The organism is Cryobacterium sp. N19 (assembly GCF_002929595.1).
GTDB classification, from domain to species: domain Bacteria; phylum Actinomycetota; class Actinomycetes; order Actinomycetales; family Microbacteriaceae; genus Cryobacterium; species Cryobacterium flavum.
Genome location: NZ_PJJR01000052.1, coordinates 1 through 115,343, shown reverse-complemented (window position 1 = coordinate 115,343; position 115,343 = coordinate 1). Strand labels below are relative to the sequence as shown.

The 115,343-nt window shown below is 66.3% G+C and carries 106 protein-coding genes and 2 tRNA genes (1 of these 108 running past the window's edge); 72 read left to right on the top strand and 36 right to left on the bottom strand.

Features of this window, described 5'->3' with window-relative positions; genetic code table 11:
* The 9 genes from CXY78_RS14140 to CXY78_RS14100 all read left to right on the top strand — a co-directional run.
* On the top strand, positions 1-832 hold the 3' portion of the coding sequence (locus CXY78_RS14140) for a cytochrome P450 (protein ID WP_233206199.1). Its footprint begins 494 nt before the window's first position; only the last 832 of its 1,326 coding nucleotides appear in the window; the start codon falls outside the window, past its left edge; it ends in the stop codon at positions 830-832.
* Positions 829-1,929, top strand: coding sequence for a PEP/pyruvate-binding domain-containing protein (locus CXY78_RS14135; protein WP_092338543.1), 1,101 nt, complete (start codon positions 829-831; stop codon positions 1,927-1,929). Before CXY78_RS14140 ends, CXY78_RS14135 begins: the two co-directional genes overlap by 4 nt.
* A gap of 67 nt (positions 1,930-1,996) precedes the next feature.
* Complete coding sequence (locus CXY78_RS14130) at positions 1,997-3,898, top strand: PEP-utilizing enzyme (protein ID WP_104089897.1); 1,902 nt, start codon at positions 1,997-1,999, stop codon at positions 3,896-3,898.
* The gene (locus CXY78_RS14125) at positions 3,891-4,682 is read left to right on the top strand and encodes an SDR family NAD(P)-dependent oxidoreductase (RefSeq protein WP_092338547.1); all 792 of its coding nucleotides are present in this window, start codon (positions 3,891-3,893) and stop codon (positions 4,680-4,682) included. The genes CXY78_RS14130 and CXY78_RS14125 overlap by 8 nt, the downstream gene beginning before the upstream one ends.
* Before the next feature lie 10 nt (positions 4,683-4,692).
* On the top strand, positions 4,693-5,004 hold the full coding sequence (locus CXY78_RS14120; protein ID WP_092338549.1) for a 2Fe-2S iron-sulfur cluster-binding protein: 312 nt from the start codon (positions 4,693-4,695) through the stop codon (positions 5,002-5,004).
* A gap of 2 nt (positions 5,005-5,006) precedes the next feature.
* Entirely contained in the window at positions 5,007-6,305 is a 1,299-nt protein-coding gene (locus CXY78_RS14115) for an NAD(P)/FAD-dependent oxidoreductase (protein ID WP_092338551.1), read from the top strand.
* Positions 6,306-6,309: 4 nt separating this feature from the next.
* Positions 6,310-6,993, top strand: a complete 684-nt coding sequence (locus tag CXY78_RS14110; protein WP_092338554.1) for an HD domain-containing protein — start codon at positions 6,310-6,312, stop codon at positions 6,991-6,993.
* Positions 6,990-8,471, top strand: coding sequence for an aldehyde dehydrogenase family protein (locus CXY78_RS14105; protein WP_199182623.1), 1,482 nt, complete (start codon positions 6,990-6,992; stop codon positions 8,469-8,471). Before CXY78_RS14110 ends, CXY78_RS14105 begins: the two co-directional genes overlap by 4 nt.
* Before the next feature lie 137 nt (positions 8,472-8,608).
* Positions 8,609-10,060: an amino acid permease gene (locus CXY78_RS14100; RefSeq protein ID WP_104089896.1), complete on the top strand. Its 1,452-nt coding sequence runs from the start codon at positions 8,609-8,611 to the stop codon at positions 10,058-10,060.
* Between the two features lie 55 nt (positions 10,061-10,115).
* On the opposite strand, the gene CXY78_RS14095 is transcribed toward CXY78_RS14100, so the two are convergent.
* Positions 10,116-11,438, bottom strand: coding sequence for an MATE family efflux transporter (locus tag CXY78_RS14095; RefSeq protein WP_104089894.1), 1,323 nt, complete (start codon positions 11,436-11,438; stop codon positions 10,116-10,118).
* A 418-nt stretch (positions 11,439-11,856) separates the two neighbouring features.
* Here CXY78_RS14095 and CXY78_RS14090 point away from each other — a divergent pair, with 418 nt between their 5' ends.
* The 4 genes from CXY78_RS14090 to CXY78_RS14075 all read left to right on the top strand — a co-directional run bounded on the left by CXY78_RS14090 (position 11,857) and on the right by CXY78_RS14075 (position 16,178).
* Positions 11,857-12,972 carry an NAD(P) transhydrogenase subunit alpha gene (locus CXY78_RS14090; protein WP_104089892.1) on the top strand — a complete coding sequence of 372 codons (1,116 nt, stop codon included), beginning with the start codon at positions 11,857-11,859 and terminating at the stop codon, positions 12,970-12,972.
* A gap of 2 nt (positions 12,973-12,974) precedes the next feature.
* Positions 12,975-13,295 carry an NAD(P) transhydrogenase subunit alpha gene (locus CXY78_RS14085; protein ID WP_092338562.1) on the top strand — a complete coding sequence of 107 codons (321 nt, stop codon included), beginning with the start codon at positions 12,975-12,977 and terminating at the stop codon, positions 13,293-13,295.
* A 2-nt stretch (positions 13,296-13,297) separates the two neighbouring features.
* Positions 13,298-14,716, top strand: coding sequence for an NAD(P)(+) transhydrogenase (Re/Si-specific) subunit beta (locus CXY78_RS14080; RefSeq protein WP_104089891.1), 1,419 nt, complete (start codon positions 13,298-13,300; stop codon positions 14,714-14,716).
* Between the two features lie 235 nt (positions 14,717-14,951).
* Positions 14,952-16,178, top strand: coding sequence for an ATP-binding protein (locus CXY78_RS14075; protein WP_104089889.1), 1,227 nt, complete (start codon positions 14,952-14,954; stop codon positions 16,176-16,178).
* A 237-nt stretch (positions 16,179-16,415) separates the two neighbouring features.
* Here the strand turns inward: CXY78_RS14075 and CXY78_RS14070 are convergent, their stop codons facing one another.
* On the bottom strand, positions 16,416-16,925 hold the full coding sequence (locus CXY78_RS14070) for a hypothetical protein (RefSeq protein ID WP_104089887.1): 510 nt from the start codon (positions 16,923-16,925) through the stop codon (positions 16,416-16,418).
* 275 nt (positions 16,926-17,200) lie between these two features.
* On the opposite strand from CXY78_RS14070, the gene CXY78_RS14065 reads away from it, so the two are divergent.
* The 5 genes from CXY78_RS14065 to CXY78_RS14045 all read left to right on the top strand — a co-directional run bounded on the left by CXY78_RS14065 (position 17,201) and on the right by CXY78_RS14045 (position 22,323).
* On the top strand, positions 17,201-19,165 hold the full coding sequence (locus CXY78_RS14065; RefSeq protein ID WP_104089885.1) for a M13 family metallopeptidase: 1,965 nt from the start codon (positions 17,201-17,203) through the stop codon (positions 19,163-19,165).
* A gap of 95 nt (positions 19,166-19,260) precedes the next feature.
* Positions 19,261-20,202 carry a serine hydrolase gene (locus CXY78_RS14060; protein WP_092338572.1) on the top strand — a complete coding sequence of 314 codons (942 nt, stop codon included), beginning with the start codon at positions 19,261-19,263 and terminating at the stop codon, positions 20,200-20,202.
* Positions 20,203-20,382: 180 nt separating this feature from the next.
* Positions 20,383-20,727, top strand: coding sequence for a PadR family transcriptional regulator (locus CXY78_RS14055; RefSeq protein WP_092338574.1), 345 nt, complete (start codon positions 20,383-20,385; stop codon positions 20,725-20,727).
* Positions 20,724-21,527, top strand: coding sequence for a hypothetical protein (locus CXY78_RS14050; RefSeq protein WP_134505226.1), 804 nt, complete (start codon positions 20,724-20,726; stop codon positions 21,525-21,527). The genes CXY78_RS14055 and CXY78_RS14050 overlap by 4 nt, the downstream gene beginning before the upstream one ends.
* A gap of 28 nt (positions 21,528-21,555) precedes the next feature.
* Complete coding sequence (locus tag CXY78_RS14045; protein ID WP_104089883.1) at positions 21,556-22,323, top strand: hypothetical protein; 768 nt, start codon at positions 21,556-21,558, stop codon at positions 22,321-22,323.
* Positions 22,324-22,331: 8 nt separating this feature from the next.
* Here the strand turns inward: CXY78_RS14045 and CXY78_RS14040 are convergent, their stop codons facing one another.
* The gene (locus tag CXY78_RS14040; RefSeq protein WP_092338580.1) at positions 22,332-23,096 is read right to left on the bottom strand and encodes a DeoR/GlpR family DNA-binding transcription regulator; all 765 of its coding nucleotides are present in this window, start codon (positions 23,094-23,096) and stop codon (positions 22,332-22,334) included.
* A gap of 256 nt (positions 23,097-23,352) precedes the next feature.
* Here CXY78_RS14040 and CXY78_RS14035 point away from each other — a divergent pair, with 256 nt between their 5' ends.
* The 7 genes from CXY78_RS14035 (at position 23,353) to xylB (ending at position 31,163) form a co-directional block, all read left to right on the top strand.
* Complete coding sequence (locus CXY78_RS14035; RefSeq protein WP_233206198.1) at positions 23,353-24,693, top strand: ABC transporter substrate-binding protein; 1,341 nt, start codon at positions 23,353-23,355, stop codon at positions 24,691-24,693.
* Positions 24,694-24,778: 85 nt separating this feature from the next.
* Positions 24,779-25,756, top strand: coding sequence for a carbohydrate ABC transporter permease (locus tag CXY78_RS14030; protein WP_104089879.1), 978 nt, complete (start codon positions 24,779-24,781; stop codon positions 25,754-25,756).
* Positions 25,753-26,649: a carbohydrate ABC transporter permease gene (locus CXY78_RS14025; protein ID WP_092338585.1), complete on the top strand. Its 897-nt coding sequence runs from the start codon at positions 25,753-25,755 to the stop codon at positions 26,647-26,649. Before CXY78_RS14030 ends, CXY78_RS14025 begins: the two co-directional genes overlap by 4 nt.
* A 41-nt stretch (positions 26,650-26,690) precedes the next feature.
* The gene (locus CXY78_RS14020; RefSeq protein ID WP_092338587.1) at positions 26,691-27,491 is read left to right on the top strand and encodes a DeoR/GlpR family DNA-binding transcription regulator; all 801 of its coding nucleotides are present in this window, start codon (positions 26,691-26,693) and stop codon (positions 27,489-27,491) included.
* Positions 27,488-28,204, top strand: a complete 717-nt coding sequence (locus CXY78_RS14015) for an HAD-IA family hydrolase (RefSeq protein ID WP_199182622.1) — start codon at positions 27,488-27,490, stop codon at positions 28,202-28,204. The genes CXY78_RS14020 and CXY78_RS14015 overlap by 4 nt, the downstream gene beginning before the upstream one ends.
* Before the next feature lie 11 nt (positions 28,205-28,215).
* Positions 28,216-29,721, top strand: a complete 1,506-nt coding sequence (locus CXY78_RS14010; RefSeq protein WP_104089877.1) for a mannitol dehydrogenase family protein — start codon at positions 28,216-28,218, stop codon at positions 29,719-29,721.
* A 32-nt stretch (positions 29,722-29,753) separates the two neighbouring features.
* Positions 29,754-31,163, top strand: a complete 1,410-nt coding sequence (gene xylB / locus CXY78_RS14005) for a xylulokinase (protein WP_233206197.1) — start codon at positions 29,754-29,756, stop codon at positions 31,161-31,163.
* A 2-nt stretch (positions 31,164-31,165) separates the two neighbouring features.
* Here the strand turns inward: xylB and CXY78_RS14000 are convergent, their stop codons facing one another.
* Genes CXY78_RS14000 through CXY78_RS13990 form a run of 3 tightly spaced genes read right to left on the bottom strand, consistent with a single transcriptional unit; the run spans position 31,166 to position 34,882 of the window.
* On the bottom strand, positions 31,166-32,365 hold the full coding sequence (locus CXY78_RS14000) for a hypothetical protein (RefSeq protein WP_092338591.1): 1,200 nt from the start codon (positions 32,363-32,365) through the stop codon (positions 31,166-31,168).
* Positions 32,366-32,381: 16 nt separating this feature from the next.
* Positions 32,382-32,609 (bottom strand): YbdD/YjiX family protein, encoded by a 228-nt coding sequence (locus CXY78_RS13995; protein WP_104089875.1) that lies wholly within the window; start codon positions 32,607-32,609, stop codon positions 32,382-32,384.
* Positions 32,609-34,882, bottom strand: coding sequence for a carbon starvation CstA family protein (locus CXY78_RS13990; RefSeq protein WP_104089873.1), 2,274 nt, complete (start codon positions 34,880-34,882; stop codon positions 32,609-32,611). Before CXY78_RS13990 ends, CXY78_RS13995 begins: the two co-directional genes overlap by 1 nt.
* Before the next feature lie 163 nt (positions 34,883-35,045).
* Between CXY78_RS13990 and CXY78_RS13985 the strand changes: the two genes are divergently transcribed.
* Complete coding sequence (locus CXY78_RS13985) at positions 35,046-36,431, top strand: glycine--tRNA ligase (protein WP_092338597.1); 1,386 nt, start codon at positions 35,046-35,048, stop codon at positions 36,429-36,431.
* A 121-nt stretch (positions 36,432-36,552) separates the two neighbouring features.
* On the top strand, positions 36,553-37,599 hold the full coding sequence (locus tag CXY78_RS13980) for an alcohol dehydrogenase catalytic domain-containing protein (RefSeq protein WP_104090176.1): 1,047 nt from the start codon (positions 36,553-36,555) through the stop codon (positions 37,597-37,599).
* 45 nt (positions 37,600-37,644) lie between these two features.
* On the opposite strand, the gene CXY78_RS13975 is transcribed toward CXY78_RS13980, so the two are convergent.
* Positions 37,645-39,012 carry a glutamyl-tRNA reductase gene (locus tag CXY78_RS13975; protein ID WP_104089871.1) on the bottom strand — a complete coding sequence of 456 codons (1,368 nt, stop codon included), beginning with the start codon at positions 39,010-39,012 and terminating at the stop codon, positions 37,645-37,647.
* A 72-nt stretch (positions 39,013-39,084) separates the two neighbouring features.
* Here CXY78_RS13975 and hemE point away from each other — a divergent pair, with 72 nt between their 5' ends.
* From hemE to CXY78_RS13915, 12 genes are all read left to right on the top strand, one after another.
* Positions 39,085-40,206: a uroporphyrinogen decarboxylase gene (gene hemE / locus CXY78_RS13970; RefSeq protein WP_092338601.1), complete on the top strand. Its 1,122-nt coding sequence runs from the start codon at positions 39,085-39,087 to the stop codon at positions 40,204-40,206.
* Positions 40,207-40,216: 10 nt separating this feature from the next.
* Complete coding sequence (locus tag CXY78_RS13965) at positions 40,217-41,821, top strand: NAD(P)/FAD-dependent oxidoreductase (protein WP_104089869.1); 1,605 nt, start codon at positions 40,217-40,219, stop codon at positions 41,819-41,821.
* Between the two features lie 122 nt (positions 41,822-41,943).
* Complete coding sequence (locus tag CXY78_RS13960) at positions 41,944-42,318, top strand: hypothetical protein (RefSeq protein WP_174774965.1); 375 nt, start codon at positions 41,944-41,946, stop codon at positions 42,316-42,318.
* A gap of 69 nt (positions 42,319-42,387) precedes the next feature.
* Positions 42,388-42,807: a phage holin family protein gene (locus CXY78_RS13955; protein ID WP_092338604.1), complete on the top strand. Its 420-nt coding sequence runs from the start codon at positions 42,388-42,390 to the stop codon at positions 42,805-42,807.
* Complete coding sequence (locus CXY78_RS13950) at positions 42,794-43,075, top strand: hypothetical protein (protein WP_233206196.1); 282 nt, start codon at positions 42,794-42,796, stop codon at positions 43,073-43,075. Before CXY78_RS13955 ends, CXY78_RS13950 begins: the two co-directional genes overlap by 14 nt.
* 83 nt (positions 43,076-43,158) lie before the next feature.
* On the top strand, positions 43,159-43,911 hold the full coding sequence (gene hemQ, locus CXY78_RS13945; protein ID WP_092338606.1) for a hydrogen peroxide-dependent heme synthase: 753 nt from the start codon (positions 43,159-43,161) through the stop codon (positions 43,909-43,911).
* Positions 43,911-45,035, top strand: coding sequence for a ferrochelatase (locus tag CXY78_RS13940; protein ID WP_092338608.1), 1,125 nt, complete (start codon positions 43,911-43,913; stop codon positions 45,033-45,035). The genes hemQ and CXY78_RS13940 overlap by 1 nt, the downstream gene beginning before the upstream one ends.
* Positions 45,032-45,985, top strand: a complete 954-nt coding sequence (gene hemC / locus CXY78_RS13935) for a hydroxymethylbilane synthase (RefSeq protein WP_104089867.1) — start codon at positions 45,032-45,034, stop codon at positions 45,983-45,985. Before CXY78_RS13940 ends, hemC begins: the two co-directional genes overlap by 4 nt.
* Positions 45,986-46,002: 17 nt before the next feature.
* Positions 46,003-46,779, top strand: a complete 777-nt coding sequence (locus CXY78_RS13930) for a uroporphyrinogen-III synthase (protein ID WP_104090172.1) — start codon at positions 46,003-46,005, stop codon at positions 46,777-46,779.
* Positions 46,780-46,836: 57 nt separating this feature from the next.
* The gene (gene hemB / locus CXY78_RS13925) at positions 46,837-47,820 is read left to right on the top strand and encodes a porphobilinogen synthase (protein ID WP_104089866.1); all 984 of its coding nucleotides are present in this window, start codon (positions 46,837-46,839) and stop codon (positions 47,818-47,820) included.
* The gene (gene hemL / locus CXY78_RS13920) at positions 47,817-49,190 is read left to right on the top strand and encodes a glutamate-1-semialdehyde 2,1-aminomutase (protein WP_233197217.1); all 1,374 of its coding nucleotides are present in this window, start codon (positions 47,817-47,819) and stop codon (positions 49,188-49,190) included. The genes hemB and hemL overlap by 4 nt, the downstream gene beginning before the upstream one ends.
* Positions 49,191-49,326: 136 nt before the next feature.
* On the top strand, positions 49,327-49,677 hold the full coding sequence (locus CXY78_RS13915) for a hypothetical protein (RefSeq protein WP_092338614.1): 351 nt from the start codon (positions 49,327-49,329) through the stop codon (positions 49,675-49,677).
* 21 nt (positions 49,678-49,698) lie between these two features.
* Here CXY78_RS13915 and CXY78_RS13910 read toward each other — a convergent pair whose 3' ends face one another.
* The 8 genes from CXY78_RS13910 to CXY78_RS13880 all read right to left on the bottom strand — a co-directional run bounded on the left by CXY78_RS13910 (position 49,699) and on the right by CXY78_RS13880 (position 60,185).
* The gene (locus tag CXY78_RS13910) at positions 49,699-53,643 is read right to left on the bottom strand and encodes a LamG-like jellyroll fold domain-containing protein (RefSeq protein WP_104089864.1); all 3,945 of its coding nucleotides are present in this window, start codon (positions 53,641-53,643) and stop codon (positions 49,699-49,701) included.
* 252 nt (positions 53,644-53,895) lie between these two features.
* Complete coding sequence (locus tag CXY78_RS13905) at positions 53,896-54,048, bottom strand: DUF1304 family protein (RefSeq protein ID WP_233197218.1); 153 nt, start codon at positions 54,046-54,048, stop codon at positions 53,896-53,898.
* 95 nt (positions 54,049-54,143) lie between these two features.
* Positions 54,144-55,676: an HNH endonuclease signature motif containing protein gene (locus tag CXY78_RS13900; RefSeq protein ID WP_158253325.1), complete on the bottom strand. Its 1,533-nt coding sequence runs from the start codon at positions 55,674-55,676 to the stop codon at positions 54,144-54,146.
* Entirely contained in the window at positions 55,597-55,938 is a 342-nt protein-coding gene (locus tag CXY78_RS20790; protein ID WP_140425716.1) for a hypothetical protein, read from the bottom strand. Before CXY78_RS20790 ends, CXY78_RS13900 begins: the two co-directional genes overlap by 80 nt.
* A gap of 242 nt (positions 55,939-56,180) precedes the next feature.
* On the bottom strand, positions 56,181-57,017 hold the full coding sequence (locus tag CXY78_RS13895) for an ABC transporter permease (protein ID WP_092338619.1): 837 nt from the start codon (positions 57,015-57,017) through the stop codon (positions 56,181-56,183).
* The gene (locus CXY78_RS13890) at positions 57,014-57,916 is read right to left on the bottom strand and encodes an ATP-binding cassette domain-containing protein (RefSeq protein ID WP_104089861.1); all 903 of its coding nucleotides are present in this window, start codon (positions 57,914-57,916) and stop codon (positions 57,014-57,016) included. The genes CXY78_RS13895 and CXY78_RS13890 overlap by 4 nt, the downstream gene beginning before the upstream one ends.
* A gap of 73 nt (positions 57,917-57,989) precedes the next feature.
* Positions 57,990-59,192 carry a cysteine desulfurase-like protein gene (locus CXY78_RS13885; RefSeq protein WP_104089859.1) on the bottom strand — a complete coding sequence of 401 codons (1,203 nt, stop codon included), beginning with the start codon at positions 59,190-59,192 and terminating at the stop codon, positions 57,990-57,992.
* A 96-nt stretch (positions 59,193-59,288) separates the two neighbouring features.
* Positions 59,289-60,185, bottom strand: a complete 897-nt coding sequence (locus CXY78_RS13880; RefSeq protein ID WP_092338623.1) for a rhodanese-related sulfurtransferase — start codon at positions 60,183-60,185, stop codon at positions 59,289-59,291.
* 96 nt (positions 60,186-60,281) lie between these two features.
* Between CXY78_RS13880 and CXY78_RS13875 the strand changes: the two genes are divergently transcribed.
* The gene (locus CXY78_RS13875; RefSeq protein WP_233206195.1) at positions 60,282-60,806 is read left to right on the top strand and encodes a YbhB/YbcL family Raf kinase inhibitor-like protein; all 525 of its coding nucleotides are present in this window, start codon (positions 60,282-60,284) and stop codon (positions 60,804-60,806) included.
* Between the two features lie 84 nt (positions 60,807-60,890).
* Positions 60,891-61,988, top strand: coding sequence for an alpha/beta hydrolase (locus CXY78_RS13870; protein ID WP_233197244.1), 1,098 nt, complete (start codon positions 60,891-60,893; stop codon positions 61,986-61,988).
* On the opposite strand, the gene CXY78_RS13865 is transcribed toward CXY78_RS13870, so the two are convergent.
* Entirely contained in the window at positions 61,985-62,623 is a 639-nt protein-coding gene (locus CXY78_RS13865; protein ID WP_092338625.1) for a LysE family translocator, read from the bottom strand. The two genes, CXY78_RS13870 and CXY78_RS13865, sit on opposite strands and share 4 nt — an antisense overlap.
* A 126-nt stretch (positions 62,624-62,749) precedes the next feature.
* Here CXY78_RS13865 and CXY78_RS13860 point away from each other — a divergent pair, with 126 nt between their 5' ends.
* Positions 62,750-63,313, top strand: coding sequence for an acyl-CoA thioesterase (locus CXY78_RS13860; RefSeq protein ID WP_369827315.1), 564 nt, complete (start codon positions 62,750-62,752; stop codon positions 63,311-63,313).
* 5 nt (positions 63,314-63,318) lie between these two features.
* On the opposite strand, the gene CXY78_RS13855 is transcribed toward CXY78_RS13860, so the two are convergent.
* Positions 63,319-63,825 (bottom strand): SRPBCC domain-containing protein, encoded by a 507-nt coding sequence (locus CXY78_RS13855; protein ID WP_092338629.1) that lies wholly within the window; start codon positions 63,823-63,825, stop codon positions 63,319-63,321.
* A gap of 71 nt (positions 63,826-63,896) precedes the next feature.
* Positions 63,897-65,465, bottom strand: coding sequence for an NAD(P)/FAD-dependent oxidoreductase (locus CXY78_RS13850; RefSeq protein WP_092338631.1), 1,569 nt, complete (start codon positions 65,463-65,465; stop codon positions 63,897-63,899).
* Positions 65,466-65,581: 116 nt separating this feature from the next.
* On the opposite strand from CXY78_RS13850, the gene CXY78_RS13845 reads away from it, so the two are divergent.
* Positions 65,582-69,289 (top strand): choice-of-anchor I family protein, encoded by a 3,708-nt coding sequence (locus CXY78_RS13845; RefSeq protein ID WP_104089857.1) that lies wholly within the window; start codon positions 65,582-65,584, stop codon positions 69,287-69,289.
* Positions 69,290-69,394: 105 nt separating this feature from the next.
* Here CXY78_RS13845 and CXY78_RS13840 read toward each other — a convergent pair whose 3' ends face one another.
* Positions 69,395-70,369 carry a LysR family transcriptional regulator gene (locus CXY78_RS13840; RefSeq protein ID WP_092338635.1) on the bottom strand — a complete coding sequence of 325 codons (975 nt, stop codon included), beginning with the start codon at positions 70,367-70,369 and terminating at the stop codon, positions 69,395-69,397.
* Between the two features lie 157 nt (positions 70,370-70,526).
* Between CXY78_RS13840 and CXY78_RS13835 the strand changes: the two genes are divergently transcribed.
* The 4 genes from CXY78_RS13835 to CXY78_RS13820 all read left to right on the top strand — a co-directional run bounded on the left by CXY78_RS13835 (position 70,527) and on the right by CXY78_RS13820 (position 79,524).
* Positions 70,527-74,108, top strand: a complete 3,582-nt coding sequence (locus CXY78_RS13835; RefSeq protein ID WP_104090169.1) for a bifunctional proline dehydrogenase/L-glutamate gamma-semialdehyde dehydrogenase — start codon at positions 70,527-70,529, stop codon at positions 74,106-74,108.
* Positions 74,109-74,314: 206 nt separating this feature from the next.
* Positions 74,315-75,337 carry a 3-oxoacyl-ACP synthase III gene (locus CXY78_RS13830; RefSeq protein WP_092338637.1) on the top strand — a complete coding sequence of 341 codons (1,023 nt, stop codon included), beginning with the start codon at positions 74,315-74,317 and terminating at the stop codon, positions 75,335-75,337.
* A gap of 175 nt (positions 75,338-75,512) precedes the next feature.
* Complete coding sequence (locus CXY78_RS13825; protein WP_233206194.1) at positions 75,513-78,524, top strand: alpha/beta fold hydrolase; 3,012 nt, start codon at positions 75,513-75,515, stop codon at positions 78,522-78,524.
* Between the two features lie 10 nt (positions 78,525-78,534).
* Complete coding sequence (locus CXY78_RS13820) at positions 78,535-79,524, top strand: NAD(P)-dependent oxidoreductase (protein WP_092338639.1); 990 nt, start codon at positions 78,535-78,537, stop codon at positions 79,522-79,524.
* Between the two features lie 106 nt (positions 79,525-79,630).
* Here the strand turns inward: CXY78_RS13820 and CXY78_RS13815 are convergent, their stop codons facing one another.
* The 3 genes from CXY78_RS13815 to CXY78_RS13805 all read right to left on the bottom strand — a co-directional run bounded on the left by CXY78_RS13815 (position 79,631) and on the right by CXY78_RS13805 (position 81,436).
* On the bottom strand, positions 79,631-79,993 hold the full coding sequence (locus tag CXY78_RS13815; RefSeq protein ID WP_338061538.1) for a GntR family transcriptional regulator: 363 nt from the start codon (positions 79,991-79,993) through the stop codon (positions 79,631-79,633).
* Positions 79,990-80,991, bottom strand: a complete 1,002-nt coding sequence (locus tag CXY78_RS13810) for a hypothetical protein (RefSeq protein WP_134505228.1) — start codon at positions 80,989-80,991, stop codon at positions 79,990-79,992. The genes CXY78_RS13815 and CXY78_RS13810 overlap by 4 nt, the downstream gene beginning before the upstream one ends.
* Before the next feature lie 67 nt (positions 80,992-81,058).
* The gene (locus CXY78_RS13805) at positions 81,059-81,436 is read right to left on the bottom strand and encodes a GntR family transcriptional regulator (RefSeq protein WP_092338643.1); all 378 of its coding nucleotides are present in this window, start codon (positions 81,434-81,436) and stop codon (positions 81,059-81,061) included.
* 171 nt (positions 81,437-81,607) lie between these two features.
* On the opposite strand from CXY78_RS13805, the gene CXY78_RS13800 reads away from it, so the two are divergent.
* Positions 81,608-82,372, top strand: coding sequence for an ABC transporter permease (locus CXY78_RS13800; protein ID WP_104089855.1), 765 nt, complete (start codon positions 81,608-81,610; stop codon positions 82,370-82,372).
* A gap of 31 nt (positions 82,373-82,403) precedes the next feature.
* On the opposite strand, the gene CXY78_RS13795 is transcribed toward CXY78_RS13800, so the two are convergent.
* A complete protein-coding gene (locus CXY78_RS13795) occupies positions 82,404-82,841 on the bottom strand; it encodes an Lrp/AsnC family transcriptional regulator (RefSeq protein WP_092106650.1) in 438 nt (145 codons plus the stop codon).
* Positions 82,842-83,066: 225 nt separating this feature from the next.
* On the opposite strand from CXY78_RS13795, the gene ddaH reads away from it, so the two are divergent.
* From ddaH to CXY78_RS13770, 5 genes are all read left to right on the top strand, one after another.
* Complete coding sequence (ddaH, locus tag CXY78_RS13790) at positions 83,067-83,921, top strand: dimethylargininase (RefSeq protein ID WP_092338647.1); 855 nt, start codon at positions 83,067-83,069, stop codon at positions 83,919-83,921.
* Between the two features lie 29 nt (positions 83,922-83,950).
* On the top strand, positions 83,951-85,207 hold the full coding sequence (gene rocD, locus CXY78_RS13785) for an ornithine--oxo-acid transaminase (protein WP_092338818.1): 1,257 nt from the start codon (positions 83,951-83,953) through the stop codon (positions 85,205-85,207).
* 190 nt (positions 85,208-85,397) lie between these two features.
* Positions 85,398-86,360, top strand: a complete 963-nt coding sequence (locus tag CXY78_RS13780) for an acetylxylan esterase (RefSeq protein WP_104089853.1) — start codon at positions 85,398-85,400, stop codon at positions 86,358-86,360.
* Between the two features lie 38 nt (positions 86,361-86,398).
* Positions 86,399-86,605, top strand: a complete 207-nt coding sequence (locus CXY78_RS13775) for a toxin-antitoxin system HicB family antitoxin (protein ID WP_233197246.1) — start codon at positions 86,399-86,401, stop codon at positions 86,603-86,605.
* The gene (locus CXY78_RS13770; RefSeq protein WP_092338650.1) at positions 86,602-86,973 is read left to right on the top strand and encodes a type II toxin-antitoxin system death-on-curing family toxin; all 372 of its coding nucleotides are present in this window, start codon (positions 86,602-86,604) and stop codon (positions 86,971-86,973) included. The genes CXY78_RS13775 and CXY78_RS13770 overlap by 4 nt, the downstream gene beginning before the upstream one ends.
* A gap of 22 nt (positions 86,974-86,995) precedes the next feature.
* Here CXY78_RS13770 and CXY78_RS13765 read toward each other — a convergent pair whose 3' ends face one another.
* Together CXY78_RS13765 and CXY78_RS13760 are read right to left on the bottom strand one after the other, a co-directional pair.
* Complete coding sequence (locus CXY78_RS13765) at positions 86,996-88,369, bottom strand: alpha-hydroxy acid oxidase (RefSeq protein ID WP_104089852.1); 1,374 nt, start codon at positions 88,367-88,369, stop codon at positions 86,996-86,998.
* 7 nt (positions 88,370-88,376) lie between these two features.
* The gene (locus CXY78_RS13760) at positions 88,377-89,102 is read right to left on the bottom strand and encodes a FadR/GntR family transcriptional regulator (RefSeq protein WP_092338654.1); all 726 of its coding nucleotides are present in this window, start codon (positions 89,100-89,102) and stop codon (positions 88,377-88,379) included.
* A gap of 90 nt (positions 89,103-89,192) precedes the next feature.
* Here CXY78_RS13760 and CXY78_RS13755 point away from each other — a divergent pair, with 90 nt between their 5' ends.
* Positions 89,193-89,942 (top strand): dienelactone hydrolase family protein, encoded by a 750-nt coding sequence (locus CXY78_RS13755; protein WP_092338656.1) that lies wholly within the window; start codon positions 89,193-89,195, stop codon positions 89,940-89,942.
* On the top strand, positions 89,885-91,318 hold the full coding sequence (locus tag CXY78_RS13750) for a sugar ABC transporter substrate-binding protein (protein WP_233206193.1): 1,434 nt from the start codon (positions 89,885-89,887) through the stop codon (positions 91,316-91,318). The genes CXY78_RS13755 and CXY78_RS13750 overlap by 58 nt, the downstream gene beginning before the upstream one ends.
* 7 nt (positions 91,319-91,325) lie before the next feature.
* On the opposite strand, the gene CXY78_RS13745 is transcribed toward CXY78_RS13750, so the two are convergent.
* The 4 genes from CXY78_RS13745 to CXY78_RS13730 all read right to left on the bottom strand — a co-directional run bounded on the left by CXY78_RS13745 (position 91,326) and on the right by CXY78_RS13730 (position 95,358).
* Positions 91,326-92,246 (bottom strand): 2-hydroxyacid dehydrogenase, encoded by a 921-nt coding sequence (locus CXY78_RS13745; RefSeq protein ID WP_092338658.1) that lies wholly within the window; start codon positions 92,244-92,246, stop codon positions 91,326-91,328.
* Between the two features lie 55 nt (positions 92,247-92,301).
* The gene (locus tag CXY78_RS13740; protein WP_104089850.1) at positions 92,302-93,207 is read right to left on the bottom strand and encodes a DMT family transporter; all 906 of its coding nucleotides are present in this window, start codon (positions 93,205-93,207) and stop codon (positions 92,302-92,304) included.
* A 157-nt stretch (positions 93,208-93,364) separates the two neighbouring features.
* Entirely contained in the window at positions 93,365-94,840 is a 1,476-nt protein-coding gene (locus CXY78_RS13735) for an MFS transporter (protein ID WP_104089848.1), read from the bottom strand.
* Positions 94,837-95,358: a MarR family winged helix-turn-helix transcriptional regulator gene (locus CXY78_RS13730; protein WP_092338664.1), complete on the bottom strand. Its 522-nt coding sequence runs from the start codon at positions 95,356-95,358 to the stop codon at positions 94,837-94,839. Before CXY78_RS13730 ends, CXY78_RS13735 begins: the two co-directional genes overlap by 4 nt.
* 78 nt (positions 95,359-95,436) lie before the next feature.
* Between CXY78_RS13730 and CXY78_RS13725 the strand changes: the two genes are divergently transcribed.
* Positions 95,437-96,285 carry an alpha/beta fold hydrolase gene (locus tag CXY78_RS13725; RefSeq protein ID WP_104089846.1) on the top strand — a complete coding sequence of 283 codons (849 nt, stop codon included), beginning with the start codon at positions 95,437-95,439 and terminating at the stop codon, positions 96,283-96,285.
* Positions 96,286-96,289: 4 nt separating this feature from the next.
* Positions 96,290-97,342 (top strand): biotin/lipoate A/B protein ligase family protein, encoded by a 1,053-nt coding sequence (locus CXY78_RS13720; RefSeq protein WP_104089844.1) that lies wholly within the window; start codon positions 96,290-96,292, stop codon positions 97,340-97,342.
* Positions 97,343-97,391: 49 nt separating this feature from the next.
* Here the strand turns inward: CXY78_RS13720 and CXY78_RS13715 are convergent, their stop codons facing one another.
* Positions 97,392-97,730, bottom strand: coding sequence for a GNAT family N-acetyltransferase (locus CXY78_RS13715; RefSeq protein ID WP_233197248.1), 339 nt, complete (start codon positions 97,728-97,730; stop codon positions 97,392-97,394).
* Positions 97,731-97,779: 49 nt separating this feature from the next.
* Between CXY78_RS13715 and CXY78_RS13710 the strand changes: the two genes are divergently transcribed.
* Both CXY78_RS13710 and CXY78_RS13705 read left to right on the top strand, forming a co-directional pair.
* On the top strand, positions 97,780-98,667 hold the full coding sequence (locus CXY78_RS13710) for a site-specific DNA-methyltransferase (protein ID WP_092338672.1): 888 nt from the start codon (positions 97,780-97,782) through the stop codon (positions 98,665-98,667).
* A 118-nt stretch (positions 98,668-98,785) separates the two neighbouring features.
* Positions 98,786-99,709: an LLM class F420-dependent oxidoreductase gene (locus CXY78_RS13705; protein WP_092338674.1), complete on the top strand. Its 924-nt coding sequence runs from the start codon at positions 98,786-98,788 to the stop codon at positions 99,707-99,709.
* A 122-nt stretch (positions 99,710-99,831) separates the two neighbouring features.
* Here the strand turns inward: CXY78_RS13705 and CXY78_RS13700 are convergent, their stop codons facing one another.
* Positions 99,832-101,247: a GH1 family beta-glucosidase gene (locus CXY78_RS13700; RefSeq protein WP_092338676.1), complete on the bottom strand. Its 1,416-nt coding sequence runs from the start codon at positions 101,245-101,247 to the stop codon at positions 99,832-99,834.
* 172 nt (positions 101,248-101,419) lie between these two features.
* On the opposite strand from CXY78_RS13700, the gene CXY78_RS21075 reads away from it, so the two are divergent.
* Both CXY78_RS21075 and CXY78_RS13695 read left to right on the top strand, forming a co-directional pair.
* Positions 101,420-101,557: a hypothetical protein gene (locus CXY78_RS21075; protein ID WP_158252782.1), complete on the top strand. Its 138-nt coding sequence runs from the start codon at positions 101,420-101,422 to the stop codon at positions 101,555-101,557.
* Positions 101,558-101,584: 27 nt separating this feature from the next.
* On the top strand, positions 101,585-102,292 hold the full coding sequence (locus CXY78_RS13695) for an amidase domain-containing protein (RefSeq protein ID WP_158252783.1): 708 nt from the start codon (positions 101,585-101,587) through the stop codon (positions 102,290-102,292).
* Here the strand turns inward: CXY78_RS13695 and pgm are convergent.
* A complete protein-coding gene (pgm, locus tag CXY78_RS13690; RefSeq protein ID WP_104089840.1) occupies positions 102,289-103,905 on the bottom strand; it encodes a phosphoglucomutase (alpha-D-glucose-1,6-bisphosphate-dependent) in 1,617 nt (538 codons plus the stop codon). The genes CXY78_RS13695 and pgm overlap by 4 nt on opposite strands.
* 35 nt (positions 103,906-103,940) lie before the next feature.
* Between pgm and pheA the strand changes: the two genes are divergently transcribed.
* Positions 103,941-104,897 carry a prephenate dehydratase gene (pheA, locus tag CXY78_RS13685; protein WP_092338680.1) on the top strand — a complete coding sequence of 319 codons (957 nt, stop codon included), beginning with the start codon at positions 103,941-103,943 and terminating at the stop codon, positions 104,895-104,897.
* Between the two features lie 24 nt (positions 104,898-104,921).
* Positions 104,922-105,383 carry a hypothetical protein gene (locus CXY78_RS13680; protein ID WP_104089839.1) on the top strand — a complete coding sequence of 154 codons (462 nt, stop codon included), beginning with the start codon at positions 104,922-104,924 and terminating at the stop codon, positions 105,381-105,383.
* On the opposite strand, the gene CXY78_RS13675 is transcribed toward CXY78_RS13680, so the two are convergent.
* Complete coding sequence (locus CXY78_RS13675; protein ID WP_092338684.1) at positions 105,372-106,367, bottom strand: diacylglycerol kinase family protein; 996 nt, start codon at positions 106,365-106,367, stop codon at positions 105,372-105,374. The two genes, CXY78_RS13680 and CXY78_RS13675, sit on opposite strands and share 12 nt — an antisense overlap.
* A 62-nt stretch (positions 106,368-106,429) precedes the next feature.
* Here CXY78_RS13675 and serS point away from each other — a divergent pair, with 62 nt between their 5' ends.
* From serS to CXY78_RS13650, 5 genes are all read left to right on the top strand, one after another.
* The gene (serS, locus tag CXY78_RS13670) at positions 106,430-107,710 is read left to right on the top strand and encodes a serine--tRNA ligase (protein WP_104089837.1); all 1,281 of its coding nucleotides are present in this window, start codon (positions 106,430-106,432) and stop codon (positions 107,708-107,710) included.
* A complete protein-coding gene (locus tag CXY78_RS13665) occupies positions 107,707-108,522 on the top strand; it encodes an HAD family hydrolase (protein ID WP_255409982.1) in 816 nt (271 codons plus the stop codon). Before serS ends, CXY78_RS13665 begins: the two co-directional genes overlap by 4 nt.
* Positions 108,523-108,641: 119 nt before the next feature.
* A tRNA-Ser gene (locus CXY78_RS13660) sits at positions 108,642-108,726 on the top strand.
* Between the two features lie 83 nt (positions 108,727-108,809).
* Positions 108,810-110,093 carry an LCP family protein gene (locus tag CXY78_RS13655; protein WP_104089836.1) on the top strand — a complete coding sequence of 428 codons (1,284 nt, stop codon included), beginning with the start codon at positions 108,810-108,812 and terminating at the stop codon, positions 110,091-110,093.
* A 102-nt stretch (positions 110,094-110,195) separates the two neighbouring features.
* A tRNA-Ser gene (locus CXY78_RS13650) sits at positions 110,196-110,286 on the top strand.
* 40 nt (positions 110,287-110,326) lie between these two features.
* On the opposite strand, the gene CXY78_RS13645 is transcribed toward CXY78_RS13650, so the two are convergent.
* The 3 genes from CXY78_RS13645 to CXY78_RS13635 all read right to left on the bottom strand — a co-directional run bounded on the left by CXY78_RS13645 (position 110,327) and on the right by CXY78_RS13635 (position 112,806).
* Positions 110,327-111,457, bottom strand: a complete 1,131-nt coding sequence (locus tag CXY78_RS13645; protein WP_104089834.1) for a site-specific integrase — start codon at positions 111,455-111,457, stop codon at positions 110,327-110,329.
* Between the two features lie 233 nt (positions 111,458-111,690).
* Complete coding sequence (locus tag CXY78_RS13640; RefSeq protein ID WP_140425715.1) at positions 111,691-112,128, bottom strand: helix-turn-helix transcriptional regulator; 438 nt, start codon at positions 112,126-112,128, stop codon at positions 111,691-111,693.
* 78 nt (positions 112,129-112,206) lie between these two features.
* A complete protein-coding gene (locus CXY78_RS13635) occupies positions 112,207-112,806 on the bottom strand; it encodes a helix-turn-helix domain-containing protein (protein ID WP_104089831.1) in 600 nt (199 codons plus the stop codon).
* Between the two features lie 104 nt (positions 112,807-112,910).
* On the opposite strand from CXY78_RS13635, the gene CXY78_RS13630 reads away from it, so the two are divergent.
* The 4 genes from CXY78_RS13630 to CXY78_RS13615 all read left to right on the top strand — a co-directional run bounded on the left by CXY78_RS13630 (position 112,911) and on the right by CXY78_RS13615 (position 114,956).
* Positions 112,911-113,120 (top strand): AlpA family transcriptional regulator, encoded by a 210-nt coding sequence (locus CXY78_RS13630; protein WP_233200524.1) that lies wholly within the window; start codon positions 112,911-112,913, stop codon positions 113,118-113,120.
* 163 nt (positions 113,121-113,283) lie between these two features.
* Entirely contained in the window at positions 113,284-113,712 is a 429-nt protein-coding gene (locus CXY78_RS13625) for a hypothetical protein (RefSeq protein ID WP_104089828.1), read from the top strand.
* A gap of 437 nt (positions 113,713-114,149) precedes the next feature.
* Positions 114,150-114,512 (top strand): single-stranded DNA-binding protein, encoded by a 363-nt coding sequence (locus tag CXY78_RS13620; protein WP_104089827.1) that lies wholly within the window; start codon positions 114,150-114,152, stop codon positions 114,510-114,512.
* 60 nt (positions 114,513-114,572) lie between these two features.
* Complete coding sequence (locus CXY78_RS13615) at positions 114,573-114,956, top strand: hypothetical protein (protein WP_104089825.1); 384 nt, start codon at positions 114,573-114,575, stop codon at positions 114,954-114,956.
* Positions 114,957-115,343: the final 387 nt, after the last annotated feature.

Sequence of the window (115,343 nt, the reverse complement as noted above, 5' to 3'; positions counted from 1 at the left end):
CTTCCTCAAAGACGTCGCGGTGGACATCCCCACCATCACCATCCTCGGACTGCTCGGCGTCGGCCCCGAGATGGTCGCGACCTACAAGAAGTGGTCCGACTCCCGCGCCGCCATGACCTGGGGCGACCTGACGGACGACGAGCAAATTCCGCACGCGCACAACCTCGTGGACTACTGGACCGAGTGCCTGCGCCTCGTGAAGAACGCCCACGACCAACTCGAGAACAACGAAAACGGCGACAACCTCGTCTTCGACCTCGTGCAGGCGCAGTCCACCGGCTCCGAGATCTCCGACCACGAGATCGCCTCGGTCTGTTACAGCCTGCTCTTTGCCGGCCACGAGACCACGACAACACTGATCTCGAATACCATCCGCGAACTGCTCGCCCACCCCGCCGAGTGGCAGAAGCTGATCGACGACCCGAGCCGCATCCCGACCGCGATCGACGAGACGCTGCGCTTCTCCCCGAGCATCGTCGGCTGGCGGCGCAAGGCACTCGAAGACACCGAGATCGGCGGCGTAAAGATTCCGGCCGGGTCGAACATCCTCTTGCTGATGGGCTCGGCCAACCGCGACCCCGGCACCTTCGAGCAGCCAGAAACCTTCGACATCAACCGGGTCAATGCCCGCAACCACCTGTCGTTCGGCTTTGGCATCCACTATTGCCTCGGCAACATGCTCGCCAAGATGCAAGACAAAATCGTCGTCGAAGAGACCCTCAAAGCGGCACCGGGGCTGCGCCTGATCGACGCCGAAAAGATCGAGTTCGGAGACAACCTGTCGTTCAGGGCGCCCACCTCGGTGCCCGTCACCTGGGGAGAAAATAAATGACCACCACACCGTACATTCAGTTTTTCGACGGCACGGATGCTCCCCGCCACGACCTGCTCGGCGGCAAGTGCGCCTCGCTGGTCGCCCTCACCCAGGCCGGCATGCCGGTGCCGCCCGGCTTCGCCATCACCACCGCCTCCTACGACGCGTTCATCGCCGCCGCCGGGATCGAACAGGACATCCACTCGATGCTGGCCAGCCTCGACGCCGACGACGTGGCCGAGGTCGATCGGGTCTCGGCCCAGCTGCGCTACGAGATCGAGAGCCGCCCGGTGCCCGCCGCCGTGCGCGCCGACTTCGTTGCCGCCTACCACGCACTTCAGGCGCGGTTCAGCGAACCGGTTCCGGTGGCCGTGCGCTCCTCCGCGACCGCCGAGGACCTGCCAGACGCGAGCTTCGCCGGCCAGCAGGACACCTATCTATGGCTGAACGGTATCGACGACGTCACCGAGCACATCCGTCGCTGCTGGGCCTCACTGTTCACCTCCCGCGCGATCACCTACCGGCTCAAGAACAACATCCCCGGCGAGGGCCTCTCCATGGCCGTCGCCGTGCAGAAGATGGTCAACGCCCGCGCTGCCGGCGTCGCCATCACCATGGATCCGACCACCGGCGACCGCTCCAAGATCGTCATGGAGGCCTCCTACGGCCTCGGCGAATTGGTCGTCTCCGGCCTGGTCACCCCCGACAACGTCACCGTCGACAAGATCATGCTCATGGTCGTCAAGCGCGTGATCGGCGATAAGCACGCCGAGCTCGTGCCCGATGCGGCCAACGGGGCACTGGTCGAACTCGAGGTGTCGGCCGCTCGCCGCGGGGTGCTCTCGATCAGCGAGACCGAGATCACCGCCATCGCGACCATCGCCAAGAAGGCCGAGAAGCACTTCAAATGCCCGCAGGACATCGAGTGGGCCCTCGACCGCGACCTGCCCGATGGCCAAAACCTATTGCTGCTGCAGTCCCGCCCCGAGACCGTGCATTCTTCGCGCAGTTCAGATACGCGAACGGATGCCGTTGCCGTCGCCTCCACCGCCGGGTACGGCATCGAGAGCATCACCCGATCACTTCTGGTGCAGGCCGGCAAACCAACGATATAAACCCGACCTGCGCCATCCGCTTGGAAAGTCATTTCACCCGCGCACCACCTTCGAGAACGGTTTTCTTATGACAGAGAAGTCATTTCCCAGCCCCTATGACCAGGCCCCGGCCCAGGGCGCCGAGGGCTGGAAAGAGCTGTACGCCTACAACCTGGTGTTCCAAGAGAACCGCCGCGAGGTCGAAGAGGCCAAGTTCTGGTTCTGCGACAGCCAGCACTGGCCCACCGTGACCAAGCCGTTCGAGACCATCGGTTTCGAGTTCGCCGTGTCGTGCCTCGGCCAGTACAACACCCGGCACCTGCTCATTCCGCCGGCGAACGGCATTGAGTTTCGCATTCACAACGGCTACGTCTTCATGTCGCCGGTGGGCGTGCCCGAGGCGGAGATCGCCCCCCGCGTGCCCGAGTTCATGGCGCGGGCCGGCCACTACTTTCAGAACTGGGAGACCCTGCTCGAGCAGTGGCAGGGCAAGATTCGCGGCACCATCGACGAGCTCGGCGCACTGAACTTCGACGCCCTTCCCGACAAGGTCGACATCGATGACGTCACGAGCGGCAAGGGCACCGGCCCGAACAACGACCTGCTCGCCCAGTACGACGCGCTGATCGCGCTCACCTACCGCGCCTGGCAGTACCACTTCGAGTTTCTCAATCTCGGCTATGTGGCCTACCTCGACTTCTTCAGCTTCTGCAAGGAGGTCTTCCCAGGCATTCCCGACCAGGCCGTCGCCAAGATGGTGCAGGGCGTCGATATGGAACTGTTCCGACCCGACGACGAGCTCAAGAAGCTCGCCAAGCTGGCCATCGAACTGGGCCTGACCGTCCTGTTCGGCAACACCGCGAACCCGGAACAGACCCTCGCTGGCATTGCGGCCGCCACCGGCGGTGCCGCCTGGATCGCCGCCTTCGACGAGGCCAAGGACCCGTGGTTCAACTTCACCGTCGGCAACGGTTTCTACGCCCACGACAAGTACTGGATGGACCACCTCGAACTTCCGCTCGGCTACATCAGCGACTACATTGGGCGGTTGCAGGCTGGCCAGACCATCGACCGCCCGGTCGCCGAGCTGGTCGCCGAGCGCGACCGCATCACCGAGGAGTACTCGGAGCTGCTCACCGCCGAACAGCTCGCCGCGTTCGAGGGCAAGCTCGGCCTGGCCCGCCAGGTCTACCCCTACGTCGAGAACCACAACTTCTACATCGAGCACTGGACCATGGGCGTGTTCTGGCGCAAGGCCCGCCAGCTCTCAGCGATGCTGCAGGAGCAGGGCTTCTGGCCAACGGCCGACGGGATGTTCTTCCTCCGCCGCGACGAGGTGCGCGAGGCCCTGTTCGACTACGTCACCGGTTGGGCGGTCGGCGCACCCGCGATCGGCCCGTCGTACTGGCCCGAGGAGGTCGAGCGTCGCCGCGTCATAGTGGATGCCCTGCAGCAGCAGCGCCCGCAGCCAGCCCTCAACACCCCGCCGGCCGTCATTACGGAACCGTTCACCCTCATGCTCTGGGGCATCACGAGCGACCAGATCAAAAACTGGCTCGGCGATTCCGACGCGCCAGAGGGAGAGTTCCGCGGTATGGCGGCCTCGAGTGGTGTGGCCGAAGGGCCGGCCCGCGTCATTAGCAGCTCGGACCAGCTCTCCGAGGTGCAGGAGGGCGACATTCTCGTCGCCCCCGTGACAGCACCGTCGTGGGGTCCGATCTTCGGCAAGATTCGTGCCACGGTCACCGACATCGGCGGCATGATGAGCCACGCGGCCATCGTCTGCCGGGAATACGGCATGCCGGCCGTCACCGGAACCGGCACAGCCTCGTCGCAGATCGTGACCGGGCAGTGGCTGCGTGTCGACGGCAATAACGGAACTGTGACCATCGTGCTTGATCATGTTGCTGAGGACCACGCGCACGACCTGAGCCTGGCCGGCGACGCGGCGATCCAGCTGGAAGACGCACTCGAAGGCAGCCATGCCTGATCCGCGCACGGACCAGCCCGCCACTCGCGTTCCTAGTGCGGGCGCGAGAACGGTGCTGATCACCGGCGCCGCCGGCGGGCTGGGCCGTGCCTTTGCCCTGGGCTTCGCAGCCCAGGGCGACCGGGTGGTCGTCGCTGACACCAACTTGGAGGGCGCGCAGCAGACCGTGGCGCTCCTTGAAGCGGCCGGCGGCACCGCCCTCGCCCTCCAGGCCAACGTGACGCAGCTGGGCTCCGTCACCCAGCTCGCAGCGGATGCCTCAGCCTTCGCGAGCGACGGCAAGATCGACGTCATCATCAACAACGCGGCGATCTACGCCACCATCACCCGGTCGCCCTTCGAGGAGATCGACGTGGACGAGTGGGATCGCGTGATGGCCGTGAACCTCAAGGGCCCGTGGCTGGTCACCCGCGCCTGTTCCCCCTACCTGGCCGACGGAGCCGCGGTGATCAACCTGTCGAGCGCGACCGTGCTCAGCGGATCCGCCCAGTGGGCGCACTACGTGGCGTCGAAGGGCGGCGTGATTGCCCTCACCCGGGTGCTCGCCAAGGAGCTCGGCGACCGCAATATCACCGTGAACGCGATCGCTCCCGGCTTCACCCTCACCGAGGCCAGCTACGGCCTGATCGAGGGAGCCGCCGAGTACGGCGTCGACCGCGGTTCGATCAAACGGGCCAGTGAGCCCGCCGACATCGTTGGGGCCGCCCTGTTTTTGGCCGGCCCCGGCTCCCGCTACATCACCGGCCAGACCCTCGTGGTCGACGGTGGCCGACAGTTTCTGTAAGGAGATAAGAATGCCTTCCGTAACCTACATATCCGCCGCCGGCAGTGAAACGGCCGTCGCGGGATTCGCCGGCGACTCTGTCATGGAGACCGCCGTGCGCAACGGTGTTCCCGGCATCGTCGCCGAGTGCGGCGGCAGCCTCTCCTGCGCCACCTGCCACGTCTTCGTCTGCGCCGACAGCGTCTTCCCTCCAATGGAAGACCTCGAAGACGACATGCTCGACGGCACCGCCGTCGACCGCGAGGCTAACTCCCGGCTCTCCTGCCAGCTCAAGCTGAGCGACGTCGATATTCGCGTGACCACCCCCGAAACGCAGGTGTAGCGATGACCGGCACCGGAACATCCGCTCACGCATCACAAGCGCGAGGCACTCTTATTATTGGCGCCTGCCAGGCCGGCGTGCAGCTCGCCTCGAGCCTGCGCGAGCTCGGCGACACCGAGCCCATCGTGCTCGTCGGCGAAGAACCGCACGCGCCGTACCAGCGGCCGCCGCTGTCGAAAGCGTTCCTCAAGGGCGAGGCCACGGCCGATTCGCTCACCTTTCGCACCCACGAGTTCTACTCCGAGCACAACATTGAACTTGTCACGCGGGAACGCATCGTGTCGATCGAGCGTGATGCGACCGGCGGGGTCGCCACGGCCGAATCCGGTCGCCGTTTCGAATTCGCCCGGCTCGCGCTCACCACGGGCGCCGTTCCGCGCCAGATTCCGTTCGAGGGCAGCGAACTCGAAGGCGTCAGCTACCTGCGCACCGCAACGGATGCCGCCCTGCTCGAACAGAGACTGGCCACAGCTTCCGACGTGGTCGTGGTCGGCGGCGGGTTCATCGGCCTCGAGGTAGCGGCCGGAGTCCGCGCCGCAGGCAAGACCGTGACCGTGCTGGAGGCGGCTCCCCGACTCGTCGGCCGAGCCGTCTCCGAAGCGACGAGCGCGTTCTACCTCGCGGCGCATCGGCGGCGCGGCACCCGGGTGGTGTTGAACGCCCAGGTCGTTCGCTTTCTCGGCCAGCACGATCGGGTGACCGGGGTTGAACTGGGCTCCGGCGACGTGATCCCGTCCGACGTCGTACTCATTGGCGTCGGCGTCATCCCACGCACCGAACTCGCCGAACAGCTCGGGCTCGTCATCGACAACGGCGTCGTCGTCGACGCGAGCGCGCTCTGCTCCGACGGCCTCACCGTCGCCGCGGGAGACTGCGCCAACCTGCCAAACCCCTCGCTGACGCCCGGCGGCATCCCGCGCCTGCGCCTGGAAAGCGTGCAGAACGCGGTCGAACAGGCCAAGGTCGCCGCCGCGACGCTGCTCGGTCTGCCCGCCGAATACTCCACCGTGCCGTGGTTCTGGAGCGACCAGGCCGACCTCAAACTGCAGATCGCCGGCCTCAGTGGCGGCCACGACCAGATCATACTGCGCGGTGACCCCGAGACGGAGAAGTTCTCGGTGCTGTACTACCGCGCCGGGCAACTCATCGCCGCCGACTGCGTGAACCGGCCGCTCGACTTCATCGCCGTGCGCGCCATGCTGCACTCGGGGCAGCACCTGCCGGCAGACCGCGCCGACGACCTGTCGCTGCCGCTCAAGAAACTGTTCCTTCCTGCCGTGCCCGTTTTGATCGGAAAGTGACCCCATGACACTGCAGACCGAAGAACTCGTCGACACCTCGCCCATCGCGGCCGGCGTGACCTCCATCGACCTCAACGCCCTCTGGAGGGCCGTGCGGCCGGAAATGCGCTCACGCTCGAACGACATCCACATCCCCATCTCGTTCGCGTTCGCCGAGCGTCTCTGCCTGGCCTACCCCGAAGCGGATGCCCTCGTAGTGCGCGTGGCCATCCTGCTGCATGACACCGGCTGGGCCCGGGTGGACGAGACCAAAATCATCTCCGAGGGGTTCGGCGCCAACTGGCGGCAGGCGGACATCCGCTACGAGCACGAGATCAAGGGCTGCGAGATCGCCCGCGAGGTGCTGCCGGCCCTCGGCTACGACCTGGACTTCGTGGCCCGCGTCACCGACATCATCGACGGGCACGACACCCGCCCGGAGAGCTATTCGATCGAGGATTCCCTGGTGCGCGACGCCGACCGCCTGTGGCGCTTCACCACCACCGGAATCGCGCTCGCCTCGGGTTGGTTCGGCCAGGAGCCATCCGCTTACTGCCGGCGCCTGCGCACCGATATCATCCCCGAGCTGATCACCGCGGCCGCTCATGAGATGGCGCTCGCCGAACTCGAACGTGCCGAGGCCCTGCTGCAAACGGATGTCCTTGCCAGCGGCGTCGACGCGCCCGCCCTCGACGGGAGCGGCGCGTGACCAGCCTGGTTGACGCTCAGCCGGTGACCGCCAACCTGCCCTACCGGCACACCGACGACCTGTTCATTGACGGCGACTGGACGCCGGCCACCGGCACCGGTCGAACCCTGGTGACCAACCCGGCAACGGAAGAGGTCTGGGGGTCGGTGCCGCAGGCATCCGCCGCCGATCTTGACCGGGCGGTCGCGGCTGCGCGTCATGCCTTCAGCGGATGGCGTGCCCTGACTCCCACAGACCGCGCTGGCTTTCTGCTGCGGCTGGCCGACGAGGTCGAGAAGCGCGCCGAGGCGATCTCGCACACCAACACCTGGGAGAACGGGTCGCCGGTCGCGGAATCCAGCCGGGCCGCCGGCAACGCCGCCTCGATCTTTCGCTACTTCGCCTCGCTCGCCGGCCTGCTCGAAACGCCGGACGTTCGCCCGTTTCCCGACGGGTCGGGCGAGACCGTGGTGCGGCAGGACCCGATCGGCGTCTGTGCGCTGATCGCGCCGTGGAACTTTCCGATCAACCTCGTTGTCGCCAAGCTCGCCCCGGCCCTGATGGCCGGCTGCACCGTCGTGATCAAGCCGGCCTCGCCGACCCCGCTCTCGGTGCGGCTCATTGTCGATGCAGCTGTGGCCGCGGGCATTCCGCCCGGGGTGATCAACCTCGTCACCGGGCCCGGCTCGTTCGGCGACGCGCTGGTGAAGCACCCCGGCATCGACAAGGTGGCCTTCACCGGGTCGACCCCGGTCGGGCGCACGATCGCCGGGGCCTGCGGTACACTGCTGCGACCGGTCACGCTCGAACTGGGCGGAAAGTCGTCCGCGCTCGTGCTGCCCGACGTCGACCTCGACGCGCTGTCGAAAGTTTTGATCCGCACCTGCATGCGCAACACCGGGCAGACCTGCTACATCTCGACCCGCATTCTCGCGCCGGCCGAGCGCTATGACGAGCTCGTCGACATGGTCACCGCCACCATCGCGGCCGCCAAACAGGGCGATCCGATGCAGCCCGACACTGTTTTCGGACCGGCCGCCACGCGCGCCCAGGAGCAGACCGTGCGCGAATACCTGCGCAGCGGCGCGGCCGAAGGCGCCCGCGCAACGACCGGCGGCGACGTACCATCCGACTTTGATCAGGGATTCTTCGTGAAGCCCACGGTGTTCGCCGATGTGACGCCCGACATGCGCATCGCCAGGGAGGAGATCTTCGGCCCGGTGCTGTCGATCCTGCGCTACTCCTCGATCGACGAGGGGGTGGCGCTCGCCAACAACACGTCGTTCGGGCTGGGCGGCACGATCTTCTCCGCGGACCCCGACCGGGCGTTCGCGCTCGCCTCGCGCCTCGACACCGGCTCGGTGGGGCTCGGCTTCTTCGCCTCAAATCATGCGGCGCCGTTCGCCGGGCGCCACGATTCTGGCCTCGGCGCCGAGTTCGGGCCGGAGGGTCTGAAGGCCTATCTCGTGCCGCAGTCGGTGCACCGCCGCATCCGCTGACCTCTACACCGGGAAACCTGAACAATCCCACATTCAGCGAGTCGCACGGCGCCGGCTCGCGCATGTGCCACCCTTAGGAATAAATAAAGTTTCGGTCGCGCGCCTAATGCAGTTGTAGCCAAGCCAATGGAGGCCTGATGAACGAGCGCAATCCCTATTCGGTCATGAGGCGCAAACCCATTACCGACATTGGCAATGAGGCCGCCAAGAACGGTCTCTTCAAGAGCCTCGGACTCTGGCAGCTCACCGCGATCGGCGTCGGCGGCATCATTGGAATCGGTATTTTCACCCTCGCTGGACTCGTTGCGAACGGCGGCCCGGACGGCGAAGGCGCAGGTCCGGCCGTGCTTATCTCGTTCTTGATCGCCGGACTCGCGAGCGCCGCCGCGGCCCTCAGCTACGCGGAGTTCGCCGGAATGATTCCTCGCGCCGGCTCTGCGTACACCTACGGCTATGTCGCCCTCGGTGAGATCGTCGGCTGGTTCATCGGCTGGGATCTGCTGCTCGAGTACATCGCGATCGTCTCCGTCGTCGCGATCGGCATCTCGGGGTACTTCACCGAGTTCATGAGTGGCATCGGCATCGACGTTCCGACCTGGATGCAGGGCACCCCCGATACCCTGGACGGCGGCCTGATCAACCTGCCCGCCATCGTGGTGTGCGTGCTCGTGACGTTTATCCTCAGCCGTGGAACGCAGACCTTCGGCCGCTTTGAGCTCGTCGCCGTAGGGCTCAAGGTGCTGTTGATCCTCGCCATCATCGCGCTGGGGTTCTTCTACATCAACACCCAGAATTACGTTCCATTCTTGCCGAACGGGTTCGGCGCGGTCTTCACCGGCGCAGCCACTGTCTTCTTCGCCGTCTTCGGCTATGACGCCATGAGTGCCGCCGCCGAAGAGGCCAAAGATGGCAAGAAGCACATGCCGAAGGCAATTTTGCTCTCGCTCGCCATCGCCATGGTGCTCTACGTGCTCGCCACTCTCGTGCTCACTGGCATGCAGAATTGGCAGGATATCGACCCGACCGCCGCCTTTGCCGTCGCGTTCCAGTCCGTTGGGCTTCCAGTCGTCGCGACCGTGCTCTCGGCCTTCGCTGTCATCTCGATCCTCACCGTCATGCTGACCTTCCTGCTCGGCGTCAGTCGGGTCTGGTTCTCGATGAGCCGCGATGGCTTGCTGCCGAAATGGTTCTCCGGCACCGATAAAAGGGGAACCCCCGCCCGCGTGACTTGGATCGCCGGCCTGGCCGCGGCCGTACTGGCCGGGGTCTTCCCGATCCGTTTGATTGCAGACCTCACCAACATCGGGATTCTTGCCGCCTTCGTTGTGGTCTGCGTCGCCGTGATCGTGCTGCGACGCACCCGCCCCGATGTTCCGCGCACCTTCAGGCTGCCTTTCATGCCCTGGGTACCCGTGTTCGGGGTGCTCGCCTCTGCCTTCCTCATCACGCAGCTGCACTGGGAGACCTGGCTGCGCTTCGGCATCTGGCTTGTCATCGGTCTGGTCATCTACTTCTTCTATGGTCGCCGCAACTCGGTCATGAACCCGAAGAGCCCGCGCTACATTGAGCATCCGGTCGATCCGCACTAGCCACGCACCGGCAACGGCAACGGATACGGATGCGGCACCGCATCTGCTCAGCTGATCAGCGCGCGCCGACGACCATCCAGGCCATACTGCGGGCTCGCAGTGACAGTGTCACGGCGCGGGCACCGAGGTAGCCGAGCGCGAACGCCGCCATGAGCAGCGCGAGCCCGGCCTCGCCCGCCGGCGCCCAGGCGAGTACCGCGCCGGCGAGTGGCACGAACACGGCGAGGTTGACCAGCCCGGTCAGTGCCAGATAGCGGGCATCGCCGGCTCCGATCAGCACGCCGTCGAGCACGAATACGACCGCGCCGAGGGGAACGGACGCCCCCAGCACGATCAGGGTCAGTGGCAGCAGGGAAATCACGGCTGAGGCATTGGTGAACGCATGCCCGAGCACGCCGCTCGTGCCGATGACGACGACAGCGAGCACGAGGCCGGCGAGTACGCCCCACTCCAGGCAGCGGCGGAGCACCGCGCGAACCTGAGCCACATCCCCGGCGCCGAGGCCGCGCCCGACGAGGGCCTGGGCGGCGATCGCGAGGGCGTCGAGGGCGAAGGCGAGCGTCGCGAACAGGGTCATTGCGATCTGAAAAGCGGCGAGTTCGGGGGAGCCGAGCTGGGCGGCAACGAACACGGCGAGCAGCATGGCGGCGCGCAGGCTCAGGGTGCGCAGGAACAGCCAGCCGCCGCTTCGGACGCCGATCAACATGCCTTTTCGGTGCGGACGTAGCGGCGCGCTGTGGCGCCGGGCATGCCTGGCGACCACGACGAGGTACACGGCGACCATGCCCCACTGCGCCACGACGGTGCCCACGGCAGAGCCGGCGATGCCCCAGCCGAACAGGTAGATGAACACGTAATTGAGCGCGATATTCGCGCCGAAACCGATCCCGGCCACGTAGAGCGGGGTGCGGGTGTCTTGCAGGCCGCGCAGCAGTCCGGTGGCCGCGAACACCAGCAGCATGGCGGGCAAGCCGAACATGGAGATGCCGAGGTAGGTGGCGGCATCCGCTGTCACGGTCGTTTCGGCGCCGAACGCGCCGACCAGCGCCGGGGTGGCGAGCAGGCCGAAGGCCGCGAGCACGACGCCGAGGCCGAGGGCGAGCCAGAGCCCGTCGATGCCGACCGAGACGGCCCGGCGCGTGTCGCCGGCACCGAGCCATCGGGCCACCGCCGGGGTGGTGCTATAGGCCAGAAAGACCATGAGGCCGATGATGGTCTGCAGCACCGCGCTGGCCAGGCCGAGTCCGGCCAGCGGGGTGGTGCCGAGGTGCCCGACCATGGCCGAATCGGCCAGCAGAAACAGCGGTTCGGCCACGAGGGCGCCGAGCGCGGGCACGGCGAGGCGCAGAATGTCCCGGTCAATGGGCTGGGCCCGCAGAATGTTGATGGTTCGACTCTACGGCGGCACCACGCGCCCCCGCGGCCGCGCCCGATATCGGTGCTCGCTATGCCCGTTACCGTATCGGGCGCGGTCATCCGCTGGCCGCTTCCAAGAATGCCAATAATGCACAACGGATGCCGACGGCTCACCGTGCGAAGGCGGCTCCAGTCAGGCCAAGCATCGTGCGGAATTGTTAAGAATGCCGAATCTTTCACTAATGATGAACGCGAATTCGGCCTATCGCTGGCCCCATCCGGATAGGTTCGTGGCAGAAGCTTCTGCCGACCGTGGACGCTTCGGGCACGCTCTGCTGCGCCGGCAACACCAATTCCGGCCCAAGGTGCCCCTTCCATCCGCAAGGGTGATTGCCGCCTCACAGACGAGTGTGCCAACATCCGCTTCGAAAGGCTCCACCGTGCCTGATAACCAAACACACCAGGAGGCACCGAGCATCGGCGTCGTCCGCGAGAGCGGGGCGGATGAGCGGCGCGTCGCCCTCGTGCCGCGCGCCGTGGCCTCCCTCATTGCGAAGGGACTTGACGTTGTCGTCGAGTCCGGCGCGGGGGCGGAGGCCCTCATGGGTGACGACCTCTACCTCGCAGCCGGCGCCACCATAGGTGACGCCTGGAGCGCGGACATCGTGCTCAAGGTCGCTCCGCCCACCGACACCGAGATCGCTCGGCTGACGGCGGGCTCGACGCTGATCGGGTTCCTCGCACCGCGAAACACCAAGAACAAGATCGCCGCCCTGCAGAACGCGGGCATCGTCGGTTACGCGGTCGAGGCGATCCCGCGCATCTCCCGGGCTCAGGTCATGGACGCCTTGTCGTCGCAGGCGAACGTCGCCGGCTACAAGTCCGTCATCCTGGCGGCATCCCTCTCGACCAGGTTCTTCCCGATGCTCACCACCGCGGCGGGCACGGTCAAGCCGGCCAGCGTGCTCGTGCTCGGTGTCGGCGTTGCGGGGCTGCAGGCGCTCGCGACCGCCAAAAGGCTCGGCGGCCGTGCCACCGGCTATGACGTGCGTCCGGAGGTCGCCGACCAGGTGCGTTCGGTCGGAGCCCAGTGGCTCGACGTTGGCATTGATGCGGCCGGTGACGGCGGCTATGCCCGCGAACTTACCGCCGAGGAGCGCGCCCAGCAGCAGACCGCCCTCGAGACTGCGATTTCTACTTTCGATGTCGTGATCACCACCGCGCTTGTTCCGGGGCGTCCGGCGCCGCGGCTCGTGACCGCCGCGGCCGTGCACGGTATGAAACCGGGCAGTGTCGTCATCGACATGGCCGGCGAGACCGGCGGCAACTGCGAGGTCACAGTTCCCGGCGAGACCGTGGTCATCAATGGTGTCACGATTGCGTCCCCGCTCAACCTGCCCTCGACAATGCCCGAGCATGCGAGCGAGCTGTACTCGAAGAACCTCACCGCGCTGCTCGAGTTGCTCGTGCGTGACGGCCGACTCGACCCGGACTATTCCGACGACGTGGTGGCGCTCTCCTGCGTCACGCGCGTTTCAGTCTCGAACAGGATCTGACCATGGACTACACCGGCTTTTTGGCGAATATCGCCATTCTCGTACTCTCGGGCTTCATCGGCTTCGCCGTGATCTCCAAGGTGCCCAACACCCTGCACACCCCGCTCATGTCGGGCACCAATGCCATCCACGGCATCGTCGTGCTCGGCGCCCTGGTCGTTCTCGGCACCGCGCACAACCCCAGCATTCCGCTGCAGATCATCTCCTTCGTGGCGATCGTGTTCGGAACCGTCAACGTCATCGGCGGCTTCGTCGTGACCGACCGAATGCTCGCCATGTTCAAAACCCGCCCCACCAGCGGCGCGACCGACGGGAAGAACTGACCATGGATATCCTCGTCTACGCCCTCTATATCGTCGCCTTCGCCATGTTCATTCTCGGGCTGTCGGGGCTGACCGCGCCCCGGTCTGCCGTGCGCGGCAACAAGATCGCCGCGGCCGGCATGGGCGTCGCATTCATCGCGACCCTGATCCACATCCGCGAAACCAGCAGCTGGCTGGTGATCATCGCCGCCCTCGTGGTGGGAGTGATCGTCGGCATCCCGCCCGCCCGCAAGGTGAAGATGACGGCGGTGCCGCAGCTCGTCGCCCTGTTCAACGGCGTCGGCGGCGGAACAGTCGCCCTCATCGCTTGGGGCGAGTTCATCGAAAGCGACGGCTTCACCGGCCTGCGCGTCGCGTCCGGCCCGGTGCTTCCGCTCGTCATCGCCTCCCTGTTCGCGGCCATCATCGGTTCCTTGTCGTTCTGGGGCTCGATCGTGGCGTTCATGAAACTGCAGCAGATTTTGCCCGGGCATCCGCTCTCGGTCGGCCGCCTGCAGCAGCCGCTCAACGCGATCCTGTTCCTCGGCTCCGTGCTCGCGGCCGTCATCGTCGGGATCGGCTCGGCCAGTACCGGCGCAGATCCGATCTGGTTCGGCGTAATCCTGATCCTGGCCGGCATCCTCGGGGTCATGACCGTGCTCCCGATCGGCGGCGCCGACATGCCGGTCGTCATCTCCCTGCTCAACGCGCTCACCGGTCTCTCGGCGGCAGCGGCCGGGCTCGCGCTGAACAACATCGCGATGATCGTCGCCGGTATGATCGTCGGGGCGTCGGGCACGATCCTCACCAACCTCATGGCCAAGGCCATGAACCGGTCGATCCTTTCCATCGTGGCCGGCGGCTTCGGCGGCGGTTCCACGGGCGTTGCGGCAACCAGCACCGGTGACCAGCACGCGAAGTCCACTTCAGCAGCGGATGCCGCGATCAAGCTCGCCTACGCCAACCAGGTCATCGTCGTGCCCGGCTACGGCCTGGCTGTGGCCCAGGCCCAGCACGCCGTGAAAGACATGGCCAAGGTGCTCGAAGCCCGCGGCATCGAGGTCAAGTACGCCATCCACCCGGTGGCCGGACGTATGCCGGGGCACATGAACGTGCTCCTCGCCGAGGCCGACGTCTCCTACGACGCCATGAAGGAAATGGACGACATCAACGGCGAGTTCTCACGCACGGACGTCACCATCGTCATCGGCGCCAACGATGTCACCAACCCCGCGGCCCGCAACGACCCCAACTCGCCCATCTTCGGCATGCCCGTGCTGAACGTGACCGAGTCCCGGTCGGTGATCGTGCTCAAACGCTCGATGAGCTCGGGCTTCGCCGGCATCGAAAACCCTCTGTTCTTCGCGACCAACACCACCATGCTCTTCGGCGACGCCAAGAAGTCCGTTGCCCAGGTGACCGAGGAGCTCAAGGCGCTGTAAGCGTTCTTGTTGCACGACCGCGCCTGATACCGGTGGTCGCTACGCCCGTTACCGTAGCGCCCACCCGTATCGGGTGCGCGCTACCCGGTTGCGGTAAGCCTCGCCGGGTGGCCGGTGTCGCGTGATCGGTCTAGGGACCAGAGGGTGCGTGGCCGGCTCCGACATGTCCGATTTGGGAGATTAGGTAACTTTAGGAAAAATAGATAAACCAAACTAAAGTGCCTAAACTGTCCACGTGGAAAACATTGACAACCCGTACACACCGAATGCCGGCGCCGCACCTGAGATCCTCATCGGGCGAGACGCTCAGACGGAGGCCTTCGAGACGCTGCTCAAGCGACTTTCCCGCGGCAGGTCCGAGCAATCGATGATTATCACTGGGCTCCGGGGGGTTGGCAAGACGGTACTGCTCAATCGATTCGTCGAAATAGCCATCGCTTCAAAATGGGAAGTGATCGAGCTCGAGGCGAGCAAACACAACAACACTCATTTTCGTCAGGCAATGTTCTCGCAGCTAAAGTCCGCACTACTTCGGCTGGCACCGAGAGCTCGATGGACTGCTCGAGGCAAGCGCGCTGCCGAGGTGCTTAGCGCATTCGCGGTGTCAGTGGATGGCCAAGGCGCATGGTCACTCTCGTGGGATGTTCCACCAGCAGAAGGCTTTGCCGACCATGGCGATCTTGGCATGGATCTGACCGACGTACTTGTTGCGATTGGTGAAGCCGCGAAGGAGCAAGAAAAGGGATTGGTAATCCTAATTGACGAAGTGCAATTCCTGGGAAGCCCTCAACTCGAAGCCCTGATTCAGGCCGTACACAAGACGGTGCAGAAGAAGTTGCCCGTCACTTTCGTCGGGGCCGGTCTTCCTCAAATCACAGAACTAGCGGGCGATGCCAAGTCGTATGCTGAACGGCTCTTCAAATTTCCGAAGATTGGATCGCTCGAAGGCGACGACGCGCGAAAGGCGCTCACCGAGCCCGCAGCCAATGAGGGCGCAATTTTTAACGAGGATGCCGTCGACCTTGCAATGGAGATGACTCGGGGGTATCCCTACTTCATCCAGGAGCTCGGGTATCAGGTCTGGACGGTGGCGAACGCGCATCGGATCACCCGTGACGATGTTGCGATTGCAAAGGAAGCCTACGATTCCAAGCTTGACGGATCCTTCTTCCGAGTCCGACTCGATCGGTCAACGCCCCTTCAGGCTGCATACATGAGGGCGATGGCTGAACTGGGGCCGGGCGCACAAAAGGCGTCAGATGTTGCGCGAATCATGGGACGAGAATCGACACAGGTCGGTCCGACTCGGGCGGAGTTGATAGAAATGGGCCTCCTGTATACACCGGAACATGGCTACGCCGCGTTCACTGTCCCCGACTTTGACCAATTCATGTTGCGGGCTGTTCCGACGTTGGACGTTCCCGCCCCACAACGACGGAAAAAAACCACGCCGACCCCGTAAAAAAGCAGCGGTCCTGCGCGGTAGGCCGGATTGAAGAAGCGGAACTTTCCAATGCTGATGCCGCAGAACCGCGGTTTGACTGTGTACAGCATCCGCTCGCCGTCATGATCCCCTTCGTGACCGACGACGTATAGATCCTGGATGACAACTCAAGTCGGGCAGCATTTGGCCGAGTCTAATTTGACTTGGTTTCAGCTAATTTGTCGAGCGTGGTTTCTACGTCTCGTGCGACCGTCGTCAGAAGGAGACGTCGATCCTTGTCTCTGTTTGAATTACCAGTTGTTCTGTCACTACTGGGTCAACGTCGCGCAGCGTTTGTTCGAGGTCTTCGACAGAAAGTACGGGGTGATGCCGAGCACATTGTGTATCGATGAGTGTCGTTACGTAGACAGCAACCGCACTAGCCCAGGACGGGATCTGCTCCCTATCCGGTTCCAGGCCCTCGTGCTGGGTCGCGTTCCGAGGGCGCCTGAGCTGCCTGATGTCCGGCAAGACGCCGGGAACCCAACGTTCGCCAAGTGACTCCTTTAGTTTGCTAATCAGGTCATCGAGATTGCCGCTTTTCGGCACGGGTACACCGCTGGTGACGGCCACGATGGCGCTGGCCCGCTCAACGACCGTATCTAGTGCTACCAGCGCCGTTCCGCGCCGGTATTTCGTGGCTCGATTGCATTGCAGGAGAGCGTTCTCCAGCGCCAGTCTGAGTGAGACAAGTTGCTCGACTTCGTGGGGTGTTAGGGCGTCCATCTCGCGGTATCACGCACCTTTCGTCGTGCAGCCTAAGGTACCCGCTGACAGCGAACAATTGGGCCGACTGTGCTCTCAGCACAGCGTTGGAATCGCAGTAGATGCAGCGCCCCGGGAGCCGGGAGAGTCGTCGTTGTGCGTCAAGGACTGAAGACGGTCAGATTCTCGAACGACGTCACCCACCTATTGCTGAGGTCTTGCTCCAAACCAGGACAGCGGCCGCTCGCATCTCGCTCGTTGGGCCACCTGTCACCTGCCCCAGATAGGCTGAACCCATGACCTCACTGGCGACTGCATCCGGAATCAACAGACACGAACTTGACCCGGAGGTGCGCCCGCAAGACGACCTCTTTCGGCACGTCAACGGCAAATGGATCGCGCGCAGCGAGATCCCCTCCGACAAGGCCCGCTGGGGCTCGTTCATGATGCTTGCCGAAGACGCCGAGAAGGCCGTGCGCGAGATCATCGTCGAGGCACAGACCGCCCCCGCCGGCACCCTCGAGCGCAAGTTCGGCGACCTCTACACGAGCTTCCTCGACGAAGAACGCATCGAAGCGCTCGGCGCCACCCCGCTGGAGAGTGACCTAGAGGCGGTTGACGCCGTCACCACCATTTCCGAACTGCTCGCGACCCTCGGCCGCCTCGAGCGGGGCGGCGTCGCCGGCGCCTTCCACCTCTACGTCGACAACGACCCGGGCAACCCCGAACGTTACCTCGTCTTCATCGCCCAGGGCGGCATCGGCCTGCCCGACGAGTCGTACTACCGCGAAGAGAAGTTCGCCGACATTCGGGCCAAGTACCTCGAGTTCCTCGAGCGGATGTTCACCCTCGCCGGCTTCGCAGACGCCGCCGACCGCGCAGCGCGCGTTTTCGCCCTGGAAACCGAACTCGCCTCGCATCACTGGGACAAGGTCGAAACCCGCGACAGCGAGAAGACCTACAACCTGCGCACCTGGGGCCAGGTCTCCGCGCTCGCTGCCGGCGCGGACGTTGACCTCTGGCTGGAGGGCCTCGACGCCCCGGCCGGCGCTCTCGAAGAGGTCGTCGTGCGGGAGCCCAGCTACATCGCCGGCCTCGCCACCACCCTCACCGAAGACCGCCTTCAGTCGTGGCAGGACTGGCTGCGCTGGCAGGTCATCCGCTCGAGTGCTGCGTATCTGTCTGGTGAATTCGTGGAGGCGAATTTCGACTTCTACGGCCGCACCCTGAGCGGCACCCCGCAGCTGCGCGACCGCTGGAAGCGCGGCGTCTCGCTCGTGGAGGGCGCCCTCGGCGAGGCCGTCGGCCGCATCTACGTGGAACGCCACTTCAAGCCGAGCGCCAAGGAGAGCATGGACGTGCTCGTGGCCAACCTCGTCGCGGCCTACGAGAACAGCATCAGCACCCTCGAGTGGATGACCGAAGAGACCCGCACCAGGGCGCTCGAGAAGCTCAGCAAGTTCACGCCGAAGATCGGTTATCCCGTGAAATGGCGCAACTATTCCAGCCTCCAGATCACCGCAGACGACCTGATCAGCAACGTCAAGGCCGCTGGCGAGTTCGAGTTTCAGCGTGAGCTCGGCAAGATCGGCAAGCCGCTCGACCGCGACGAATGGTTCATGACCCCGCAGACCATCAACGCCTATTACAACCCCGGATTCAACGAGATCGTTTTTCCGGCCGCCATTTTGCAGTTTCCCTTCTTCGACGACGCGCGCGACCCAGCCGCCAACTACGGTGCGATCGGTGCGGTCATCGGCCACGAGATCGGTCACGGCTTCGACGATCAGGGCTCCAAGTACGACGGCGACGGCCGGCTCACCGACTGGTGGACCGCCGAGGACAAGGCCGCGTTCGAGCTGCGCACGACCGCGCTCATCGCGCAGTTCGAGGGTCTTACGCCGCTGGCCATCCCGGGCAACACCGTCAACGGCGCGCTCACGATCGGTGAAAACATCGGCGACCTCGGCGGGCTCTCCATCGCCTGGAAGGCCTACCTGCTCTCGCTGAACGGTGAAGAATCGCCGGTTATCGATGGCTTCACCGGCGCTGAACGCTTCTTCCTCTCCTGGGCCCAGGCGTGGCAGATGAAATTACGCGACGCTGAGGCCATCCGCTTGCTGGCGATCGACCCGCACTCGCCGAACGAGTTTCGCTGCAACCAGATCGTCAGCAACATTCCCGCGTTCTACGAGGCGTTCCAGGTGGGCGAAGCGGATGCCCTTTACCTCGCTCCCGAGAAGCGCGTCACCATCTGGTAGCCCGGTGGCCCCTGTCGGGGGTTAGTGTGGAGCAGGTTCTTCTGAGCCGGGGATGAGGCCAGCGCGGGGCGTTTGCCGAAGAGAGGATCGACCCAGTGGTCTATTCCAGGCGCGATGGCGACAGCGCTACCTCCAGCCGAGCGGATGCTGTCCCGGCCCGTTCCCGCCACGCCGCGCTCTCCGGTGGCAAGCACCGCACGGCGGACAAGCCTGAGGATTTCACCCGCGGCTTCGCGTTTCTCGGAGATCTCGCCCTCAACGGGGTGCAGGTCTCGGCGCGCGCGACCGACCTCGCGACCGGACGGGTGCTGTTCTCGGTCGACGATCACGTGTCGATGCCGACGGCGAGCGTTGGCAAGGTGCTGCTGCTGATCGAGGTGGCTGCACGCCTGAACGACGCCGAATTCGGCCTGGCCACGATGCTCGAGCGGTCCGGCGCGGATGCCGTGAGCGATTCCGGTGTCTGGCAGCACCTGCAGATTTCACGACTCGGCGTCGCTGATCTCGCCGCGCTGGTCGGCGCGACGAGCGACAACCTCGCGACAAACGTGCTTATTCGCGCCGTCGGGCTGCACTCGGTACGCGCCCGCACCGAGCAACTCGGGCTCAGCCGCACGGCGCTGCTCGACCTGGTGCGTGACAAGCGCGGCCCGGACGACGCCCCACAGCTGTCCGTGGGCAGCGCCAAGGAACTCACCTGGCTGCTCACCGCGCTCGCCCGCGGCGAGATCGTCGACGCCGAGACGAGCGCGCGGGTGATCGGCTGGCTATCGCTCAACACCGACCTGTCGCTCGTGGCCAGTGCATTCGGACTTGATCCGCTGGCCCACCGGGAGAGCGATCACGGCCTGCTCATGGTCAACAAGACCGGGACGGCTGCGGGGGTGCGCTGCGAGGTGGGAGTCCTGCGGGGTCCGCGTGCCGGCGTGACCTACGCGGTGTCGATGGTGTTCGACGACGCCCAGCTGATGACCCGGCTCGCGGTGCTCGCTGGTATGCGCGCCGTCGGGGCGGACCTCCTGGAGTACGTGCACTGAGTTGCGCGTGCTGAGGTGTGAGTTTCGAATCCGATTTAAACGTTTCAAGCGCCTGAAACTCACACCTCGGTCATTAAAAGCTACGGGTCGGCTCGACGTGCCCGGTTCGCAGCCCTGCGAAGTCCCGCGCTGGTCCCTGCTCAAGTAGACAGTCTGACTAACTAGTGAGACTATGTAGTCATGCAACCGAAACCCTGGCCGGCCGATTGGATGCGCGCGGCCCTCAGCCTGTGCGTGCTTCGCACGCTCGCGCCCGGCCCGACCTACGGGTATGCGATCGCGACCGCGCTCGAAGCGGCGGGGTTCGGCGCCATCAAGGGTGGCACGCTCTATCCGCTGCTCACCCGCTTTGAGGCGGCCGGCTGGATCGCCGCCGAATGGCGACCGGGCGCCGGGGGACCCGGGCGCAAGTACTTCTCGCTCACCGATGACGGGCAGCAGGAACTTGCGGACCAGTCTGCCCACTGGCAACTTTTCTCCACCACCGTGCACGACCACCTGCAGAAAGGGCCGGCCGAATCATGATGACCAGCAACCCGATCGATCACGACAGCAGCGATTCCGATACGGCCGGCATCCGCTTGGCTGAGGCCGCACGGGAGACCGACAACGCGGCCTGGCTCGACGATTTCACGATCGAACTGCGCCTGCTCGAGGTGCCCGGCGCCGCCATCGGCGATGCCGTGGCCAGCGCCCGCGAGTTTCTCTCCGACTCCGGTGCCCGTGCCGAGGAGTCGTTTGGCAGCGCCGCCCGCTACGCCGTCGAGCTCGATTTGCCGACCCTTCCCGAGGACAAGTCATCGAATCGGGAGGTCCTGCTGACCAACGGAATCGGGTTGATCGGGCTGGTAGTGCTCGGCCAAACGTCCTACCCCCTCGCGGGCGGTGACGACGGTCTGGCCGTGCGACTGTGGATGGTCGTGTCCCTGGGGGTGACGCTGCTCCTGTTGGGGCTGATGCCGAGAGTCGTTTCCGTCCTCGTGCGCGCGCGGAACCGCCCGCTGACGGTGGGGTTGATCGTGGCAGGGGTATCGTTCGGCGGTATCGGTCCCGTTCTGCTCAGCGTGTGGTGGGGGCAGGCCGTGCTACTGAGCATTCCGGCATTGCCGGTCGCCATCGGGGCCGGAATCCTGCTTCTGGCGCCGGCCATCTGGAACCAGGTGCGTCAGAACCTGCAAAAGGATCTCATCATCGAGCCGGGCACCGGTGCCGCGACCCTCCCGTCCCGCGGGGTGCGCCTTCTGGCCGTGGGTGCCAACTGGATCATGGTCGTCTACGGTGCCATCAGCTTCGTGCTCACCTTCGCCCTCTACCCGAGTAATTGATGTCCGATCCAACAAGAGGGGCCGAATCATGACGACCAACCCGCGTGATCTCGAAAACGGCAGCGCGGACATCCGCTCGGCGAAGCTGGACGACGCAACCTGGTTCGACGAGTTCACGATCGAATTGCGACTGCTCGCGGTGCCGGGCATCGACATCGGCGATGCGCTGGCCAGTGCGCGGGAGTTTCTGGCCGACTCCGGAACGAGCGCCGAAGAGTGCTTCGGCAGCCCCAGGAACTACGCGGCCGAGCTCGGCCTGGCGACCATGCCGCAACGCGCGGTGAACGGGGTGGGCCTGCGGGCCGGTCTCGGTGTGCTGGGGCTCATCGGGTTCACGGTGTCGGCGCTGCCGCTCGTGCAGGGGGAGGCGGTGCGCGTCGATCTGCCCACCATCACCATGTTCGTCATCGTGATCGTCGGCGCCGTACTGATGCCCACGTTCCTGCGGTCGCTCGCGCGGGTGCGCCCGCGGGCCTGGATGTTCGTGGTCGCCGTCCTGCTGGGCTTGGCCCTCCCCATCGGGCTGAACCTCGCGATCGACTCCGCTGCTACTCTCTTCACGGTTCCCGCGCTGGCCGTCGTGATCATTTCGGCGCTGCTCGTGCTCGTTCCGGCGATCTGGAGCCAGGCACGCCATTCCCTGCGGGAGGATCCCATCATCGACCCGGGCGTCACGCCGGCATCACGCCCCTCGCTCGCAACCCGCCTATTTCTGGGCCTGGTCACCTGGTCGATGGTGATGGCATCGATCGTGATCTGGCTGTTCGCGCTGTTCGGCGAGCCGGTTGCGCGCTAGGTCGCAGCTCAGACGATCGCGAGCTCCGGCCCGGCGGCGCTCAGCTTGCGGGCCTGGCGCGGGTCGATTCCGTCGTCGGTGATGATGAGGTCGAACTCATTGGCGTCGGCGACGTGGCAGAACGAGTTCTGACCGATCTTGCTCGAGGTCATGGCGAGCACTCGCCGCCGCCCCGACAGCATCATGGCACGCTTCACCTCGGCCTCGTCGGGAATGGTCGTCGTGAGCCCGGCCTCGGCGGTCAGGCCGTTGCCGCCGACGAACGCGACGTCCACGTTGAGCTGGCTGATGCGTGCCCGAGTCCACTCGTCGACCGCTCCCTGCGAAACACTGCGCACCCGACCGGGCAGCGCGAGCACCGTGAGCAGCGGTTTACGCGAAAGCAGCCGCACAGCGGGCAGATTGTTGGTCACGACGATCAATCGCCGGTCCTCCGGAAAAACGGATGCGATCACCAGCGTGAGTGCGCCGGAATCCAGCAGCACAACGCCATCCTCCGGCAATTCCTGCAGCACACGCTGGGCGATGCGATGTTTCTGTGGCGCGTTCTCCAACCGCCGCTGCGCGAGGGCAATCTCGAAAGGCGTGCTCTGCACCAGGCGGGCACCGCCGTGCTGGCGCCGGATGACGCCCTGGCGTTCGAGCACCACGAGGTCGCGGCGAATGGTCTCGGCGGTGACCTCGAGCGCGACGCTCGCAGCGGCCACGGAGATCTCGCCGGTGCCACCCTGCGCGAGCGCGATGATTGCGGCCTGTCGTTCCGCTGGGTACATGCCTGCCTCCTCGCAGTCGACGGCGCGCAGCCGTCGCCTCAGACTAGCAATCCGGCGGGCGGAAGCCGGCCGATGGCATCCGTTTTTGTGGTTTCGCAGCAAAAATGATGCAGACTCGGGCAATTTGTCGTCACAAAAACATCACAAAACCACAATTTGAGTTGCTTTTTCCACTCAATCGGGTCACAGTAACTACATACCAGTCCACAAGGACGTGTCGACGATGAAGAGGTTTGAGATGACAAAGTCTTATTCCATGAAGAAAAGGCTTGCCCTCAGCGCAATCGCCTTCTCTTCGGTGGGTGTGCTTTTGGCCGGATGCAGCGGAGCCGGAGGCGGCGCACAGCAGGCCGACGGCCCGGTGACACTGACCCTGGCTACGGTGAACAACCCGCAGATGAAGGACATGGAGGAGCTCAAGGGCGCCTTCGAAGATTCCCACCCCGACATCACGGTGAACTTCGTCGCGATGGAAGAAAACGACCTACGTGACGCCGTCACCAAGGACGTCGCCACCCAGGGCGGCCAGTACGACATCGTCACCGTCGGCAGCTACGAGGTGCCGATCTGGGGCCAGAACGACTGGCTCGTCGACCTCGGCCCGCTCGCCGAAGCCGACACCGCCTACAACGTCAACGACCTGCTGCCGCCCGTGCGCGAAGCCCTCACCGTCGACGACAGCCTCTTTGCCGTTCCGTTCTACGGCGAGTCGTCCTTCCTGATGTACAACAAGGACATGTTCGCCGCGGCCGGCCTCGAAATGCCGACCAACCCCACCTGGGACGAGGTTGCCGGCTTCGCCCGCACCCTCAAGTCCGACGACGTGGCCGGCATCTGCCTGCGCGGCAAGCCCGGCTGGGGCGAGCTGTTCGCCCCGCTGACCACTGTCGTGCAGACCTTCGGCGGCAGCTGGTTCAATGAGGACTGGAACGCCGAGGTCGACTCGCCCGAGTTCACCGAAGCCGTACAGTTCTACACCGACCTCGTGAAGGATGCCGGCGAAGCCGACCCCGTCTCGACCGGCTTCACCGAGTGCCTCAACCTGTTCTCGCAGGGCAACGCGGCCATGTGGTACGACGCCACGAGCGCTGCCGGCCCCATCGAGGCCGATGGTTCCGCCGTCGCCGGCAAGATCGGCTACGTGCACGCCCCGGTCAAGGAAACCGAGGAATCCGGCTGGCTCTGGGCCTGGAACCTCGCCATTCCGAAGACCAGCAACAACCAGGACGCCGCGTGGGAGTTCGTGAGCTGGGCGACCAGCACCGAGTACATCAACCTCGTCGGCACCACTCTCGGTTGGGAGCGCGTCCCCCCGGGATCCCGCACCTCGACCTACGAGAACGCCGACTACCTCGCCGCAGCCTCGGCGTTCGCACCGATCACCAAGGACATCATGCTCGGGGTCAACCCGACGCAGCCCGGAGTGAACCCGCAGCCGTGGGTCGGCATCCAGTACGTCACCGTGCCGGAGTTCCAGGACCTCGGCAACCAGGTCTCGCAGGACATCGCCGACGTCTTCGCCGGCCGCGACACCGTTGAGAACGTTCTCAACAAGGGCCAGGAGCTGGCCCAGCAAGCCGGAGACGCCCAGAAGTAACCCCAGCACTGAAACGCGGGCGGCGTCGACCAGGCGCCGCCCAAACCTCGTCAGTTCAACGCCGAGAACGAGAAGGAACTCAGAGATGACCGCGCCAGATTTGATCGTGGCTGAACCCGCGCACGACCCGGCCCCCGCCGCGTCACGCACGCTTCGCCGCCCCTCGACGCCGGAGCTGAGCGCCGGCCAGAAGAAGGCCCTCCGCCTGGCACGCACCTTGGTCTGGCCGGCCATCGTCGTCGCCATTCTCGTGACGCAGATTCCCTTCCTCGTCACCATCTACTACTCGTTCCAAAACTGGAACCTGATGCGTCCCGGCTTGCGCGGCTTCGCCGGCTTCGACAACTACGTGACCGTTTTCACCGGCGGCGCGTTCATGCAGTCACTGTCGGCGACCGTGGTCATCACCGGTTCGTCGATCGTGCTCTCCGTTCTCTTCGGCCTTGGCATCGCCCTGCTGCTCAACCGCAAGTTCTTCGGCCAGGGCCTGGCCCGCACCCTCGTCATCACGCCGTTCCTCATGATGCCTGCCGCCGCAGCCCTCATCTTCAAATGGTCCATGCTCGACGCCAACGTCGGCATGGTCAACTGGGGCCTCTCGGTGCTCGGCGTCGACCCCGTGCAGTGGAACACCGACTTTCCCGCCCTCACCGTGATCATGGTGCTCACCTGGCAGTACACGCCGTTCATGATGCTCATCCTGCTCGCCGGGCTGCAGAGCCAGAGCAAGGAGACGCTGGAGGCGGCATCCGTTGATGGAGCCGGCCCAGTTCGCAGCTTTCTGCACATGACCCTCCCGCACCTGCGCCAGTACATCGAGCTGGCCGTGCTGCTCGGCGGCATCATGCTGCTGCAGGTCTTCGACCCGATCGCCATCATGACTCGCGGCACGGGCGGCACCAAGACCCTCTCCTACCTGCTCTACGAACGCGCCTTCGTGGGCCTCGAAATCGGCGAAGCGGCCGCCTATGGCGTGATCACCGTTCTGCTCACCATCATCGTGGCGAGCGTCGCCCTTCGCCTGCTCTTCAAGATCTCCTCCAGTGAAGGAGCCAAATCATGAGTACCGCCACCGCCACCAAGCCCGGCACCGTACCCCGCGCAAGCGCCCCGGCCCCGTCGCACCGCCGTGCCAAGCGGATGCGCCACCGCGCTACCAGCACGGCGCTCACCATTTTCACGTGGATCGTCACGCTCGGATTCTTCTTTCCGGTGGCCTGGATGGTCTTCACCGCCTTCAAGACCGAGTCCGCGGCGGCGACCCGAACTCCGACCATCTTCACCGCACTCTCCCTCGACCGCTTTAGTGAAGTGCTCGACCGCGGGTTCGGCGTCTACCTGCTCAACTCGCTCACCGCGAGCGTCATGAGCACCGTCATCGTGCTGCTGCTGGCAATTCCGGCGGCGTACGGCCTCTCCATTCGCCCGATCATCAAGTCGACCGACGCGCTGTTCTTCTTCATTTCCACCCGGTTCATGCCGATCGCGGCCGCGATCATTCCCATCTATCTGCTGCTGCAGGGACTCGGAATGCTCGACAACATCACGGCCCTGAGCGTTCTCTACGTGGGCATGAACCTGCCGCTCGCGGTGTGGATGATGCGCTCGTTCTTCAGCGAGGTGCCGCTCGAGATCGTCGAAGCGGCCCAGATCGACGGTGCCAACTTCTTCACCGAGCTCGTGCGCGTGGTCATGCCCATCGTCGCCCCCGGCATCGCTGCGGCCGCGCTGATCTGCTTCATCTTCGCCTGGAACGAGTACTTCCTGGCCAGCCTGCTCACCTCCACCATGGCACGCACCACTCCCCCGTTCCTCGGCAGCTTCGTCGACGGGCGCGGGCAGTTTCTCGCGGTACTCTCGGCAGCATCGACTCTCGCGGTTCTTCCCGTGGTCCTGGCCGGCTGGCTGGCGCAGAAGCGCCTCGTCACGGGCCTCGCCATGGGCGCGATCAAGTAGTTGTAAGAACACCTGTCGTCGAGAACACCAGGGGAGCCCAGATGAAACCGGATCCAACCAGTCGCAGCGCCGATGACCGTCGCGCGAGCATTCTGCTCGCGCTCGCCGGTGCCGGCCGGGTCGAGGTGAACGAGCTCGCCGAGTCGCTCGCCGTTGCGGAGGAGACTATTCGCCGCGACCTGCGCACCCTCGAAGACGACGGACGGCTGCGTCGAGCCCACGGCGGTGCGATCAGCGTCGCCGACCCGGTCAACGACCTCGACCGGCTGACGGTGCCCGAACCGGTCGCCCACCCGGTCGCCACCCTGGCGGCGACCCTGCTGCCGGAGCGCGGCATCCTCTTTCTCGATGCCGGGCCGATTGCCGAGGCGCTGTCGGTGTGCCTGCCGAACTCCGCCGCGCTGCAGGTGGTGACGACCTCGATTCCGGTGGCCCTCGTGGCAAGCCGCAACTCCGAACTCTCGGTCTACAACCTCGGCGGTGCCGTCGATCCGGTCGACGACTCGCAATCCGGCCAGTGGGCCCGAGAATCGCTCGAGCACATTCGCATCGACCTCGCGTTCATCAGCGTGAGCGGCCTCACCCCGAGCGGCCAGCTGCTCGCTGCCAACCCGAAAGCCGCCCGCATCAAGCGCGCCGCAATGGATGCCGCCACCACCGTCGTACTCGTCGCCGACCATGACCAGTTCCAAGCGCACGGCCTGGTGAAGTTCGCTCAGCTCGACGAGGTCGACCACCTCGTCGTCGACGGGGAAGTGAATGACGCGATCCTCGCCCTGGCCGCCGAGGCCGGTGTGCCCGTGTTGCGTGCGAGCGCGCTCGAATCGGAGATCACACAGTGACGGCGGCCAGCCCGGCGTCGGAGATCGGCAGCTACCCGATCGACGGCCTGCTGTTCGACTGCGATGGGGTGCTCGTCAACTCCGACGAAGCCGCCGCCGTAGCCTGGAACGAATGGGCCGTCGAGTATGCTCCCGGCTTCGACTTTAACCGCGACATCATCCACGGCCGACCGGCCAGGGAGACAATCGCCGAACTCGTGCCGGCCGTCGACGTGCACCGCGCGGACCACGCGCTCATGCTGAAAGAGGTCGAAACGGCCCCGCTCGTGCGAGCCCTGCCCGGCGCCCGCGACCTGCTGCTGGCGCTGCCTAGCGCCCGGTTCACCATCGTGACGAGCGCCGTGGCCGTCGTGGCCCGCGCCCGGCTGCGGGCTGCTGGGCTGCCCTGCCCGGTGGGCCTCGTCACCTTCGACGATGTGACGCGCGGCAAACCCGCCCCTGACCCGTATCGCCTGGGGGTGCAGCGGCTCGGCATCGACCCGCGCCGAGTCGTCGTGTTTGAAGACGCCGACGCCGGCGTGGAGTCGGCGCAGGCCGCCCAGATCGGCCTCACCGTCGGCATCGGCGTGCGCGGACTGGACACCAGGGCGACCCTCGTTTTAGCAGACCTGGGCGGCATCCGCTTTGACGGCACCCTGCTGTATCTGGGCGGCGCAGTGCAGTTGCGCGCCGACCCTGCCTACGCTGCACCGACGCAATCGCCCACCGAATGAATGAGGAACGCATGACCGACACCACGACTCCCGCCCTGGCCCCGCTGCGCAACGCGACACTGTCGTCGCTGCCCGCGACCGTGCAGGTTCCCAGCTACGACCGCGCCGGTCTCACGGCCGGCATCGTGCACTTCGGCGTTGGCGGTTTTCACCGCGCGCACCAGGCCCTCATGATCGACGACCTGCTCGAGCAGGGCCTCGCCCGCAACTATGCCATCTGCGGTGTCGGCGTCATGCCCTCCGACGCCCGCATGCGCGACGCCCTGCTCGAGCAGGACGGCCTGTACACGCTCGTCGTGAAACACCCGGACGGCACGCTCGACGCCCGCGTGATCGGGTCGATCATCGACTACTTGTTCGCCCCCGACGACGTCGAGGCCGTGATCGAACGCCTCGCGAGCCCCGAGGTGAAAATCGTCTCCCTCACCGTCACCGAGGGCGGCTATAACATCCACCCGGTCAGCGGCCGGTTCGACCTCAGCAACCCGCAGGTCGCCGCCGACCTGCAAGCGGATGCCGCCCCCACGACGGTCTTCGGCCTCGTCGTCGAGGCCCTGCGTCGTCGCCGCGAACGCTCGACCCCGCCGTTCACCGTCATGTCCTGCGACAACCTACAGGACAACGGCCGCGTCGCCCGCCGCTCCTTCGTGGCCTTCGCCACGGCCAAGGACGCAGACCTCGGCGCCTGGATTGACGCCTCCGTGAGCTTTCCGAACTCTATGGTCGACCGCATCACCCCGGTCACAACCGACGACGACCGAGCCCAGATCGCGAAGGCCTTCGGTCTCGCCGACCGCTGGCCCGTCGTCTGCGAGCCGTTCCTGCAGTGGGTGCTCGAAGATGCGTTCACCGACGGCCGCCCGCCGTACGAGAAGTCGGCCGCCCAGCTCGTGAGCGACGTCGAACCGTACGAGCTCATGAAGCTGCGCCTGCTCAATGCGAGCCACCAGGGGCTTGCCTACTTTGCGCATTTGATGGGCTACCGCCTCGTGCACGACGCCGCGGCCGACCCGCTCATCGCCGGGTTCCTGCGCGCCTACATGGACCGCGAGGGATCATTGACGCTCAAGCCGGTACCCGGCATCGACCTCGAGGACTACAAGACGCAGCTCATCGAACGGTTCAGCAACCCGGGGGTGCGCGACACCGTTGCCCGCCTGGCCGCCGAGTCGAGCGACCGCATTCCCAAGTGGCTGCTGCCGGTGATCCGCGAGCAGTCCGCCCGGGGCGGCGAGCTCGCCCTCTCCGCCGCGATCGTGGCGAGCTGGGCCCGCTACGCCGAGGGCATTGACGAGCACGGTGAACCGATCGACGTCGTCGACCGCGTCAAAGACACCGTCATGCAGAACGCCACCGGTTACGCGAGCGACCCGCACTCCTTCCTGCGCGACCGGGACCTGTTCGGTGACCTGATCGACGACGACGCCTTCGTGGCGGCTTACGACCATGCGCTTGGCCTGCTGCACACGGTCGGAGCCCGTTGCACCCTCGAACATCTCCTGAAGTCCCTCGATTAGGCTGATCACAACTAGGTTTCAAAGGAGATGCGTTGGCACTGAAACGTCGCGTGGTGGTCGGAGTCGATTCCTCGACCCAGAGTTGCAAGGTCGTGAGCGTCGACGCCGACACCGGTGAGCTTTTGCAGCTGCAGAGCGCACCCCACCCCGACGGCACGAGCATCAACCCTGCGCGTTGGTGGGACGCCTTCGAGCAAGCCGGAGGCGCCGACGCGGCCGCTGGCGCCGGCAACGTGCTCGCTCTCGGTGTGAGCGCGCAGCAGCACGGCATGGTCGCCCTCGATGACACCGGCACGCCCGTGCACGACGCCCTGCTCTGGAACGATGTTCGCAGTGCCCCGCAGGCCAGAGCGCTCACCGAGCAGTACGGTGCCTCGATGTGGGCCGATGAGGTCGGCGTCGTGCCGGTCGCGTCGTTCACCATCACGAAGCTGGCCTGGATGCACGAGAACCGGCCCGAGCTCGCCGCCCGCGTCGAACAGGTGCTGCTGCCGCACGACTGGCTCACCTGGAACATTCTCGGCCGGCCCGTTGAGGCCACGACTGATCGCAGCGACGCCTCCGGCACCGGATACTTCTCGGTGCACAGCAACGAGTACCGCCTCGATCTGCTCGAGTCCGCCCTCGGCCGCGCAGCCAGTGTGCCGCGGGTGCTCGGCCCGTCGGAGCGGGCCGGGGTCACCAGCGGCGGCGTCATCGTCTCGGCCGGCGCCGGCGACAACGCCTCAGCCGCACTCGGCCTCGGGGCCGAAGAAGGCGACGTGATCGTGTCTATCGGCACGAGCGGCACCGTGTTCGCCAGCACCGCTGCCCAGATAGCGGATGCCTCCGGCTCGGTCGCCGGGTTCGCCGACGCCGCCGGCGGTCAGCTTCCCCTGCTCGCCACCATCAATGGCGCCCGCACGCTCGTGGCCACGGCCGGCATGCTCGACGTGAACATCGAACGCTTCGGCGCGCTCGCTCTGAGCGCCCCGATCGACGCCGACGGTCTGCTCATGCTGCCCTACCTCGACGGCGAACGCACCCCGAACCTGCCGGATGCCACCGGCTCGCTGACCGGCATGCAACGGGGCAATATGCGCCCCGAAAACCTGGCCCAGGCATCCGTTTTGGGACTGGTCTGCAGCCTCGCCGACGCACTCGACTCGCTGCGCAGCCAGGGCGTGCCCGTGCGCCAGGTCATTCTGATCGGCGGCGGCTCACAATCGCCTGCCGTGCAGAAGATCGCAGCGGATGTCTTCGGCGTGCCGGTCCTTCTGCCAGCCCCCGGCGAATACGTGGCTCTCGGCGCCGCCCGGCAGGCCGCCTGGGCCCTTGACGGCGAGTTTCCCGAGTGGAAGCGCGAGATCGCGACCGAACTCACGCCCTCAGCCGCCCGGGACTGGGCCGTCGACGTGCGCGCCCGCTACGCCGAGCAGCGCGGCTTGATCTACGGGGTTTGACACTAGGGGTACCCGATGAACCAGAGCAGCCAGATCGCGACGGGCTGCAGGGCGATCGAGCCCACGAGCAGGCCGCGACGCAGCGGCTTCGACCGGGCGATCATTGGGTCGCCGAGCAGCGGTGCCAGCGGCAGCAGCAGACGAAACAGGCTCTGCTGCGGCAGGAACACGGCCACGAGGTAGAGCGCGTAGCTCGCCGAATACGCGATGACGTCCGGCCGAAGCGGATGCAGCGCCCGCCGCGACAACCACCACCCGAACCCGGCCACGAGCAGCAGAACCAGCACGATGCCTGCTACGCCGAGGTAACGGCCGGCCATCAGGATCCACGGCGTGAGCGGCACGAACGACGTCCGGCCCACAAAGCCGGTCCACCACGACAACTCCGTGGCGAGATAGGCATCGTGCACGCCCGTGACGGCGCCGGCCACGAGCGGCCAGGCCAGCCCGGCCGCGGCAATGCTCAGCCCGGCGGCCACGATCGCCCAGCGCTCGCGCCAGGGGAAGCGCTCGCGTTCCCGCCAGCGCAGCAGCAGCATGAGAGCGAGGGCCAGCGACAGCGCGAGCACGCCCGGTCGGGTGAACGCGGCCACCGCGGCGAGCGGAATCATCAGCAGGTAGCGCCGCTCCATCATCGCCCAGAGGCTCGCGAACACCAGGAACAGAAACAAGCTCTCGGCGTAGGCCACCTGCAGAATGAACGACAGCGGCCCGAAACAGAGCAGGGCCACCGCCCACAGCGCCGAATGGCTCCCGACTCGCGGTTCCAGCAGGCGGTGAAGCGCGAGCGCGGCCAGGGCGCCGAACAGGGTCGCCACGAGCACGCCGGCCACGTAGAAGTCGAGGCCGGTCAGCTGCGCCAGACCGCGAGACAGCCAGGGAAACACCGGCAGAAACGCCCAGACGTTTGGCTCGACATGTCCGGCGGCATCCGTCGGCAGCTCGGTCGGATACCCGTGCAGCGCAATTTGTCGGTAGAACGAGCTGTCCCACGACCCCGAGAAGGTGAAGAAGTTAGGGTCGCGCCGGTAGCTCGCGAAGGTCCAGCCAGCCCGCGAGGCGACGGCAAAAACGGTACCGAGCAGTGCGGTCGTGACGAGCCGCGACAGACCCCAGATCAGCAGCACGAGTCCCCACGGCGGCAGCTGACCGAGTCGGGTGCGGAGCGCGCGCAGCCGCTCTGCCCCACCCCCGATCGTCATCGGTCCAGACTAGCTGTCAGCAGCAGCGTCCCTGCGGGTTCTTGTCCTGCCGGTCCGTCTGGTCGCGCCAGAATTCGCGCTCGGTCATGAGCGGATGCGGCGCGCGGCCTGCGCCCGCGGCATCCGTTTCGCATTCACTCGCGTGGTGCGCCACATACTTCTCGTAGGCGTCCTCGCCGAGAATCCCCTTAAGGAACCAGACCACGCCGCGGGCGCCCTTGCGGACGCCCGCCAGAACGATCATCAGTGACCCTTGACCTTGATTTTTTTCTCCACCGGAAGGGCATCCCACTCGGCCTGTAGTACCTTTTCGGGCGGGGTCATGATGAACCCGGCCGGCGCGAAGATCTGCGACTGCACGGCATCGTCTTCACTCGTGGCACTGGAGTTCTTGCGGTAGGCGTTCCAGGTGGCCTGAATCGCAGTGAGGATCACGATGATCGCGAGCACGACGAAGACGATCGAGAGAACGCCCTGCACCATCGTGTTGCGCACGACAGCCTCCATGGCGAGAACGTTCGGGGCGGTGCCGAAGCTCGTCTCGCCAGCGGCGAGGGCATCGGAGAACGCGCGGTTCTGCGCGAAGTAGCCGATGGCTGGGGTAGTCGAGAAGATCTTCAGAAACGACGCTGAAATCGTGACGACAGCGGCGAAACCGAGCGGCAGTGCAACGACCCAGAGGTACTTAAACAGGCCCCGCTTGGCGACGATGGCCATGCACACGGCCAGGGCGATCGCCGCGAGCAGCTGGTTGGCGATGCCGAACAGCGGGAACAGCGTGTTGATGCCGCCGAGCGGATCCGTCACTCCCATGAGGAGCACGGCTCCCCAGGCGGCGACCATGATGGCCGTGGCGGCCCAGGCTCCGGGGCGCCAGGACGTGTTCTTGAACTTCGGGAAGAAGTTACCGAGGCTGTCCTGCAGCATGAAACGGGCGACGCGGGTGCCGGCATCCACTGCGGTGAGAATGAACAGGGCTTCGAACATGATGGCGAAGTGGTACCAGAAGCTCATCATCGACGCGCCGCCGACGAGCTGCTGCATGATGTGGGACAGGCCGACGGCGAGCGTCGGGGCGCCGCCGGTACGGGAGACGATCGACTCTTCGCCGACGTTGGTGGCCATGTCGGTCAGCATGCTCGGTGTGAGGTTGACGCCGGTCAGACCGAGGCTGTTCACGAAAGCGACCGCGCCCTGCACGGTGCCGCCGGTGAGAGCGGGCGAGGCGTTCATGGCGAAGTAGATTCCGCGGTCGATCGACAGCGCGGCGACCAGGGCCATGATTGCCACGAGCGATTCCATGAGCATGCCGCCGTAGCCGATGAACCGGGTCTGGCGTTCCTTCTGAATGAGTTTGGGCGTCGTGCCAGAGGCGATCAGCGCGTGGAACCCAGAGAGGGCGCCGCAGGCGATCGTCACAAACAGGAACGGAAAGAGGGTTCCGGCAACGACGGGGCCGGTGCCGCTCGTGGCGAAGTCACTCACGGCCGGCACGCTGATCTCGGGGCGGATGATGACGATCGCGACGGCGAGCATGCCGATCGTGCCGATCTTCATGAACGTCGAGAGGTAGTCGCGCGGGGCCAGCAGCAGCCAGACCGGCAGAATAGCGGCGATGAAGCCGTAGATGATGATGCCCCAGGCGATGGTGACCTTATCGAGGAGCAGGGAGGTCTGGCCGAAATCGGTGCCGGCCACCATGCCGCCGCCGACGATGGCGGCGATCAGCAGTACGAAGCCGATGATGGAGATCTCGGTGATCTTGCCCGGGCGGAAGAAGCGCAGATAGCAGCCCATGAACAGGGCGATCGGGATGGTCATGCCCACCGAGAACACGCCCCACGGGCTTTCGGCGAGAGCATTGGTGACGACGAGAGCGAGGATGGCGACGATGATGACCATGATCACGAGGGTCGCGATGAGGGCAGCGGTGCCGCCGATCACGCCGAGTTCGTCGCGGGCCATCTGGCCGAGAGAGCGACCGCCGCGGCGCATAGAGAAGTGCAGAATCAGGTAGTCCTGCACCGCGCCGGCGAGTACGACGCCGACGATGATCCAGATGGTTCCGGGCAAGTAGCCCATTTGTGCGGCCAGTACAGGGCCGACGAGGGGGCCGGCGCCGGCGATGGCGGCGAAGTGGTGACCGAACAGGACGCGGCGATCGGTGGCGGCGAAGTCCTTGCCATCGGCCTTGTACTCGGCCGGGGTGGCCCGGCGGTCATCGGGGCGAATGATGTGCTTCTCGATGAACTTCGAGTAGAAGCGGTAGCCAATGAGATAGGTGCAGATCGCGGCGAACACGAACCAGATGGCGTTGACAGTCTCACCGCGCACGACGGCGAGCATGACCCAGCTGAGGCCACCGAGCAGTGAAATAGCCGACCAGATGATGATTTTGAGAGGCGTCCACTGACGATCGTGGGCGTCAAGCTCCTCGGGATCCAGGGCGACCGCGAGGTCGTGCGGAATTCGTTTCAGAGCGGTCGATTCTTCGGTCGTGCTGGACGAAGCGCCCATTTCTCCTCCTTGAGCCAAGGCAAATTCTGTGAATCTGCCTACTAACGTTACATCCGCGCGAGAAAGGCTCCGAACCAGAGCGGGAACTCGGGTCGGATCGAGCGCGTAAAATGGGTAACCGGGCACTCGCCCGCATTCTGCGCCTTCGACCATTGGAGCCACCGTGGCGACGCCCACTCATCTTGATTCCGTCATCGCCCTCGCCCGCCACCGCGGTTTTGTTTTTCAGGCCGGTGAGATTTACGGCGGTTCCCGCTCGGCCTGGGACTACGGGCCCCTCGGCGTCGAGCTCAAGGAGAACATCAAGAAGCAGTGGTGGCGTTCGATGGTCACCAGCCGCGACGACGTCGTCGGCCTCGACTCGAGCGTGATTTTGCCTCGCCAGGTCTGGGAAGCATCCGGTCACGTCGAGGTTTTCAGCGACCCGCTGATCGAGTGCACCAGCTGCCACAAGCGTTTTCGCGCCGACCACCTCGAAGAGCAGTATGAGGAGAAGAAGGGCCGCCCGCCCGAAAACGGACTCGATGACATCGCCTGCCCCAACTGCGGCAACCGTCACATCTGGACCGAGCCGCGCGCCTTCTCCGGACTGCTCAAGACCTACCTCGGCCCGGTCGATGACGAGGCCGGCATGCACTACCTGCGCCCCGAAACGGCGCAGGGCATCTTCGTGAACTTCGCCAACGTGCTGCAGGCGTCGCGCTCGAAGCCTCCGTTCGGCATCGGCCAGATCGGCAAGAGCTTTCGCAACGAGATCACCCCCGGAAACTTCATCTTTCGCACCCGCGAGTTCGAGCAGATGGAGATGGAATTCTTCGTAGAACCCGGCACTGACGAGACCTGGCACCAGTACTGGATCGACACCCGCATGAAGTGGTACACCGACCTCGGCATCAACCCCGAGAACCTGCGCCTGTTCGAGCACCCGGCAGAGAAGCTCTCGCACTACTCCAAGCGCACCGTCGATATCGAGTACCGTTTCGGCTTCACCGGCACCGAATTCGGTGAGCTCGAGGGCGTGGCGAACCGTGGTGACTTCGACCTGTCAACGCACGCCAAGGCGTCCGGTAAAGACCTCTCGTACTTCGACCAGACTAAGAACGAGCGCTGGACGCCCTGGGTGATCGAGCCCGCCGCCGGCCTGACCCGCTCGCTGATGGCCTTCCTGGTTGACGCCTACGTCGAAGAAGAGGTTCCGAATAATAAGGGCGGCGTCGACAAGCGCACCGTACTCAAGCTCGACCCACGCCTGTCGCCGGTGAAGGCCGCCATTCTGCCGCTGTCGCGCAACGAGAAGCTGTCGCCGATGGCCCGCGAGCTTGCCTCGAACCTGCGCCAGCTCTGGAACGTGGATTTCGACGACGCCGGAGCCATCGGTCGTCGCTACCGTCGTCAGGACGAGATCGGCACGCCGTACTGCATCACGGTCGACTTCGACTCGCTCGACGACCAGGCGGTGACTGTGCGCGACCGCGACACCATGGCGCAGGAGCGCGTTCCGCTCGCCGAGCTCGAGGCCTACCTGGCCGTGCGCCTCCGCGGCGCGTAGCGTGTGAACGGATGGTGGTGGCCGAGTCGGCCGCCACCATCCGCTGGTCGAGACCGCCATGGCCCAACGCCAGCCGGCCTCGAAAGCGGATGCACCGGCATCCGTCGTGCAGACTGAGACCATGAAAGCGGTCTATTTCGAAGAGTTCGGTGTTCTTCCGATGCTGCGCGAAGTGCCGGAGCCGCGTTTGAGTGCGGCCGGCGTGATCGTGCGGGTGGAGGCCACGGGCCTTTGCCGCAGCGACTGGCACGGCTGGCTCGGCCATGACGCCGACATCTCCCTGCCGCACGTTCCCGGGCACGAACTGGTCGGCGTGATCGATGAGGTCGGGCCGCTCGTGCGCCGGTTCCGAGCGGGCCAGCGGGTGACCGTGCCCTTCGTCTGCGCTTGCGGCGAGTGCCCGGAGTGCGACGCCGGAAACGGCCAGGTCTGCCGCAACCAGACCCAGCCCGGTTTCACTCACTGGGGCTCCTACGCCGAGCGGGTCGCGCTGCACCACGCCGACGTGAACCTCATCGCGATTCCGGACGACCTCGACGCCGGCGCCGCAGCGCTGCTCGGCTGCCGGTTCGCCACCTCGTATCGCGGGCTCGTGCACCAGGCCCGCCTCCAGGCGGGCGAAGCTCTCGTGGTCGTCGGCTGTGGCGGAGTGGGCCTGAGCGCGATCATGATTGGGCAGGCGCTGGGAGCCACGGTGATCGCCGTCGACATCAGTGCCGATGCGCTCGACGCGGCGACTCGGGCCGGTGCGGCCCACGTGGTCAACTCGACCGGGCTCTTCGATGCCGAGGTGGTCGCACGCATTCGGGCGCTTACCGTGGACGGCGCGCAGGTGAGTCTCGAGGCGCTTGGCCGGGAGAATACCGTGGCTATCAGCATCCGCTCGCTGGCTACTCGCGGGCGGCACGTGCAGATCGGCCTGCTGGCCGACGACCCGCGGATGCCGCTGGGCACGGTGATCGCGCGGGAACTGACCGTGCTCGGCAGCCACGGAATGCCGGCCCACGACTACCCGGCGCTGCTCGACCTCGTACTGAGCGGCCGACTGCGCCCCGCGGACCTGATCAGCCGCCGCATTTCCCTGGCCGAAGCACCGGCGGCCCTCGCTGCCATGTCCACGCCCGGCGCGCCGGCCGGCGTCACGCTAGTCGAGGTTGCCCGCCCCTGACCGTCGCGCGCTGCCACCTTCGGCCCCTTGAACCGGGGAGCTCAGCTAGGAAGCTATGGAGCCGGCGGCATCCGCTGTACCGGCGACGGGCAGTGTGACGTCGATGCCGAACAGGGCGTCGAGGCCGGTCAGGTAGGCGTCTTGCTCGCCGGCGCGGGCCAGGTCGCGGGCGCGCACCATGGGGGTGTGCAGCAGCACGCCGGCCAAGTGACGCAGGGCCGACTCGGTGGCCTCACTCGAGTCGCCGCGGCTGCGAGCCCGGGCGATCTCGGCGTCGCGCAGCTCGAACACGTAGCTGCGCAGGGCGACGACGGCCGGGGTGAGGCTCTGTTCTTCGGCAACATCGGAGAACTTGCGGGCCGCCTTGCCGACGATTTCGCGGGCCTCGGTCGTGGCGTTGAGCTCTTCGAGCGGGGCGTGGATGCTGATGGTCTCGAGGTCGAGAAGCTCGACGCCGGGAACCAGGGTGACATCGGGGGCGACGTTGCGGGGCAGGCCGAGGTCGATGATGAGCTGCGGCGGTGCTTCGGGTCCTGAGTCGGCCGGGCACAGCCGGGCGGGAGCGTCGGCGGTGGCGCCAGCAATGGCGAACGGGTCCGTGCCGATCTCGGCACGACCACGGGCGATCAGGGCGGCATCGATCACGTGGTCGTCGCGCAGAGTGCAGGTGACGACGACGTCGGCACGGGCCACCTCGGCGGCGAAATCCTCGGCGGGTACGGCGTCAATGTCGTGCGAGGTGGCGAATCCGACGGCCCGGCCAGAGGGCGAGTACACGCGCACGTTCTCGGCTCCGCGGTCACGCAGGGCGGCCAGCGAGGCGCCGGCATAGCGTCCGGTGCCGACCAAAAGCACGCGAGCGCTGGACCAGTCGCTGACCCGGCTTTCGGCCAGCTCGAGGGCGAGGCGCACGATCGAGCGGCCGGCCGATCCGATGCCGGTGCGGTTCTTCACGCCGCGCGAGGTCTGCGAGGCCCGCTGAAACAGACGCTCGAGCTCGGGGCTCGTGGTGCCGTCGGCGCGAGCCTGCTCGAGCGCGCGGCGCACTTGGCCGGCGATTTCGACCTCGCCGACGACGACGGATTCGAGCCCGCTGGTCACCGCGAACAGGTGCTCGGCCACGCCATTGCCGTGCACGAGGGTGAGATTGTCGCGCAGAACGTCGATATCGAGGCCGCTCGAGGCGCTCACGGCCTCAATCGCGGCGTAGACGGCGGGCAGCGGCGACACGCCGTAGGGCTCATCCAGGTCGAGGTAGGCCTCGAAGCGGTTGCAGGTCGCGACGACGACGGCACCGCTGAGTGGCCCATGCTGCTCAACCATGCGGGTGGCCGAAGAGCCCCCGCCCACAGACAATTTCTCCAGCACATCGAAGGTGGAGTTTTTGTGGCTGGCGGAAAGAAGAATGAGCACTAGCCGATTCTACGACTTCTTGCTGTACGCTTCCGTCGCGCGCCGTCAGGGATATTTGAGAGAATGGGCGTGATGATCCTCGACGCGCAGCATCCACTCTCCTCCGGCCTCACCGCCGACTCCCGCCTGATCCAGGCCTACCAGGGCACCCGGCCCGCCGTGACCCCGGTGTGGTTCATGCGCCAGGCCGGGCGATCGCTGCCCGAATACCGCGAATTGCGGGTCGGAACGCGCATGCTCGACGTGTGCCTCGACCCCGAACTGGCGAGTGAGATCTCGCTGCAGCCGGTGCGCCGCCACAACGTCGACGCGGCAATCTTCTTCAGCGACATCGTCGTTCCCCTGAAGCTCGTCGGGGTCGACGTGTCGATCGTGGCCGGCAAGGGTCCCGTTCTCGGCAAGGCCGTGCGCACCAGAGCGGATGTCGACGAACTCACCTCCCTCGACCCCGCCACTCTGGAGGAGGCCCTCGCGCCGATTCGGGGCGCCGTGGCCCTGGCGGTCTCGCAGCTCGGGTCGACCCCGCTGATCGGCTTCGCCGGTGCCCCGTTCACCCTCGCCGCCTACCTGGTCGAGGGCGGTCCCTCCAAAGACCACATCCACGCACGAACCCTGATGCACTCCGAGCCTGAGGCCTGGGCAAAGCTCATGGCCTGGACCGCCGATGTCACCGGCCGGTTCCTGCGTGCCCAGGTGGTCGCCGGCGCGAGCGCGGCCCAACTGTTCGACTCGTGGGCCGGAGCGCTCTCGCTGGCCGACTATGCGGCATCCGTTGCTCCAGCCTCGGCTGCGGCGATCGCCCACGTGCGCGATCTCACCTACACGGTGCCCGGCGCCGACGACGTCTCGGTTGATCGCAACGTGCCGATCGTGCACTTCGGCGTCGGCACCGGCGAACTACTGAAAGAGATGCACAACATCGGAGCCGACGTCGTTGGCGTTGACTACCGCGTACCGCTCGACGAGGCCAACCGCCGGCTCGGCGGCGCGGTTCCGGTGCAGGGCAACGTCGACCCGGCCCTGCTCGCAGCTCCCTGGCCGGTGCTCGAAGCGCACGTGCGCGACGTACTCGAACGCGGCCGCAGCGCACCCTCCCACGTACTCAACCTCGGCCACGGCGTTCCGCCCGACACCGACCCCGACGTGCTGACCCGCCTGGTCAGCCTCGTGCACGACGTGAGCGCGGCCGAGTAGGAGCAACAGAATGATCGACGTTCTCGTGATCGGCGGGGGAGTGGCCGGTCTGGTGGCCGCCCGTGAATGCGCTCAGGTTGGTCTGGCCGTCACCATCATCGAGGCAACGGATGCCGTCGGCGGCCCGGTCGCCGGCCACGTTCTCGACGGGCTCAGTCTTGACAGCGGAGCCGAGAGCTTCGCCGTGCGCGGCGGAACCGTCGCCGCTTTCGTCGAGGACCTCGGCCTCACCGACCAAATCGTCGCCCCCAACGTGGCCGGCGCCTGGCTGCACCTGCCCGCGCTCGACTCCGGCTCGCTGTCCCGCGCCCGCGCCCGCGCCCGCGCAAAGAAGGTCGCCGCCGGAACCGCCCTGCAACGCCCGTCAGCGGATGCCTCGGTGAGCGTTCCGCTCCCCAAGGCCGGCGTTCTCGGAATTCCCGGTTCCCCACTCGCCGACGACGTGCGCCGCGTGATCGGCTGGAAGGGGTCGCTCCGCGCCTACCTCGACCGGCTCATGCCGGTGCTCACCATCGGCCGGGAGCACAGCCTCGGCGACCTCGTGAAAAAGCGCATGGGCGCGCGAGTACTCGACCGCCTGGTCGAACCGGTTGCCTCCGGCGTCTACACGACGAGCGCCGTCGACCTCGAAATCGACGTCGTCGCCCCCGGACTCAACCGCGCCCTCACCACCGCCGGCTCGCTCTCCGGCGCCGTCTCAGCCCTGCGGTCCGGCGCGCCCGCCGGCTCCAACGTCGGCGGGCTGCTCGGCGGCATGGCCAGCCTGCCCGCAGCCATCGTGACCGCCCTCGAGCGCCACAACGTGAGCATCCTCACCGGCACGACGGCCGAGACCCTGGCTCGCTCCGGTACCGACGATGCGCCGACCTGGTCCGTCACCGTCACGCGCCCCGCGGATGCCGCGCCCGCCGACCCGGCTGACCCGATCGACTCGGCTGACCCCGCCGACGTCGGCACCACGACCCAGACCATCACCGCCCGCTACGTCATCATCGCGACTCAGGGAGCCCAGGCGCTGCGACTGGTCAATCCGCTCGGCGCCCGGTTCGATGCGCTCGCCGAACTCGACTGGCCGGCCCCGACCGCGGTGACCCTCACCTCGCTCGTGCTCGATGCGCCCGCCCTCGACGCTCACCCGCGCGGCACCGGCGTGCTCGTCTCGATCGACGCCCCCGATGTCACCGCGAAGGCGCTCACGCACGTCACCGCAAAGTGGGCCTGGGTCGCCGACGCGGCCGGCCCCGGCCGGCATGTCGTGCGGCTGTCCTATGGCCGGGCGGGTCACCCCAACCCGACCGATGACCTCAGCGATGTTGAACTGCAGGCGCTCGCCCTGCACGATGCTGCCACCCTGCTCGGTGTGCCGCTTCCGGCCGGCTGCGTGCGCGCCTTCGCCCGCACCGAGTGGCGTGACGCGCTGTCACCGGCCACTCTCGGTGCGCCCGAACGCGCCCAGCTGGTGCACGAGGCCGTGGCCGCGACGCCCGCACTGGAGATCACCGGTGCTTGGCTGGCCGGAACCGGCCTCGCCTCGGTCATCCCGCACGCCCTCGAGGCCGGCGACCGCATTCGGCACGCCGCCCTCGGCCTGACCATCACCGCCCCTGACCTCTAGCGGACGCCGAAACTGTGCACTTCCTGTATTGATACGAGCGCGGTGTGACATACCCGGGCGCACCCGAGACCGAAACGGCGAACCGGGTTACTCTGGGGAGACCTTACGAAAGTGGAGACTCAATGCGCGGAAAGCTTCTGTTCATCACGGGCGGACTCGTCGGCTACGTGCTCGGTGCACGCGCCGGCCGCAAACGCTACGACCAGATCGCCGCCGCTGCCAATGATCTCTGGAACGCCAAACCTGTGCAGCGCCGGGTGACCGAGGTGCGCGATGCCGCCCTCGATCTGGTTGGAGACGTTCCCTCCACCCTGTATAAGGCCGGCAAGAAAGCGGTCAACCAGGCGGTCGCGAAGAAAAAGCAGGCTTCCACCCCCGCCGTGACCACCCCAGCCGCCAAGGCGAGCACGACCACGAGTCGAACGGCCGCCGCAAAGCCGAAGCCAAAAGCGACCCCTAAAGCCAAGCCCGTCGAAGACGATTCCGACGCGCAGTAAGCCCGACGGTAACTCGTAGAATTCTCAGACACCCGAAACACCGACACCCGAACCTAGGGAAGGCAATCCGTGACTAGCAGTGGATTCAACCCGAAGAGCAAACGCCCGTTGCTCGCCCTGATCGGGGAGCTGCCCGGCCAGATCAGTGCCCTCGTCAAAGCCGAACTGGATGCCTTCAAGGCCGAGTTCGCCACGAAGGCCAAGAACTTCGGGGTTGGTGCTGCCCTCTTCATCGTGGCAGGAGCCATCCTCTTTTTTGCACTCGGAGTGTTCGTCGCCCTCGCGGTGATCGCGCTGGCTCTGGTGTTGCCGCTCTGGCTGGCCACCCTCATCGTGGCGGTGGCGCTCGTGCTGCTCGCCGTCATCCTCGTGCTCATCGGTGTCAATCGGGTGAAGGCAGCCACGAAACCAGACCCCGAGGGCGTGCACGCGAGCATCCGCCTGGACGCAGATGCATTCAAGGGAGTTGGCGAATATGACACCAAATAGCGGCACGCAAACCGAGAAGCACGGCATCGGCGATCTTCGTGCCGAAGCGCGGCACGCGCGGGCCGAACTCGCCTCGACGCTCGACGCGATCGAGTACAAGTTCAACTTGCCCAAACAGCTGCGCATCAAACGGCGTCAGCTCTCCGACGCCCTGCGCCAGCTCGGCGAAGACAGTCCGGCCGCTCTCGTGGGCATTGCCGTCGGAGCGGCGACCGTCGTGGGCGTTATCGTCTGGTTCGGAGCCTCAGCGGTGGCCAAGAACCGCTAGTTCCCACCAGGCCCGCTCGGTCGGTTCACAGGAACCGGTGGGCTCATTTTGGTGCCGGGCGCAATACAGAGCAAACTAGAACCATGACTCACCCGGCTGCCGGAGAGGCAGTACCCAGCGTTCAGCCCACCACCCCCACCGATTCCGAGGTACCCGCGGCTTCGCCGCAAGGCTTCACCCTCTTTACCGTTCTGCGAAAAGATCCGCACAATCCCGACGACCTCGACGGCCGCGATGTACCGCACGCCGTGAACGAGCTCGACGATGTGCTGGCCCTGATCGAAGCCGAGGGCGTCACCGTGCGCGGCTTCTACGATGTCTCCGGCCTCAAGGCCGACGCTGACGTCATGATCTGGACCCATGCGCCCGAGGCTGAAACCCTGCAATGGGCCAACCGCGAACTGCGCCGCAGCCGCCTGCTCAAGAGCCTGCTGCCCACCTGGAATGCCATGGGCGTGCACCGCGACGCCGAATTCAACAAGAGCCACGTGCCCGGCTTTCTGCGCGGCATCGAGCCGAAGGCCTGGCTCACCATCTATCCCTTCGTGCGCAGCTTCGAGTGGTACCTGCTTCCCGAGGAAGACCGCAGTCGCATGCTTGCCGACCACGGCCGCAAGGGTGCCGCCTACCGCGGAGCCATCGCCAACACTGTCTCGGCCTTCGCCCTCGGCGACTACGAATGGCTGCTGCCGATCGAGAGCGACGAACTCACCGAACTCGTCGACCTGATGCGCGGCCTGCGCGACACTGAAGCCCGCCGCCACGTGCGGGAGGAGATCCCGTTCTTCACCGGACGCCGAATCTCGACCGCAGAGCTCGTCGAGGTGCTGCAGTAATGGCACAGTACGACGCCGTCCTGCTGGCCGGTTTCGGCGGACCCGAAGGCCAGGACGACGTGATCCCATTCCTCCGCAACGTGACCGGAGGCCGCGGCATCCCCGAGGAACGCCTCGAAGAGGTCGCCACGCACTATCGCCACTTCGGCGGCATCAGCCCGATCAACGACCAGAACCGCGTGCTCAAAGCGGCACTGCAGGTGGAGCTCGACCGGCGCGGCATCGACCTGCCCGTGATCTGGGGCAACCGCAACTGGGCGCCGTACTTGAAAGACACGATCAGTGAGGCGCACGAGGCCGGCCAGAATCGCCTGCTCGCCATCGCGACCAGTGCGTACAGTTCCTACAGCGGATGCCGCCAGTACCGTGAAGACTTCGCCGCCGCGCTGACCGACAAGGGCCTGAACGACACGGTGCACATCGACAAGATCCGCCAGTTCTTCGACCACCCTGGTTTCGTGACCCCGTTCATCACCGGCGTGACCCAGGGACTGGCTGACGTCGTGGCAGCTGTCCCCGGCATAAACGTCGACACCGAGGTCGAGATCCTGTTCTCGACCCACTCCATCCCGATGACCGATGCGAACAAGAGTGGCCCGCCCGAGCGCGGCTTCAGCGAGGGCGGTGCCTACGAGGCCCAGCACCGCGCCGTTGCCCAGGTCGTCATGGACTCCCTCGTGGAACCGGACGATTCCTCGGTGCCGCTCAAGACGCAGTGGCAGCTTGTCTACCAGTCCCGCAGCGGCCCGCCCAGCATGCCGTGGCTCGAACCCGACATCAACGACGCGATCGCCCTGCTGCCGGCCCGCGGCATCCGTGCCGTCATCATCGTGCCGCTCGGTTTCGTGAGCGACCACATGGAGGTTATGTGGGACCTCGATAACGAGGCGATGGAGACGAGCGAGAAGTTCGGCATCACGGCGGTGCGTGTGCCGACCCCCGGTGTGTCGCCCGACTTCGTCAGCGGCCTCGTCGACCTGATCGAGGAACGCCTGAACGACACCCCGGTGGAAGACCGCCCGGCCGAGACCACTCTCGGACCCTGGTACGACGTTTGTCGCCCCGGTTGCTGTGAGAACGTGCGCCTCGGCTTCAAGCCGGCCGTCGCCGGAATGGCGCCATGACCGTGATCCGCGTGGGCACCCGCGCGAGCGCCCTGGCGCTCGCGCAGACCCAGACCATCGTCAACCGCATCGCGGCTTCGGCCGGTGTCGAGGTCGAGATCGTGCGCGTCACCACGCACGGCGACACGTCGACCGAACCGCTCTCGAGCCTCGGCGGCACCGGCGTGTTCGCGAGTGCCCTGCGCGAAGCCCTGCTGAACGATGAGTGCGACGTTATCGTGCACTCATTCAAGGATCTCCCGACCGAGCCCCACCCGGGCCTCGTTATCGGCGCAACCCCCAAGAGAGCGGATGCCCGCGACGTGCTCTGCGCGCGCGCCGGCTTCACCCTGGACACCCTTCCCGGGGGCGCCCGTGTGGGAACGGGCTCGCCGCGCCGGGTAGCCCAACTGCTGGAGCGTCGCCCCGACCTCACGATCGTGGACATTCGCGGCAACATCGACACGCGCCTCGGCCGCGTCGCCGAGGGCGACCTCGACGCCGTCGTGCTCGCCGCCGCCGGCCTCGGACGTCTCGGTCGGCTCGATTCGCTCGCGCCCGAATTTCTCGACCTGTCGGCCTGGCCGACCGCTCCGGGCCAGGGTGCGCTCGCCATCGAGGTGCGCGCCGGCAGACCGGAACGCCTGCTCGGCGTTGCGCTCGCCGCCATGAACCACGCCTCCACTCAGGCGACGACCACCGCCGAGCGCACGGTGCTGGCCCGCCTCGAAGCCGGCTGCGCAGCACCGATCGGCGCGACCGCGGTCGTCGACGATGGGCTCCTCTTCCTCACCGCCACCGTGTACAGCCCTGACGGTTCCCGGAAGGTCACCAGCTCGCACGCGGCGACCCCCGATTCGCACTCCGCCCTCCACCTCACCGAAGCCGCGCTCGACGTGGCCGAACGAGTATCCATAGATCTTCTGGCCGGTGGCGCGGCCGAGTTCTCTCCCCTGAAAGTGACTGAGTGACCCACGTGACCAATCGAATGACCAAGCCTCTCGCGGGCTGGCGAGTTCTCGTTCCGCGCGGCGGACCTTGGGGAGACCAGGTGGCAGCAAATCTGCGGGCCAAGGGTGCGCATCCGATCGTCGCCCCCATGATCAACTTCGCCGCGACCGACGACGCCCCAGCCCTCGACGCGGCGCTCACCCGCCTCGCCGCCGGCGATTTCGACTGGATGACCATCACGAGCGCCACGACCGTCGACGTTCTGTCGTCGCACCGTGCGATCATCGCACCGGGAACACGCGTCGCCGCGGTCGGCGAGACTACAGCGGCCGCGCTCATCGCGGCCGGATACCACGTGGACATCGTCCCCTCCGAAGACAACTCCGCCCGCGGTCTGCTCGAGGAATGGGAGACCGCTACGGCCGGGGTCATCCCGTTACGCGTGCTGACCCTGCGCAGCGAGATCGCCAAGCCGCTGCTCTCCGAGGGGCTGCGCCGCGTCGGCCACGACGTGCAATCAGTCGTCGCCTACCGCACCATCGGTGTTCCGGTCAGCGACCAGGTCGTCGCCGATGTGAAAGCGGGCCTCGTGCACGCCGTTCTCGTGACGAGCGGCAGCGTCGCACGCCAGGTGCGCGAGCAGTTTGGCGACATTCCTGACCGCACACTCGTAGCCTGCATCGGTCCGCAGACGGCGAAGGACTCGCGGGCCCTGGGACTGCGCGTCGACGTTGTCGCCTCCGAACGCAGTGCCGAGTCGCTGATCGAAGCACTCGTCGACGCGGCGCTCGCGGGAGCCGCCCCGGCGGCCTGACCGAGCAGGTAACGAGCGGATAACGAAACGTACAGCCTGGCGGCGTAAGGTACAGGGGTGACCAACCCCGTTATTCGCCCCCGACGCCTGCGCACCAGCCCCGCGCTTCGTCGCCTGGCCAGTGAAATTCGTGTCCACCCGGCGGAGCTCGTTCTCCCTATGTTCGTGCGCGAAGGCGATGAGCAACGCCCGATCAGCTCGATGCCCGGCGTCGTGCAGCACAGCATCGATAGCGCCCGACGCGCTGTGGTGCAGGCAGCCGAGGCCGGCGTGGGCGGTGTCATGCTGTTCGGCGTGCCCGAAGTGCGGGATGCGATTGGTACCGGCGCGACCGACCCTAAGGGAATCCTCAACCTCGCCACCCGCGCACTGGTCGACGAGATCGGTGACGCGCTCGTCGTGCAGACCGACCTGTGTCTCGACGAATTCACCGATCACGGTCACTGCGGCGTGCTCGCGGCCGACGGCCACGTCGACAACGATGCCACCCTCGAGCGTTACCGCGACATGGCGCTGGCTCAGGCCGCGGCGGGTTCCGCCCTGCTCGGTCTCTCGGGAATGATGGACGGTCAGGTCGCCGCCGTGCGGGGAACCCTCGACCTCAACGGCTTCGAAGACACCGCCGTGCTCGCCTATTCGGCCAAGTACGCCTCCGCCTTCTACGGCCCGTTCCGCGAAGCCGTCGCCTCCACCCTGGTCGGCGACCGCCGCACCTACCAACTTGACCCGGCCAACCGGCGCGAGGGTGTGCGTGAGGCCCAGCTCGACATCGACGAAGGCGCCGACATCGTCATGGTCAAGCCGGCCGGCAGCTACCTCGACGTGCTCGCCGAAGTTGCCGCCATGAGCAATATTCCGGTTTGGGCATATCAAGTTTCCGGCGAATACGCCATGATAGAGGCCGCTGCCGCTCAGGGCTGGATCGACCGCCGCCGCGCCGTCGAAGAGTCGGTCCTCAGCATCCGCCGGGCCGGAGCCGACGCCGTACTTACCTATTGGGCCGTTGAACTGGCCACCTGGCTCAAGGAGGAGCGAGCATGACCAACACGATGTCGACACCCGTGGAGCACGCACCCACCCACAATGACGAACTGTTCGACCGCGCCCGCCGAGTGATTCCCGGCGGGGTCAACTCGCCGGTACGCGCCTTCGGCTCGGTCGGCGGCACCCCGCTCTTCCTGGTGAAGGCGGCCGGCGCCTACGTCACCGACTCCGACGGCCGCGAGTACGTCGACCTGGTCAATTCGTGGGGACCGGCGATTCTCGGCCACGCGCACCCCGAGGTCATCAAGGCCGTTCAGGATGCCGCCGCCCTCGGGCTTTCGTTCGGCGCATCAACGCCGGCCGAGACTGAACTGGCCGAGCTCGTCGCTGAGCGGGTCGGCGCGGTCGAAAAGCTGCGTCTGGTCTCCACCGGCACTGAAGCCACCATGACCGCCATTCGCCTGGCCCGTGGGTTTACCGGTCGTGACCTGCTGATCAAGTTCGCCGGTCACTATCACGGCCACTCCGACGGCCTGCTCGCCCAGGCCGGCTCCGGCCTCGCCACGCTGGCTCTGCCCGGCTCGGCCGGCGTCACCGCCGCCACGGCGGCACAGACTCTCGTGCTGCCGTACAACGACCTCGACGCCGTGCGGGCTGCGTTCGAGGCACATCCCGGTCGAATCGCCGCCATCATCACCGAAGCCGCCGCCGCCAACATGGGTGTCGTCGCCCCGGATGCCGGGTTCAACGCCGCGCTGTCCGGGATCGCGCACTCCAACGGCGCCCTGCTCATCCTCGACGAGGTACTCACCGGCTTTCGCGTCAGTCGCTCCGGTTTCTGGGGCCTGGAGACCAGCAGCCTCGAGTCGGCCGGGGAAGAGTTCTACACGCCCGACCTGCTCGCCTTCGGCAAGATCATCGGCGGCGGACTGCCCGTCGCAGCCCTCGGTGGCCGAGCCGACGTGATGGACTTTCTCGCACCGACCGGCCCGGTCTACCAGGCCGGAACCCTCTCCGGTAACCCGGTCGCGGTCGCGGCCGGCATCGCAACGCTCAATCTGCTCGACGAGAGCGTGTACGACCGGCTCAACGCGACCGCCATCATCCTCTCGGAGGCTGTGTCAGCGTCCCTCGCGGCCGAGGGCGTCGCACACCGGGTGCAGCGGGCCGGCAATCTGTTCAGCTTCGTGTTCGGCGAGGAGGCGCAGGGCTCAGCCCCGCGCACCTACGCCGACGTGCAGCGCCAGGAGGCGTTTCGCTACGCACCGTTCTTCCACGCCATGCTCGACGGCGGTGTTTCGTTGCCGCCGAGCGTGTTCGAGGCCTGGTTCGTCTCGGACGCCCACGACCAGAGCGCCATCGGTCGCATTTTCGAGGCACTTCCCGCTGCGGCCAAGGCGGCGGCCGCCGCTACGCCCCAGGGTTGATCTGCAATTAACCAGACGGATGAGCGTGGCTCGCCACGCTCATCCGCTCGCGTTGGAGAGATCCTGCGTTGGCACGTCACGGCTTTTGTTCGCGTCAGACAACAGGTTTTCGGTCGAAACCGGGCAGACTGGAACAATGGCTTCCCTGAGCGTGCATTCCGACCGGCTCGAGATCCACCTGACGCGCGCGGAAAGAACCCTCGCGCTTAGACGTGAGTCGATCGTGGTGCAGCGAGAGAACATCCGCTCGGTGATCATCACCGAGGATCCGTGGATCTGGCTGCGCGGGATTCGCGCTCTTGGCTCGATCGTTCCGCTCGTCGTGGCCGCCGGAACCTGGAAGTTTCACGGCGGCAAGGACTTTGTCTCGATCAAGCGTCACCGCCCGGCCGTGGTGATCGACCTGGTCAACGAAGAATTCGCCCGCGTCATCCTCACCAGCCAGCACGCGGCCGATTTCGTCGACTCGCTCAAGTTGCCGGCCTAATTCCGGCAGCTGACGTTACGGCTACGGCTGCGTCACCGCGATCGCGGAGAGATCGTCAAAGGAAACCGTCATCGGTGTCGTCGCCGACCCGCTGATATAGGCGGACAACCCAATCGAGCCGGCCTGCTGCAGGGCGGCTATTGCGTCTGTGCGGCTGAGCGGCCAGGTCGTGGGCTCCATGGTGCCCGCCGCCCACACTTTGGCCCGAATCGTCGTCGGCGCCGTACCGAAAACTTGCAACCGCACGTGCAACTGATCGTTGGTGGCGTAGCTCAGCCCGGCGATAGTGTTCGCTTGCAGGGTGGTGCCGCCGCGCATGAGCTGCAGCTGCACGGCGCCGGTCGCGAGAACTTTGACCCGCGCCCGATAGTCGTCGGTGCCGACGCGCCGGCCGATCAGTGACACGTAGGTGCCGGCTCCCGTCGTCGCCTGTTGCAGTGACGTGGTGACGGTTAGATCGGTGCTCTCCGAGGAGACGCCAGCCAGATAGCCGTTCGCCGTTCCTCCGGCGGCCACACGCAGGTTAGCGGCGCCAGCGGTCACCGAATAGTTGCTGACTGTGCCGGTCGTGGTCCAGGCGCCGCCGATATCGGCCGAGCCGAGTCCTCGGCTGACGTCGCGAGTGAAGGCATCCGCTGCGATGCCGGCGGGCACCGGTGGCGGCACTGAGACCGTGACCGAACGCGTGGTCGTGTCGGTGGCGCCGTCATTGTCCGTGACGGTCAAACTGATCGAGTAGGTTCCGGCAGCGGCATAGGAATGCTGCGCGGTCTGGCCGGCGCTGGTGGCGTCGTCACCCCAAGACCAGGCGAATCCGGTGATGGTCCCGTCGGAATCTGCCGAAAGCGAGGCATCCGCTGAAACCGCAAGCTGGTCGGTGGCCACGGTAAACGCGGCGGTCGGCGCCACGTTCTGCGGTACGGGCGTGGCGGTGCCGAGCGAATAGTGTTGCGCGATCACGGTGCCGCTGAGCGGACGCGGATAGACGGCGACATCGTCGATGGTGCCGACGAACCACGGGCTCGACGAGTTCCACGTGTTGTCGCCGCCGATGCGCCAATATCCGGGGTACCCCTGGGCACCCGATTGCGGATTCGTACCGACGAGGGTGCCATCAACATAAAGCGCCATCCCAGCAGTGGACTGCTGGGCGAGCACGTAGTGCGGCGCTCCATCGTTGTAGCTGGCGCCGGTCACGATGGTGTTGGTCTGCCCGGTCCAGGTGCCAAAGACCAGGCGACCGTCGTCTTGCAGGTAGACGTGTCGATCATAGTTGTCCGATAATCCGGTCGAAGCGCTTCCGAAGCCGATGATCTTTCCACCCTGAGTTGTCGTCGTGCTGAACCAGGCCTCGAGCGCATAGCTGTCGGGAGCATCAATCCGGGTGTCACTGCTGACGATCCCGCCGCTAAACGAAGCGGCCGTGTTGCTCGTGCCGTTGACCAGTCCGTCAGTGCCGAGCCTGACCGAGCCCGAGTAGGTTCCAGGCTGATTCGAAGCCGATGAGTCGATTGCTTTCGTTCCACTCGACTCACCCAGACGCCAGTACAAGTCAGGTTCAGCGTTGTAGACGGCCGCGCCGTAGGCGTCGGTTGGAGCGGATGCGACGGGGCTCGTTCGGCCGGAGGCCACGAAGTGCGCCACGATCTGGTTCTGCGTGAGGGGAGTGGAGTACACGGCGACCTGGGCAATGTCGGCGGCAATGAACGCGCTCGTGGGCTGGCCCGGCCAGCCATTGAGACTGTCCCCGCCAATGCGCCAGAAACCCTGGTAGTCCTGCCCCGACGTGACGTTGGCACGTTGCGCAACCTTCTTGCCGTCAATCGACAGCGACATGCCGGAGTTGCTCAAACTGGCCACGATGTGATGCCACTGGCCATCGTTGTAGGAGGCAGGCGACGTGATCGTCTGCGCCCCGCCCGGGTAGACACCGAACCAGACACGACCGCCCGTGTCCATGTACACGTGCCGGTCATAACCGGTGCTCTGGCCGGTAGCGCTGTTGCCGAACCCGATGATCTTGCCGCCCTGTGTGCTGTCGGTTTTCACCCAGGTCTCGACGCTGAACGAATTCGAGGGGCTCTGGGCGTTGTTGGTCGAGGCGAATCCGGTCTCCGTGCCGTCGAAGCGGCTCGCCGGGGTGGCCGTGCCCTCGATTGGGCCGGGAACACCGGGGCTGACTCCGGCGTTTCGGGTCAGGTCGGCGCCGCCGGTCCAGTCGAAGGCCGTGGCACCGGATGCCTCATTCAGCGGCCAATACGATCGGGGCGAGTCCGCAAGGATGTCCGCAGAATAGTCGCTGAGGCTGCCGGAGGCGATGGTGACGCTGGCCGTGCCGCCGGTTTGCATATTACCGAACGGGTCGGTGACCCGAATTCGATAGGAGTAACTCTGCCCCGGCGTGAGCCCGGTGTCGGAGTACGAGAGCGTCGGTCGATTCCAGTCGGAGGAGAGTCCCTGAATGCTGGTGACGGCGACACCATCCCGCAGTACTTCATAGGTGAGTTTCTCGTTGTCGCGATCGTAGGCTGACTTCCAGCTCAGACGTGCTGTTCCGCTCACGAACGAGGCGACCGATGGCACGAATGCCGAGGGGGCGAAGGCGGCGTTGGCGACACGCGGTCCTTCCTTATTCGGGGCGATGGTGGGCACGGCGAACCGGGCCAGGCCCTGTTGGCGTTTGTTGTTCACGGTCGTGAATTCGCCGCCGTAGAGCAGGTACTGGGCATTGGCTGTCACCTGCCACGGACCCTGGCCTTGCCCGGTGAAGGTGCCGGTGTTGATGTCGGGATAAAACGCCAGCAGGTTAGGCCGAGGGGTGCCCTCGAAGTTGTAGTAGCCGTGCTTGTCGGCCGTGATGGCGCCGCCGACATCCATGCTGAAGGCCAGGGTACGGTGGTAGGTCCACGGCTCGGATTGCTCGAAGCCGCCAATGTTGCCGCAGTAATGCGCGTGCTCGGTCGTGTACACCTTGTCGCCGGCCGGCACAGCAGAGTAGGTGTCGCCGTGGCAGTCTTCGACCCAGATCAGACTGCCATCGTCCCAGCTGGCACGGAATGTTCCCTCGAGATTGCCGCCGCTGCCGAAGACGTAGCCGGTGCCGAACACGCCGTCGGCCGATCCGGTCAGGCTCAGGATGGCGGCCTGGCTGCCACCGTTACGAATCAGATTGTTGATCTTCCACGGCAGGGAAGCGCCGGTTATGGAATCGGTTGCGGCCATCCCGTATCCGGGGTTGGAGCTGCCGTTATAGGTCGTGAATGAGCCGCCGATGACGACCTTGCTTCCGTCGGGAGAGGCGACGAGGGCATTGATGTTGCCACCGGCCGGCGTGCCCGACCAGGATTGCAGGGCGCCGGTGGCGCCATTGAACGCCGCCATCCTCGCGCGGGGCTGACCGCCTGCCGACGTGAACGAGCCGCCCGCGTAGACGCTGTTGCCCGCAAAGGTGAGCGCTTTGACGCCCGCGTTGATAACCGGTGCCCAGCCGGGAATGAGCGTGCCGCTCGTCGTGTCGAACGCGGCTATGCGAGACCGGCTGGAGCCACCCACGCTCGTGAAAGCGCCTGCGGCGAACAGCCGCGACCCGTCGGTAGATACGGTCAGGGCGCGGACAGCGCCGTTGACGTTGGGGTTGAAGGATGCGACCAGAACGCCGGTGGTGAGGTTGTAGGCCAGCAGGTTGTTGCGTATGACCTCGTTCACGCCGACGGCGGAACCGGCTGGTCGTGAGCGGGTGAACTCGCCCCCGACATAGACGGTGTCGCCCACAATGAGTTGGGTCCAGACGACCCCGTTGATTTGCGCGGTGGGGAGCGAGTCCGCCGATACCGTCACGGGGGATGTCGCATCCGCAGGGAGGCTGTCGGCGCTCGCTGTCAGTGGCCCCGCGAGCACCCCGGAAACGAGTGCGGCAGTTGCAACCACGGCCAGGAACCGATTTTGGGCAGAAAATAGCTCACTCACCAGAGGTGCCTCACTTTGACTGTATTCGCAGCCGCAGGGTCGCCACCGCACAGATCGGAGCTTAGTGAGGGATTCTCAGGGCAGTAACTCCCCCAAACGGGGGGTGGAATGGTCGCTGAATTAGGGGGTTTCGCTAGGTGACGTCTTTCTTCCAGCTCACGGAACGGCCGATCACGGTCGAGACCACGGCGTAACCGACCAGCTACGCGAACAAGAACAGCACGAAGCCGATCAGCGGAAGCGTGCCCTGAATCAATGCCGCGCGAGCATAGCGAGCACCATCGATGCGGTCGTGAACAACGCGAGCGCGAGGCCCGCTTCGGGGAGGCCGCCGAAGTGCAAGCCGAGGCCCACGACAGCGCCGATGCCCAGGAACAGGTTGTAGAAGCCCTGGTTGTACGCCATCGGTTTGATGGCGGGTCGGGGCGGGGGCAGTGGCAGGACAGCGTCGTAGCGGTCGAACGGGTCATTTTCGAATCGGGAGGAGCACGGGACGGCGGCTAGAACGGTTGCGCGTCAGGGTCGCAAGTGTTCCATGGGTTGGGCACGGGTGGTGCTGGAATGGTCGGCGGGGGTGGTGCTGGCGCGGTGTGTTGGAGGTGGGGGCTGATGCGTGTGGCGGGGTCGGTGGCGTAGTGTTTGCCGGCGGGGCTGGTCCAGTGCAGGGTGCCGTCGGGGTCGGCGATGGCTTTCCAGTCGATGAAGTGCTTCAGGTTGTGGTGCGCCGGGGAGAGAAAGTGCAGGTTGGTGGCGGTGGTGGGGCCGCCGAATTGTTTGTCGATGGTGTGGTCGAGGTCGCTGTGCCCGGCGGAGCGGTTGCAGCCGGGGAACCGGCAGGTTCCATCGCGCAGTCGCAGGTACTTCTTCAAGCTGGCCGGCACGCGGAAGGGGTCTTGGCTGACGTCGAGCACGATTCCGGTGTGCGGGTGGGTGAGGATGCGCAGGAAACTCGTCGCCGTGCCGGCCAGGCGGCGGGCGGTCTCCGGGTCGATCGGCCCGTACCCTTCAAACTCGGCGGGTTCATCGCTTTTGCCCATCAGGGTGAGCACCGGCACGGTGATGTTGACGTTGGCGGTGAGTCCGGCGCCGAGGCCGCTGCCGGTGACGCCCTGCTGGAGCAGGTCGACGGCGACGTCGGCGCGCAGCTGGCTGAGGGTGCGCTCTTCGCCCGGGCACTGCAGGCTGAGGGCGGCGTCGGTGACGCGGGTGTAGATGCCCTGCAGGTCGTCACCCGCACCGCGCAGCCAGAGGGTGGCCATGCCGTCTTTATCGGGGAAGAACAGCACCTTGCGGTCGGAGAGGCATTTGGCGCGGCGCACGGTGATGCTGTCGGGGTGGAACCGTTCCCGCACTTTGCGGGCCTTGCCCTCGAACTGCGTGGGGGTGAGGCGTTTGGCGTGCGGCAGCAGCACCGCCTCCAGCGCGTCGCGGGCGGGCCGCGGCACGGAGCCGAGCTGGTCGAGCAGGCGGCGGGCGTGGCGGAGGGAGATGTCCCCGGTGCGGAGGGCGGTGAGAGTATCGGGCCGCTCGACCACCAGTTGGCGGCTCTCTTGGAGCAGGCCGGACGCGGTGCCGTTCGGGATGCGCAGCGCGCACGCCATCTCCGCCACAAGGCCCCGCTGCGCGGTGAAGGTGGCGTCCCAATCGTGCTCATGGCCCGGCACGGATACGGGGCGGCCGGTTTCGGCGGTGTTGGTCGTGTAGTCCCATGCTTCGGTGAGAACCTCAGCCTTGCTCGCCTGGGCCCACGCGATGATCTTCTCGAAGAAGAGCACCCGGTCAACGAACTGCGCCTGATGCCGCTGAAACGGACTCAAGCTATCGGACGGACTGCTATCGGATGGACTGCTGTCGGCCGGGCTGCTGTCGGCCGAAAGCGGCCCGCCCGGTTCGTCATCGATGTCGTGCTCGGTGCGGAGATACTCGCCGTAGAGAAACTCCTCACACAGGTCATCATCGAACCGGTGCGCGGGCGGTACGGCGGCGAAGACCTCGGTCAGGTCCAGGCCGGCCGGCAGACTCCGGGCCGACAAGCTCCGGGCCGACAAGCTCCGGGCCGACAGCATCAGCTAGGAAGGGGTCGCGGCTGGCGGGCGCGGTATCGACGTCGTCGAGGGCGTCGTACGGAGCGAACTGCCCGAGGCCCTCGGCGATCTCAACCGGCCAATCGGCCTGACACTGCGCCCAGAACACATCAAACTCAGCGCGCTCCTCGGCTGTGGAAGGCAGGTAACCGTGGGCCGCGACGAACGGATCGACGAGGCCCGGCTGGGAGGTATCGCCGCGTTGGCTCATAGAACAAGTGTACCAAGCCCAACCCTGAAAATCGAGCCATTCTCACATCTATTGGGATTTTCGTGCGAACCTGAATTCGCACGGACACTCGTGTTTTCGAGGCGGCTCGCGTTGGTCTATGGGGGTCTCGACAGGCACGACCGGCGGAGGTGGGCGGGTTCCACAGACCGCCACACGTCTCTCGACGGTGATCTCGACCAGCTCGATTGACGAAAAATGCAGCGGTCTTCCGGCGCAGCGCTCTAGGTGACGTCCTTCTTCCAGCTCACGGCATAGCCGATCATTGTCGCGACCACGGCGTAACCGAGCAGCACGAGGCCGCCCTGCCACCAGTCCAGCGGCGGGGCGCCTGCCGGGTTCGCGAGGGTGAAGACGCTCGCACCGACGAGGGCATCGGAGGCCGAGCCGGGCAGATAGTTGCCGATCTGCGCGGTGACCTCGAGAAAAGAGGCGGCCAGCCGTAACAGTGGCTCGACGAACTGGGTGAAGGCGAGCACGACCACGATCGACGCAACCTGGCTCGGCACCAGAACGCCGAAGCCCACGCCGATTGCAGCCCACAGGCCCATGGCAAGAATTGTGCGACCGACCTGCAGCCACGTTTCCGAGTCCAGCAGCAGCGCATCCACGCCGAACGCGCTCAGCGCCCCGCCGCCGAGACCAACGGATGCTGCCAGTCCGACAACTCCGAATCCAGCGCCGACCAGAACCAGCGTGACCGTCTTCGCTGCGAGTACCACACCGCGACGCGGCGTCGCGAGAAACGTGGGTGTCAGGGTCTGGTGGCGAAATTCACCCGTCGTCGCGAGCACGCCGAGCAGCACGGGGAAGACGTAGCCGACCGAGGAAGCGAAGCTGTAGATGATCGGTGGGAGGCTGCCGAAACCGAAGGCGCCGGCACCGCCGGTATTCACCGCGTCGGGACTGATCACACCGGTCTCGACGCCGGCGAGCAGCGCGCCGAGCCCGCCGGCGATGAGGCCGATGTAACAGAACAGAACGATAGCGAGAAGCCACCACAGGCGAGTGGTGAAAATTTTGGCGAATTCGGCCGAGACCGACCGCAGGAACGTGGTCATAGCGAGTGGCTCCCGCCGACGAGGGCGAGAAAGGAGTCTTCCAGGCCGGTTTTCTGCCGGTGCAGCACGCTGAGTTCGACCCCGGCGGTGAAAGCGAGGTGGCCGAGCAGTGCGGGGTCGGATGTGGCGGCGAGCAGGCCGGTGCGGCCGATCGAGAAGGTGATGCCCGCCGCAGTGAGCGCGGCTGTGAGGTTCTCGCGGTCGGGAGAATCCACGATCGTCTGGGGCGCGGCATCCGTATCGAGGCTGGAGAGTGGGCCGAGGTGCACGAGCTCGCCGCGGGCGATGATGACGACGTCATCGACGCTCTGCTGCACTTCGGAGAGCAGGTGTGAGCTGACCAGAATGGTGCGTCCTTCCGCGGCCATGTCGCGCAGAAAACCGCGAATCCAGCGGATGCCCTCCGGGTCGAGTCCGTTGATCGGCTCGTCGAGCACGAGCGCGCCCGGGTTGCCGAGCAGGGCGTAGGCCAGGCCGAGCCGCTGGCGCATACCGAGGGAGTAGCCGCCGACGCGCTGGGCGGCATGGGCGGCGAGGCCCACCTGGGTGAGCACCTCCATGACCCGGGTGCGCGGCAGCCCGGCGGCGATCGCGTACACGCCGAGGTGGTCGCGAGCAGAGCGGCCAGGGTGGAAGCTGGCGGCTTCGAGGGCTGCGCCCACCGTGGCAAGGGGATTGGGCAGGTCGCGGTAGCGAACGCCGCTAAACGTGGCCGTTCCGCTGCTCGCCGCGACCAGTCCGAGCAGAATGCGCAGGGACGTGGTCTTGCCGGCACCGTTCGGCCCGAGAAAGCCGGTAACCCGCCCGGGCTCTACCGTGAAAGACAGGTCGTTGACCGCGGCGACCCCGCCAAAGCGTTTGCTGATGTTGCTGAATTCGATAACAGCGCCGGTAGGCATCCGACTCCCCTCTGTAGTGCTTCCCACCCTATTACCCAGGGGCCGTATAGTGCCGTCTACCGGGCTTTTCAGTTCAGGCCAGCAGGAAGTCCTCCAGGCCGGTGAGCAGTCGTTGCACCTCACCCGCCGTGTTGTACGGCGCCAGTCCGATGCGCAGGCCGCCCTCAGCACCGAGCCCGAGGTGCTTCGAGGCCTCGAGTGCGTAAAACGATCCGGTCGGGGCGAGCACCCGCCGGGCAGCCAGGAACGCCGCGGCATCGGCGGGCGGGTGCCCGGCGAAGGTGACCAGCACGGTTGGCGTGCGCTCGCGGGCACGCGAGTGCACGGTCACGCCGGGCAGAGCGGCCAGCCCGGCCTCGAGTTCGGCGAGCAGGCCCGCCTCATGATGTTCCAGGGCGATGGATGCCTGCACCAGGCGCCCCCGCCGGCTTCCGCCGATCGGTGCCAGTGCGGCCAGAAAATCGACGGCCGCAGTAACGCCCGCCATCAACTCGTAAGGCAGGGTGCCGAATTCGAAGCGTTCCGGAACCATTTCGGTGGAGGTGGCCAGCTTGTCCGGGTGGATGCGCTCGAGCAGGGCTGGTTCGGCGGCCAGCACGCCGCAGTGCGGTCCGAGGAACTTGTACGGGGAGCAGACGAAGAAGTCGGCGCCGAGCGCGGCCACGTCCACCGAGGCGTGCGGCGTGTAGTGCACCCCGTCTACCCATAGCAGGGCGCCGACCGAGTGCACGGCGGCGGCGATCGCGGCGATCGGCGGTCGGGTTCCGATGAGGTTGGAAGCAGCCGTGACGGCGACCAGACGGGTGTGTTCGGTCAGTTGCGCGGTGACCGCCTCGGCGCTGAGCTCGCCGGTTGCCGGGTCGAAGTCGACCCACTTGACGGTGGCGCCGGCGTGTTCGGCGGCCTGGATCCAGGGACGGATGTTGGCGTCGTGGTCGAGCCTGGAGACCACGATCTCGTCGCCGACATTCCAGCTGCGGCCGAGGTGGCGGGAGAAGTCGTAGGTGATTTGGGTGGCGCTGCGGCCGTAGACCACGCCGTGCGGGTCGGCGCCGAGCAGGTCGGCCATCGCCGTGCGGAAGACGGTGACGGCGTTGTCGGCGTTCTGCTCCGGCAGGCTGCCGCTTCCGCGGTTGGACAGCGGTCGGGTCAGGGTGAGGGCGATCGCGGCGGCGACCTGGCGAGGCGTCTGCGTGCCGCCCGGACCGTCGAAGTGGGCGAACCCGGAGGAGAGGGAGGGAAAGTGGGAGCGGACTGCCAGCGCGTCATAGGTCACACGCCATCCAAGCACAGCGTCTGCTCGTCGACCAGCGCCGCCGAGACCACCGCCGGTCGAGCCGCGACGAACGGGTGGTCGAGACGAGTGGTCGAGCTACGCGTGCGCGGCGCAGGCGGGCGCTTCGCGTGTGACGCAGTCCGGGCAGGCCACGAGCTGTTCGCGGCAGGAGGCGTCCCGGCAGTTGAGCATGTTCGTGGTGGCCTGGCCGCACTCCTGGCAGGTCCCGAGCACGGCAGCACCGGGTGCGAAGTCGATGGACATCCGCTGGTCGAAGACGTAGAGCGATCCCGACCACAGTCCCTCATTGCCGAAAGCCTCGCCGTAACGCACAATGCCGCCGTCGAGTTGGTACACCTCGCCGAAACCACGCGACTTCATGAGACCGCTCAGCACCTCACAACGGATGCCCCCGGTGCAGTAGGTCACGACCGGCTTGCCCTTGAGATGGTCGTATTTGCCGCTGTCGAGTTCGGCCACGAACTCGCGCGTGTTGGCCACATCGGGCACGACCGCGTCTCGAAAGTGGCCGATCTCGGCCTCGAACCGGTTGCGCCCGTCGAAGAAGACGACCTCGTCTCCGCGTTCGGCGACGAGCGCATTGAGCTCGGCCGGCTGCAGCTTGGTGCCACCGCCGACGACGCCGGCCCCGTCGACGCGCAGCTCGCCGGGGGCGCCGAAGCTCACGATCTCCTCGCGCACCTTGACCACGAGCCTTGGAAAATCGAGGCTGTGTCCGTGCGAGTCGAGGCCGGTGCCCTCGCTGAACTTAAAGTCGATATGCCTGAACGCCGGGTAGTCGCGGGTCTTGCGAATGTACTTCTTGATCGCGGGCAGGTCGCCACCGACCGTGCCGTTCAGGCCGTCTTTCGAGATGAGGATGCGCCCGCGCAGACCGAGCCCTGCACACAGGTCGCGCTGCCACAGTCGCACCGCATCGGGGTCGGCCAGCGGCGTGAAGATGTAAAAGAGCAGAATCTTCGGAATGGCCATGGGCCCATTTTACTTTGTGCGCATTTCCGGAGAGCGCGCGTAGGCTGGCCGCACTGTCTGTACTGCCACTGGTCAGCCGTATCGAGGAGGCAAATCGTGACCCAGGACCCGCTCGCCCGCTTCGGCGAGGTGCCCCAGTTTTCACTCAGCAGCACCGACATGACCGACGGGGCACCGCTCGCCGCAGCACAGTATGGAACCGACGCGGGCGGAGCGGATGTGTCCCCGCAGCTCTCTTGGTCGGGTTTTCCCGCCGAGACCCAGAGTTTCGCGCTCACCGTATACGACCCCGACGCCCCGACCGGCTCCGGATTCTGGCACTGGGCGGTGGCCAACCTGCCGGTATCCGTGACCGAGCTGGCTGCGGGAATTAATACCCTGCCGGCCGGCGCACTCGTGCTGCCGAACGAGGTGCGTCTCACCTCGTTCATCGGCGCTGGCCCGCCGCCGGGAACCGGCACTCACCGCTACCAGTTCATCGTGCACGCCGTTGACGTGCCGACGCTCGAACTCGACTCGCAGTCCACGCCGGCCGTTCTCGGCTTCAACCTGCACTTTCACACGCTCGCGCGTGCGGTACTGGAGGCGACCGGGGTCGCGGGCGGGGCATCCGCTGCCTGAGGGGGCGCCGTGTAAAACCGGGAGTTGTCCCCAAATGGGGTAACTCCCAGCGGGGATTCGGGGGAAACGACTTAACCTCAGGCAGTGAGTATCACCAGCACCACGTTCGACACCGCCCGTTCCATTCCCCCCACCAGCCCCCCAACGTCGTCAGCGCGCCCGGCCGTGCCGACGCCCGCCTGGCTGCACGGCATCCGTTTGCATGCCGACGGCGTGACCGTCGACCGGTCTCTGCACCGGGAGACGGGCATCCGTCGGTTGCCGGTCTGGGCGTGGCGCGCGCTGATGCTGCGCCGGGCGACCCCGGTGCACAAGTTCAACCTGCACCCGATCGATTCGGTCGAATACGACCTCGACCTCGACTACATCGGCGATGGCCAGAAGATTCACCGGCTCGACGTTCTCGTTCCCAAACGCGAAGCGGGCGCAGACCCCTTACCCGTGTACGTGTATTTTCACGGCGGCGGCTGGACCTCCGGCGACAAAGACCCGCTCACCAAGTACTGCGCAAGCCAGGCTGCCGAAGGAATGGTCGTCGTCAACGCGAACTACCGCATGGCAACCCGGTTTCAGCTGGGCCACATGATGAAGGACGGCAACGCCGTGCTCGACTGGGTCGCCCGCAATATCGCCGCCTACGGGGGAGACCCGACCCGAATCGTGCTCGGCGGCGACTCGGCCGGCGGCCACATCGCGGCGCTGCTCACCGCTGCGGCCTTTGAACCCGAGCTCGCAGAACACTATGACATTGCGCCGCCGGTCGCCCGCCGCAACCTGCGCGGCCTCGTGCAGCACTGCAGCATCGCCGATTTCTCGGTGCTATTCGACCGTGGGTTTGTGCTGAGCCTCAACTTTGTTCGGATGCTGCTGCCCGAGCGCGGCCGCGGACTGCACCTGCGTACGGCCGCGCGTTTCATGTCGCCGATCGAGTGGCTCGACCGCGGTTTTCCGCCGGTCTTCGTCACGACGTCGGAGCGCGACTATTTCTACCGGGCCAACCTCAACTTCATCGAGGCGCTACGAGCCCGCAAGATTCGGGTCGACACGCTCATTTACGGCCGACGCAGCGTCAACACCAAGCACACCTGGCAACAGGACGACACGCATCCGGAATCGCAGGAGGTCTACCGTCGCCTCGGCGCCTTCGTGCGTGCCGTCGCGCCGCGGGCTATGACGGTTTAGGACCGCGCGCCGGTTGCGGCGAGCACTCCGCCGAGGCCGATCATCATGACGCCGCCGGCCGAGGACAGGTTCTCGATGCGCTTCGGTGACCGGGCAAACCAGACCCGTGCCGTGCCGGCCGCGAGAGCCCAGGTGCTGTCGCCGAGCAGGGCGAGCAGCACGAAGACCAGTCCGAGCACCGCGAGCTGCAGCGGAACATCGCCGGCCCGGTAGTTCACAAACTGCGGCAGCACCGCGATGAAGAAGACCAGTGACTTAGGGTTGCTCAGGCCCACCACGAATCCTTCGAGAACGAGCCGCCACTTGGTCTTGCGGGCCACCCTAACCTCGCTCATCTGCGCGGCCTTGCCCCGGTTGCGAATCGCCTGCACCCCGAGATAGATGATGTAGGCCGCGCCGGCGAACTTGACGATCGTGAACAGCAGCACCGACTGGGTCACGATGACGCCGAGTCCGAGAGAGACCGCGACGATTACCGGAATCAGGCCCAGGGCGTTGCCGAGCACGCTGAGAAAGCCGCCAAGCCGGCCGAGTGCCAGCGATCGTCCGATCACGAACAGCACGGTCGGGCCGGGAATGACGATGAGCGCGATCGACGCGAGCGCGAACGTGAGCAGGGTGGGCAGGGAAACCATGTTTGAATGCTAAACCCAGCGGCGACTGTGGCACATCGTGCAGCCAACCCCCGTTGCGGCGACGGATGCTGGTGCCCCCCCACAACGGATTGCTCGCGGTTGCGCCCACTTCGCTAGCATCGTTTCGTGCATATGTTCTTCAGAACCCTCCTCCACGCCCTGCTGTCGAAGTTCGGCCCAAAGCTCGGTCACTTCGATGTCGCGCGCACCAACTTTGTGACCCTGCCGACCGACCAGGATATTTTGCGGCACATGAACAACGGCGTCTACCTGTCCATCATGGACGTGGCCCGCTTCGACATGCTGCACCGCACGGGCGTCTGGGCCATCTTCAAGCAGCGAGGCTGGTACCCCGTCGTGGTCTCCGAGACCATCAGTTTTCGCAAGTCGCTCACGGTCGGCCAGAAGTTCACGGTGGAGTCGCGCATCCTCGGCTTCGACGAAAAGGCGGTCTACGTCGAGCAACGTTTCGTACGACCGGATGCCGACGGCGTGCTCGAGATCTACGCCCACGGCTACATTCGTGGTCGCTTTCTCAAGCGCACCGGCGGAATCGTCACGATCGACGAACTGCTGGGCGCGATCGGGGTCGCCCCCGACAACGTGAGCGTTCCGGAGTGGCTGCTCGAGTGGGCTGGCGCGGCAGCGGCCGCACCCACTCGAGCCCCGGCCCCGAGCATCTGGATCTAGCCTAGTTAGGCGGTGCGCACCGGAACGATGAGGTCCTTGTAGAACTGGGCGTGCGCGGGGTAATAGTGATTCCACTCGGGCAGGGGAAGGCCGGCGCGGGAGGCGACCAGGCGGTCGAGGTAGTAGTCCCAACCGGGGCCGACCGTGGCGGCCTCGCTCGCCGAGCGCAGACGCTGCCCGAAGGTCAGGTTGGTCATGCCGTCGCCCTCAACCAGGTGGAACAGTGCGCGCCAGGAATCTTCACCCTCGCCGAAGTCGCCGTTGAAACGGTGCGGCGCCTGGCACTCGCGAATACTCACGTACTCCCACTTGGCATCCGGCTCGGCCGTCATCTTGAACTTGACCGCGCCGGTCGCCGGAGAACCGGAGTAGGTGCCGATCCACTTCTCGAGTTCGGCAGGACGGGTCAGGCTCGCCCACACCTGCTCGATGGGCGCGTTGAACAGCCGATTGAGCATGAGATACAGGCCGTCCTCGCGGTGTACGAGGCGTCCGGTGGGCTTGGCTGACATGGGGACCTCCACTATGAGTGACATGCGCTTGTAACCTCAGGTTAGGCCACATTGAGAGGGTCGGCTACACGCTAAGCCCCTTCGAGCAGGGCCATCGCGGCGTTGTGTCCGCCGAGCCCGCTGACCCCGCCGCCGCGCCTGGCTCCGGCACCGCAAATGAGAATGCGCGGATGCTCGGTGGCGACTCCCCAACGCTCGGCGGGCGTGGCCTGCGGCTCGTCATCCTCCAGAAATGGCCACGACAGCCCGCCGTGAAAGATGTTGCCGCCGGGCAGATTCAGGGCGTGCTCGAGGTCGAGGGTTGTTTTGGTTTCGAGGCAAGGGTGACCCTCAACATCCGTCATCAACAGGGCTTCGATCGGCTCGGCGAGCACCGAATTGAGCGAGCAGAGCACGGCGGCCTGCAGCTGCGCGCGCATCTGGTCGTTGTTGGCTTCGGTGAGCGCCCGATTCGGGGTGTGCAGGGCGAACACGGTAAGGGTGTGGGCACCGGCCTGTGCAAGTTCGGGCGACAGAATGCTCGGGTCGGTCAGCGAATGGCAGTAGACCTCGCACGGCACCAGTTCGGGAATCTCACCGGACATGGCCTGGTCATACGCGGTCTGCAGCTGCTTGTAGCCCTCGTTGATGTGAAACGTACCGCCGAATGCCGCCTCCGGCGACACGCTCGCGTCCAACAAGTGCGGTAAGCGTGTCAGCAGCAGGTTGACCTTCACCTGGGCGCCTTCCGGCTTGACCAGGTCTGCGGATGCCCCGCCTCCACCACCCAGCAAACCCCGCAGCACCCACGGCGCCACGTTGGCCAGCAGCGCGGCGCCGTTCGTCGTCTTCAGGCGCCCGTTCTGGCGGTATTCCACGGCTCCGTCGGGGGTGGCCGACGTGACCTCGGCGCCGACTTCGAGCCGCGCACCGGCCTCGCGCGCCGCCCGTTCGAGTGCCCCGGTCACAGCGCCCATGCCGCCGATCGGCACGTCCCAGTCCCCGGTTTCATTGCCGATCACGTGATACAAAAAGCAGCGGTTCGCGTCGGGACTGGAGTCATCGAGGCCCGTGAAGGTGCCGATCAGCCCATCGGTAGCCACGACGCCGCGCACGAGATCGTTCGCAAACCGGTTGGTGATCGTGTCGCCGAGCGGCTGCTCGACCAGGGCGGTCCAGAGGGCATCGTCGCCGACCAGTCGCTTAGCCTCCGATCGGGTGAGCAGCGGTTCGCAGATCGTGGGAAACACGGCGCGCGCCAGTCGGGCGGTGTCGTCGTAGAAGGAGTTCCAGGCATCGAAATCGGCCGCGGCACCGATGCGTTCGAACGACGCCCTGGTCGCTTCGGGGTCGCCCTGGTCAACGAGTAATCCGGCGCCAGTCGGCCCCGGCGTGTACGACGAGTACCGACGTCGAGCCAGCTCGATATCGAGCCCCAGCTCGCGGATGATTCTGGTCGGCAGCAGGCTCACCAGATAGGAGTAGCGCGAGAGGCGCGCGTCAATGCCGGGGAAGGTATCCGCTGAAATGGCGGCGCCGCCCACCTGCTTCTCCCGCTCGAGCACGAGCACGCTGCGGCCGGCCTGGGCCAGGTAGGTGGCGGCGACAAGGCCGTTGTGGCCGCCACCGATAATCACGACGTCGTGTCTGGTCTCGCTCATGAGCAGAGCCTAGCCAGTGCGCGCCGAACCTATCAGTCACCTTGCATTCACCTGCGAGTCACCTGTGACCAGTACACAGAATGGCATCCATTGTCTGCAACAGGAGGATCTACCGCATGAGCGCCTTTCGACGCCCCGCACGCCGCCGACTACCCGTTGCCATCCTGGCTGTCACGGCCTGCGCCGCTCTCGCGGTGGCGCCGCTCGTATCGTCGGCAGCACCGACGGCATCCGCTGCTATCGTCGTCGCACCGGTGACCGCGTCGGGGACCGACCCGTACTTCAACCTGGCGCCGCTGGGAACGTACGAGACCGGCACCTTTGACGCCTCGGCCGCCGAGATCGTGACCTACCACGCCGCCAGCAAGCGACTCTTCGTGGTCAACGCGGCCCAGGGTGCCGTGGACGTGCTCGACATCGCCGACCCGACTACCCCGGTCAAGGAGTTCTCGCTCAGCGCAGCGGGAACCACAATCGACGGCGGCAGCTCGCTCATCCCCACCGGTTCCACCGCCAACTCGGTCGCCGTGCGCGCCGACGGCCTCGGCGCAATGGCCATCGAATCGCCCACCAAGTCGGATGCCGGCTGGCTCGTCTTCTTCGACGCCAACGCGACGACAGCCACCATTCTGGGCGCGGTTACGGTCGGTGCCCTGCCGGACATGGTGAGCATCTCGGCCGACGGCAAGTATGCCGTCTCCGCCAACGAGGGCGAGCCGAACGACCTGTTCACCGTCGATCCCGAGGGGTCGGTCAGCGTCGTCACGCTCCCGTCGACCCTTACCCTGCCCGCTTCGTCGGCCGTCGCGACCGCTGATTTTCACGCCTACGAATCCGAAGCCAATGGCGGCACGAGGACCCTCGACCCCGACGTGCGCATCTTCGGACCGACTCCCGAAGCGGGCTTTCCGGTCTCGCGCAACCTCGAGCCCGAGTATGTCGCGATCGACCCGAACAGTCTCACCGCGTATGTGGCGCTGCAGGAAGCCAACGCGGTCGCTGTGGTTGACCTCGTCGCGGCTGAGGTCACCGAAGTGCGCTCGCTCGGCTTTCAGGACCACGGCCTGCCCGGCAACGGCATCGACGCCTCCGACAAGGATTCGGCCGTCAACATTCAGACCTACCCCGGTCTGCACGGCATGTACATGCCCGACGGCATGAACGCCTACACGGCGAAGGATTCCTCCACCGGCACTGACGCGACCTACCTGGTCACCGCGAACGAGGGCGACGCCCGCGAGTGGGGCAGCTACGTCGAGGGCGCGCGTGCGGAGGACCTCACGATCTGCGCTACTAGCGACCTCTTCGGCAAGAACAGCGACGCCGGAATGGGTCGCCTGAACGTGACCAAGGAAAACGGTTACAACACCGCCGGCACCTGCTACGAGGAGCTCTACGCCTTCGGCTCCCGCTCCTTCTCGATCTGGAACACCGACGGCACGCAGGCCTTCGACTCCGGGGACGACTTCGAGCGCATCACTGCCGCAGCCAACCCGGCCTATTTCAACTCGAACCACAGCGAGTCCAACTTCGAGGGTCGCAGTGACGACAAGGGCCCCGAACCCGAGAACCTCGCCATCGGCGAGATTGACGGTCGCACCTACGCCTTCATCGGCCTGGAACGGGTGGGCGGCATCATGGCCTACGACATCACCGACCCGACCGACGCGAAGTTCGTGACCTACCTCAACAACCGCAACTTCGGCGTCGATGCCACCGTCGACCTGTCGGCAGCCGGTGACCTCGGCCCGGAGGGCGTCACGTTCATCTCCGCCAAAGAATCGCCCACCGGTGAGCCGATGCTCGCCGTCGGCAACGAGGTCTCCGGAACCACCACCATCTTCTCGATCAACGTCATCCCCACCGAAATTCAAGTGCTCGGCATCAACGACTTTCACGGTCGCCTCGAAGCCAACGCCAGAAACCAGGAGGCCGGCGCGGCCGTCCTGGCCGGAGCCGTTGCCCAGCTGAAGACGGAAAACCCGAACACCCTGTTCGTCTCGGCAGGCGACAACATCGGCGCCTCCACCTTCACCTCTTTCTCGCAGCAGGACGAACCGACGATCACGGCGCTCCTTGCGGCCGGGCTGGACGCATCCGTTGTGGGTAACCACGAGTTCGATGCGGGCTGGGACGACCTCGAGGGTCGGGTCCGGTCTTCGTTCGGCGACCCGCGCTACGCGCTCGGCGCCAACGTCTACCTGAAGGGCACGACCACCCCGGCACTCGATGAATACTGGGTCAAGGAGGTCGATGGCGTGCGCGTCGGCTTCATCGGCACCGTCACCGCGGCTACCGCCTCACTGGTCTCCCCGGCCGGCATCGCCGACATCGAGTTCGGCGACCAGCTCGAGGCCGCCAATCGCGTGGCAGCGCAGTTGCAGGATGGCAACACGACCAACGGCGAGGCCGATGTCATCGTGCTGCTCACCCACGAGGGAGGCGTCGGCACCGACTGCGCCGCGATCGGTGACGCCGACACCCTCTACGGCGATCTGATCCGCGACGCATCGGCCAATATCGATGCGATCCTCTCGGGTCACACCCACGCCACCTACAACTGCTCCTACCCGGTCACGGGCTGGACCGACGGGCTGAAACGCCCGGTGATGCAGAGCGGCCAGTACGGCATGAACCTCGACCAGCTGAAAATCTCGGTCGACCCAGTGACCAAAAGCGTCGTCTCGATGACCAGCGCGCTGGTGGACCTGCACAACGGCACGACCGGCCTCTACCCGGCCGACGCCACCGTGGCGCAGATCGTGACGGATGCCGCGGCCCAGGCCGACATCGTCGGCTCGGTTGAAGTCGGTGCCATCAGCGCCGACATCAAACGTGCTTACAACGGCGTGGCAGAGGACCGCGGGTCGGAATCGAGCCTCGGCAACCTCGTCGCCGACATTCAGCTTTGGGCCACCTCGAACTCTACCTTCGGCGGTGAACCGGCCGAGATCGCCTTCATGAACCCCGGCGGGGTGCGCACCGACCTGAGCTACGGCGAGAACGGCAAGGTGACCTACAAAGAGGTCGCCACCGTGCAGCCCTTTGCCAACACCCTCGTCACCATGGACCTCACCGGTAACCAGCTGCGCACGGTGCTCGAACAGCAGTGGCAGTCCAGCCGCGCCAAGCTGCACCTCGGTGTCTCCGAGGGGTTCAGCTACCTCTATGAGCCCGACGCGGCGCTGGGCGAGCACATCGTCGGTATGTCGCTGAATGGTGTGGCCATCGCCCCGACCGACGTGTTCCGCGTGGCGGTGAACTCGTTCCTAGCCTCGGGCGGCGACAAATTCACGACCTTCGCCGCCGGAACCAGCGTCGCGGACACCGGCCAGGCCGATCTCGCCGCGACGGTCGCCTATTTCGAGAAGCACCCGCTCGTCGACCCGGCATCGCTCGGCCGCGCGGTACTGGCCGGCACCGACTGGGCCAGCATCGACGTGGGTGACGCCGTCTTCACCCCGGGCGAGCGCGTCACCGTCACGGTCTCCGGGCTGAACCCCGGCCAGAAGGTCACCGGCACGCTCTACTCCGTGCCGGTGAACCTCGGCACCTTCGCGGCCAATGCTGCCGGAGTCGCAACGTTCTCCTCAGTGATTCCGGCGAGCACGCCGGTCGGCGCGCACACGCTCGTGATCAGCTCGGTCGGCCTGGAGCCGATCAGCCTCGCGGTCACCGTTGTTGCAGCGGCGAGCACGAGCGGCCTGGGTGCTATCCCGGCACTCGGCGCGTCGCTGGCCCCGGCCGGCCTCGCCGCGCTGCTCCTGTTGCTCGGCGGCGGCCTCATCTTGGCCCGTCGCAAGCGCCAGGCCCTGCAGGCCTAGCCTGTTCAGAACGGATGCCCCGGTGCTCGCGCCGGGCATCCGTTTGACTGGGCGGTCATGCGACGCGGCTGATCGCCGGGTGCAATCCGAGGAGGGGTGGCGCGGTTACACCGGCGCGAGCGGCTCGAACGGGCGCGGCGGCTCCAACGGGTCGGATTCCGTGGGTTTGGCCACCTTGCTCACCGCCCGGTCGAGGGCTGCGCGCACGACGACCACGCCCGGCCGCTGCGCGCTCGACCGGCGCGCAGCCGAGAACAGGGTGCGGTGCGGGGTGCCCGGCAGGTCGTGCAGCTGAACGGCCGGCATGCGCCCGGCCCAGACCAGATCGGGCAGAATGCCCACCGCATTGCCCGATTCAATCAAGCGGATGTGCGCGATCAGGTCGGCGGTCTCAAACCGCACGTCCGGTTCGAAACCGGCCGAGCGGCAGAGCTGCGTGGCCCACTGCCGCGACGCTGTACCCACCGGCTCCATCACCCAGGGCAGGCCGGCGGTTTCCTCGAGGGTTGCCGCGCTGACCCGCCCTGCGCCGTCCCGGGAACTATCCGCGGGCGGCACGGCGAGCCGCAGCGCATCCGTTGCGAGGTTGATCCGGTCGAGGTCGGGCCAGTGTGCGCGGGTGTGGCCGGGATACTGCTCGGCCAGCACGAGGTCGAAGTCGCGCGCGGCCACCTCGAACAGGCCGCGCTCTGGCTCGCGCTCGGTCACTTCGACCCGTAGCGCCGGAAAGTCCTCGGCGAGAAAAGTGAGCGCCCGCGGAATGACGGCGAGGGCGGCAGACTGGAACACGGCCACCCGCACGGTGCCCGACACCGTCGTGGTGCTGGCGCGCAGGTCGGCCTCTGCAAGTTCGAGCCGCTCCAGCAGGTGGGTGGTGTGCTCCACCAGAATCTCGGCCTGCGGGGTGAGCTGCACCCGCCGCCCCACTTTTTTCAGTAATACAACGCCGGCCTCTTTTTCGAGCAGCGCGAGCTGCTGCGACACCGCGGATGGGCTGTAGGCAAGGGCAGCGGCGACCCCGGCGAGGGTGCCGCGAATCTTCAGTTCGCGCAGCAGTCGGAGTCGCCGCACATCCAGCATCCGCTGCCCCTTACACCCATCGAACGACCCAAAACCAAATCATTAGAAATTGTAACGAATATCATGCATAAACATTTGCTTTTGCTAAATATAGGCTGGCCTCAGACTTGAATAACCAGAGCAACCCAACCGCGAACGAAAGACTAGTCTCGTGACCATGACCAACGCCTCCACCCGCCCCGCCAACGAGGATTTCAGTTCGGAGGTCGTCGCTCTCGTCAAGAAATGGCTCGACGAAAGCGCCACCATCCCAGCGGATGCCGCTGCCGAACGGCTCGCCGGCGTGCTCAAGGACCCGAACGGCCTGGACTTTACGGTCGGCTTCGTTGACGGCGTCATGCGCCCCGAAGACAAGATGGTCGCCGGTTACAGCCTGCAGAAGGTCGCCAAGAAGGCGCCCGGTTTTCTGCCGGTGCCCATGCGCGCGGCCATCGGCCTCGGTGGCATTCTCGGACCGGTGCTGCCCTGGGTCGTCATTCCCGCCGCCCGCACCGTGCTGCGCCAGATGGTCGGCCACCTCGTCGTCGACGCCACGCCCGACAAGCTCGGTCCCGCGCTCGTGCACCTGAAAGAGGGCGGCAACCGCCTCAACATCAACCTGCTCGGTGAGTCTGTACTCGGCGAGAAAGAGGCGCTCGAACGCCTCGAAGGCACCAAGCGCATCCTCGAACGCCCCGACGTGGACTATGTCTCGATCAAGGTGTCCTCGATCGCCAGCCAGCTCTCGATGTGGGCCTTCGATGAGACCGTCGCCCGCGTGATCGAACGCCTGACGCCGCTGTTTGAATTCGCCGCGGCATCCGCTACCCCGAAGTTCATCAACCTCGACATGGAGGAGTACCGCGACCTCGACCTCACCATCGCCGTGTTCGAGGGGCTGCTCGACCAGCCGCAGCTGGCCCAGCTCGAAGCCGGCATCGTGCTGCAGGCCTACCTGCCCGACGCGCTGAGTGCCATCCAGGGCCTCACCCACTGGGCGCAGAATCGCCGCGCGGCCGGCGGAGCCCCGATCAAGGTGCGCCTGGTCAAAGGCGCCAACCTCGCCATGGAGCATGTCGACTCCGCCGTACACGACTGGCCGCTCGCGACCTTCTCCACCAAGCAGCAGAGCGACACCAACTACAAGCGGGTGCTCAACTGGGCGCTCACCCCGCAGAACACGGATGCCGTCAAGCTCGGCATCGCCGGCCATAACCTGTTTGACGTGGCTTGGGCGCACCTGCTCAGCGTTGCCCGCGGCGTCGACGACAAGGTCGAGTTCGAGATGCTGCTCGGCATGGCCACCGGCCAGGCCCAGGCCGTGCGCAAGGACGTCGGACAGCTGCTGCTCTACACACCCGTCGTCGACCCCTCGCAGTTCGACGTGGCCATCAGCTATCTCATTCGCCGGCTCGAAGAGAATGCGAGCTCGGAGAACTTCATGTCGGCCGTGTTCGAGCTGACCAGCAACCCCGAGCTCTTCGACCGCGAGAAGGCTCGGTTCCAGGCCTCGCTCGACGCCCTCGACGACCGGGTTCCCACCCCCAACCGCGTGCAGGACCGCTCCAGCAGCTACGACCGGGGTCGCCTGGCCGCCGCCACAACGGATGCCCGCAGCCAGCAAACCGAGACCGCCAGCGACGACGACCCGCAACTGACCGGCGTGCTGCTCGGCATCACCCGCGGCTCGGCGCCCACCCACTCGACCTTCCACAACGAGCCCGACACCGACCCGTCGCTGCCCGCCAACCGGGCCTGGGGCCGACGGATTTTGGCCCGCGCCGATGCATCCGTTCTCGGAACCGAAACCATCGAGGCCGCCGCCGTTCCCGACGAGGCAGCGCTCAATCTGATCATCGACGGTGTGCTCGAGGCGGGAGCAGCCTGGGGGCAGAAGACCGGCGCCGAACGCGCCGCGGTACTGCACCGCGCGGGCCTGGCGCTCGCTGCCAACCGAGATCGCCTGATCGAGGTCATGGCCAGCGAGTGCGGCAAGACCATCACCGAGGGTGACGCCGAGGTGAGCGAAGCGGTGGACTTCGCCCACTACTACGCCGAACGTGCCAAGGATCTGGACCGAGTGCAGGGCGCCATCTTCGTTCCCTCGAAACTCATCGTGGTCACCCCGCCGTGGAACTTTCCCACCGCCATCCCGGCCGGCGGCATGCTCGCCGCCCTCGCCTCCGGTGCCGGCGTCGTCGTCAAGCCGGCCACGGTCGCCCAGCGCACCGGTGCCGTCGTGGTCGAGGCCCTCTGGGAGGCCGGTATCCCGCGCGAACTCCTCGCTCTGGTCAACCTGCCCGACCGTGACCTCGGTGCCAAGCTCATCGCGCACCCCGCAGTCAACCGGGTCATTCTCACCGGCGGCTACGAGACCGCCGAGCTGTTCCGCGGATTCCGCCACGACCTGCCCCTACTCGCCGAAACCAGCGGCAAGAACGCCATCATCGTCACCCCGTCGGCCGACTTCGACCTGGCCGCCGCCGATGTCGTCAAGAGCGCCTTCGGCCACGCCGGCCAGAAGTGCTCGGCCGCGAGCCTGGTGATTCTGGTCGGATCGGTAGCGAAGTCCGAACGCTTTCTCGGCCAGCTGGTCGACGCCGCGACCTCGATCAAGGTCGGGCAGGCAAGCGATCCGGTCACCCAGATGGGCCCGATCATGTCGCCGGCCGACGGTAAACTACTGCACGCCCTGACCACGCTCGGCGCCGAAGAGAAGTGGCTGGTCGAACCGAAGCAGCTCGATGACACCGGCAAGCTCTGGTCGCCGGGCATCCGCACCGGCGTCGCGCCCGGATCGTACTTTCACCTCACCGAGTTCTTCGGCCCGGTGCTCGGCGTGATGCACGCGCGCAACCTGGAAGAAGCCATCCGCTTTCAGAACGCGGTCGACTTCGGCCTGACGACAGGGCTGCACTCGCTCGACGCCGACGAACTGGCCCTCTGGGTCGACACGATCGAAGCCGGCAACCTCTACGTCAACCGCGGCATCACCGGTGCTATCGTGCAGCGCCAGCCGTTCGGCGGCTGGAAGCGCTCAGCCGTGGGCGCCGGAACCAAGGCCGGCGGACCGAACTACCTGCTCGGCCTCGGCAGCTGGGTCAACGAGCCGGGCCGGAACAGCTCGACGTTGCACCTGCGCGGCCTCGAACAGCGCGTCACCGACATCATCGAGGCCAGCCAGCCGTTTCTCGACTACGCCGACTTCGACGTGCTGCGCCGTTCGGCCGTGAGCGACGCTCTCGCCTGGCGCGAGGAATTCAACGTCGTGCGCGACGCGACCGACCTCAAGGTGGAGCGCAACCTGTTCCGCTACCGCGCGCTGCCGGTCACCGTGCGCCTGACCGAGAGCGGAACGCTCGCCCAGCTGCTGCGCGTGATCGCCGCCGCGACCCTGTCCACGTCGCGCTACGACGTGTCGAGCAGCGTTCCGGTGCCGCCGGGCGTGCGCAATATCCTCGCCCAGCGTGAGATCCCGGTGCTGGTCGAAACCGACGAGGAGTGGCTCGCTCGCGCTCGCTCGGGCGGGATCACGGCCAGCCGCGTGCGTCTCATCGGCAGTGACCCGGTGCTGGGCGCGCGAGTGGAAGCATCCGCTTTGGCCGAAGCGGTCAACGGCAGCCCCGACATCGCGGTGTACTCGAACGCGGTCACCCAGGCCGGGCGCATCGAGGTGCTGCCGTTCCTGCGGGAACAGGCAATCTCGATCACCGCGCACCGCTTCGGCAACCCGAGCATGCTCTCCGACGGCGTGATCTAGGCCGGTTACGGTTCGTAACCGCGGAGATTCCGGCCGGATCGCCTTCAATCGTGTGATTGGGGGGATCAGCGGCGAAATCTCCGCGGTTCTGCACGCATGGGCCCGAGACGGCACACAGGCTACGTGCGGTTTACATACAGATTCGTGGGGCAGACTCTAACGGGCCGTATGATTACCGCTGTCCACAATTCGACAGGGGTTCACGCTTGAACGGAAACGCGACGACGACGCACCGAAACGTCGCTCTGTTGTCGGTCGCGAGTCTCTTGGCGCCGCTCATCACGACGTCGGAAGAGATCGACCGACGTCTGAAGCCGGTGTTGACGCGCCTCAAACTGCCCACCGGGCTGCTCCAGCGGGTTGCCGGAGTGTATGAGCGCCGCAACTGGGGGCCGAACGAGACCTTCGACGACGCCGCGGTCAAGGCCGGCAAGATCGCCCTGCGCGAGGCCGGCATCAAGCCGAGCGACGTGGGCCTGCTCATCAATACCTCGGTCACGCGCAAGCACCTCGAACCCTCCGTCGCCGTGCGTATCCACCACGGACTCGGCTTGCCGTCGTCGGCGATCAACTTCGACATCGCCAACGCCTGCCTCGGCTTCGTCAACGGCATGACGCTCGCCGCCCAGCTCATCGACAGCGGTCAGATCAAGTACGCCGTGATCATCGACGGCGAGGACGCCGACGAGATCCAGACCAACACGATCGACCGCCTCGGGCGCCCCGGCATCAAGCGCAAAGACTTCATGAGTGAGTTCGCGAGCCTCACCCTCGGTTCCGGCGCTGCCGCTGCCGTGCTCGGCCCAGCGGATGCCCACCCCGCCGGGCACCGCATCCTCGGCGGGGTCACCCGCGCGGCCACCCAGTTCAACGGACTGTGCGTCGGCAGCGTCGACGGCATGTTCACCGACGCCAAGGCGCTGCTCAAGGGCGGCATGGAACTGGTCGTCTCGGCCTGGACCGAGGCCAAGCGCGACTGGAGCTGGTCGAACATGGACCGCTACATCGTGCATCAGGTCTCGGACGTGCACACCAACGCGATCGTCAAGGCCACCGGCATGGACAAGGCGAAGGTGCCGCTGACCTATCCGACGCTTGGCAACGTCGGCCCGGCGTCGATTCCGATCACGCTCTCCCAGGAGGCGTCGAAGCTCAAACCGGGCAACCGGGTGCTCCTGATGGGTGTCGGCTCGGGCCTCAACACCGCCATGATGGAACTCGTCTGGTGAGAGTCGCCGCCCGACACCACCCTCGCCTCCTGCGAGATGCCAACTTCGGCCCCATGAACTGTGCAACCGCCCATGACATGCCACTTTCGGCCCCATGGAACGGCGCCAAGGGGCCGAAGTTGGCTTCTCGTGAAAACCAAGGGGCCGAAAGTGGCTTCTCGGGCTCAAAAGGAGTGTGACCGAGATTCGTGCAACCGCAGCTTCCCGTCTTCCGCGCACGCGGCTGGTCGTGGCGACCCTGCCGCCGTCCGGGCTGGCCGGGCTGAAACCCGAGTGGTCGCGCCTGGTCGAGGTCGCCGAGAGCGGGTCTGCCGCGTCTCACGGCTGGCACCTGCTCGACAATGGGCCGCAGCTCGACGCGCTCGGCGTGGTTCCGGTCGGAACTATCTTGTGCGTGCACGGCAACCCGACCTGGTCGTACCTCTGGCGAGGCCTGCTGGCTGCAGCAACGGATGCAGCACAGTCGGGCGCGCCGGCCTGGCGCGTGATCGCTGTCGATCAGCTCGACATGGGCTTCTCCGCGCGCACCGGCAGTGCTGCTCGTGCTGGCGCAACCGGCCGCCAGCACGCAGGCACTGGAGGGTTTCGCCCACTCGCCCGCCGGGTGCGGGACCTCGGCGACCTCACGGACGCCCTCGAACTCGTCGGCCCGGTGATCACCCTCGGTCACGACTGGGGCGGAGTGGTCTCGCTCGGCTGGGCCGTCGACCATCCCGAACTGCTGGCCGGCGTTATGCTGCTGAACACCGCGGTGCATCAGCCCGCCGGCGACAAGATTCCGGCGCCCCTGCGTCTCGCGCTCGGGCGCGGAATCCTGGGACCTGCGACCGTCGCGACGCCCGCGTTCCTGGCCACGACGTTGGCCCTCGCGCATCCGCCGTTGTCGCCCGAGGTGAAGCGGGGCTACCGCGCGCCGTACCTAACCGGCGATCGCCGCGGCGGCATCGGCGGGTTCGTCGCCGATATTCCGGTCGCTCTCGAGCACGAGAGCCGGCCGGAACTCGACCGCATCGCCGAGGCCGTGCGCTCACTCGCGGTGCCCGCGCTGCTGCTCTGGGGCCCCCGGGACCCGATCTTCAGCGACCGATACCTCGACGACCTGGTCGAACGGATGCCGCACGCTCGCGTTCACCGGTTCGAGGGTGCCGGGCATCTACTCGCCGAGGACGCGGACTATGCCGCGGCCGCGCTGCTCTGGCTCGGGGATGCCGTAGCTGACAGGCTCCTCGACTCGGTTCGCGCCGGTGCGTCGCGTTCCCGGAATGGCGATCTCAACAAGCTCGATCAGCGTATGGGGGCGCCCGGCGAGCTGTCCGCCGCTACGCCGGGATTCGCGCCTGAGCCTGCTTCGGCGGCCGCACCATCTCCGTTGGTCGAGCCCGTCTTTGGCGGGCCGGCGGCCGCGTGGGAAGCCGCGGGGACGCATCCGCTCTGGCACTACCTCGACGTCCTCGAGGACTCCGACGAAACTGCCCTCGTCGACATGCAGCCGGCCCCGCGCACCGTCAGCTGGCGGCTGCTCTCGCGGCGCGTGCGCCAGATCGCGGCCGGCCTCGTGCACATCGGCGTCACACCCGGCGACCGTGTCTCCCTCCTCGTGCCGCCGAGCGCCGACCTCACCGCGGTGCTCTACGCCTGCGTGCGCATCGGCGCGATCGTCGTCGTAGCGGATGCCGGCCTCGGCCTTCCCGGCCTCACCCGCGCCGTGCGCGGCGCCCGCCCGGACTTCGTGATCGGGGCTGCTCCCGGCCTCATGGCCGCGCGCGCACTCGGCTGGCCAGGGCGCAAGATCTCGGTCGCCCGCTTTCCGGCCCCGATGGCACGGCTGCTGAGCATCGAGCACACCCTGGCCGAGCTGATTCAGCTGGGCCAGGCCCGACTCGAAGCCGGCGACTTGCTCCCGACCGAACCCGCGCCAAATGATGCGGCCGCCGTGCTGTTCACCTCCGGATCGACCGGACCGGCCAAGGGCGTCGTCTACACCCACGGGCAGCTCTCCGCCGTGAGTCGTGCCCTCTTTCTGCAGTACGGCGTTGGCGTCGGTACCGGCCTCGTCGCCGGATTCGCCCCGTTCGCCCTGCTCGGCCCGGCGCTCGGGGCCCGCTCGGTCACCCCCGATATGGATGTCACGGCACCCAAAACCCTCACCGCCACTGCCGTTGCCGCCGCCGTTGCCGCGATCGACGCGACCGTCGTCTTTCTCTCGCCCGCGGCCCTCGTGAACGTCGTCGCCACCGCCGACGCGCTCACCCCCGCCGATCACGCCGCCCTCGCCGGGGTGCAGCGTTTTCTCTCGGCCGGCGCCCCCATCTCCGAGAGTCTGCTGGCCCAGGCCGCCGCGCTCATGCCGGGAGCGACCGCGCACACGCCCTACGGCATGACCGAGGGCCTGCTCATGGCCGACATCACGCTCGACGGCATTCGCGCCGCCGCCGCGAGTGTCGCCGACTCACCCAGAGTGGGTGCCGCGGCGGACGAGTCCGCCGGACTTCTCGAGACGGGCTCGACCAGCTCGACGAGTGTGGCCGTCCCGGCGGCAGGCGAGCAACGATCGGCTGTGAACCCGGCCGGGGGAGTCTGCGTCGGTGGGTCGACCGCGACCACGCGCATCCGGATCAGCGCGCTCGACGCGAGTGGGGCATCCGTTGGTGAACTCACGGAAGAGCCCGACGTGACCGGCGAGATCGTTGTGTCGGCGCCGCACGTCAAGGACCACTACGACCGGCTCTGGCTCACCGAGCGCGCCTCGCGGCGCGGTGCTGTGGCGGGCGAACGCTGGCATCGCACCGGTGACGTCGGCCACCTCGACGGTGCAGGCCGCCTCTGGGTGGAGGGCCGCATGCCGCACGTCATCGTGACGGCCGACGGCGTCACGACCCCGGTCGGGCCGGAGCAGCGCATCGAAACCCTGCCCGACGTTTTTCGGGCGGCCTTCGTCGGTGTCGGTCCGCTCGGCACACAGCAGCAGGTCGCCGTGATCGAAACGGTACCGCCGGCCCGCCGGGTGCACCGAGCTGCAGAGCCCCTCGCTGCCGCAGTGCGCGCGGCCGTGGGCTCGCCGGTCGCCGCCGTGCTCGTTGTTCCCGGTCTGCCGACCGACATTCGGCACAACTCCAAGATCGACCGCAGCCGGCTGTCGCGCTGGGCCACCGGCATCCTCTCTGGCAGTCGCTGGTCTAAGCCATGAGGGGCGCGCCATGAGAGTGCTGGTGACGGGAGCCAGCGGCTTTCTCGGTCGGGCCGTCGCCGAGCACATCAGTGCGGCCGGGCACGAGGTACGCACCTTTCAGCGGCGGCCATCGGGCCTGACCGGCGTCGAAGACGTGCACGGCTCGATCACGACGGTCGCCGACACTCCGTATGCCGGGCTCGCCTATGCGGTCAGCGGTATGGACGCGGTCGTGCACCTCGCCGCGAAGGTGTCGCTCGCCGGTGACCCGGCCGAGTTTGAGGCGGTCAACGTTGGCGGCACCCGTACCGTTCTGCAGGCGTCGACGGATGCCGGCGTCTCCCGTTTCGTCTACGTCTCGTCGCCGTCGGTCGCCCACGCCGGTTCGTCGATCATGGGCTCTGACTCCCTGCCGGCGTCGCCGGAGCAGGCCCGCGGCGATTACGCCCGCACCAAGGCTCGGGCTGAACTGCTCGCGCTTGCGGCCGACGCCCCCGGATTCAGTGTGGTCGCCGTGCGGCCGCACCTGGTCTGGGGCCCCGGCGACACCCAGCTGATCGACCGGATCGTCGACCGCGTTCGCCGCGGACGGCTGCCGTTGCTCGGACACGGCGCGGCGCTCATCGACACGACGTATGTCGACAATGCGGCCTCGGCCATTCACGCAGCGCTCGAGGCCGCTGTCGCCGTTCACGGCCAGTCCTACGTGATCACCAACGGTGAACCGCGCCCGGTCGCTGAACTTCTCGCCGGAATCTGCGGGGCGGCCGGCGTGACCGCGCCGGCGTGGCGGGTGCCGGCATCCGCTGCCCGCGCTGCCGGTTCGATCATCGAGGCGATCTGGCAGCGGCGCCCCGGAGTCGACGAACCGCCGATGACCCGGTTTCTGGCCGAGCAGCTCTCGACCGCGCACTGGTTCGACCAGCGGCGCACCCGCGCCGACCTGAATTGGACCCCCGCGGTCTCCCTCGACGAGGGTTTCGAGCGCCTGGCCGCCCACTACCGCGCCGCCCGGTAACCTCCCGCCCGGATCTACTCCGGACGGGGCCCAGGCCCCGTCCACCGGCCCAGTTTATAAACTGGGCCCCGGGCTCGGGCCTGGGCCCCGTCCGTGTACGAGGCCGCTACGAGCGGATTCCGAGGGCCGCGCGCGCAAACGCGAGCGCCTCCTCGGGGGCAACGCCCAGTTGGCGCGCTTTGCCGGCGAACGCGGCGGCGGCCACCTGCACCTGTTGCTGGGCGGCATTGCCGCTCGCGGCGATGAAGGATCCGTTGCGGCCGCGCGTTTCGATGACCTCGTCACGCTCGAGCTCGCGGTAGGCGCGGGCCACAGTATTGGCGGCCAGCCCCAGGTCTTCGGCGAGCTTGCGCACGGTCGGCAGCTTGTCGCCCGGTGCGAGATCGCCCGACTGCACTGCGGCAAGCACCTGCACTCGTAACTGTTCGTACGGCGGCGTGGCCGAACGCGGATCGACCAGCAGCATCATGCCGAGGTCTTCGTTCGATTGTCCGCATCGGGCTGATCGTCGACGGCACCGCGCGCGCGGTGCCGGTCCAGTTCGACGGCCGTTTCGGGCCAGAGCCGCCGCAGGTAATGCGTCGTGTTGCGATTGCGCATGCTCGTCAGGCTCCAGCTCAGCAGCGCGACGAAAAGCACCGGGCCCATGATCGTGAACGAGCCGACCAGAATCTCGCCGATCGAGCCGCGCGCCGGCCGGTTGATCGCCTCGCTCAACGAGAGGAACAACACGCAGGAGCTGACGGCGGCGATGATCCCCGGAATCCCGACCAGGCTGCGCAGTGTGGTGCTGCGAAAGGCATCGCTCCAGGCCAGTTGAATGTAGGTTCCGGCCGGTTGACCGCGGCCGAGCAGGGCGTTTGCCGCCGCCCAGGTGACCAGGCTCGCGGCAGCCGCCAGGGCCAGCAACAGCCCCGCCGGCCAGAGAATCGTGCGCACCGAGACGTCATCGAACACCCGCTCCGGGTTGATCGCGATGACCCCGAGCACGGTAGCATACCCGAGAGTAGCGAGGCCCAGCAGGCCCAGAGAGAACGCGCGGTCCAGCGGAGTAACGTAGTCGGCCAGCCCGGGGGAAGCGCTGCGCGCCAGCCGCGGCACCTCGGCTACCGGTGCGAACGCCGAGCGGGAATCGTTGCCGATGAGGGCGACCGTCGACCCGACCGTCATTGCGACCAAGACCACGAGCCCATTCCACGGGTTCTGACTGCCGTCCGTCAGAACCAGCAGCGCCACGCCCGGCACGAGCCCCACCATCGACCCGACGACCCCCGCGCGTTCGCGGCGATAGATCCGGCTCGACAGCTCGGGGACGATCTCTGGAACCAACGCGAGCCCGACCTGCTGGGAGTAGGCGTGCAGCATCCGCTTGCGTGGTTCGGCACGCGCGATATAGATCAGGCGGATGCCGAGTCCCGCCAGCATCAGCGCCGCAAAAACTGCTAAGACTGCTAATACTGGATCCACAAAACCCTCCCGTTGTGTGCGTTTTGTACCAGAGTAGCAATACAAAACTCCGGCCGCAAGGCCCGGCTCAGGAGTCGGAACGGCGATTCAGGGCATCGGTGACGAGGGTGAGGGCCTCGGCCGGGCTCACGCCGAGTTGCTCGATGCGGGCAGCGAATGCGTCGGCCGCTGCCTGGGCGTGCCGCTCGGCCGCATCACCGTTGGGTGCGATGAATGAACCGAACCGACCGCGCGTTTCAATCACGCTGTCACGCTCGAGTTCGCGATAGGCCCGGGCGACCGTGTTCGTGGCCAGACCGAGCTCAGCGGCGAGGGCCCGCACGGTCGGCAGGCGGGTATCGTGCTCCAGCTTACCGGAGCGCACGGCCGCAATGACCTGGCTGCGCAACTGTTCAAACGGCGGCGTGCTCGAGTGTGAATCAATGGCAATAAAGGAAGCGGGCACGGGACCCTCCGTTCAACGTTATGAGCAATTTTGCCTCGCTACAACGAATGCCGCAACACCATACCCACGGTACGTTCCCAGGGGATGTTTTCCGAGAGCGGGTGAACGGTTGCTTCAACATCACCGAAGCAACCGTTTCCCCGCTTTCGCGGGGCCGCGTAGGCTCGGGGCATGACCTTTCCGGCCGATCTCCCCGCCGAGCTCGCCGGGCTGGTGCCGACCTTAGTCGGCGTTCTGTTGCTGCTCGCGGTGGTCGCGACGGTGCTGCGGGTCTATCGCACACAGCATCCGTTCGCGCCGGCGCTCGCCCTGTTGCGTGGGACCCTGCAACTGGCCGCGATCAGTCTCATTCTCAGCGGCATCATCAATGAACCGCTCTGGGTCGGCGTCGGATTGCTCGTCATGTTCGCGGCGGCCGTCGGTACTGTCACCCGCCGTATCGGCTTCAGTCGCGCGCACCTGTTTCGCGTGGCTGCGGCGATGGCTCTCGGTGTGAGCGTCACTCTCGCCATCGTGTTCACGACCGGAGCGATCGAATTCTCACCACGCTACGTGCTCGCGATCGGCGGCATCATCATCGGCAATGCCATGTCGATCGCGACGCTCAGTGGTCGCCGCTTCTCCGAGGCGGTCGGCGATCACTGGGACGAAGTCGAGGGCTGGCTTGCGCTCGGGGCCACGCCGCGGCAATCCACGCGCGATCTGGCCAGGCAGGCCGTCTATTTCGCCATCATTCCGTCCACCGACCAGACCAAGACCACGGGGCTGGTCACGTTGCCGGGAGCGTTCGTCGGGGCGATTTTCGGTGGAGCTTCGCCGTTGGAGGCCGGACGCTTTCAGATCGTCGTGCTGGCCGGCATCCTCTGCGCTGGGTCAATTGCCGCGGTCACCCTGCTGCACCTGATCTCGCCGGTGCGTCAAAAGCCGGTCCCTTAGAACCTGGCTCGCGAAAGCGGGTGAGGTGTTGCTACTCGATTGAGCGATGGATGAGGCGTGACAGCACGATCGCACTCCGAGTGTGATCGACGTTGGGTGCCAGGCGCACCTTTTCGAGCGCCGCCTCGAGCCCCGGAATGTCCCGGGCTCGAATGTGCACCATGGCGTCGGCGCTGCCGGTGACGGTTCCCGCGTCGACGACCTCCGGCACGCCGGAGAGTATGCGCAGTAATTCGTCGGGCGCGACGGTGCCCCGGCAGAACAGCTCAACATAGGCTTCCGTGCTCATACCGTCGACCGCCGGGTCGACCTGAATCGTAAAGCTGCGAATCACCTTGTCGGCCACCAGGCGGTCGACGCGGCGTTTCACAGCGGATGCCGACAGTCCCACCACCGAGCCGATGTCACCATAGCCGGCGCGCGCGTTCTGGCGCAGCAGATCGAGAATGCTGTGGTCGAGGTTATCCATGGGGCGAGTCTAAGTGACGGCACTGCGCAAACTTGCGTCACGGTGGCAATTCTCGAAGATTTCTTGCGCAGGTCAGCGTGAAACGTTGAATCATGCTGTGTGAGACTGAGGGTGGCGTCCCGGAACGATCAAGTGTGGTCGAGCCGGGCTCTCGTGAGCGACCTGGTCCGCCATCCACCCCGAGTTCCGTCGGCCCGAAGGCCCGCGGATCCCCGAAGGAGCCTCATGTCGATCAACTCAGCCACCCCCGTTCTGGCCGAAGAGCCCGCCGTTCCCGTGCGCATCGCCACCAAGCGCACCATTCTTATGTGCAAGCCGCAGTTCTTCACCGTGGTCTACCGCATCAACCCGTGGATGGACCCGGCGCTGCCCACCGACACCTCGCTCGCCGTGAAGCAGTGGCAGACCCTCTATGACGCCTACATCGGCCTCGGCTTCGATGTGCACCTGATCGACCCGATTGACGGCCTGCCCGACATGGTCTACGCGGCCAACGGCGGTTTCGTCATCGATAACCAGGCCTACGGAGCCAAATTCACCCATGTGCAGCGCCAGCCCGAAGGCCCCGCCTATATGGACTGGTTCGGCGCCAACGGCTTCGACGTGCGTGTACCCGTGGAGACCAACGAGGGCGAGGGCGATTTTCTGCTGGTCGGCGACGTCATCCTGGCCGGCACCGGCTTTCGCAGCGACTCGAACAGCCACGCTGAACTCTCGAATATCGCCGGCCGCCCGGTGATCACCCTGCGCCTGATCAACCCGAGTTTCTACCACCTCGACACCGCCGTGGCCGTGCTCGATGACACGAACATCGCCTACCTGCCGAGCGCCTTCGACGCGCCGAGCCTCGCCATTCTGCAGGAGCGCTACCCCGACGCCATCATCGTCACCGAAGAAGACGCCTCCATTCTCGGCCTCAACTCCTACTCCGACGGCTACAACGTCGTCATCGCCGCCCGCGCCAAAGACTTCGAACGCCAGCTGCGAGCTCGCGGCTACAACCCGATCGGCGTCGACCTGTCCGAACTGCTGCTCGGCGGCGGCGGCGTCAAATGCTGCACGCTCGAGCTGCGCCGATGACCGCCCCCACCAACCTGAAGGAGCACGACATGACGACGAATCTGACAGACGCACCCGCAGCATCCGTTTCGCCTGCAGCTACTGCCCTCATTGCCGAGGAAAGCGCGCACGCCGCGCACAACTATCACCCGCTGGAGGTCGTCGTCGCGACCGGCGACGGCGCCTGGGTAACGGATGTCGCCGGTCACCGCTACCTGGACTGCCTCGCCGCCTACTCCGCTGTGAACTTCGGCCACTCCAACCCGGTGCTGCTCGACGCTGCTCGTGCCCAGCTCGGCCGCATCACCCTCACCAGCCGGGCGTTCTACAACGACCAGCTCGGTCCGTTCGTGACCGCGCTCGCCGAACTGGCCGGCAAAGACATGGTTCTGCCCATGAACACCGGCGCCGAGGCCGTCGAATCCGGCATCAAGGTGGCCCGTGCCTGGGGCTACCGGGTCAAGGGCGTCGCGCCCGACCAGGCCAACATCATCGTGGCAGCCGGCAACTTTCACGGCCGCACCACCACCATCATCAGCTTCTCTGACGACGAGTCGGCCCGCGCCGGCTTCGGCCCGTTCACGCCCGGTTTTCGCACCGTGCCCTACGGCGATGCGGCCGCGCTCGAGGCCGCGATCGACGAGAACACCGTGGCCGTGCTGCTCGAACCGATACAGGGTGAGGCCGGCATCGTCGTGCCGCCGGCGGCCTACCTGCCCGCAGTACGCGAGATCACCACGCGCCACAACGTATTGTTCATCGCCGACGAGATTCAGTCCGGCCTCGGCCGCACCGGCTCGACCTTCGCCTGCGACCTCGTGGGCGTCGTGCCCGACCTCTACCTGCTCGGCAAGGCCCTCGGCGGCGGCATCGTTCCCGTCTCCGCCGTCGTCGGCAACACCGACATTCTCGGTGTGCTGCACCCGGGCGAGCACGGCTCCACCTTCGGCGGCAACCCGCTCGCCGCAGCCGTCGGCCTGGCCGTCGTGAAGATTCTGGCCACCGGCGAATACCAGCAGCGCGCGACCGAACTCGGCGCGCGCCTGCACGCGGGCCTCGCCGAGCTCATCGGGCACGGCGTGATCGAAGTGCGCGGCGTCGGCCTCTGGGCCGGCATCGACATCGATCCGTCGCTCGCTCCGGGCCGCGTCGTCTGCGAGGCCCTCCTCGCCCGTGGCGTGCTCGCCAAGGACACGCACGGGTCGACCATCCGCCTGGCACCGCCGATCGTCGTCTCCGCCGAGGACGTGGACTGGGCCGTCGAGCAACTGCGTCTCGTGCTGGCCGACCTCGCGGCTGCGAAGTAGGCGCGCTCCCGGGCAGAACGCATGACCGCGCCCGATCTGGGTGCGCGCTACGCCGGTTACCGTAGCGCGCATCCGTGTTTGGGGCGCGATCGCGCGCCGGCCGCCAATAGCAGCGCGTGCGTTCTGCCGAAAGCGGATGCCCCCGCGTGACGGCCCGGCTCCACGCTGTGGCGGCCATAGGCTGAAGGGCATGTACACCGACCTGCCCGAAGCCGAACTCCGCGCCTATCGCAGTGGCCAGGCCGACCCGGCCGACTTCGATGCCTTCTGGGCTGAGACGCTCGCCGAGGCCGATCGGCATCCGCTTGATGTCACCGCCACGAAGGTCGACGCCGGTCTGGAAACGCTCGAAGTCTTCGACGTGACTTTCCCCGGGTTCGGTGGGCAGCCGATCAAGGCCTGGCTGCGAGTGCCCGCCGGCGCGCGTCGCCCGCTGCCGACCGTCGTGCAGTTTCACGGTTACGGCCGGGGACGCGGGCAGAGCTTCGAGAACCTACTGTGGGCATCCGCCGGGTTCGCGCATTTCGAGATGGACCTGCGCGGGCAGGGCTGGGGCGGTAGCACGGGCGACACGGTCGACGACGCCGGGAGCGGCCCGCAGGTACCCGGTTTCATGACGCGCGGCATCGACTCGCGTGACACCTACTATTACCGCCGCGTTTTCACCGACGCCGTGCGCGCCGTCGCGGCGGCCCGCAGCCTGGCGCTCGTCGATGAAACCCGGGTGGGCCTGGTCGGCACCAGCCAGGGCGGCGGTATCGCGCTCGCCGTGGCTGGGCTCGTGCCCGACCTCGCCGCGGTCGTCGCGCGCGTACCGTTTCTGTGTGACTTTCCGCGGGCATCCGTCATCACTGACGCGCTGCCGTATCGGGAGCTCGGCCAGTACCTCGCCACCAACCGGCTCAAGGTAGTGCGGGTGCACGACGTGCTCGCCTACTTCGATGGCGTCAACTTCGCCAAGCGCGCGACGGCGCCGGTGACCATGACGGCCGCCCTGATGGACCCGATCTGCCCGCCGTCGACAGTGTTCGCGGCCTACAACAACTATGCCGGCCCAAAGCAGATCACCGTCTGGCCGTACAACGGCCACGAGGGCGGCGCCTGGGAAGACGACGCTCTCGCCCTGCGTGCGTTCCGCGAACACCTCGGCTAGGCCTTGTTGCCGGCATGGAGCGGCAGTACCATTTTGGTATGGCTATCAACGTGCGCATCCCGGAGGAACTCGACCGTCAACTTGAGGCACTCGCGACGGCGCAACACGTGTCGAAGCACGCGCTGCTCCTGCAGGGCGCAACCCTGATTGTCGACCGTTATTCGCGGCGCAACGAAATCGAATCCGGCCTGCAATTCGTGCTCACCCACGACGCCGAGTTGCTGCAGCGCCTCGAAGACGCGTGACCCAGTACCTGGAGGTCGCCGATGCGCTGCAGGTGACCGAGCGCTACGGCTTCTACGTGCGGGACGCTGGCCTGCTCGCGTCTGCACTCGCCCGGCCGTCGGCGTCCATGTTCGGAACGGATGCCTACGCGACCTTTGATCGAAAGGCCGCGGCCCTTCTCGAATCTCTCGTGCGCAATCATCCGCTGGTCGATGGAAACAAGCGCACCGGCTGGACCCTCATGGTGCTCTTTCTCTGGATCAACGGGTATGCCCACGATTTCACCACCGATGAGGGTTTCGATTTCGTGATTGGCGTCGCCGAAGGGGTCGTCGACCTCGACGAATCTGAAAAGCGGATCGCGGCGCATCGCGTCACGCGTTCGTAGCTCGCCGCCGACTGTCTGCGACTTACGAGACCGTCTTCCGTGGCGCAGGCTTCACCGGCGTGGTCGTGACGACAGCGGATGCACTCACCGACTCCTTGCGCACGGCCGGCTCCCGCACGGGAGCCTTGCGTGCCGGAGCAGCCGCGGCGGCGGCGACCAGGGGCGACACCACCGGCTGCAGCCGGGACAGCTGGGTCACGTGGCCCGGGTTCAACTCCTCGAGTGCATTCACGCCGAGCAGGCGCATGGTGCGCGTGATCTGCTCCGAGAGGATCGCAATGGTGCGGTCGACGCCCGCTTCACCGCCGGCCATGAGGCCGTAAAGGTAGGCGCGGCCGATCATCGTGTAGCGGGCGCCGAGCGCGACGGAGGCGACGATGTCGGCACCGCTCATGATGCCCGTGTCGAGGTGCACCTCGGTGTGGGCACCGACCTCGCGGGCGACCTGCGGCAGCAGGTGGAACGGAATCGGTGCACGGTCGAGCTGGCGACCGCCGTGGTTCGAGAGGGTGATGCCGTCAACGCCGAGGTCGACGAGGCGCTTGGCATCGTCCAAGTTCTGCACTCCCTTGACCACGATTTTTCCGGGCCACTGGGCCTTGATCCAAGCCAGATCGTCGAAGGTCACGGTCGCATCGAACATGGAGTCGATCAGTTCGCCGATGGTGCCGCTGGACCGGTCGAGGCTCGCAAAGGAGAGCGGCTCGGTGGTGAGAAAGTTGATCCACCATTCCGGTCGCGGGATGGCGTTGATGACCGTGCCGAGGGTGAGCGCTGGTGGAATCGAGAAGCCGTTGCGCTTGTCGCGCAGTCGGGCGCCGGCCACCGGCACATCGACCGTGACGAGCAGGGTGTCGAACCCGGCCTTTTTGGCTCGCTCGACCAGGGCCATCGACCGGTCGCGGTCCTTCCACATGTACAGCTGAAACCAGTTGCGGCCGGTGGGGTTGGCGGCCTTGACGTCTTCGATCGACGTCGTTCCCATGGTTGACAGAGCGAACGGAATGCCGGCCCGCCCGGCGGCGCGCGCCCCGGCGATTTCACCCTCGGTCTGCATCATGCGGGTGAAGCCGGTGGGCGCGATGCCGAACGGCTGCGAAACGGGGGCACCGAGCACGTCCCAGCTGGTGGACACGGTCGACACGTCGCGCAGAATGGCCGGATGAAACTCAATGTCTTCGAAACCCTGGCGGGCCCGGCCGAGTGAGATCTCGGCCTCCGCGGCACCCTCGGTGTAGTCGAAGGCGGCCTTCGGAGTGCGCCTTTTGGCGATCGCACGCAGGTCGGCGATCGTGAGGGCCGCGTCGAGGCGGCGCTTCTTCGCGTTGAGCTCCGGAGCCTTGAACTTCATCAGCGGTGCCAGGTCTTTGATCCTGGGGATACGTCGTTGAACCATGGTCGTCCTATCGTGTCGTGGGGCTGGCAGTGGTGGAAGTGAGATGGGTCTCGGCGTAGTACCCCGAGATGTGGGCGTGCACCGCGAGGCGGGCGGCATCCGCTTGACCGGCCAGAACGGCATTGAGAATGCCGCGATGCTCGAGCCTGAGACGAGCGGATGTTGCCGGCCAGCTCGCGAGGCCCGCCGCGCCCGCCCGCGCGTACCCCTCAATTGCGCTGCGGAGGCCGGCCATGGTCGCCGTGATGACCTGGTTGCCGTTCGCTTCGGCGAGCGAGAGATGGAACTGGGTGTCGAGGGCGAGGAATTCTGCTTCGGTGAGGGTCTCACTTTCCATCGCGGTGAGGATTTGCGCTGATTCGGTGAGGTCGACCTGGACCTCGGCCAGTTCGGCGACGATTGATCCCTCCAGGATGAGGCGGGTTTTGACCACGTCCGCGACCTCAAAGCCCTGGGCCGCAACCTGCAGGCGCATGAGCGCCGACATGCCGCCGCCGGGGCGGGCGACGATGATCGCGCCGGCCGAGGGCCCCGAGCCGACGGCGGTGCGAATGAGCCCGAGCACCTCGAGCACCCGCAGCGCTTCGCGCACGCTGGACCGGCCGACGCCGAGATCTGCTGCCAGGGTGCGCTCTGGCGGGAGGTGATCGCCCGGGCTCAGGCGACCCTCGAGCAGGTCGAGCTCCACGGCGTCGAGCACGATCTGCCAGGCGCGCGGGGTGATCTCGGTCATGCTGTCCTCTTGATCTCGTGTGGTCTGACCACAGAGTACACGATTTTCTCGCGGATTGCGGATACAGTTTCAGCCAACCCGAGAGAGACCATGACCCCTGCACCCCAGCTCATCGACTTGAAACTGCCCGACGGGCCGGGTGGCAGCGCCGGCCTGAAAGCCGTGCTCGCGATCCCGGCCGGCGATGGCCCCTGGCCCGGAGTCGTGCTCGTGCATGAGGCGTTCGGCCTCACCGACGTGATGCGCCACCAGGCCGTCAGAATGGCCGAGGCCGGATACCTGGCGCTCATGCCCGACCTCTTCACCGAGGGCGGAACTCGCAAGTGCCTCGTCGGCACCTTTCGTGCTCTGTCGGCCGGTGCCGGCCGGGCTTTCGTCGACATCGAGTCGGCGCGCGTGTTTTTGAGTGAACGCGGCGACTGCACCGGACGCATCGGTGTTCTCGGTTTCTGCATGGGTGGCGGGTTCGCCCTCGCCACGGCGACGCGCGGCTTCGACGTCTCCTCGGTCAACTATGGTCGGCTCCCGAAAGACCTGGACGATCACCTGCTCGGCGCCTGCCCGATCGTCGGTAGCTTCGGCGGCGCGGACCGCTCTCTGGTCGGCGCGGCAGCCGCCCTCGATTCATCCCTGGCGAGGCTGGGCATCGAGCACGACGTCAAGGAATACCCGGGTGCCGGCCACGCCTTTCTCAACGATGCCGAGACCGGGCCGCGGATGCTGCGCCCGATGCTGAAGCGCATTCTCGGTGCCGGCCCCGACCCGGTGGCCGCCGCCGCCGCGTGGACGCGTATCGAGGCGTTCTTCGGCGAACACCTTGGGGCGTCACAGAAGCCCTGACCTGGCTGGCGGCTGGTAGCCTCCAACAGACCCAAGGGGACCCCATCGCCAAACGCTCGACCATTATCGCCATCGTCACCGTCGCATCCGTTGTCACCATCGGCGGCGTGGCCACCGCGCTCGCGCTGACACCGCAAACCGGCTCCGACACCACGCTCACCCTGCGCGTCTGGGACGAGCAGGTCGCGCAGTCCTACGAAACGTCGTTCGCGGCGTTCGAAGAAGCCAACCCGGGCATCGACGTGGCGGTGAACGTCGTGCCGTGGGCCGACTACTTCACCAAGCTGCGCGTTGACGTGGCCGGCGAGACCGCCGACGACGTGTTTTGGGTGAACGCCGGCAACTTCGCCGACTATGCCGTCAACGGTAACCTCGTAAATGTAACGGATGCCCTTGGCGAGGCCGCGCAGACCAACTGGCAGCCCAGCGTCATCGGTCAGTACACCCTGAACGGCGCGCTCTGGGGAGTGCCCCAGCTCGCCGACCCCGGCATCGGGCTGTATTACAACGAAGAACTCCTGTCGGTGGCCAGCATCGACCCGGCCACCGTCGGTGAACTGCATTGGGATCCCGCCGCCGGCGAGGACACCCTGCTGCCGGTGCTGCAGAAACTCACCGTCGACGCCAACGGCAACACCGCCGACAGCGCGGCCTTCGACCCCGCGCAGATCGTGCAGTACGGCTACAACGCGGCCAACGACCTCAACGCCATCTACCTCAACTATCTCGGCTCGAACGGGTCAGCGTTGCAAGACGGCGACGAGTTCGTGTTCGACACCGCCGAAGGCGCCGCGGCCTTTCAGTACGTGATCGACCTGATGAACAAGTACCACGTGGCCCCATCGGCCGCCGACACCAACCTCAACGGCGACTTCGCACTCGACCAGTTTCTGCAGGGCAAGATGGCCCTGTTCCAGAGCGGCGTCTACAACCTCAGCAACGTGAACGAGGGGGCCGGCTTCGACTGGGGTGTGGCCGCGATTCCGTCTGGACCGTCCGGGGCGATCAGCGTCACCAACGGCGTCGTGGCCGCCGGCAATGCCGACTCGAAGCATCCGGAACAAACCCAAAAACTGCTGGAGTGGCTCGGCAGTACCGAGGGTAGTGCGGCGATCGGCGCCGACGGCTCGGCGTCGCCGGCCGTCATCGGTGCGCAGGCCAGCTATGTCGCGTCGTGGCAGGAGCAGGGCATCGACGTGAACGCGTTCATCGACGTGCTCGCCAACGGCAGTGTGCAGGCGCCGCAGGGCGCGAAGTGGGCCGAGGCCTCCGACGCGTTCGAGTCGACCTTCGCCGAGATGTTCCTCGGCCGCATTCCCGTCGATGAGGCGTTGCGCACCGCGCAGGAAGCGGCCAACGCGGCCGTCGCCGGCTGAGCGGCGGCTAACTCGTCAACACGACGTTGAGCGGGGTCTCGCCGCGCAGCATCCGCTCGATTTGCGCGCGCACCAGGCGGGCCATGCGCGGCAGCATGGCGCTCGACGCGCCGCCGACGTGCGGGGTGATGAGCACATTCGGCAGTGCGAAGAGCGGATGCCCCTCCGGCAGCGGTTCGGGGCTGGTCACGTCGAGGGCGAGCCTGAGGCGGCCGCTGCTCGCATGCGCGAGCAGCGCTTCCGTGTCGGCGACCGCACCGCGAGCGATGTTCACGAGCAGGCTTCCGTCACGCATTTGGGCCAGGAATGCATCGTCAACCAGGTTCGTCGTCTCGGCCGTGAGCGGAACACCGACGACCACAATATCGGCCTGGGGCAGGAGTTCGGGCAGGGACTCGAAGCCGTAGATGTTGCCGCGCTCGTCACTGCGAGCCGTGCGGGCGACGCGGATCACCGTGGTTTCGAAGGCGAGCAGCCGACTCTCGATAGCGTGGCCGACACCGCCGTAGCCGAGCAGCAGCACGGTGCGGTCGGCGAGGCTGGCGTGCTGCGCGGGCGCCCACTCGCCGGCGTCCGCGGCGCGCACGAAATCGGGAATGCCGCGCTGCGAGGCCAGGATGAGGGCGAGGGTGAGTTCGGCCGTGGAGGTTTCATGCACGCTCGCGGCGTTCGCGAACACGTGCCCGGCAGGCAGTACCCGGTCGACGCCGTCGTAGCCGATGGACTGGCTCTGCACCAAACCGGCATCGACGCCGGCGAGATGCGCGAGCCGGTCGGTCTTACCCATGTACGGCGTGACAACGAGGTCGAACCGGGGTCGTGGCGACGGTCCGTCGAGCGCCCACTCCACTACCTCAACGCCGTCGGGTAGTTCCCCGACCGCCTCGCGCAGTACGGAGTCGGGCAGGCTGACCAGCAGTGAGTTCATCTCCCGAGCCTACTTTGCCCCGCTCTCTCTGGACGGGGCCTGGGCCCCGTCCCGGTTAAAGCCCTCGCCTCGCGGTGTCGAGCACGGGCTGGGGCGCCAGCGGGCGGGACGGCCGCAGCGTGCTCAGCGCCACACCCGCGAACACGATCACGCCGCCGACGAGCTGCGGCGTGGTCAGCTGGGCGCCGAGCACGACGGCGATGACCACCGTGAACACCGTGATCAGGTTGAGAAACAGGCCGGCCCGAATCGGCGGAATGCTCTTGAGCGCAGCGTTCCACAGCACGTAGGAGCCGATCGAGGGAAAAATCGCGATGAAGATCACGGCCCAGCCGATGGCGGCATCCGCTGGCCAGCGCACCCCACCGAGCAAGGCGACCGGCGCGAGCAGCACCGCGACGAAGGTGCCTTGCAGGGCCGTGGCCGTGATCGGCGGCACTGGCAGCCCGCGACCGACGATCGTATAGAGGCTCCACACCACGATCGCGCCAACCATGAGCAGGTCGCCCGTGTTGGGTGTGCGCGTGAAAACGGATGCGATCGCACCGCTGGTGATGATCAGCACCACTCCCACCAGCCCCAGTGCCAGCCCGGCAATACCTCGCCAGCCGATGCGTTCGCGCAGCAGAACCGCCGCGAGCACCACCATCACGGCCGGATTCGCGGCGTTGATGAGCGACGCGGATTGCGGCGTCGTGTACTGCAGGGCGGTGTAGAGCAGCAGATTGTAGCCGCCAACGCCGAGGGCTGCGAGCAGCAGCAGCCGGGGCCAGTGGCGTAGTACCCGGGCCCAGTTCGGGCGCTCGACCACTTGGGCGAGGATCAGCAGCGGAATGCAGGCGAGCAGCCAGCGCAGCCAGGTTAGCTCAACGGGGGAGAGGGTCTGCACGGCGATTCCGCCGACGATGTAGTTGCCGGCCCAGAGCAGGGTGGCGACGATGAGGGCAATGGTGGCCTTCATGCGCGCGTTCGGGTGGTGAGAGTGGTCATGACCTGCCTGGTGTTCGAAGAGGGTCTGCCCTTCGACCCTAGCTCGTCCCGCGCTGGCCCTCAGTGGACAACTTCGAGGGGTGTCGATCGCGCCGCACCCCTCGAAGTTGTCCACTGAGCACCCGAACTCAGCGCGGGGCGGTGGCCTCGACGATCGCGATCTCGCGGGTGGCGGTCTCGCGGTTGCGTTCGGCGGCAGTTTCGCGATCCGGGTCCAGCGTGGTGTCCCCATCGCGATCCGGGTCCAGCGCGGTGTCCCCATCGCGATCTGGCTCGGGCTCCTCGCGCTCGAGCACGGCGGTCCCGCCCCGGCGACTCGGCGTCGCGAGCGGCACATCGCGCCCGTCGCCGGCGTGAAGCACGCGCACCCGCGGTGACGAGAACGGATGCACGTGCACCCGCAGCCGGCGATACCGCACCATCCAGAACAGCACGACGGCCGCAGCCAGCAGGCCGGAGACCGCGGCGAGGCCGAGCGCCCAGCGTGGGCCGAAGGCATCCGCTACCCAGCCAACGAGCGGCGCGCCGAGGGGAGTGCCGCCGACGAAGATAGCCATGTACAGCGCCATCACGCGGCCGCGCATCTCGGGCCGGGTCGTGGTCTGCACGTAGGCGTTCGCCGTGGTCATGAGCGTGAGCGACGACAAGCCGACCAGGGTGAGAGATATGGCGAAAGTTGCATATGTCGGCATGATTGCGGACAGCGCGCAGGCCAGGCCGAACAGGCCGGCGCCGAGCACGATGAGTCGCAGGCGGGCGCGGCTGCGGCGGGCAGCGAGCAGCGCGCCGATGACGGCGCCGATGGCCATGATCGAGCTGAGCAGGCCGAACTCTGCAGCCCCCTTACCGAATTCGATGGTGGCCATGGTGGACGTGAAGATGGCGAAGTTGAGGCCGAAGGTTCCGATCAGAAAGACCGCGATCATGACGACGACGATGTCGGAACGGCCACGCACGTAACGGAAGCCGGCCAGCAGCTGTCCGCGCTCCCGTGACGCCTTTGGTTGGCGGCGCAGTTGGTGGGTGCGCAGCAGGGTCATGGCGAAGACCGTCGCAGCAAAGGTGACCGCGTTGATCATGAAGACCCAGCCGGCGCCGACGGCGACCGTGAGCAGGCCGGCCGCGGCCGGGCCGATCAGGCGTGCACCGTGGAACGACGCCGAGTTGAGTGCCACCGCGTTCGACAGCTGGTCTTCGGCGACGAGTTCGGAGACGAACGTCTGGCGGGCTGGCGCGTCGATCGCCGCGACAACGCCGAGGCCGAGCGCGAACAGATAGACGTGCCAGAGCTGGGCTACCTCGAGCACGGTCAGAATGCCGAGGCCGAGCGCCAATAGGCCCATCAGGGTCTGGGTGAGAATGAGCAGCTTGCGCCGGTTGAACCGATCGGCGATGAGGCCGGACCAGGGCATCAGCACGAGCTGCGGGCCAAGCTGCAGCGCCATGGTGATGCCGACCGCCGTGGCGTCGTAGTTGGTGAGCTGGGTCAGCACGATCCAGTCCTGCGCGGTGCGCTGCATCCAGGTGCCGATGTTCGACACCAAAGCCCCGGCGAACCAGATGCGGTAATTGACGACGCTCAGCGAGCGAAACATGGCGCTCAACTGTCGGCGAGCTCCTTCATGATCAAGGTCGCGTCGGCGAGGGTGCTGCGCTGTGCGGGACTGAGCTGGGCGACGCGTTGCACCAGCCAGGCATCTCGACGCTTGCGCGTTTCGGTCATCATTTCGCTCGCGGCGTCCGTTGTGCTCAGCACGATCTTGCGGCCATCGAGTGTGGAATCGGTGCGGGCCACGAGACCGGCATCAACGAGGCATTTCACCGTGCGGGTCATCGACGGCGGGGTGACGCGTTCGAACTCGCTGAGTTCGGTGAGCGTCAACGGTCCGTGCACATGAAGCACGCCGAGCGCGGAGAACTGGCCACTTCCGAGCTCGTTCTCGGCCTTCTCTTGGCGCAGGCGGCGGGCCAGGCGGCCGTTGGCGAGTCGAAATTCGTGGCTGAGTTCGGCGGTGTTGGGTGCGGCTGTGGGGTGTACTGCGGCCGCTTGTGGTGCGCCGACCGGCGGCTGCGCCTTGATGACGCCGAGGGCGGCAGTTTTGGGGTGTGTTCGCGATTCCATAGATCCTTAGCATAGCAAATTAGCCTTGCTAAGTACATTGGCAACCGGAAGCCCACCGCAACAGGGCAGACTGGCCTCGTGCCCACATATACGGATGCCCATGGCCGGCTCATTACCTATTACGTCTGGTCGGTCGACGCCCCGCGCGCCGTCATCCAGCTCGCGCACGGCGTCGGTGAACACGCCCAGCGCTATGCCACGCTCGCCGCAGACCTCAACCGGGCCGGCTACACGGTGTACGCCGACGACCACCTCGGTCACGGCCAGACCGGACTCGCCCAGCACGGCGGCGACCACACATTGCTCGGGCGACTCGGCGCGGGCGGGCTGCGCGCGGCGGTGGCGGGCGTGCATCAGCTGAGCGGAATCATCCGCTCGGAAAACCCGACTCTGCCGCTCGTGCTGCTCGGGCACAGCTGGGGATCGTTCATGGTACAGATGATCGTGAACGAGCACGCCGCCGAGTACGACGCCATCGTTCTCTCGGGCACCGCCTATCGCTGGCCCGGATACCTTGACGGTGGCGACCTGAACCGCAAACACAAAACGCTCGGCACCACCGGGGTCGAGTGGCTCAGCCGCGATCCGGCGGTAGCCCAGGCGTTCGTCGCCGACCCGCTGACCACTGCGACGCCGCTGGCCAAGCTGTTCGGCATTCGAGAGGCCGCCCGCCTGTTCGGTCGGCCAGCTCGCGACCTGCCGACTGACCTGCCGATGCTCGTGCTGGTCGGCGGTGACGACACCGTCGGCGGCGAACGCAGCGCGCTCAGACTGGTCAACGCCTACGTCAAGCGGTCCGGGCTGCGCGACGTGCGCCTGATCGTGTATCCGGGCGCGCGGCACGAAGTCTTCAACGAGACCAACCGCTCCGAGGTGATCGGCGACCTGGTGGCCTGGCTCGACGAACGATTTATCACCGTAGGCTGAAACCATGCATGGTGAATATAAGGTTCCGGGCGGCAAACTGGTCGTCGTAGATCTCGATGTCGTCGACGATGTCATCGCCAACTTTCGTCTGGCCGGTGACTTTTTTCTCGAACCCGACGATGCCCTCGAAGACATCGATGCAGCGGTGACCGGCCTGCCCGCCGGCAGCTCGGCGGCCACGATCGCCGCCGCCGTGCGTGGCGCGCTGCCGAGCGGCGCCATTCTGCTCGGATTCTCGCCGGAGGCCGTCGCCGTGGCGATTCGCCGTTCGCTGTCCCAGGCGAGCACGTGGCGGGACTACGACTGGCAGATCATCCACTCGCAGAAGCCCGTCGCCCCCGTACTGCAGATGGCCCTCGACGAGGTGCTCGCGACCGAGGTCGGTGAGGGGCGCCGACAGCCCACGCTGCGCATCTGGGAGTGGAACGAACCGGCCGTCGTCATCGGCAGCTTTCAGTCGCTCAAGAACGAGGTCGACCCGGAGAATGCCGCCAAGTTTGGCTTCACCGTTGTACGACGCATCAGCGGCGGCGGTGCCATGTTCATGGAGGCCGGCTCGGTCATCACCTATTCCATCTACGCGCCGACCGATCTCGTGCAGGGCATGAGTTTCGCCGACTCCTACGCGTATCTCGACGAGTGGGTCATCACCGCGCTCAAATCGCTCGGCATCGACGCGTACTACCAGCCGCTCAACGACATCACGAGCCCGACCGGCAAGATCGGTGGGGCCGCCCAGAAACGCCTCGGCAGCGGCGCCGTGCTGCACCACGTCACGATGAGCTACGACATGGACGGCGAAAAAATGGTGCAGGTGCTGCGCATCGGCCGGGAGAAACTCAGCGACAAGGGCATCACGAGCGCGGCCAAGCGCGTCGATCCCCTGCGCCGCCAGACCGGCCTGAGCCGCGCCGCGATCATCGACCGCATGAAGGAGACCTTCATCGGCCTCTACGGTGCCACCGAGGGTGACGTCACCGCCGAGGAATACGCCAAGGCCACCGAGCTCGTCGCGAACAAGTTCAGCACCGAGGAGTGGCTGACCCGGGTTCCCTAACGACGGCGAGCGGATGCCGCCGGCCGGGCCGCCGGCATCCGCTTACGTATCAACGCCCGCGGGTCAGCAGGTCCTGGTACTCGGCGTGCGTGTCAATCCAGTGCGCCACATAGGAGCAGTCCGGCACGACGGCCAGGTCGGTGCGCACCCGCACGTCGTCGAGCGCCTGCTCGACCAGAATGCTCGCCAAACCGTGGGTACGCTTGGCCGGATTGACCTCGGTGTGGGTGAAATGCACCGCGGCCGTCGTGGTGATGTAGTCGGCCACGCCGACCGGTTCGCCATCGAGCAACACCGTGTAGCGGCTCTGTTCGGGGTCGTGGCGCACCTCGAGTGTGCCGGCTTCCGCCAGATTCTGCGAGTGGATGGTCATCGATTCAGCAGTCATCCCGACAGACTAAGCCGATTGCAGGCGCGCAGGCTGAAAGAATGGACAAATGCCTTCTGCGTGGACCCCGACCAGCCCGAGCCGTGTCATCCACGCCAACAACCTCGAGGTGCTGCCCGGCCTACCCGATGGTGCCTTCACCCTGATCTACCTCGACCCGCCATTCAACACTGGTCGTTCGCAGAAGCGGCAGAGCACCACCTCGGTGCGGTCGGTCGCCGTGGACGGCTCACACGCGGCCGGAACGATCACCGGATTCAAGGGGCAACGTTACGAACGCATCAAGGGTGATCTGCTCGGCTATGACGACCAGTTCGAAGACTACTGGGCCTTTCTCGAGCCGCGCCTGATCGAGGCCTGGCGGCTGCTCGCTGACGACGGCACGCTCTACCTGCACCTCGACTACCGCGAGGCGCACTACGCCAAGGTGCTGCTCGACGCCCTGTTCGGCCGGGAATGCTTTCTCAACGAACTCATCTGGGCCTACGACTACGGCGCGAAGTCCAAGAACAAGTGGCCCACCAAACACGACACGATTCTGGTCTATGTGAAGAACCCGGCCCGGTACTACTTCGACTCGACCACCGTCGATCGCGAGCCATATATGGCTCCCGGCCTGGTCACGCCCGAAAAGGTCGCCAAGGGCAAACTGCCGACGGATGTCTGGTGGCACACCATCGTCTCGCCCACCGGCAAGGAGAAAACCGGCTACCCCACCCAGAAACCGATCGGAATCCTGCGCCGCATCATTCAGGCGTCGAGCCGTGAGGGCGACTGGGTGCTCGACTTTTTCGCGGGCAGCGGCACCACCGGCGCGGTCGCGGCCGCGCTCGGCCGCCGCTTCGTGCTGATCGACCAGAACCCCGAGGCCCTGGCCGTGATGCGCGCCCGCTTCGAGCCGGTGCCCGACGTCGAATTTCTCGCCCCTGACGCTTGACGCTGACTCAATCCACCTCGTGGCACTCGTTTGAGAAGCTGGCACGGGTTCAAACCAGTGCCAACTTCCTAAACACGTGCCACGACCCGCCCGCATCCGCTTGATCCGAGGAGAACCCATGAGATTTCGCATTTTCACCGAACCCCAGCAAGGTGCCACCTATGACGACGTCCTCGCCGTCGCGCAGGCCACCGAGCGGCTCGGCTTCGACGCCTTCTTCCGCAGTGACCACTACCAGGTCATGGGCGACGGTGACGGCCTGCCCGGCCCGACGGATGCCTGGACCACCCTGGCCGGGTTGGCGCGCGAGACGAAACGCATCCGTCTGGGTACTCTCGTCTCCTCTGTGACCTACCGGCCTCCGGGCATTCTGGCGATCCAGGTGGCGCAGGTCGACCAGATGTCGGGCGGCCGCGTCGAGCTCGGACTCGGTACCGGCTGGTTCGAGCAGGAGCACCTCGCCTACGGTATCCCGTTTCCGGCCAAGCGATTCGGCATGCTCGAGGAACAGCTCGAAGTGATCACCGGGCTGTGGAACACCCCGGTCGGGGACCGGTATAACTTCGCCGGGGAGCACTACACCCTCGTCGATTCACCGGCACTGCCGAAGCCGACACAGGTGCGAGTGCCGGTGATCGTGGGAGGTGGCGGCGCCAAGCGCACCCCGAAACTCGCTGCTCGTTTCGCGACCGAGTTCAACCTGCCGTTTCCTGACTTCGCAGACATCGCGGGCAAGTTCGACGGTGTGCGGGCTGCCTGTGAGGCCATCGACCGCGACCCGGCCGAGCTCACCTATTCGGCCGCGCTGATCGCCGTCGGTGGCCGAGACGAGGCCGAATTCGCCCGTCGGGCTGCCGCGGTCGGTCGCGAGGCGGCCGAGCTGCGCGAGCACGGCCTGGCCGGCACGGCCTCCGAGATCGTCGACCGGCTGGGCACCCTCGCCGACTCCGGCGTCGAGTGCGTCTACCTGCAGATCATGGACCTGTCCGACCTCGACCACCTGGAGTTTCTGGCCGCCGAGGTCGTTCCCCAGCTGCGCTAGCCCGCCGCCAGCGAAGCGGATGCCGCTGGTCGCGCATCCGCTCGTGGCACGCGTTGGGGAAGCACGCACGTGTTCAAACCAGTGCCAACCTCTCAAACACGTGCCGCGGGACAGCCGGGCGGTCAGCCCGCGTGCGCCGCCCGCAGGTGCGCCGCGTACATGCGTCCGCTGTCCTTCACCGTGCGTTCGAGGGTCTTGTAGTCGACCCGCACGATGCCGAACCGTTTCTCATAGCCGTACGACCACTCGAAGTTGTCGAGCAGCGACCAGACGAAGTACCCGCGCACGTCGGCGCCGGCCGCGATCGCCTCACCCACCTTGTTGATGTGCGTCACGATGTACTCGGCGCGGTCCGCATCGTGCACGGCGCCGTCGGCGCTCACGGTGTCGTCGTAGGCGGCACCGTTCTCGGTCACGTAAAGCGGCGGCAGGCGGTCGTACTCCTCGCCGAGGCGCACCAACAGCAGGCGCAGGCCGTCGGGGTTGACCTCCCAGTCCATCGCGGTGCGCGGCAGTCCGCGACTGGGGAAGGTGATGTACTCCGATCCGACCCACGGCGAACCGACGGGCCGGTCGGCGCCACCGGCGTGACCATCGCTTGCCGAGGCATCCGCATGGCCGCTCACGAGGTCGTCGTGGTAATGGTTGACCCCGAGAAAATCGAGTGGGGCCGCGATCATCTCAAGATCGTCGGCGTGGATGACCTCGGCGAGTCCACACGGCTCGAGGTCGTGCAGGGTGTCCTCCGGGTAGGAACCACGCAGCAGCGGGTCCAGAAAGACGCGGTTAGCGAGCGAATCGAGCCGCCGGGCAGCCTCGAGGTCGACCGGGTCGGCGGCGTCGCGCGGCACGGCGTTGGTGAGATTAAGGGTGATGCCGAGGTTCTGAGCACCCGCAGAGCGCAGCGCGTTCACCACAAGGCCGTGCGCGAGGTGCTGGTGATGCACCGCGGCGACCGCCGCCGGGCCATCCTGCCGGCCCGGCGCGTGTGCACCCGATCCGTAGCCGAGCAGGGAGGAGCAAAAGGGTTCGTTGAAGGTGGTCCAGTGGGTGACCCGATCGCCCAGCGCGGAGTAGACATCGCTCGCGTAGTCGACGAACCGGTACGCGGTGTCGCGGTTGGCCCAGCCGCCCTTCTCTTCGAGGGCCTGCGGCAGATCCCAGTGATACAGGGTGAGCCAGGGCAAAATGCCGGCGCCGAGCAGTTCATCAACCAGCCGCGAGTAGAAGTCGAGCCCCTCGGGGTTGACGGCCCGATCATTCGGGCGCACGCGTGCCCAGCTGGTCGAGAACCGGTAGGCGTCGAGGCCGAGCGAAGCCATCAGACGCACGTCGGCGGGCATCCGGTGGTAGTGATCGACCGCCGTTTCCAGGTCGTCGCCGCCCGCAATGGCGCCTGGAACCCGCGCGAACGCATCCCAGATCGAGTCCTCCTTGCCGCCAGCGTGGCCGGCCCCCTCGATCTGCGCGGCGGCGGTGGCCGACCCCCAGAGAAATCCGCGCGGCCAGGTGAACGGTGTGGGCAGGGTCTGCGACATGACGTCACGCTACCCTGCGGCGAGGAATTCGACCAGTGACGAGGGCGTAACCGCGGACATCCGGTCGAACCGTCCCCGCAATCGGCTGCGTACCGGCCATCGTGTCGGAGATCTCCGCAGTTATGCACGCGGCATTCGGAGCTCTCAGATTCGTCGCGGCTAAGCTCGAATCATGCTGCAGAACAACGAACCCAGCGAGGCCGACCAGCGGCGCACCCGGCGCCGGTTTCTGATCGGGGTCCTCATCGTTGGAGTGGTCGTCGCTCTCGCGGCGATTGGCCTCTATCTGAGCGCCGCGCTCAGCGTTTAATCAATCAGAAATGAGTACACAGTGCAGTTGACTAGGTGGCAGCGACTTGGCCTGACGACGGCCATCGGTGCCGTTCTCGCGGTCGGTGCAACCGCGCTCGTTGTGCAGGCGCTTGATGATAGTCCCGCCACCCCCACCAAAACGGCGCAGACGACGGATGCCGACGCCTCAGCTGCGACGGAGGAACCGGCTCGCGCCACCCCCACCGACACACCCGCTGCGGCCCCGGTCGAAGCGGAGCCCGCCCTCAGCGCCCCCGTCGCCGCGCAGATCGACTACCTCCTCGCGCACTGGAAGCTCGAAACCTACAACTCCGTCGAGTGGGGCGTGCTCGGAGAGAACGACTGTGTCAACTTCGCCAGCCAGGCCATGATCGCCCGCGGCTGGACCATGGACGGAGTCTGGTCGAGCCCGAAAAACGGCAACGCCTACGATGCGTCGGCCGCCTGGCGCAGTTCCACCGCGTTCATGAACTACATCGCGCAGGCCGGCAAGGCCACCGCCCTGACCGATCAGCAGCGCGACCAGGTCAAGGTCGGCGACATCGTGCAGTTCGACTGGGACAACACCGGCGATCGCGACCACACCGGCATTGTCACCAGGGTCGAGAAGGTCGGCGACACTGTTGCCATCTCGTTCGCCGGGCACACCCTCGATTCCGACTACCGCTCGGTCGACACGGCAATCACCGTGGATCACCCGGGCGGAACGGCCTACTACTGGAGTGTTCCCTAGGCGATCGCGGCGTCGACGATCGCCTTGGCCTCCAGCTGAACCTGGGCAAGGTGTTCGTCGCCGAGGAACGACTCGGCGTAGATCTTGTAGACGTCTTCGGTGCCGCTCGGCCGGGCCGCGAACCAGGCGTTCTCGGTCGTGACCTTCACTCCGCCGATGGCCGCTCCGTTTCCGGGGGCCACGCTGAAGGCGCCGGTGATCTTCTCACCGGCCAGTTCGGTGGCCGTGATCATCGAGCCGTCGAGCTTGGCCAGTGCGGCCTTCTGCGCGGGCGTGGCCGCAGCATCCACTCGCGCATAGGAGGGAGCGCCGAAGTGTTCGGCCAGCTCGGCGTAGCGCTGCGAAGGAGTCTTGCCGGTGACGGCGAGAATCTCGGAGGCGAGCAGGGCTAGCAGAATGCCGTCCTTGTCGGTGGTCCAGACCGTGCCGTCGAAGCGCACGAAGCTCGCGCCGGCGCTCTCCTCGCCGCCGAAAGCCACCGAGCCGTCGATGAGCCCGGGCACGAACCATTTGAAGCCCACTGGCACCTCCCACAGGTCGCGGCCGAGAAAACCGGTGACGCGGTCGATCATGGTTGACGAGACGAGGGTCTTGCCGACCGCGGCGTCGGGCTTCCAGCCTTCACGGTGGCTGTACAGGTAGTCGATGGCCACGGCGAGAAAGTGGTTCGGGTTCATCAGGCCGCCGTCTGGCGTGACGATGCCGTGCCGGTCGGCGTCGGCGTCATTACCCGTGAGAATGTCGTACTCGTCCTTGTGGGCGACAACGGATGCCATCACCGACGCACTCGACGGATCCATCCGGATCTTCTCGTCCCAGTCCAGGGTCATGAATCGCCAGGTCGGGTCGACCGTGGGGTTGACCACGACCAGGTCGATCTCGTAACGGTCACGGATGGCGCCCCAGTAGCCGACACTCGCGCCGCCGAGCGGGTCGGCCCCGATGCGGATTCCGCTGGTGCGGATGGCCTGCATGTCGATGATGTTCTCGAGGTCGTTCACGTAGTTGCCACGAAAGTCGTAGGTCTCCACTGCGCTCGGCTCGCTCATCAGCACGCCGTCGAGGCCATTGGCGATGAGCTCGTTCGCCCGGTTCGCGATCCACGAGGTCGCATCGCTGTCGGCCGGTCCGCCGTGCGGCGGGTTGTACTTGAAGCCGCCGTCCATCGGCGGGTTGTGGCTCGGGGTGACGACGATGCCGTCGGCCAGGTCGCCGTGCTCGGCGCGGTTGTAGGCCAAAATCGCGTGCGACAGGGAGGGGGTGGGCACGTAATCGTCGAACTCGTCCACGAGTACACGAACGCCGTTGGCGACGAGAACCTCGAGGGCGGTCGTGTAGGCCGGACCGCTCAGGGCGTGCGGGTCGGTGCCGATGAAGAGGGGGCCGGTGATGCCCTGGCCCGCGCGGTATTCCACGATCGCCTGCGTTGTGGCACTGATGTGGTCCTCGTTGAACGCGGTGTTCAGGGAACTCCCGCGATGCCCTGAGGTGCCGAAGACGACCCGCTGGGCTGGCACCCGGGCATCCGGTTTCAAATCGTAATAGGCCTTGACCAGCCCATCAACGTCGATCAGGTCAGATTCCAGGGCTCGGGTGCCCGCGCGTTCGCTCATGAGCACAGTCTGGCACCCCCGGTAGGCTGTCAGCCATGCCCGACGCGCCGAATCCGCCCAAAGCCCGCACCTACAGCTATCTCGGCCCGGCCGGCACCTTCACCGAAGCGGCGCTGGCCCAGGTACCCGAAGCGCGGGGCCAGATCTGGCGCCCGGTCAACAATGTGGGCGAGGCCTTCGCTGACGTCGGGAGCGGCCGCAGCCTCGCGGCCATGATCGCCATCGAGAACTCGGTCGACGGCGGTGTCACGGCCACCCAGGATGCCCTGGCCAGCGTGCCGAACCTGCGCATCATCGGCGAATACCTGGTGCCGGTGAATTTCGTGCTGGTGGCCCGCCCCGGCACGACGCTGGCCGACGTGCGCGTCGTCAACGCGCATCCGGTCGCCTACGGCCAGTGCCGCAACTGGCTCGAACGCACCCTGCCGAGTCACGGCCACATCCCCGCCTCGAGCAACGTCGCCGCCGCGTCTTCCCTGCTCGACACCATGCAAGCGGATGCCGCGATCGCGCCACCCGGCATCGATAAACATCACGACCTCGTCGTTCTCGCTTCGAATATCGGTGACAACCCGAACGCGGTCACCCGCTTCGTGCTGGTCGGCCGCGGCAACGAGCTCACCGCGCCGACGGGCGCCGACAAGACCAGCCTGATCATCGAGCTGCCGAGTGACCGTTCCGGTGCCCTGCTGGAGATGCTCGAGCAGTTCGCCACGCGCGGCGTGAACCTCAGTCTGATTCAGTCCCGGCCGATCGGTGATTCCCTCGGCCGCTACCGTTTCGTCGTCGACGCCGAGGGGCATATTCTCGACGAGCGCGTCGCCGATGCGTTGTTGGGCCTTCGACGGTTCAGCCCCAAGGTGATCTTTCTCGGATCCTATCCGCGGGCCGACAAACGCCCGATCGAGTTCACCTCGCGCTACGACGACGGCATTTTCATCGAAGCCCGCGACTGGTTGCGCGGTTTAATTGCGGGGGAACCCGTTGAATAGGCACATCGCGGGGGAGCCCACCAAATGACCGCCGACCCGAACAATGATGCCCGCTACCAGCGTGGCTACGAGCCCGCCACCCACGCGGCTGCCGCCGCGTCGGACCGTCTCGCGCCCACCTCGAACGGCGGGCCCGCGGCATCCGCTGCCCCGACCGAAACCGCATCGGTGCCGGCGCCGGAAGCCGCCGCGCTGCTCGACCAGTTCGAGCCGCGCAATCCGTTCGTCGTTGCCCTGTGGGTTGTTGGTCCAGCCCTCACCATCGGCGGACTGAGCGTGCAGGTGCGAACATTTCTTGATTCGATGGGTGGCTCAAGCTACATTAACTCTCCCGACGGCGAGGTGCCGTTCGATATGTTGTTGCAGCAGATCTCCTGGTCGCTCGGACCGGCAATGACCTCAACCGGCCTGGCCACTGTCGTCGGTCTGCTCTTTTACCATGCACTGCGCTGGCGGTCCCGGCCGTCACGCCGTTCAGACACCTGATTCAGCGGGCACGCGCACGATGAGCGCGCCGGCATCGGCGTTCAGCCGCACCTTGCGCACGAGGCCGAACTCATCGCCGTCGAGCTCGAAATCCTGCGCGTGTTCGAGCACGATGCGAATATCCGGCCCGCGCAGGGTCGTCATCACCCGCTCATTCGACGATTCGGTGGCCTGAATCATGCGTCGGCCCACCGCCGAACGCCGCAGCACCCCGTTTTCCCAGGTCACCCGGCGCCAGATGGTCAGCCAGCCGAGCACGCCCTTAGGCTGCAGCACCGCGATGTCCAGAATGCCGTCGTCGAGGCGCGCGTCGGGCAGAAACTGCAGGTTGCCCGGCAGCAGCCCGCAATTGGCGACAAGAATCGCGCTCACCTGTGCCGGCCGGTCAACCCGCCCAGCAACGCTGTAGCGGATGCGAAATGGCCGCGCTTTCGGCAGCGCCCGCGCCACCCCGTCGACGTAGGCGAGCCAGCCCACCTGTTTCTTGAGATCGTCGCGGGTGTGCGCGATCATCTGAGCATCGAGGCCGAGGCCGGCCATAACCAGGAAGACGTGTTCCTGCACTTCGCCGGTATCGGTCGTCAGGGTGGCGACGCCGAGATCGATCGGCCGGTCGACACCACTGAACGCGATCTCGGTGGCGGCATCGATACTACCGAGCGGCAACAGCAGGTTGCGAGCGAGCAGGTTGCCGGTTCCCGACGGCACGATGGCCATGCGCACCCCGGACTCACGAAGCGCCTCGGCGACGGCCCGCACGGTGCCGTCGCCGCCGGCCGAGATCACCATCGAGGCGTGAGCGTCAAGTGCTCGTTTCGTGGCTGCCTGGCCGACATCGTCGACGCTGGTTTCAAACCAGTGCGTCTCGCCCCAGCCGGCGGATTGCTCGGCGGCGGCCACGCTCGTGCGCAACCTGGCGAGGTCGACCTTCACCGGGTTGTAGACAACGGCGGCGTGCTGGTCGAAGTTTTCGGAGGCGCTCACGAGGCCTAGGCTACTGGGTCGCCCCGCGTTTGCCCGCCAACTAGCGCTTGTAGACTGGCCGGGTGATTGATCCGGTGCTGTTACGCGAAAACCCTGACCTCTTCAAGCGTTCGCAGGAGGCTCGTGGCGACTCCGTTGGAGCGGTGGATGCCGCGCTCGCCGCCGACGCCGAACGGCGTTCGACGATCACCGCGTTCGAAGACCTGCGCGCCGCGCAAAACCTGTTCGGCAAGCGCGTCGCCGCAGCGCCCAGGGCCGAGAAGAAGGCGCTCGTTGCCGAGGCGCAAAGCCTCGCCGCTGAGGTGAAAGCCGCAGGAGTCATCGCGGGCGAGGCCGACGCTCGCTTCACCGCGATCGTCAAGACCATCGCGAACCCGATCATCGACGGAGTTCCGGCCGGCGATGAGGCCAACTTCAAGACCCTGCGCACCCACGGCGATGCCCCGGTGTTCGACTTCGAGCCGCGCGACCACCTCGAGCTCGGCGAACTGCTCGGCGCCATCGATATGGCCCGCGGCGCCAAGGTCTCCGGCACCCGTTTCTACTTCCTGAAGGGAATCGGCGCCCGCCTCGAGATTGCGCTCATGAACATGGCGCTCGACCGGGCGCTTGCGGCCGGCTTCGTGCCGCTCATCACCCCCACGCTCGTACGCCCCGAAATCATGGACGGCACCGGCTTTCTCGGTGAGCACAACGATGAGGTCTACTACCTTCCCACTGACGACCTCTACCTCACCGGCACGAGCGAGGTCGCGCTCGCCGGGTACCACAAAGACGAGATCCTCGACCTGTCCGAGGAACCCCTGCGTTACGCCGGCTGGAGCACCTGCTACCGCCGCGAGGCCGGCTCGGGCGGAAAAGACACCCGCGGCATCATTCGCGTGCACCAGTTCAACAAGCTCGAAATGTTCACCTACGTGCTGCCCGAGAACGCCGAGGCCGAGCACGACCGCCTCGTCGCCCTCCAGGAGGGCATGCTGCAGTCCCTCGGCCTCAGCTACCGCGTGATCGACGTCGCAGCCGGTGACCTCGGCGGAAGCGCGGCCCGCAAGTTCGATATCGAGGCCTGGGTGCCCACCCAGAACGCCTTCCGCGAGCTCACCAGCACGAGCAACTGCACCACCTACCAGGCGCGACGGTTGGACATCCGTTACCGCACCGACACGGGCAAGACCGCGCCGGTCGCCACTCTCAACGGCACGCTCGCGACCACCCGCTGGCTCGTCGCCATGCTCGAAACGCACCAGCAAGCGGATGGCTCGGTGCGCGTCCCCGAGGCGCTGCGGCCCTACCTCGGCGGCCTCGAGGTTTTGACGCCGCTCCCGGTGAAGGGAGCGAAGTGACGTCACAGGTCACGACCGAGCCGTGGCTCGTCGCCCTCGACATCGACGGCACTACCATGCACGAAGACGGCTCGATCAGCCAGGCCGTGATCGATGAGGTTGTGCGGCTCGCCGAGGCCGGGCACGAGGTCATGCTCGCCACCGGCCGGTCCGCAGCTGCAGCCCTGCCGGTGCTAGACCGCCTCGGCATTTCTCCGCGCTACGTGGTCTGCTCCAATGGGGCCATCACCATGCACCGCGATGCCTCAGCGCCCCTGGGCTACCGACGCGAATGGGTCGAGACCTTCGACCCGAGCGACGTGCTCACCTCGATTCGGGCGCACCTCGGCTCGGCCCGGTTCGCGGTCGAAGACGAGCACGGTTTCTACCGGTACACCGAACCGATTCCCGATGCCACAATCGGCATGGACAGCGAACGGGTCGACTTCGACGAGCTGTTGAAGCACAAGGCGACCCGCGTGGTCGTTATCTCGCCCGACCACGACATGGAGGATTTTCTCCAAGTGGTCGAGCGCATGGGGTTGAATCGGGTGAGCTATGCGATCGGGTGGACCGCCTGGCTCGACATCGCGCCGGACGGCGTCAACAAGTCGACCGCGATGGAGCGAGTACGTGTGGCGGTCGGGGTTCCCCGCGAGCGGGTGATGGCCGTCGGCGACGGGCGCAACGATATTGACATGCTGGCGTGGGCCGCCGAATTCGGTCGCGGCGTGGCCATGGGCGAGTCGCCCGACGACGTTCTCGCCGCCGGGTCCGAGATCACCGGCAATGTGGAGATTGACGGCCTCGCCATGGTGTTGCGCACACTCTGACTCGCATCCAGCCGTTTATCAGGCCCCTCTGTCAGCCTGTATAGTCTGCCATCGGCTAGAATCGGGCCAGTTCGCCCAATTCTTTCCGCGCTGCAATTCGCGCGGGGAATGGGCAACCGGGAGGGCTGTCCGAGCGGCCGATGGAGCCAGTCTTGAAAACTGGTGGGCAGAAATGTCTCGTGGGTTCGAATCCCACGCCCTCCGCAGTACCAGCACAATGCAAATCGCCGGCGCACAACGATTGTCGCCTCAGGCTGACCAGCCAACAACCCGATGAGAGGACATGAGTGAGCGACCAACTTCGCCCCCGCTCGAACGGTTCCAAGAACCTCAAAACCGTTGCCCGTCACGGCCGCCTGAAGAAGTCGAACGCCGCCGTCACCGTGGCCAAGTTCATCGCGGGCAGCCTGGCCGTCGTTTTGGTCAGCGGATTCTCGGTCGGCGCGATTGCCACTTACGACGTCGCCACGAGCGTGCAGCCCAGCGTTCACCTCACCAATGAGACCAACGGCCCGGTTCCCTCGATCGGTGCCATCGACGGCGGCGTGAACATGCTCATCGTCGGCAGCGACAGCCGCGTCGGCCAGGACGCGGCCTTCGGCCCGGAAGACTCCACCGGCGACCTCAACGACGTCACGATGCTGCTGCACATCTCGGAAGACCACAGCAACGCCTCGGTCATCAGCTTTCCGCGCGACATGTTCGTGGCGATCCCCTCGTGCCCCGACCCCACGGGTGGCTCGTTTCGTGCGATGAGCAGCCAGAAAATCAACACCACGCTCACCTACGGTGGCCTGGCCTGCACCGTGCTGACCGTGGAGGAGCTCACCGGCCTCTCAATCCCGTTCGCGGCCGAGGTGCAGTTTAGCGGCGTCATGGCCATGTCCAGCGCTGTTGGCGGCGTTCCGGTCTGCGTAGCCAGCCGCATCGAAGATGAGTACACCGGTACCTTTCTCGACCCGGGTGAGCACGTGCTCGAGGGCTATGACGCGCTACAGTTTCTGCGCACCCGCCACGGCCTCGGCGATGGTGGCGACCTGACCCGCATCAACAACCAGCAGCTGTTCATGTCCTCGCTCGTGCGCACGATCAAGAGCGCTGACACCCTCTCCGATCCGACCAAGGTCTACGCTCTGGCCAAGGCAGTGACAGCGAATATGCGCCTCTCGGACAGCCTCAACAGCGTCACGACGCTCGCGTCCATCGCCATCGCTCTCAAAGACATCGACCTCAATCAGGTCGTCTTCGCCCAGGTGCCCACCGGCAGCACGACCGGCGGGGTCAAGGCCGTTCAACCGGCCTTTGACAACCTGTTCGAGGCGGTTGCGGCCGATCAGCCGCTGACCCTCAGCGGAACGACCGGCCGCGGTACCGAGGCTGACCCGAACGCTCCCGTCGAGGCAGCGCCGGTTCCCGTCGCAACCACCGACCCCTCGGCCGCGGCCGATCCGGCGGCATCTGAGGCCCCCGTGGCCACGGAAGCCCCGGGAGTCGTCCTGTCGGAGTCGGTGACGGGCCAAACGGCCGGCGACTATACCTGCACCAGAGGGCGCACGCTCGAGAACCAATAACCGGGCGCGGGCATCTGTTTTGCCTGCCCGGGTTTGCATGGTCAGAGCGGATGCCCGCCTGCGGCTAAGATGGACGAGTGTGTTTGCGCAAGCAGATGCCAAGGAGACGTCGCATAGTTCGGCTTAGTGCACCACCCTGCTAAGGTGGAGTACCCTTTACGGGGTACCGTGGGTTCAAATCCCACCGTCTCCGCAGCCATTTGAACCCCTGAATCCCATATAAACACTGGGAGTCAGGGGTTTTCTTTTGCCCCAAAATTCTGTTTTGGCAACATTTTGGCAACATTTGAAAAAATAGCGGCCTGATTCAAACGGTCTGCAACGGCGTCCAGGTCGTCATCGAAGAGGTCCGCGTAGGTGTCGAGGGTCATCGCTGCGGAGGCATGACCGAGCATCCGTTGCACCGCTTTGACGTTTGCGCCGACGCTCACAGCGAGACTTGCGGCCGTGTGGCGGAGGTCGTGAATTGTCATCCGTGGTAGGCCTGCCGTCGTAAGTGCCGTCAAAAACCAGCTCCGCGTGCCCAGGCTTACCCGGGTGCGTTTGAGGTGGTTTCCGAATCGATCGGCGAAGACGAGTGCCGTTGCCGGCTTGTCTCGACATTCGTCACTCAGTCCGGGGAGTAGGAACGCGGGGAAGGGCACCGAGCGTACTTTGTAGGACTTCGGAGTTCCGACCTCTATCTGCGAACCGACCTCAACAGCGTTGCGATTGACGTTGATTCTGCGCTTGAGAAAGTCGATGTCCTTGACCTGAAGCCCGATGGCTTCGCCCCAGCGGAGGCCGCAATACGCCATTATGAGAACGAGAGTTGCACGGTCGCCGGAGGCGGTCGCCAGCGCTGCGACCTGTCTGTGTGACAGGTAGGTGTGCTCCTTGGCAATCTTGCGAGGCAGGTTCACGCCGCGCGCCGGATTTAAGGTGATTCGCTTGTCCTTGACGGCAACGTCGAGGGTGGAAGCGAGGACGCCGTAGGCGCGGAGGACAGTCGTCGCGCCCTTTACGGCGGTAAGTTCAGTCACCCACGACTGAACGTCACTGTGACGAATTTCGCCCACAGTTCGGGTGCCCCAAGCTGGCTTCACGTAGAGGCGCCACGCGATTTCAACCGGGCGGAGGCTGGAGGGCTTGAGATGTGACTGGTGGTGGAGCCATTGAGCACCCAATGTCGCAATGGTCAATCGACCAGCCGAGGCCTCGATGAAATCGCCGTTCGCCTTGGTGACTTCGACCGTTGAGAGAAAGAGCGCGGCATCCCGTTTCGTCGTAAAGCCGCGTTTCTGTGCTTGATCGTGGTCCGGCTTGCGATAGACGACTCGGTAGCGCTTACCGGCCTTCGTCAGATACGAGTAGATGCTGCCCATGACCTCACCTCGGGATCGTCAGTGATTGTGCTGGATCTACTCTCCTCTCGCCCACCGACATTGGGCTGGGCGAAGTCAGTAAGACCAGCCCTCTGTTTCTCAGCCAGCCGCGGCTAGATAACTAGTCAGTTGTTTGATACGCCGGCTGACTTTAGGGAGGCGCACTTCGGTGGTGTCGAATGCAGTAGTTGCAGCGATTTGTCAGCGGACTCTACGAATCGCTCGCCCTCGACTTATACAGCCAAACGACTTCGCTCGCGGAGCTGCGTGTGGAGCTCCGGCGTCGCCAAGCGCTGGGCGCGTTCGGAGTGTTCGTCGTTGGTGGCCCAGTGGTAAGCGCCGTCGAGCTCGCTCAAGATCCAGGCATCGAACTGGACCACGGTCATGTCATCGAAGCTCGAGCTGAGGTTGGCGATGTCGAGCCAGGCCCAGGGTGTGGCGATGGGGGCGAGGAGGAAGATTGGCGAGACGTGTAGGGCCTTGGCGATGTTGAGCAGTTGGCTGACGAGAAGGTCGTCTTTGCCGCCAGCCTCGATAGTCTGCACGATCGATTCGGTGACATTGTCGCCTGGGATGAGATCGGCGAGGGCTATAGCCGAACGGATGGCGTGCTGCTTGCGAATCGCTTGAATGCGGTCGCCGATCTCAGCCGGCGCCAGAAAATTCATCACGCGCACAGAGTGCAACTCAAGGGCGACACCTCGACGGCTCACACGCGTACGACAGTTATTCGGCCCGGGCTCAGCGGTCTACTTGACCCATCCTTCGAGGTCCCAGCCCGCGTCGGTGAGATAGCTGCTGAGTTGTTCGATGCGCCGGTTTGCCTCGGCAAGTCGTTCCTGCGTGGTATCCCAGATCGCGGGGTCCGTGCTGACCTCACCCGGCGGCGTGAGTTCCGCTTCGATGGCCAAGTTGGTGGTGAGGCGGCGGCGCTCGCGCAGGCTGGCAATGAGCTGGCGCGTGGCCTCGAGCTGCGAGCGTTCCGTGCGCTCGGTGAGGTCACGCCACCGATAGGTGCCATTCGTTTCCCCGGAGATCCAGGCATCGAATTCAGCGACGGTCATTCCCTCGAAGGTATTGCTGAGGTTGACCAGGTCGAGCGCGTCATGCGGGCGCCCGATTGGTGCAAGGAGAAAAACCGGTGGAACGCGCAGCGCGTGGGAGATGTTCAGGAGTTGGCTGACCGAGAGGTCCTGTTTGCGGCCGGCTTCAAGGTTTTGCAGGATCGCCTCGGTGACATTGCCGCCGGGCATGAGGTCGGCGAGGTCCTTGGCGGAGCGGATGCCGTGCCGTTTCCGGATGGCTTGAATCCGCTCGCCAATTCCGGACTGCCTCACAAAACCTGTCATGCCGACACCGTACAGCTATTGGTCCTTGTCAAACAGCGAAAAGCGTTTTATTGTGATCGCAACACGAAGCAATGAGTGTCTCGTGTCACCGAAGGGACGTAATCATGACCGAAGAATTCATCCTCCCCGTCGTCGTCGCCGAACTCACCGGACTGACCGTCGGCGGGCTGGCCCATCTGCGCTACTTGGGTCGGGGACCGCGCTTCTACAAGCCGACGCCGAAGAAAGTCCTGTACAAGCGGGCCGAAGTGATCGCCTGGGTCGAGGCGAGCGCACAGACGCAGACGGGCAAACGCGCCCTCGTGACGCGGTGAGGCCGCGCCTCCTGTTGCAGGCGACCAAGTCGTCGGCTCGCGGCAGGCCAAAGATAAAGCCCCGGGTTGCACCCCGGGGCAAGGATCGAACACCCGCAAAGGATCTGATCTATGTTCAGAATACTGAAATTCTGCCATCTCGCAACGCCTCGCACCCGATCCGGTGGGTGAGAGCACTGTGGGCCTCTATGCGGCTAAGGGCGCGGTTCTTGCAGCTGCACGCCTGGGCCTGGGGCACGCGGCAACCCGGCTGCTCGTGCACATGGCCTTGGAAACCTGGGACGACACCGACAACCCCGGTAATCAACCGCCGCGACGGTACTTCGCATCCCGAGAATCCTCCGCGATCGCCCTGGGCTATCTGGCTCCGGACAACGGATCAGAGTCGGCGAATCACTCGGTCAAGCGGGCGATCGCGGAACTCGTCGCCAGCGGCGCTATCGAGCGAGTCAGTGCTGGCCACCGTGGCCACAATGCCGAGTTCAATCTGCTCGTCGACAGCACGAGACCGGGCGGTCACCGACGGTACGAGACCAACGTCATTCCGATGCTTCGACGCGGAGGTTTGGGGGCCGGTGAGCGGCCTCCGTAGGGGGCCGTTTAGCGTACCAATAGGGGGCCAGATCTGGCCCTATAGGGGGCCGCTGATCGGCCCCCCTAACAGTACTAACAGGACAAACAAAACATTAACAGTACGCGCGCGCGAAAAACACCTGTGGATAACTTGCCAGCAACGTCGGGCAAAGGCCCCTTGATCGCGGCCGCAATCGGCGCGCATCCCCACCGCGTGAAACACAATTTGTGACCTGTCCGGCCGATCACAGTAGCTCGCTACGCGCCTCCCGTTCCCAGATTCTCAGACGCGGTCGCTGGCTCCCTTATCTCGCCTGAAATTCGGGGCACTCCCGGCGCTCCCGCTCGCTATCGATTCTTCTCGCCGGACGGCACAAAAAACAGTTGGTCGAAGAACCCAAAGCCAACGACTCCCCACCGCAATTCAACACACCACCCCTCGAAGGAGAAGCACTCATGTCCACACGCACCATCATCGGCAACCTGGCTCTGGACCCCGAAGTCGTCACAGCCGGCAGCATTCAGATCACCAAGCTGCGCGTCATCGAGAACACCGGCGAGTACCGCGGCGGCAAATGGCTCGCCCACGACGCCGCAACCACGCATTTCGTGGAAGCTAAGTTCGAGCTCGGCCAAAACGTCGCCGCCACCTTGCATAAGGGCGACCCCGTTATCGTCGTCGGCCGCGAACACACTGACAGCTGGGGCGACGAACAGACACGCCAATACGGCTGCGTCATCGACGCCGACAACGTCGGACCCGACCTCAACCGCGCCGTCGCCACCGTTCGCCGCAACTCCAAGCCTGACACCGAATAGCTATCCCGGGTGGGCCGCACGCGCGGCCCACCCTGAATACCTCATGAAAGGAGCACCACCATGAACGACCACGACAGCGAATTGATCAGCCGGGCGAACGAGCTGGCCGACATCGCACGCAGCCTGGCGCACGCGGCTCGGGCGATTGAACGGCCCTACGACTCGTACCTGCTGCTCGGATGTCTGACCGCCACCCAGCGCTCCCTCGGCCAGGTGTACGACCAGCTCGCCAACTGGCACAGCATCGTCGTCGACGGCGTCGAGTACAACGGCGAAGACGGCTGCGGCGCCGGCTGCGCGCCCGGAGTCGCTCGGGCTGAACTCGGCCTTCGCGATGCCGCCCAATTCGCCGGCATCGTCGAGGATGCCCTCATGCAAGCCCACAACGCCAACAGCGTCGTTCGCTGGTTCGACAGCGTGGAACGATTCCCGCGCTTGTCGTAACGAGCTGATTCCGGCGACGGAACGGCCCGTGATCGCACATCGAGTTACCTACGTCTCGACGGCTGAAACGACATAGAGCCGACAAGATTTGGCCGCTCGCGTCGACGCTTCCGCGGGTGCAGCGTCACGGGATGCCATCGATATCCGGGCCCCCATTTCGGCTTCGCCCGGCGGAGCAGGTCCAGTGCGGGCGACTGCTAGATGAGCAGCAGAGGGGCCAAAGATCGATCGCAGGCACCACGTCGTCCGTCACGAATTTGAACGCACGGAGAGCGCCACAAGCCTGCGCGGGTATTCGTTTACCTGTTCACCGGCAGCGAATAGGTAAACGAATAGGTAAGGGGTCTCTTTCCCTGTCCCACCGCCGCCCCCTCGCTGCGCTCGCTT

Coding starts and splice junctions, on each gene's coding strand:
- CXY78_RS13630 (WP_233200524.1), top strand. CDS start 112,911: ATGACCGAAGAATTCATCCTCCCCGTCGTCGTCGCCGAACTCACCGGA.
- CXY78_RS13635 (WP_104089831.1), bottom strand. CDS start 112,806: ATGACAGGTTTTGTGAGGCAGTCCGGAATTGGCGAGCGGATTCAAGCC.
- CXY78_RS13620 (WP_104089827.1), top strand. CDS start 114,150: ATGTCCACACGCACCATCATCGGCAACCTGGCTCTGGACCCCGAAGTC.
- rocD (WP_092338818.1), top strand. CDS start 83,951: ATGACGACGAATCTGACAGACGCACCCGCAGCATCCGTTTCGCCTGCA.
- CXY78_RS13995 (WP_104089875.1), bottom strand. CDS start 32,609: ATGATCGTTCTGGCGGGCGTCCGCAAGGGCGCCCGCGGCGTGGTCTGG.
- hemQ (WP_092338606.1), top strand. CDS start 43,159: ATGACTCACCCGGCTGCCGGAGAGGCAGTACCCAGCGTTCAGCCCACC.
- CXY78_RS13960 (WP_174774965.1), top strand. CDS start 41,944: ATGCGCGGAAAGCTTCTGTTCATCACGGGCGGACTCGTCGGCTACGTG.
- CXY78_RS14120 (WP_092338549.1), top strand. CDS start 4,693: ATGCCTTCCGTAACCTACATATCCGCCGCCGGCAGTGAAACGGCCGTC.
- CXY78_RS13795 (WP_092106650.1), bottom strand. CDS start 82,841: ATGGATAACCTCGACCACAGCATTCTCGATCTGCTGCGCCAGAACGCG.
- CXY78_RS14020 (WP_092338587.1), top strand. CDS start 26,691: ATGAAACCGGATCCAACCAGTCGCAGCGCCGATGACCGTCGCGCGAGC.
- CXY78_RS13980 (WP_104090176.1), top strand. CDS start 36,553: ATGAAAGCGGTCTATTTCGAAGAGTTCGGTGTTCTTCCGATGCTGCGC.
- CXY78_RS14050 (WP_134505226.1), top strand. CDS start 20,724: ATGATGACCAGCAACCCGATCGATCACGACAGCAGCGATTCCGATACG.
- CXY78_RS13680 (WP_104089839.1), top strand. CDS start 104,922: ATGACCGCCGACCCGAACAATGATGCCCGCTACCAGCGTGGCTACGAG.
- CXY78_RS13700 (WP_092338676.1), bottom strand. CDS start 101,247: ATGTCGCAGACCCTGCCCACACCGTTCACCTGGCCGCGCGGATTTCTC.
- CXY78_RS14025 (WP_092338585.1), top strand. CDS start 25,753: ATGAGTACCGCCACCGCCACCAAGCCCGGCACCGTACCCCGCGCAAGC.
- CXY78_RS14055 (WP_092338574.1), top strand. CDS start 20,383: ATGCAACCGAAACCCTGGCCGGCCGATTGGATGCGCGCGGCCCTCAGC.
- CXY78_RS13745 (WP_092338658.1), bottom strand. CDS start 92,246: ATGAACTCACTGCTGGTCAGCCTGCCCGACTCCGTACTGCGCGAGGCG.
- CXY78_RS13760 (WP_092338654.1), bottom strand. CDS start 89,102: ATGACCGAGATCACCCCGCGCGCCTGGCAGATCGTGCTCGACGCCGTG.
- CXY78_RS21075 (WP_158252782.1), top strand. CDS start 101,420: ATGCTGCAGAACAACGAACCCAGCGAGGCCGACCAGCGGCGCACCCGG.
- CXY78_RS14080 (WP_104089891.1), top strand. CDS start 13,298: ATGGATATCCTCGTCTACGCCCTCTATATCGTCGCCTTCGCCATGTTC.
- CXY78_RS14070 (WP_104089887.1), bottom strand. CDS start 16,925: ATGGACGCCCTAACACCCCACGAAGTCGAGCAACTTGTCTCACTCAGA.
- CXY78_RS13850 (WP_092338631.1), bottom strand. CDS start 65,465: ATGAGCGAGACCAGACACGACGTCGTGATTATCGGTGGCGGCCACAAC.
- CXY78_RS14065 (WP_104089885.1), top strand. CDS start 17,201: ATGACCTCACTGGCGACTGCATCCGGAATCAACAGACACGAACTTGAC.
- CXY78_RS14085 (WP_092338562.1), top strand. CDS start 12,975: ATGGACTACACCGGCTTTTTGGCGAATATCGCCATTCTCGTACTCTCG.
- CXY78_RS13890 (WP_104089861.1), bottom strand. CDS start 57,916: ATGCCTACCGGCGCTGTTATCGAATTCAGCAACATCAGCAAACGCTTT.
- CXY78_RS13840 (WP_092338635.1), bottom strand. CDS start 70,369: ATGCTGGATGTGCGGCGACTCCGACTGCTGCGCGAACTGAAGATTCGC.
- CXY78_RS13645 (WP_104089834.1), bottom strand. CDS start 111,457: ATGGGCAGCATCTACTCGTATCTGACGAAGGCCGGTAAGCGCTACCGA.
- CXY78_RS13930 (WP_104090172.1), top strand. CDS start 46,003: ATGACCAAGCCTCTCGCGGGCTGGCGAGTTCTCGTTCCGCGCGGCGGA.
- CXY78_RS13775 (WP_233197246.1), top strand. CDS start 86,399: ATGGCTATCAACGTGCGCATCCCGGAGGAACTCGACCGTCAACTTGAG.
- CXY78_RS13800 (WP_104089855.1), top strand. CDS start 81,608: ATGACCTTTCCGGCCGATCTCCCCGCCGAGCTCGCCGGGCTGGTGCCG.
- CXY78_RS13815 (WP_338061538.1), bottom strand. CDS start 79,993: ATGATGCTGCTGGTCGATCCGCGTTCGGCCACGCCGCCGTACGAACAG.
- CXY78_RS20790 (WP_140425716.1), bottom strand. CDS start 55,938: ATGAGCCAACGCGGCGATACCTCCCAGCCGGGCCTCGTCGATCCGTTC.
- CXY78_RS13820 (WP_092338639.1), top strand. CDS start 78,535: ATGAGAGTGCTGGTGACGGGAGCCAGCGGCTTTCTCGGTCGGGCCGTC.
- CXY78_RS14035 (WP_233206198.1), top strand. CDS start 23,353: ATGAAGAAAAGGCTTGCCCTCAGCGCAATCGCCTTCTCTTCGGTGGGT.
- CXY78_RS13715 (WP_233197248.1), bottom strand. CDS start 97,730: ATGACTGCTGAATCGATGACCATCCACTCGCAGAATCTGGCGGAAGCC.
- CXY78_RS14040 (WP_092338580.1), bottom strand. CDS start 23,096: ATGTACCCAGCGGAACGACAGGCCGCAATCATCGCGCTCGCGCAGGGT.
- CXY78_RS13940 (WP_092338608.1), top strand. CDS start 43,911: ATGGCACAGTACGACGCCGTCCTGCTGGCCGGTTTCGGCGGACCCGAA.
- CXY78_RS13950 (WP_233206196.1), top strand. CDS start 42,794: ATGACACCAAATAGCGGCACGCAAACCGAGAAGCACGGCATCGGCGAT.
- CXY78_RS14110 (WP_092338554.1), top strand. CDS start 6,310: ATGACACTGCAGACCGAAGAACTCGTCGACACCTCGCCCATCGCGGCC.
- CXY78_RS13705 (WP_092338674.1), top strand. CDS start 98,786: ATGAGATTTCGCATTTTCACCGAACCCCAGCAAGGTGCCACCTATGAC.
- CXY78_RS13740 (WP_104089850.1), bottom strand. CDS start 93,207: ATGAAGGCCACCATTGCCCTCATCGTCGCCACCCTGCTCTGGGCCGGC.
- CXY78_RS13765 (WP_104089852.1), bottom strand. CDS start 88,369: ATGGTTCAACGACGTATCCCCAGGATCAAAGACCTGGCACCGCTGATG.
- CXY78_RS14135 (WP_092338543.1), top strand. CDS start 829: ATGACCACCACACCGTACATTCAGTTTTTCGACGGCACGGATGCTCCC.
- CXY78_RS13965 (WP_104089869.1), top strand. CDS start 40,217: ATGATCGACGTTCTCGTGATCGGCGGGGGAGTGGCCGGTCTGGTGGCC.
- CXY78_RS13990 (WP_104089873.1), bottom strand. CDS start 34,882: ATGGGCGCTTCGTCCAGCACGACCGAAGAATCGACCGCTCTGAAACGA.
- CXY78_RS13915 (WP_092338614.1), top strand. CDS start 49,327: ATGGCTTCCCTGAGCGTGCATTCCGACCGGCTCGAGATCCACCTGACG.
- CXY78_RS14130 (WP_104089897.1), top strand. CDS start 1,997: ATGACAGAGAAGTCATTTCCCAGCCCCTATGACCAGGCCCCGGCCCAG.
- CXY78_RS13755 (WP_092338656.1), top strand. CDS start 89,193: ATGACCCCTGCACCCCAGCTCATCGACTTGAAACTGCCCGACGGGCCG.
- CXY78_RS13855 (WP_092338629.1), bottom strand. CDS start 63,825: ATGTCAGCCAAGCCCACCGGACGCCTCGTACACCGCGAGGACGGCCTG.
- CXY78_RS13780 (WP_104089853.1), top strand. CDS start 85,398: ATGTACACCGACCTGCCCGAAGCCGAACTCCGCGCCTATCGCAGTGGC.
- CXY78_RS13710 (WP_092338672.1), top strand. CDS start 97,780: ATGCCTTCTGCGTGGACCCCGACCAGCCCGAGCCGTGTCATCCACGCC.
- CXY78_RS13835 (WP_104090169.1), top strand. CDS start 70,527: ATGACCAACGCCTCCACCCGCCCCGCCAACGAGGATTTCAGTTCGGAG.
- ddaH (WP_092338647.1), top strand. CDS start 83,067: ATGTCGATCAACTCAGCCACCCCCGTTCTGGCCGAAGAGCCCGCCGTT.
- CXY78_RS14115 (WP_092338551.1), top strand. CDS start 5,007: ATGACCGGCACCGGAACATCCGCTCACGCATCACAAGCGCGAGGCACT.
- CXY78_RS13845 (WP_104089857.1), top strand. CDS start 65,582: ATGAGCGCCTTTCGACGCCCCGCACGCCGCCGACTACCCGTTGCCATC.
- hemL (WP_233197217.1), top strand. CDS start 47,817: ATGACCAACACGATGTCGACACCCGTGGAGCACGCACCCACCCACAAT.
- CXY78_RS13730 (WP_092338664.1), bottom strand. CDS start 95,358: ATGGAATCGCGAACACACCCCAAAACTGCCGCCCTCGGCGTCATCAAG.
- CXY78_RS13865 (WP_092338625.1), bottom strand. CDS start 62,623: ATGGTTTCCCTGCCCACCCTGCTCACGTTCGCGCTCGCGTCGATCGCG.
- CXY78_RS14030 (WP_104089879.1), top strand. CDS start 24,779: ATGACCGCGCCAGATTTGATCGTGGCTGAACCCGCGCACGACCCGGCC.
- CXY78_RS13905 (WP_233197218.1), bottom strand. CDS start 54,048: ATGGCGTACAACCAGGGCTTCTACAACCTGTTCCTGGGCATCGGCGCT.
- CXY78_RS14125 (WP_092338547.1), top strand. CDS start 3,891: ATGCCTGATCCGCGCACGGACCAGCCCGCCACTCGCGTTCCTAGTGCG.
- hemC (WP_104089867.1), top strand. CDS start 45,032: ATGACCGTGATCCGCGTGGGCACCCGCGCGAGCGCCCTGGCGCTCGCG.
- CXY78_RS13880 (WP_092338623.1), bottom strand. CDS start 60,185: ATGGCCATTCCGAAGATTCTGCTCTTTTACATCTTCACGCCGCTGGCC.
- pgm (WP_104089840.1), bottom strand. CDS start 103,905: ATGAGCGAACGCGCGGGCACCCGAGCCCTGGAATCTGACCTGATCGAC.
- pheA (WP_092338680.1), top strand. CDS start 103,941: ATGCCCGACGCGCCGAATCCGCCCAAAGCCCGCACCTACAGCTATCTC.
- CXY78_RS13720 (WP_104089844.1), top strand. CDS start 96,290: ATGCATGGTGAATATAAGGTTCCGGGCGGCAAACTGGTCGTCGTAGAT.
- CXY78_RS14100 (WP_104089896.1), top strand. CDS start 8,609: ATGAACGAGCGCAATCCCTATTCGGTCATGAGGCGCAAACCCATTACC.
- CXY78_RS13895 (WP_092338619.1), bottom strand. CDS start 57,017: ATGACCACGTTCCTGCGGTCGGTCTCGGCCGAATTCGCCAAAATTTTC.
- CXY78_RS14000 (WP_092338591.1), bottom strand. CDS start 32,365: ATGACGATCGGGGGTGGGGCAGAGCGGCTGCGCGCGCTCCGCACCCGA.
- hemE (WP_092338601.1), top strand. CDS start 39,085: ATGATCCTCGACGCGCAGCATCCACTCTCCTCCGGCCTCACCGCCGAC.
- CXY78_RS13615 (WP_104089825.1), top strand. CDS start 114,573: ATGAACGACCACGACAGCGAATTGATCAGCCGGGCGAACGAGCTGGCC.
- CXY78_RS14010 (WP_104089877.1), top strand. CDS start 28,216: ATGACCGACACCACGACTCCCGCCCTGGCCCCGCTGCGCAACGCGACA.
- CXY78_RS14045 (WP_104089883.1), top strand. CDS start 21,556: ATGACGACCAACCCGCGTGATCTCGAAAACGGCAGCGCGGACATCCGC.